At 57.0% G+C, this 115,343-nt stretch carries 84 protein-coding genes, 2 tRNA genes and 1 other RNA gene (2 of these 87 running past the window's edge); 55 read left to right on the forward strand and 32 right to left on the reverse strand.

All coding sequences use genetic code 11. From position 1 onward, the window contains the following. The 5 genes from ETAA8_RS25605 to ETAA8_RS25625 all read right to left on the reverse strand — a co-directional run. On the reverse strand, positions 1-171 hold the 5' end (the start) of the coding sequence (locus tag ETAA8_RS25605) for a c-type cytochrome domain-containing protein (protein WP_202921264.1). Its footprint begins 2,637 nt before the window's first position; only the first 171 of its 2,808 coding nucleotides appear in the window; its start codon is at positions 169-171; its stop codon lies off the left edge, out of view. Positions 172-239: 68 nt separating this feature from the next. After that, a complete protein-coding gene (locus ETAA8_RS25610) occupies positions 240-464 on the reverse strand; it encodes a hypothetical protein (protein ID WP_145095354.1) in 225 nt (74 codons plus the stop codon). A gap of 10 nt (positions 465-474) precedes the next feature. Beyond that, entirely contained in the window at positions 475-717 is a 243-nt protein-coding gene (locus ETAA8_RS25615; protein WP_145095357.1) for a hypothetical protein, read from the reverse strand. Positions 718-745: 28 nt separating this feature from the next. Beyond that, complete coding sequence (locus ETAA8_RS25620; RefSeq protein ID WP_145095360.1) at positions 746-3,211, reverse strand: DUF1549 and DUF1553 domain-containing protein; 2,466 nt, start codon at positions 3,209-3,211, stop codon at positions 746-748. A gap of 97 nt (positions 3,212-3,308) precedes the next feature. After that, a complete protein-coding gene (locus ETAA8_RS25625; protein WP_145095363.1) occupies positions 3,309-4,682 on the reverse strand; it encodes a DUF1501 domain-containing protein in 1,374 nt (457 codons plus the stop codon). A 257-nt stretch (positions 4,683-4,939) separates the two neighbouring features. On the opposite strand from ETAA8_RS25625, the gene ETAA8_RS25630 reads away from it, so the two are divergent. Then, positions 4,940-6,352: a hypothetical protein gene (locus ETAA8_RS25630; RefSeq protein ID WP_145095367.1), complete on the forward strand. Its 1,413-nt coding sequence runs from the start codon at positions 4,940-4,942 to the stop codon at positions 6,350-6,352. Between the two features lie 3 nt (positions 6,353-6,355). On the opposite strand, the gene ETAA8_RS25635 is transcribed toward ETAA8_RS25630, so the two are convergent. Next, positions 6,356-7,897, reverse strand: a complete 1,542-nt coding sequence (locus tag ETAA8_RS25635; protein ID WP_145095370.1) for a P-loop NTPase family protein — start codon at positions 7,895-7,897, stop codon at positions 6,356-6,358. Positions 7,898-8,171: 274 nt separating this feature from the next. On the opposite strand from ETAA8_RS25635, the gene ETAA8_RS25640 reads away from it, so the two are divergent. The 4 genes from ETAA8_RS25640 (at position 8,172) to ETAA8_RS25655 (ending at position 14,659) form a co-directional block, all read left to right on the forward strand. Further along, positions 8,172-9,074 carry an HDOD domain-containing protein gene (locus ETAA8_RS25640; protein WP_145095373.1) on the forward strand — a complete coding sequence of 301 codons (903 nt, stop codon included), beginning with the start codon at positions 8,172-8,174 and terminating at the stop codon, positions 9,072-9,074. 122 nt (positions 9,075-9,196) lie between these two features. Then, on the forward strand, positions 9,197-11,593 hold the full coding sequence (locus tag ETAA8_RS25645) for a DEAD/DEAH box helicase (protein WP_145095376.1): 2,397 nt from the start codon (positions 9,197-9,199) through the stop codon (positions 11,591-11,593). Between the two features lie 1,032 nt (positions 11,594-12,625). Then, positions 12,626-13,141 (forward strand): hypothetical protein, encoded by a 516-nt coding sequence (locus ETAA8_RS25650; RefSeq protein WP_145095379.1) that lies wholly within the window; start codon positions 12,626-12,628, stop codon positions 13,139-13,141. Positions 13,142-13,234: 93 nt separating this feature from the next. Continuing rightward, positions 13,235-14,659 (forward strand): sulfatase family protein, encoded by a 1,425-nt coding sequence (locus ETAA8_RS25655; protein ID WP_238397566.1) that lies wholly within the window; start codon positions 13,235-13,237, stop codon positions 14,657-14,659. A 28-nt stretch (positions 14,660-14,687) separates the two neighbouring features. On the opposite strand, the gene ETAA8_RS25660 is transcribed toward ETAA8_RS25655, so the two are convergent. The 7 genes from ETAA8_RS25660 to ETAA8_RS25690 form a co-directional block, all read right to left on the reverse strand. Next, entirely contained in the window at positions 14,688-16,103 is a 1,416-nt protein-coding gene (locus ETAA8_RS25660; protein ID WP_145095382.1) for a DUF1501 domain-containing protein, read from the reverse strand. 70 nt (positions 16,104-16,173) lie between these two features. Next, complete coding sequence (locus tag ETAA8_RS25665; protein WP_202921267.1) at positions 16,174-18,399, reverse strand: PSD1 and planctomycete cytochrome C domain-containing protein; 2,226 nt, start codon at positions 18,397-18,399, stop codon at positions 16,174-16,176. Positions 18,400-18,534: 135 nt separating this feature from the next. Further along, the gene (locus ETAA8_RS25670; protein WP_145095385.1) at positions 18,535-19,749 is read right to left on the reverse strand and encodes a mandelate racemase/muconate lactonizing enzyme family protein; all 1,215 of its coding nucleotides are present in this window, start codon (positions 19,747-19,749) and stop codon (positions 18,535-18,537) included. A gap of 88 nt (positions 19,750-19,837) precedes the next feature. Further along, on the reverse strand, positions 19,838-21,031 hold the full coding sequence (locus ETAA8_RS25675) for a mandelate racemase/muconate lactonizing enzyme family protein (protein ID WP_145095388.1): 1,194 nt from the start codon (positions 21,029-21,031) through the stop codon (positions 19,838-19,840). A 176-nt stretch (positions 21,032-21,207) separates the two neighbouring features. Continuing rightward, complete coding sequence (locus ETAA8_RS25680; RefSeq protein ID WP_145095390.1) at positions 21,208-22,077, reverse strand: sulfotransferase family protein; 870 nt, start codon at positions 22,075-22,077, stop codon at positions 21,208-21,210. Positions 22,078-22,610: 533 nt separating this feature from the next. Continuing rightward, on the reverse strand, positions 22,611-25,322 hold the full coding sequence (locus ETAA8_RS25685; protein ID WP_145095393.1) for an FAD:protein FMN transferase: 2,712 nt from the start codon (positions 25,320-25,322) through the stop codon (positions 22,611-22,613). 6 nt (positions 25,323-25,328) lie between these two features. Next, the gene (locus tag ETAA8_RS25690; RefSeq protein ID WP_145095396.1) at positions 25,329-27,674 is read right to left on the reverse strand and encodes an FAD-dependent oxidoreductase; all 2,346 of its coding nucleotides are present in this window, start codon (positions 27,672-27,674) and stop codon (positions 25,329-25,331) included. Between the two features lie 626 nt (positions 27,675-28,300). Between ETAA8_RS25690 and ETAA8_RS34930 the strand changes: the two genes are divergently transcribed. Then, positions 28,301-28,402: transfer RNA gene (locus tag ETAA8_RS34930), tRNA-Ser, on the forward strand. Positions 28,403-28,519: 117 nt separating this feature from the next. On the opposite strand, the gene ETAA8_RS25695 is transcribed toward ETAA8_RS34930, so the two are convergent. After that, the gene (locus ETAA8_RS25695) at positions 28,520-29,431 is read right to left on the reverse strand and encodes a hypothetical protein (RefSeq protein ID WP_145095399.1); all 912 of its coding nucleotides are present in this window, start codon (positions 29,429-29,431) and stop codon (positions 28,520-28,522) included. 991 nt (positions 29,432-30,422) lie between these two features. Here ETAA8_RS25695 and ETAA8_RS25700 point away from each other — a divergent pair. The 12 genes from ETAA8_RS25700 (at position 30,423) to ETAA8_RS25755 (ending at position 46,664) form a co-directional block, all read left to right on the forward strand. Continuing rightward, a complete protein-coding gene (locus ETAA8_RS25700) occupies positions 30,423-33,359 on the forward strand; it encodes an nSTAND1 domain-containing NTPase (RefSeq protein WP_145095402.1) in 2,937 nt (978 codons plus the stop codon). A gap of 521 nt (positions 33,360-33,880) precedes the next feature. Continuing rightward, complete coding sequence (locus ETAA8_RS25705) at positions 33,881-34,618, forward strand: hypothetical protein (RefSeq protein ID WP_145095405.1); 738 nt, start codon at positions 33,881-33,883, stop codon at positions 34,616-34,618. Positions 34,619-34,677: 59 nt separating this feature from the next. Continuing rightward, positions 34,678-35,964 (forward strand): zinc metallochaperone GTPase ZigA, encoded by a 1,287-nt coding sequence (gene zigA / locus ETAA8_RS25710; protein ID WP_238397567.1) that lies wholly within the window; start codon positions 34,678-34,680, stop codon positions 35,962-35,964. A 52-nt stretch (positions 35,965-36,016) separates the two neighbouring features. Further along, complete coding sequence (locus tag ETAA8_RS25715) at positions 36,017-37,135, forward strand: NAD(P)/FAD-dependent oxidoreductase (protein ID WP_145095407.1); 1,119 nt, start codon at positions 36,017-36,019, stop codon at positions 37,133-37,135. A 47-nt stretch (positions 37,136-37,182) separates the two neighbouring features. Beyond that, positions 37,183-38,835 (forward strand): nucleoside recognition domain-containing protein, encoded by a 1,653-nt coding sequence (locus tag ETAA8_RS25720; protein ID WP_145095410.1) that lies wholly within the window; start codon positions 37,183-37,185, stop codon positions 38,833-38,835. A gap of 3 nt (positions 38,836-38,838) precedes the next feature. Then, positions 38,839-39,408, forward strand: coding sequence for a hypothetical protein (locus ETAA8_RS25725; protein WP_145095413.1), 570 nt, complete (start codon positions 38,839-38,841; stop codon positions 39,406-39,408). An 837-nt stretch (positions 39,409-40,245) separates the two neighbouring features. Continuing rightward, positions 40,246-40,857 (forward strand): DUF58 domain-containing protein, encoded by a 612-nt coding sequence (locus ETAA8_RS34935; RefSeq protein WP_202921268.1) that lies wholly within the window; start codon positions 40,246-40,248, stop codon positions 40,855-40,857. Then, complete coding sequence (locus ETAA8_RS25735) at positions 40,850-43,186, forward strand: transglutaminase-like domain-containing protein (protein WP_202921269.1); 2,337 nt, start codon at positions 40,850-40,852, stop codon at positions 43,184-43,186. Before ETAA8_RS34935 ends, ETAA8_RS25735 begins: the two co-directional genes overlap by 8 nt. Beyond that, positions 43,183-44,175 (forward strand): AAA family ATPase, encoded by a 993-nt coding sequence (locus tag ETAA8_RS25740; protein WP_145095420.1) that lies wholly within the window; start codon positions 43,183-43,185, stop codon positions 44,173-44,175. Before ETAA8_RS25735 ends, ETAA8_RS25740 begins: the two co-directional genes overlap by 4 nt. Continuing rightward, positions 44,175-44,663 carry a hypothetical protein gene (locus ETAA8_RS25745; protein ID WP_145095422.1) on the forward strand — a complete coding sequence of 163 codons (489 nt, stop codon included), beginning with the start codon at positions 44,175-44,177 and terminating at the stop codon, positions 44,661-44,663. The genes ETAA8_RS25740 and ETAA8_RS25745 overlap by 1 nt, the downstream gene beginning before the upstream one ends. Continuing rightward, entirely contained in the window at positions 44,656-46,203 is a 1,548-nt protein-coding gene (locus ETAA8_RS25750) for a permease (RefSeq protein WP_145095425.1), read from the forward strand. The genes ETAA8_RS25745 and ETAA8_RS25750 overlap by 8 nt, the downstream gene beginning before the upstream one ends. Before the next feature lie 8 nt (positions 46,204-46,211). Then, a complete protein-coding gene (locus ETAA8_RS25755) occupies positions 46,212-46,664 on the forward strand; it encodes a Fur family transcriptional regulator (RefSeq protein WP_261343580.1) in 453 nt (150 codons plus the stop codon). A gap of 480 nt (positions 46,665-47,144) precedes the next feature. Here ETAA8_RS25755 and ETAA8_RS25760 read toward each other — a convergent pair whose 3' ends face one another. Beyond that, the gene (locus tag ETAA8_RS25760) at positions 47,145-47,879 is read right to left on the reverse strand and encodes a hypothetical protein (protein ID WP_145095430.1); all 735 of its coding nucleotides are present in this window, start codon (positions 47,877-47,879) and stop codon (positions 47,145-47,147) included. 620 nt (positions 47,880-48,499) lie between these two features. On the opposite strand from ETAA8_RS25760, the gene ETAA8_RS25765 reads away from it, so the two are divergent. Beyond that, the gene (locus tag ETAA8_RS25765) at positions 48,500-49,573 is read left to right on the forward strand and encodes an integrase core domain-containing protein (protein WP_145095433.1); all 1,074 of its coding nucleotides are present in this window, start codon (positions 48,500-48,502) and stop codon (positions 49,571-49,573) included. 29 nt (positions 49,574-49,602) lie between these two features. On the opposite strand, the gene ETAA8_RS25770 is transcribed toward ETAA8_RS25765, so the two are convergent. After that, complete coding sequence (locus ETAA8_RS25770) at positions 49,603-50,679, reverse strand: hypothetical protein (RefSeq protein ID WP_145095435.1); 1,077 nt, start codon at positions 50,677-50,679, stop codon at positions 49,603-49,605. A gap of 484 nt (positions 50,680-51,163) precedes the next feature. Between ETAA8_RS25770 and ETAA8_RS25775 the strand changes: the two genes are divergently transcribed. Further along, the gene (locus ETAA8_RS25775; RefSeq protein WP_145095438.1) at positions 51,164-52,633 is read left to right on the forward strand and encodes an FAD-binding oxidoreductase; all 1,470 of its coding nucleotides are present in this window, start codon (positions 51,164-51,166) and stop codon (positions 52,631-52,633) included. Between the two features lie 591 nt (positions 52,634-53,224). Here ETAA8_RS25775 and ETAA8_RS25780 read toward each other — a convergent pair. Beyond that, complete coding sequence (locus tag ETAA8_RS25780) at positions 53,225-54,301, reverse strand: aspartate-alanine antiporter-like transporter (protein WP_145095440.1); 1,077 nt, start codon at positions 54,299-54,301, stop codon at positions 53,225-53,227. Positions 54,302-54,570: 269 nt separating this feature from the next. Here ETAA8_RS25780 and ETAA8_RS25785 point away from each other — a divergent pair, with 269 nt between their 5' ends. Further along, positions 54,571-55,674: an alkaline phosphatase D family protein gene (locus ETAA8_RS25785; protein WP_202921271.1), complete on the forward strand. Its 1,104-nt coding sequence runs from the start codon at positions 54,571-54,573 to the stop codon at positions 55,672-55,674. An 89-nt stretch (positions 55,675-55,763) separates the two neighbouring features. Here the strand turns inward: ETAA8_RS25785 and ETAA8_RS25790 are convergent, their stop codons facing one another. Next, the gene (locus ETAA8_RS25790; protein ID WP_145095445.1) at positions 55,764-56,714 is read right to left on the reverse strand and encodes a hypothetical protein; all 951 of its coding nucleotides are present in this window, start codon (positions 56,712-56,714) and stop codon (positions 55,764-55,766) included. A 1,961-nt stretch (positions 56,715-58,675) separates the two neighbouring features. Here ETAA8_RS25790 and ETAA8_RS25795 point away from each other — a divergent pair. The 7 genes from ETAA8_RS25795 to ETAA8_RS25825 all read left to right on the forward strand — a co-directional run bounded on the left by ETAA8_RS25795 (position 58,676) and on the right by ETAA8_RS25825 (position 66,095). After that, positions 58,676-58,870, forward strand: coding sequence for a hypothetical protein (locus tag ETAA8_RS25795; protein WP_145095448.1), 195 nt, complete (start codon positions 58,676-58,678; stop codon positions 58,868-58,870). Positions 58,871-59,133: 263 nt separating this feature from the next. Continuing rightward, positions 59,134-60,117, forward strand: coding sequence for a DUF1559 domain-containing protein (locus tag ETAA8_RS25800; protein WP_145095451.1), 984 nt, complete (start codon positions 59,134-59,136; stop codon positions 60,115-60,117). A 90-nt stretch (positions 60,118-60,207) separates the two neighbouring features. Next, positions 60,208-61,005 (forward strand): DUF4198 domain-containing protein, encoded by a 798-nt coding sequence (locus ETAA8_RS25805; RefSeq protein WP_202921272.1) that lies wholly within the window; start codon positions 60,208-60,210, stop codon positions 61,003-61,005. A 57-nt stretch (positions 61,006-61,062) separates the two neighbouring features. Continuing rightward, complete coding sequence (locus ETAA8_RS25810; RefSeq protein ID WP_145095453.1) at positions 61,063-62,514, forward strand: outer membrane protein assembly factor BamB family protein; 1,452 nt, start codon at positions 61,063-61,065, stop codon at positions 62,512-62,514. 48 nt (positions 62,515-62,562) lie between these two features. Further along, positions 62,563-63,327 carry a redoxin domain-containing protein gene (locus tag ETAA8_RS25815; RefSeq protein WP_145095456.1) on the forward strand — a complete coding sequence of 255 codons (765 nt, stop codon included), beginning with the start codon at positions 62,563-62,565 and terminating at the stop codon, positions 63,325-63,327. Beyond that, positions 63,320-64,570 (forward strand): outer membrane protein assembly factor BamB family protein, encoded by a 1,251-nt coding sequence (locus ETAA8_RS25820; protein ID WP_202921273.1) that lies wholly within the window; start codon positions 63,320-63,322, stop codon positions 64,568-64,570. The genes ETAA8_RS25815 and ETAA8_RS25820 overlap by 8 nt, the downstream gene beginning before the upstream one ends. A gap of 478 nt (positions 64,571-65,048) precedes the next feature. Then, positions 65,049-66,095, forward strand: coding sequence for a tyrosine-type recombinase/integrase (locus ETAA8_RS25825; RefSeq protein ID WP_145095462.1), 1,047 nt, complete (start codon positions 65,049-65,051; stop codon positions 66,093-66,095). 79 nt (positions 66,096-66,174) lie between these two features. Here ETAA8_RS25825 and ETAA8_RS25830 read toward each other — a convergent pair whose 3' ends face one another. The 5 genes from ETAA8_RS25830 to ETAA8_RS25850 are packed head-to-tail and all read right to left on the reverse strand — an operon-like array spanning position 66,175 to position 70,266. After that, positions 66,175-66,801 (reverse strand): ATP-binding cassette domain-containing protein, encoded by a 627-nt coding sequence (locus ETAA8_RS25830; RefSeq protein ID WP_145095465.1) that lies wholly within the window; start codon positions 66,799-66,801, stop codon positions 66,175-66,177. 3 nt (positions 66,802-66,804) lie between these two features. Next, entirely contained in the window at positions 66,805-67,497 is a 693-nt protein-coding gene (modB, locus tag ETAA8_RS25835) for a molybdate ABC transporter permease subunit (protein ID WP_145095469.1), read from the reverse strand. Then, on the reverse strand, positions 67,494-68,333 hold the full coding sequence (gene modA / locus ETAA8_RS25840; protein ID WP_145095472.1) for a molybdate ABC transporter substrate-binding protein: 840 nt from the start codon (positions 68,331-68,333) through the stop codon (positions 67,494-67,496). The genes modB and modA overlap by 4 nt, the downstream gene beginning before the upstream one ends. Positions 68,334-68,336: 3 nt before the next feature. Next, entirely contained in the window at positions 68,337-69,182 is an 846-nt protein-coding gene (locus ETAA8_RS25845) for a substrate-binding domain-containing protein (protein WP_145095475.1), read from the reverse strand. Next, complete coding sequence (locus ETAA8_RS25850) at positions 69,169-70,266, reverse strand: substrate-binding domain-containing protein (RefSeq protein WP_145095478.1); 1,098 nt, start codon at positions 70,264-70,266, stop codon at positions 69,169-69,171. The genes ETAA8_RS25845 and ETAA8_RS25850 overlap by 14 nt, the downstream gene beginning before the upstream one ends. 74 nt (positions 70,267-70,340) lie before the next feature. Between ETAA8_RS25850 and ETAA8_RS25855 the strand changes: the two genes are divergently transcribed. The 5 genes from ETAA8_RS25855 (at position 70,341) to ETAA8_RS25880 (ending at position 78,847) form a co-directional block, all read left to right on the forward strand. Beyond that, a complete protein-coding gene (locus ETAA8_RS25855; RefSeq protein ID WP_145095481.1) occupies positions 70,341-71,447 on the forward strand; it encodes a DUF1559 domain-containing protein in 1,107 nt (368 codons plus the stop codon). 562 nt (positions 71,448-72,009) lie between these two features. Continuing rightward, positions 72,010-73,929: a sialate O-acetylesterase gene (locus ETAA8_RS34940; protein WP_202921274.1), complete on the forward strand. Its 1,920-nt coding sequence runs from the start codon at positions 72,010-72,012 to the stop codon at positions 73,927-73,929. Beyond that, on the forward strand, positions 73,926-76,298 hold the full coding sequence (locus tag ETAA8_RS25870) for a cytochrome c family protein (protein WP_145095487.1): 2,373 nt from the start codon (positions 73,926-73,928) through the stop codon (positions 76,296-76,298). Before ETAA8_RS34940 ends, ETAA8_RS25870 begins: the two co-directional genes overlap by 4 nt. Further along, positions 76,276-77,784 carry a hypothetical protein gene (locus tag ETAA8_RS25875; protein ID WP_145095489.1) on the forward strand — a complete coding sequence of 503 codons (1,509 nt, stop codon included), beginning with the start codon at positions 76,276-76,278 and terminating at the stop codon, positions 77,782-77,784. Before ETAA8_RS25870 ends, ETAA8_RS25875 begins: the two co-directional genes overlap by 23 nt. A gap of 13 nt (positions 77,785-77,797) precedes the next feature. Then, positions 77,798-78,847 (forward strand): ThuA domain-containing protein, encoded by a 1,050-nt coding sequence (locus tag ETAA8_RS25880; RefSeq protein WP_202921275.1) that lies wholly within the window; start codon positions 77,798-77,800, stop codon positions 78,845-78,847. A gap of 81 nt (positions 78,848-78,928) precedes the next feature. On the opposite strand, the gene ETAA8_RS25885 is transcribed toward ETAA8_RS25880, so the two are convergent. Continuing rightward, complete coding sequence (locus ETAA8_RS25885) at positions 78,929-81,070, reverse strand: terminase gpA endonuclease subunit (RefSeq protein ID WP_145095496.1); 2,142 nt, start codon at positions 81,068-81,070, stop codon at positions 78,929-78,931. A 195-nt stretch (positions 81,071-81,265) separates the two neighbouring features. On the opposite strand from ETAA8_RS25885, the gene ETAA8_RS25890 reads away from it, so the two are divergent. From ETAA8_RS25890 to ETAA8_RS25900, 3 genes are all read left to right on the forward strand, one after another. After that, positions 81,266-81,493, forward strand: coding sequence for a hypothetical protein (locus tag ETAA8_RS25890; RefSeq protein ID WP_145095499.1), 228 nt, complete (start codon positions 81,266-81,268; stop codon positions 81,491-81,493). Beyond that, positions 81,493-81,557: hammerhead ribozyme type II (locus ETAA8_RS25895), an RNA gene on the forward strand. Before ETAA8_RS25890 ends, ETAA8_RS25895 begins: the two co-directional genes overlap by 1 nt. Before the next feature lie 23 nt (positions 81,558-81,580). Next, a complete protein-coding gene (locus ETAA8_RS25900; protein WP_202921276.1) occupies positions 81,581-82,081 on the forward strand; it encodes an HTH domain-containing protein in 501 nt (166 codons plus the stop codon). Positions 82,082-82,224: 143 nt separating this feature from the next. Here the strand turns inward: ETAA8_RS25900 and ETAA8_RS25905 are convergent, their stop codons facing one another. The 5 genes from ETAA8_RS25905 to ETAA8_RS25925 all read right to left on the reverse strand — a co-directional run bounded on the left by ETAA8_RS25905 (position 82,225) and on the right by ETAA8_RS25925 (position 89,662). Then, positions 82,225-83,448, reverse strand: coding sequence for a DNA-methyltransferase (locus tag ETAA8_RS25905; RefSeq protein ID WP_202921277.1), 1,224 nt, complete (start codon positions 83,446-83,448; stop codon positions 82,225-82,227). A gap of 1,425 nt (positions 83,449-84,873) precedes the next feature. Then, a complete protein-coding gene (locus ETAA8_RS25910) occupies positions 84,874-86,427 on the reverse strand; it encodes an AAA family ATPase (RefSeq protein WP_145095508.1) in 1,554 nt (517 codons plus the stop codon). A 184-nt stretch (positions 86,428-86,611) separates the two neighbouring features. Further along, on the reverse strand, positions 86,612-86,905 hold the full coding sequence (locus ETAA8_RS35990; RefSeq protein ID WP_145095512.1) for a helix-turn-helix domain-containing protein: 294 nt from the start codon (positions 86,903-86,905) through the stop codon (positions 86,612-86,614). Between the two features lie 395 nt (positions 86,906-87,300). Further along, positions 87,301-88,245 carry a hypothetical protein gene (locus tag ETAA8_RS25920; RefSeq protein ID WP_145095515.1) on the reverse strand — a complete coding sequence of 315 codons (945 nt, stop codon included), beginning with the start codon at positions 88,243-88,245 and terminating at the stop codon, positions 87,301-87,303. 214 nt (positions 88,246-88,459) lie between these two features. After that, positions 88,460-89,662, reverse strand: coding sequence for a tyrosine-type recombinase/integrase (locus ETAA8_RS25925; protein WP_145095518.1), 1,203 nt, complete (start codon positions 89,660-89,662; stop codon positions 88,460-88,462). A gap of 168 nt (positions 89,663-89,830) precedes the next feature. On the opposite strand from ETAA8_RS25925, the gene ETAA8_RS25930 reads away from it, so the two are divergent. The 9 genes from ETAA8_RS25930 to ETAA8_RS25970 all read left to right on the forward strand — a co-directional run bounded on the left by ETAA8_RS25930 (position 89,831) and on the right by ETAA8_RS25970 (position 100,558). Next, positions 89,831-89,917 (forward strand) — tRNA-Ser (locus ETAA8_RS25930). A 150-nt stretch (positions 89,918-90,067) separates the two neighbouring features. Beyond that, a complete protein-coding gene (locus ETAA8_RS25935) occupies positions 90,068-91,396 on the forward strand; it encodes a PQQ-binding-like beta-propeller repeat protein (protein WP_145095521.1) in 1,329 nt (442 codons plus the stop codon). A gap of 387 nt (positions 91,397-91,783) precedes the next feature. After that, a complete protein-coding gene (csrA, locus tag ETAA8_RS25940) occupies positions 91,784-92,017 on the forward strand; it encodes a carbon storage regulator CsrA (RefSeq protein WP_145095524.1) in 234 nt (77 codons plus the stop codon). A 436-nt stretch (positions 92,018-92,453) separates the two neighbouring features. After that, entirely contained in the window at positions 92,454-94,556 is a 2,103-nt protein-coding gene (locus ETAA8_RS25945; protein WP_145095527.1) for a WD40 repeat domain-containing protein, read from the forward strand. Between the two features lie 115 nt (positions 94,557-94,671). Further along, positions 94,672-95,739: a phenylalanine--tRNA ligase subunit alpha gene (gene pheS, locus ETAA8_RS25950; protein WP_145095530.1), complete on the forward strand. Its 1,068-nt coding sequence runs from the start codon at positions 94,672-94,674 to the stop codon at positions 95,737-95,739. A 200-nt stretch (positions 95,740-95,939) separates the two neighbouring features. Next, a complete protein-coding gene (gene pheT / locus ETAA8_RS25955) occupies positions 95,940-97,955 on the forward strand; it encodes a phenylalanine--tRNA ligase subunit beta (RefSeq protein ID WP_145095532.1) in 2,016 nt (671 codons plus the stop codon). Between the two features lie 192 nt (positions 97,956-98,147). Next, positions 98,148-99,161, forward strand: coding sequence for a ketoacyl-ACP synthase III (locus ETAA8_RS25960; RefSeq protein WP_145095534.1), 1,014 nt, complete (start codon positions 98,148-98,150; stop codon positions 99,159-99,161). Between the two features lie 105 nt (positions 99,162-99,266). Continuing rightward, complete coding sequence (locus ETAA8_RS25965; protein WP_145095537.1) at positions 99,267-99,935, forward strand: RraA family protein; 669 nt, start codon at positions 99,267-99,269, stop codon at positions 99,933-99,935. Between the two features lie 125 nt (positions 99,936-100,060). Then, complete coding sequence (locus tag ETAA8_RS25970; protein WP_145095539.1) at positions 100,061-100,558, forward strand: hypothetical protein; 498 nt, start codon at positions 100,061-100,063, stop codon at positions 100,556-100,558. 16 nt (positions 100,559-100,574) lie between these two features. Here the strand turns inward: ETAA8_RS25970 and ETAA8_RS25975 are convergent, their stop codons facing one another. The 3 genes from ETAA8_RS25975 to ETAA8_RS25985 form a co-directional block, all read right to left on the reverse strand. Next, on the reverse strand, positions 100,575-101,693 hold the full coding sequence (locus tag ETAA8_RS25975) for a citrate/2-methylcitrate synthase (RefSeq protein ID WP_202921279.1): 1,119 nt from the start codon (positions 101,691-101,693) through the stop codon (positions 100,575-100,577). A gap of 55 nt (positions 101,694-101,748) precedes the next feature. Beyond that, positions 101,749-102,708, reverse strand: a complete 960-nt coding sequence (gene prpB, locus ETAA8_RS25980) for a methylisocitrate lyase (RefSeq protein WP_145095543.1) — start codon at positions 102,706-102,708, stop codon at positions 101,749-101,751. Between the two features lie 92 nt (positions 102,709-102,800). Then, positions 102,801-103,550 carry a 7-carboxy-7-deazaguanine synthase QueE gene (locus ETAA8_RS25985; RefSeq protein WP_145095545.1) on the reverse strand — a complete coding sequence of 250 codons (750 nt, stop codon included), beginning with the start codon at positions 103,548-103,550 and terminating at the stop codon, positions 102,801-102,803. 295 nt (positions 103,551-103,845) lie between these two features. Here ETAA8_RS25985 and ETAA8_RS25990 point away from each other — a divergent pair, with 295 nt between their 5' ends. The 10 genes from ETAA8_RS25990 to ETAA8_RS26035 all read left to right on the forward strand — a co-directional run. Further along, the gene (locus tag ETAA8_RS25990; protein ID WP_145095548.1) at positions 103,846-105,366 is read left to right on the forward strand and encodes an ATP-binding protein; all 1,521 of its coding nucleotides are present in this window, start codon (positions 103,846-103,848) and stop codon (positions 105,364-105,366) included. 15 nt (positions 105,367-105,381) lie between these two features. Then, complete coding sequence (locus tag ETAA8_RS25995) at positions 105,382-105,828, forward strand: response regulator (RefSeq protein WP_145095551.1); 447 nt, start codon at positions 105,382-105,384, stop codon at positions 105,826-105,828. A 54-nt stretch (positions 105,829-105,882) separates the two neighbouring features. After that, positions 105,883-106,212: an STAS domain-containing protein gene (locus ETAA8_RS26000; RefSeq protein ID WP_145095553.1), complete on the forward strand. Its 330-nt coding sequence runs from the start codon at positions 105,883-105,885 to the stop codon at positions 106,210-106,212. Positions 106,213-106,238: 26 nt separating this feature from the next. After that, complete coding sequence (locus ETAA8_RS26005; RefSeq protein WP_145095556.1) at positions 106,239-108,011, forward strand: GspE/PulE family protein; 1,773 nt, start codon at positions 106,239-106,241, stop codon at positions 108,009-108,011. Between the two features lie 62 nt (positions 108,012-108,073). Beyond that, positions 108,074-109,279, forward strand: coding sequence for a type II secretion system F family protein (locus tag ETAA8_RS26010; RefSeq protein ID WP_145095559.1), 1,206 nt, complete (start codon positions 108,074-108,076; stop codon positions 109,277-109,279). A gap of 1,078 nt (positions 109,280-110,357) precedes the next feature. After that, a complete protein-coding gene (locus ETAA8_RS26015) occupies positions 110,358-110,957 on the forward strand; it encodes a riboflavin synthase (protein WP_145095562.1) in 600 nt (199 codons plus the stop codon). A gap of 50 nt (positions 110,958-111,007) precedes the next feature. Beyond that, complete coding sequence (gene rsmA, locus ETAA8_RS26020; RefSeq protein ID WP_145095565.1) at positions 111,008-111,910, forward strand: 16S rRNA (adenine(1518)-N(6)/adenine(1519)-N(6))-dimethyltransferase RsmA; 903 nt, start codon at positions 111,008-111,010, stop codon at positions 111,908-111,910. Positions 111,911-111,964: 54 nt separating this feature from the next. Then, positions 111,965-112,276, forward strand: a complete 312-nt coding sequence (locus tag ETAA8_RS26025; RefSeq protein ID WP_145095568.1) for a hypothetical protein — start codon at positions 111,965-111,967, stop codon at positions 112,274-112,276. Between the two features lie 215 nt (positions 112,277-112,491). After that, positions 112,492-113,010, forward strand: a complete 519-nt coding sequence (rimI, locus tag ETAA8_RS26030; RefSeq protein WP_238397569.1) for a ribosomal protein S18-alanine N-acetyltransferase — start codon at positions 112,492-112,494, stop codon at positions 113,008-113,010. Between the two features lie 227 nt (positions 113,011-113,237). Further along, positions 113,238-115,343, forward strand: partial view of a PA14 domain-containing protein gene (locus ETAA8_RS26035; RefSeq protein ID WP_145095571.1) — the 5' portion only. 654 nt of this gene lie beyond the right edge of the window; only the first 2,106 of its 2,760 coding nucleotides appear in the window; it begins with the start codon at positions 113,238-113,240; the stop codon falls past the right edge of the window.

The raw sequence follows: 115,343 nt of genomic DNA on the forward strand, positions 1-115,343 counted from the left end.
CCCTTTCGCGCCACCCTTCAGCAGCGCCGGGTAGCTTTGCAGCGATAGTTTCCCTTCGGGTTCGTCGTCGCTATGACAGCTGGTGCAATACTTGTTGAGCACCGGCTGCACCTGTTTGGCGTAGTCGGGGGCATCGGCAGCGAGGATGACTTGCCGGTATATAAACGCCATTCCCAAGGCGAAAGCAAATAGCAGAAATTTCTTTCGGATCGAACAAAAAAAATCCATGAGTAGTTGCCTTAGCTGCGGCAGAGATATGCGATGTGGGCGATATCGATCCAGAAGATGACCAGCCGTGTCGAATTAACATCCCGGACTTGCCGGGTTCCAAACGCTACAAAACGCTCGTTTAAAATCAACTGATCAGGGTGCTTCACCTCGAATTGGTCGCTGTTGTCGAGAACCATCACGAATGGCTTGAAAGGCACCCGCCTCATGATGGCCTCAAAATCCTCCAGGTGCATAAGTTCGCTTTCACTTTGAGGCAGAGCCAATCATCTCAACATTCTCGATACTTTCGAGCCACAGCCATACCATTTCACCTGCTACCGGCGGTGGTTTACTTGGATGAGGAAGCCCGATGGTGACTTCTTCGTCGCCGATGAGGATCAGGCCTGGATGCTGAACTTCGTAACTTTCATGGCTAACTGTTGTCACTCGAAACGGCTGAAATGGCTGCTGCTGCTTTAAGTTATTCAGTTCGGCAAAGGTTACCATTTAACAATTCTCCATGACAATTCGCCCTTTAATGATTAAACACAAACTCGCGGCACGTCAGCACGCTCCAATACACATCTTCGAGCACAGCACGGCGCTCGTCTGCCGGAGTTTCGGCCAGTTCTTTCAGTGTCCGTTCTTTCTCGGCGGGAGTGGGGAGGCGACAGAGTGCCGTGAGAAACAACTGATCGAGGACTTGGGCGTTGTCTTGCTCGACGGCCTGAGCGACAGCGTTCTCTTTGGCCTTCAGTTTGTTATTGATCGTTTCGCCATTCAGCATGTGAAACACCTGCGTCATGCTCGGTTCGTCGCTCCGTTCGCAATCGCAGGTAATCAAGCGATCGGGGCGACCAAACGTCTTGAGGAAGTACGAGTCAATAAACGAGTCCGGCAACTGCAGAGCCCGCTTGGCACTCACGGCATCGCCGGGCTTGCCATCAGGCTTCATCGTGCGAAATTGTGAGGGGGTACCACTGACTTGCGAGAGCGCGTCGAGCAAGACTTCTGCCTTCAGCCGCTTGGGATAATACCGGCTGTAAAACCGCTCGTCCGCTTCGTTGCCGGTGACGGGCTGGCTGCTCCGCTGGTATGTGCTGGACTGCAAAATGGCCCGCATCAACTGCTTCAGGTCGTATTGATTCTCTTTCACGTACTCGGCCGTGGCAGATAACAACACTTCGTTACTAGCAGGATTGCTGGCCCGCAAATCGTCGACCCGTTCGACCAGCCCAACACCAAAAAAGTTGGCCCACACCCGGTTCGCAATGGCCCGGGTGAAATAGGGATTCTGCGGAGAAACCAGCCACTCTGCCAGTTTGATCCGCCGGTCAGCTGAATCATTAAATGCGACCGCTGCACCATCGAGTGGTCGCGGCTGCTGAGGTTGACCGCGGCTAGGCTGCAACAACTCTCCCTGCGTATCCGAATAGACAACCCGCATGCCGTCGCCGTTGCGGAAGTCGCCACCCCAGCCTTTGGCACGCACGCGCGAGAACATGTTCGCCATGCCGTAGTACTGATCGTTCGTCCATTTTTCCAGCGGGTGGTTGTGGCACTTGGCACAGTTGATCGACAGCCCCATGAAGGCCTGGGAGACCGTTTCGGCCATCACTTCAGGATCTTGATGCAGGGCATAAAAATTCGCTGCACCGTTTTCGTGCGTGCTCCCTGTCGCAGTCACAATCTCGTAGACAAACTTGTCCCAGGGCTTGTTCTCGGCGACGTTTTTACGAATCCAGTTGTGATAGGTTTCTAAGGCTTTCGGCCGCAATCGCTCGCCGGAAAGTAGGAGCAGATCGCCCCACTTGTTCGTCCAATAGTCGACAAACTCGGGCCGACCAAGCAAGTGATCGATTAGTTTCTCGCGTTTATCGCTCGAGGCATCACTAAGGAACGCTTGCGTTTCGACCAGGGTGGGAAGTGTGCCGATCGTATCGAGATAGGCGCGGCGCAGAAACGTTGCGTCATCGCAGCGCGCGGAGGGAGGAATGCGCAGCGACTGAAGTTTCTCAAGAACCAGTTCATCGATGAAATTGTTCCGATCCTCTCGGGCATAAGTCGCGGGGGCAACCTGGTTGGGATAAGGGGACGATACATAGGCCATTTCCGTGAGGTTGAGATACCACACGCTGACCGCCCCTTCGCCACTGCCGGTGATTTTCACCTTGCCATGTTCGCCCACCGAAGCCACGCTGCTGTTGGTGGAGACATACTTCGACCAGCGGGTGACGTCTTCCACGTGGCCGTCGTTGAAGTGGGCGAGCACAACCAGCTGTTGCTCGGTCCCCACGGTTTGCTGGGAGTTCTTGGGGAGCACTTCCAGCTTGCTAATCTGAGGGTCGTCGTCGCGCGGTCCGGGTGTTCCGGCGGCGATCCATTCGGCAATGACGCGGTACTCCAGCGATGCCGGGTCGAGCTTCACACCACCTTTGTGCGGCAATAGACCTGTCGGTTTTGTCAAAATCAAGCTGCGGCCCGGATCGCTCGGCACAATGCGCCGGCCGACCGCTTGCCGCGTGAGATAGGTGTAATCGGCATCGACATCAAAACCAAAGAGTGTCAGCCGAAAGCCCTTCTGTCCGGCTCGCGCGCCGTGACATGCGCCGCCATTGCAGCCTTGCTTGCTTAGAACCGACTCGACGTGATTGCGAAAGCTCCACTGAAAAGGCTTATCGATTTGCGACACAATCGCATCCGCGGTTGCAGTCTTGCCGTTGGCTTCAGCCGTGATGGTTGCCTTGCCATTGCCAACAGGAATTGCCACGCCATCGACAACGCGGACTACCTTTTCGTCACTGCTGGTGAGCTTTAGTTCGCTACGTACCTGCTGCAGAATCTGGTCGTCAGCCTGCTGCTGAACGATCAGTGTTTGCCGGGCTTCCGGCGAGCTGAGCGAAATCGTCTTGGGCAACAGAACAAGATTGGGTTCCGCGCCAAACGACAATATCGGCAGCGCAATCAAAGCCCACGAAGCAACGAGAGAGTTACGCCACATCGCCATCCATCCGGATTCTGCGCGGGCTCAATTCAGGAGGGAAGCCCGCAACGAAAGGTCAAATATCCAAAGCGGTTCGCCGAGCAAACCAGCCTGGTTAAAACAACTCTTTGATCTCGTGCTTGCCAAAATCGACCAGTGGGAAGGGACGACCGGCGGGCCCCGGCAGGGCCGTTTCGATATCGAAGCCGAGGCTCTTGTAGATTGTGGCAACCACCTCGGCAGGTTCCGTTGGCCGCTCAGCTGGATAACCGCCCGTCGGATCGCTCTTGCCAATCGCGCGGCCACCCTGGATGCCACCGCCGGCAAAATAGACGCTGAAACATTGGGGCCAGTGATCGCGACCGCCAGCCGGATTGATGCGCGGGGTGCGTCCAAATTCGGCCAGATTGCAGACCAAGGTTTTCTCGAGCATGCCGCGATCCTGCAAATCTTCGAGCAGTGCGGCGTAGGCCTGGTCGTACATCGGCGCGACGATGTCTTTCATTCCTTCAATGCTGGTGAAAGGCTTGCTGCCGTGAATGTCCCAAGTGATTTCGTTGAAGACCGTCAGGAATGTATTCACGGTAACAAAGCGGACCCCCGCTTCGATCAACCGGCGAGCGAGCAAACAGCACTGTCCAAAGCGGGTCATGCCATATTTCTCGCGAACCGCCTTCGGCTCCTTCGATAGGTCGAACGCCGAGCGCGCCTGCGGGCTGGTCATCAAGCGATAGGCCGACTCGAAGTTGCTATCCATCAGCTTGGCGGCTGGGCTGGCTTCGAACTGAGTGACCTGATCTTCCACAATGCTGCGCAGGCGACGACGTCGATCCATCCGGGCATCGCCCATGTCTTGCGGCGGTAGCAAGTCGGGGACTTTGAAGTTGGGCTGCGAAGGATCAGCCATCAGCAGGAAGGGATCGAAGGCCTTGCCGAGAAAGCCAGCGTCTTGACCGTGGGGCAAGTTCCCGCCCGTCGAGCCCATCGGCTCGGGCAAAATCACGTGCGCGGGAAGGTCGGTCTTACGACCGCGCAGGTAAGCCACCGCGCTGCCGGCATGCGGGGTGTTCACGCCCCCTGAGAATAGTCGTCCCGTCTGCAGCATCTGATGACCGGTATCGTGCACTGCGGCGGCCGTGTGATAGCAGCTGCGGACGATCGAAAACTTATCTGCATGCTGCGCGTGGCGAGGGAGGATCTCGGTGATCTGAAAATCGCCCTTGGTGGAAATGGGCTGAAAGGGCCCGCGAATTTCGGCAGCTGCATTGGGCTTGGGGTCAAAGGTATCCATCTGGCTGGGCGCACCAAGATTGAAAATCATGATGCAGGCCCGGTCGTCATGTTCCTTGCTGATGGCACCGGCCTCTTTCGCGGCCAGCAATTCGGGCAGCCCGAGGCCAATTGCGCCCAACGCACCCACTTGTAGAAAGTCGCGGCGCGTAACGCCATCGCAGGTCTGAGCGGTGCCGACATCGGTTAAGCGGAGCATATATCCCTCGGCAATCAGCGGTTGCAAGCACGGAGAGGCTGGCTGTTTCGGTGGCTTCGAACGAACATTGCCACGCTAACACAGTGGCGGCCTAATATCAACCAACAACAAGAGTTAGCGCGTTCCCAGCGGCCCGTTGAACTCGCTCTGACCGACACTTTCTCTCGTCTCAGGGGTTAGAACTAGATACACTGAACTCTAGTCGCATCAAGCCCCTGTTTTAAACCGCCACTGGCCGCATCCTGCGAGGCATTGCCATGAAGAAACTTCGCCCTTGGCTGGCTACTCTTTCCCTGGCCGCCTGCATTCTCTTCGTTGGCGACCTGCTCGGGCAATCCCGCGACGGAGACCGTGGCGATCGTGACCGGGGGAGCGACCGCGATCGGGGCGGACGTGGTGGTTTCGATCCGGCCGAAATCTTCAAGCGGATGGATCAAAACGGCAATGGCCTGATTGAACCGAACGAACTCTCGGAGCGGTCGCGCGGCTTCGTGGGCGAAATGGCCAAGCGGGCCAACCTCGACCCGAGTCAGCCGATTCCGCTCGATAAATTGATCTCTGCTGCGCAGCAAGGTCGCGATGGAGGCAGCTCTTCATCTTCTTCGAGCGATCGGGACCGCGACCGAAATGATAGCGACCGAGATCGTGAACGCGATCGCGAGCGAGACCGAGATCGCGAACGTAGCAGTTCCAGCAGTGCCAAGCCGAGCACGCCGCAAGTGATGGGCTTTGGTGCTGCCGATGCAAAACCCAAAGCGGCCGGCTTCGATGTTCCCCTCTCGGTCGATACATCGATTCCTTTGGAGAAACGCTACGAGCCGCGAGTGTTGGAATATGTCGATCGCATGCTGCGCGACTACGACAAGAACGGTGACGGCTACGTCGACAACATCGAGTGGAAAGATGGCCGCTGGTCGACACCGCCCGAAGAGTCCGACACAAACAAAGATGGCAAGTTGAGCAAGGCCGAGTTGTGCGATCGCATCGCCCGCCGCTTCGGACTGACTGCTCCGCCGGGAAGTGCCGCCAATGTGAGCACCAGTCCCAGTACCCCCAGCAGTTCATCATCCGGTTTGTCGGGCGATGCAGCCAAGTTTCGCCAGTACGCCGAAAGTTTGTTGCGCCAGTTCGATAAGAACAAGAACGGCATCCTCGAAAAAGATGAGTGGAGCGAAATGAAATCCGACCATCGGGCGGCCGACAGCAACGGCGACAGCGTCATCACGCTCGATGAATTGACAGCCAAGTTACAGGCTTATAGTTCCAGCTCGAGTACCGCAAGCAGCGGGTCCTCAAGTTCGAAGAGCGGTTCTTCCGACCGTCGTTCGTTTTGGGGCAGCAAGAGCTCAACCACGAGTAAGCCGGGCGAAAAGAAGAGCTACCGCTTTGCCACGCCAACCGAGAAGCTGCCCAAGGGGCTGCCCGATTGGTTCCTACGGAACGACGCCGATGCAGATGGTCAGATTGCGATGGCCGAGTACTCCACTTCGTGGAGCGATACCACCGCTGCTGAGTTCCAGAAGTTCGACCTCGATGGCGACGGATTTATCACACCGGCTGAATGCCTGGCAGCAACTACCACCACGACTACCACGACCACTCCGAGCAGTACTAGCAGTTCGAGTGGCTTTGGCTCCGGTGGCTTCGGTCGCAGCTTCGGTTCGCGTTAGGGCCTACATCACCGCAAAATAGTTCTCAACCGCCAGATCGAGAAACTCGGCCGTCAATTCCGGCTGTTGCCTCTGATACATGCAGAAATTCTTCACCTGCAGCAGCAAGTCGCGCGGTTGGCACGCTCGGAACGGTCGATTCACCGAGCGGTAATGCTTCTCGATCAGGTGATCGATGGGCGGCGTGCTGTACGTAAAGCCCAGCTTCGGGCACATCATCTCGAACAACTTGCGGAACTCTTCTTCCGACGGATTGTTGACTTCAATCTTATATGGGATACGTCGCAGGAACGCTTCGTCGACCAGATCCTTCGGTTCCAAGTTGGTCGAGAAGACGATCAACTGATCGAACGGCACTTGAATCTTCTTGCCGTTGGGCAAGTTCAAATAGTCGTAACGTTTTTCGAGAGGCACGATCCAGCGATTGAGCAATTGATCGGTGCTCATCTTCTGCCGGCCAAAGTCGTCGATGACCAGCGTGCCGCAGTTGCTCTTCAATTGCAGCGGAGCTTCGCTGATGCCGGTCGAGCGATTGAGCGTTACTTCCAAGCTGTCCATCGTCAATTCACCACCGACGACAATCGTCGGCCGGCGAATGCGCACCCAGCGGCGATCGAGTCGCGATTGATCGAGCAGCCCCGTGTTCTGCGGCAGTGGACATTCTTCGTGATTCACCGGGTCGAACAAGCGGATGATTTCGCCATCGATGCCAATGGCTCGCGGAATCCAAATGTATTGACCAAAGGCCCGCGTCACCCGCTCGGCGATGGTTGTCTTGCCGTTACCAGCTGAGCCATACAGAAACAGACCGCGACCGCTGTTGATGGCCGGCCCCAGCCGTCGCAGCATGTTGGGGTTGACGAGAATGTCGCTGAAAGCCCTGTTCAGATCGTCTTGCGAGGGATGTTGTTTGGTCAGCGATTGAGCGGTCACGCCCAGGATGTAATCCATCAGCGAAACGGGCGCAGAACCAAAGTAAGTGCAGTGCTCCATATACCGGCGAGAACGTTCGCGACCCAAATCGGTCAGCTGATAAACGTAGTCGTTCATTGGTGCCGAACTGCGATAGATCAGCAGCTGGTCTTGCTTCAAGGCGCGGAGCAGCGCATCGACAAGCACAAACGGCATGCGCACCTGGTCGGCCATCTCGCGGCCGGTCAAGTCGCCACGAGCGAGCAGGAACTTCAGCACCAGCGCTTCGACTTCGCTATCGGTCAGGCCAGCATCGCGAATCGTCGGCGGCTCGATCGGCAAGAACTCGTCGGTAACATTCGCGTCGATTGGCGCTGCGTGATTGGGTGCGGCTGTTTCCGGCAAGGCGGCTTTCGGCGCAGCAGGGGACGGGGCAGCGGTCTTCTTGGGATCGGTGGTCGTCAGTTGATTAATGCGCTGCAGCAACTGCGCGAGCTTGGCGTCCTGCTCGGGCGAGCGAGGTTCCGCTGGATCGTGCTGGGGCACTTTGGCCGCGAGCGCAGTCCAGGTATCGGTGCCGCCAGCTTTTTTGCCGAGCAGAGCCATCAAACTATTGTCATTCGATTTGGTCATAAGACGCGACCCTCTCTGGCCAAAGACTAGGTTGCCGGATGGCAACGGTCAAATTGGCTCGTCGTGAGGTCGCAGCGACGGAAATGCCGGTTCTGACGACTGCCCGAGATAGGATGCCCCGCCCGTGACAGGTTTGGTCAATCGCCCGCACAATTCTCAGCAAACGGCCACCTTTTGACGTAGTTTTTCGGTGAGACATTTGCGCGACCCCGCAGATGCAAGCTACGGGCGAAGGCAATCGTCTGCAGCAAGTGTGGCAACAGGCGAGGCAGGCGTGACGCAAGCAACCCAGCCCAGATCGACGACCATCTCTTCTATTCCGCCGGCCAGGCGCGAATCGCTAGAGCGGTTGTTTGCCCGCATGGAGCAAGTTGCCGCGCTCCCCGGAATTGCCCAGCGCGTTTTGCAGCTTACCGATTCCGAACACGTCCGCGCCGATGAACTGCGCGAGGCGATTCAGAACGACCCGATTCTCGTCGCACGCATCTTGCGGCGCTTGAACTCGTCCTATTACGCACTCAGCACCAAGGTCACCGACCTGCGCACTGCGATCAGCCTGCTGGGCTTTCGCGAGATTCGCAACCTGGCGATGACGGTCTGCGTTTCGCGCATGTTCGAAACGCCCGGCCATCACGGCACCTATCGCCGCGAAGCGCTCTGGGAACATAGCGTGGCCGTTGGTGCAGCTGCCAGATTAGTCGCGCGCGTCTGCGGTCGTGGTGTGCCCGAAGAGGCCTATATCGCCGGCCTGCTACACGATCTCGGAATTATCCTCATCGACCAATCGCTGCGCCGACACTTCTGCCAGGTTGTCTCGTCGGTCTCACCAACCGTTACCACTTGTGAGGCCGAGAATCGCATCCTCTCGTTCGATCATGCTCTGCTTGGCGGCTTCGTCGCCTCGAAATGGAACCTGGCCGAGCCGGTGATCGACGCCATTGCCTTCCATCACACCAGCGGCGAATACACGGGGCCGCATCACGACCTCGTCTATGTCGTCGCGGTTGCCAACTATCTGTGCAGTCGCGCGGGCTGGACGTCGCTGGGCGTACACAACGTGCAATCCCCCCCCGACTCGGTCTATGCCGGCCTCGGACTCGACCAAATCTCCCTGGCCATCATTTGGGACGAACTCGAACCCACTCTCGAACGGGCTGAGTCGTTGGCGACTGGCTGATAACGTAGACACTGCCGGCACTCTGCGCCATTCCGGCCCGCCACGGGCTCAATCTGATATCTTGGGAACATCCTCATTCCCCAGATACTCTTCTGATCAACTACTTTGATCGTGGCCCGCTTATGTCCGACCTTCCTTCGCGCGACGAACTTGCCACGCGCTATCTCGACGCCCTCCCTTATCCGCCCTATCCCGTGCAGGAAGAGGCGCTGCTGCAATACTTCACGGCGCAGCAAGGGGTGCTCGTCTGCGCACCGACGGGGACCGGCAAAACGTTGATTGCCGAAGCAGCGCTGTTTGAGGCGTTGCATACCAGGACGGTTGCCTACTATACGACGCCGCTGATTGCGCTCACGGAGCAGAAGTTCACCGAAATGCAGGATGCTGCCGAACGCTGGGGTTTCTCGCGCGACGACGTTGGCCTGGTCACCGGCAACCGCCGCGTAAATCCCGACGCCACGATCCTTGTCGTGGTCGCCGAGATTCTGCTCAATCGCCTGTTGCACACCGAAGCGTTCGACTTCAGTTGCGTGTCGGCCGTGGTGATGGACGAGTTCCATAACTTCGCCGATCCCGAGCGGGGAATGGTCTGGGAGCTGACGCTCGGGATGTTGCCGCCGCATATTCGCGTGCTCTTGCTTTCGGCGACGGTGGGGAACGCATTCGAGTTTTGCCAGTGGCTGCGGCATAGTCACAACCGGTCGATCGAACTGGTGCAAGGAACCGAGCGGAAGGTGCCCCTTTCGTATCAATGGGTCGGCGACGAATTGCTCAACGAGCAGATCGAAAAGATGGCCGACGGAGACGATACCAAGCGATACACGCCAGCACTCGTGTTTGCATTCAACCGCGACGTTTGCTGGAGCATTGCCGAACAGCTGAAAGGTAAAACCCTCTTAGCCGATGGTCAGCAAAAGCGATTGGCGGTGGAACTCGACCGGTTTGATTTTTCGCAGGGAGCAGGGCCCAAGCTAAAGCAGTTGCTCTTTCGTGGCGTCGGCGTCCATCATGCCGGTATTTTGCCCAAGTATCGCCGCATCGTCGAAGACCTGTTTCAAAAGAAGCTCCTCTCGGTTTGCGTGTGTACCGAAACGCTCTCGGCAGGCATCAACCTGCCCGCGCGAAGTGTGGTGCTGCCGACGCTTCTGAAGGGGCCCCCCGGCGATATGAAACTGATCGAACCGAGCACCGCGCATCAGATATTCGGCCGCGCGGGTCGTCCGCAGTTCGACAATCAGGGCTATGTGTTTGCCCTCGCGCACGAAGACGATGTGAAGCATCTGCGCTGGAAGGTGAAGTACGACCAGATTCCCGAAGACACGAAAGATCCGAACCTGCTGCGGGCCAAAAAAGATCTGAAGCGAAAAATGCCGACGCGGCGACAAGGAGAACAATACTGGCAGGAGTCGCACTTTCTGCAATTACAAAAAGCACCCGCGGGTAAGTTGACCAGTCGCGGTAGTTTGCCGTGGCGGCTCCTCACCTATCTGCTCGATGCCTCGCCCGACGTCGATCCGCTGCGGAACCTGGTCGGCAAGCGCCTGCTCGATTCGGCCAAGCAAGTGCAGGGGCAGAAGCAACTCGACCGAATGTTGATGACACTCTGGGCAGCTGGCTACGTAACGCTCGAGCCACCACCGCCGCCACGGCAATCGCCGGCCGAGGTTGCCGCCGCGAAGGCAGCCGAACCCGCGGTTGCCAAGCAGACCGAAACCGAACGGCTGATGTCGGCCGCGCTCGCACAACTGGCCAAGAGCAAGTCGCCAGCTGCGGTGGCCACGGTTAAAGCCGAAGCCAAACCTGTCGAAGTGGTCAATGAGTACAAGGCTCACAAGGCGTTTCCCACACCGGAGATGAAGCGGCTGCTGGGCATTCGGAGCATTAATCCGCTCTACGCCGTCTATCTCGTCAATCAGCTGGGAATCGCAGACCGGAACGAACGGATTCAGGCTTTCGAAAGCGTGCTGGAAATGCCCGGCACAGCCGCCCGTCTTGCGCGAGTTCCGTTCTACGACGACATGCCGCCGGGACCACTCGCGACGCAACGGCTCGATATGGAAATCGTGCAGATGGGGCTCGCGACCGTGCAGCAACTGGGGGCGCCACTCACGCCCGAAGAGAAGGAAGAACAGCGGAGCTTGCCGTATGAGCAGCGGCTGAAGATCTACTCGTTCGCAGAAAAGCTGAGGCTCCTCTTCGATGCTCAATTTCCCGACGTTCACACGCTCTACACCACGCCGGCTTGGGCGGTGGGAGAAGTCTTGGAATTCGGCGGGCAGTTCAACAAGTACATCACCGCCCGCGGATTGCAAAAACAAGAGGGAGTCTTCTTTCGGCACTTCCTCCGCATGATCTTGCTCCTCAAAGAGCTGTCGTCGCTTCATCCCCCTGAGCTCACTCTGACCGAGTGGCAGACCGAACTCGGCGACCTTGCCAGCCAACTTACCGAGTGCTGCCGCCAGGTCGACCCGGAAAGTACGGACAAGACGCTGGAGGATGCCGATAAGGCCGGACTGTGAGGAGGGGAAGGGACTAAGGGCCGGGGGCTGGGGAAATACGGGGAAGCGGCGGGGAAGACTTCGGCAGCAAGCGGTGAGCATTCACGCTGACAACCGCCTTAGGAGGGCGAGGCTCCTGCCGAGCCTTGGTAGAGATGAAATCGCCACCGAAGATTGGAACCCGTTCCCAAAATCAATTGAACTGGCTGACGGGAAGCGACGACCAACGGTTAGCGGCTCGGCAGGAGCCTCGCCCTCCCGAATTACAGGCCAATCTCATTGCCAGTGTGAATGGCTAAAACACCTGGTGAGCAGTGACCAGACTAGTCAGTGCTTATTGGTAAAATAGTATGGCGCCGTTTGTGCGTAACTGTGCAACAAATGTGCAGCTGATGGATCGGCGATTTGGGTGGTGGTTGTTTGGTCAGAAGTCGACGCAGCGGTTGGCAAGTATCCCGAAGGGTGAATGGTTTGCCCTTGGGACTGGAGCCAACTGCGTAGGGAAATGGGAGCATAGGAATGTTGGTCGTGCTTGTTGATTGTGGAAATTATGGAAATTGAATTTGGCAATAAACGGCCCCCTGAGGAAGTAAGTGGTTGGCAGGTCGTTGCTTGTGAAATGTGATTCATGAAAAATTGTGGAAATTTCCAGATCGCTTCGGTTGGCGAGAAATGGAAATTCGCTGGCTGCGAAAGTGGAAATTATGGAAATTGAATTTGGCAATAAGTGCTCAGCAAATGATGTTAACCTATTCGCAAACACGACTTACGAATTTCGCGCGACTGAAGTTAACGGAAATTTCCGCCAGCGTGGCGGAGCAGCAGATTGTGGAACCTGGTCGGTTGGCAATTGCCGGTGGAATGGGGTTGCGTTTGCCGTTAAGAAAGTTGCAGGTCGATGGGCCGGTGGCTAGCAGCGGAGCGAGTTTGCTACCTTGCCACTGGCCGGATATCAGCGATACGATGGCAGGCGACGGACTGGCCAAGACTGGCCTGGGATTCAGAAAACGTAATTCGAACTGATTGGTAACTTCTGTATAAAGGATTGATCTGATGCAACGTGGAACCTGGCTCGCTCTGTTTGTCTTCTCCCTGGCTGCGATCGGCTGCGGTGGTTGCACCCCTTCGGCACCGCCACCCAAGCCCGCGGAAACTGGTCACGAAGATCATGGTCACTCACACTCCGCGAAGGGGCCGCACACCGGCAAAGTGCTGGCGATTGGAGCCGAGGAATATCACGCCGAGTTCACTCACGACGATGGGAGTGGCAAGGTGACGGTCTACTTGCTCGACAAGAACATTAAGGTCGATCCAGCTGCGGCCAGCCCGGACGAGACGATTTCGATTGAAGTGAAGTCGAAGGGGGAGACCAAGAAGTACGACCTGGCGGCGGTCGACCGAACCGCAGGGGACAAGCCGATGGCCAGCCAGTTTGAAGTCGTCGATAAGGAGTTGCTCGGCTACCTGGAAACGCTCGGTGGCGATGTCTCGGCCACGCTGAATGTGAAGATCGGCGATAAGCCGTTTGCCCAGAAGATCGACTTCGAAGATCATGGTCATGCCCACTAGGTTGACCCCTGTCGAGTGGGCTTCAGCCCACATTTGAGTTTGCGACAACGTGGGCTAAAGCCCACGCTACGGAAAGAGATGTGGAGTAGGACCATGAGCAGTTCGACGATGAGCAGAACATTGACCATAGCGATCTGCGGCTGGCTTGCTTGCTGGAGTGGACTGGCCAGTGCGGCCGATCGTCCGCCGAATATCGTGCTCGTGTTTTGCGATGACTTGGGCTACGCCGACATTGGCTCGTTTGGTGCCCAGGGATATCAGACGCCGAACCTCGACCGACTAGCGGCCGAAGGGGTGCGCTGCACCGATTTTCATGTGGCCGCTGCTGTTTGCAGCGCTTCGCGGGCGGCGCTAATGACGGGCTGCTATCCGCAGCGGGTCGGCATCTTGGGCGCGCTCGGACCAAGTTCCAAGCATGGCATTGCCCAGGAAGAGAAACTGCTGCCGGAGTACTTGAAGGAGCGCGGCTATGCCACGGCCATTTTTGGCAAGTGGCACTTGGGGCATCATCCGCAGTTTTTGCCGCAGAAAAATGGTTTCGATCGATACTTCGGGCTGCCGTACTCGAACGACATGTGGCCCAAGCATCCCACGGCCAGGAACTTTCCGCCGCTGCCACTCATCGATGGCGACAAGACGATCGAACACGATCCCGATCAAACGCAACTAACAACGTGGTACACCGAGCGCGCGACGAAGTTCATCGAAGATCACGCGCAAGAGCCATTCTTTGTGTATGTGCCGCATAGCATGCCGCACGTGCCGCTGTTCGTTTCGGAGAAGCATCGCGGCAAGAGCGAGCGGGGTCTGTTCGGCGATGTGATCATGGAGATCGATTGGAGCGTGGGGCAGATCCTCGCCACATTGAAAAAGTTAAACCTGGACGAAAACACGCTGGTGATGTTCACCTCCGATAATGGCCCGTGGCTCTCGTATGGCAATCATGCGGGTTCGGCGGGTATCTATCGCGAAGGGAAAGGAACCACGTGGGACGGTGGGCATCGCGTGCCGTTTGTCGCGCGCTGGCCGGGGAAGATACCCGCGGGCAAGACATGCTCCGAGTTCTGCAGCACGATTGATGTGCTCCCCACCTGCGTGAAATTGGCCGGGGGAATGGTCTCGCCTGATCGTAAGATTGATGGTCAAGATGCCTGGCCCATTTGGTCTTCTCAGGCTGGGGCGAAGTCCGCGCACGAGGTCTTCTATTACTACTGGGACACGGGACTGGATGCCGTGCGTAGTGGCGATTGGAAGCTTCACTTCCCGCATGCCTATCGTTCGCTAACCGGCGCTCCCGGCAAAGATGGCCTGCCCGCTGGCTACACTCAGGCAAAGACCGAACTGGCTCTCTTCAACCTGAAGGACGACCCGAGCGAAAAGACCAACGTCGCCGAGGCGAACCCCGAGGTCGTTGCCAGGCTCAAGAAATTGGCCGAAGTAGCCCGCGATGACTTGGGAGATTCGCATATGAAACGAGCGGGGAAGAATCGACGGCCAGCGGATAAACTAGCGGAATAATTTCCTCATCGGTCCGGCACTGCTGTCGTTAGGTCAGGATGTCATGCACAACATGCCCGTGGACATCGGTCAGGCGGATATCGCGACCGCTGAAGCGGAAGGTTAGCTTCTCGTGATTCAGTCCGAGCAAGTGGAGAATGGTGGCGTGTAGATCGTAAACGTGCATCGGTTTGTCGATGGCGGCAAAGCCAAGGTCGTCTGTCGCGCCGTGAACGTAGCCTCCCTTTACACCACCGCCAGCCAGCCACATGCTGAAGCCCATGGCATGATGGTCGCGCCCCTTTTCTCCTTCGGTCATTGGTGTGCGGCCGAACTCGCCGCCCCAGATCACCAGCGTTTCGTCCCATAAACCGCGGGCCTGCAGATCGTCGAGCAAGGCTGCAATGGGCTGATCGCTGGCTAGCGCGTGCTTGGCGTGATTCTTGATATCGCCATGATCGTCCCACGGTTGACCGTTGCCGTAGTAGCACTGCACCACGCGCACGCCCCGTTCGCTCAAACGCCGCGCGAGCAAGCAAGAGTTGGCGAATTCACCTTCGCCGTATCGCTTGCGAGTTTCGGCCGTCTCGCGCCCCAGGTCGAACGCTTCTTGTGCTTCGCCCTGCATGCGATAGGCCATCTCGAGCGAGGCGATGCGAGCTTCGAGATTGGCGTCCTTTTCGCGCTGGTCGAGGTGCTGCTGGTTGAGTGCCTGTAGCAGATCGAGTTGCTCACGCTGAGCGACCTGCGATTGCCAGCGATTGTTGACGTCGCGAATCATCGCCTTGGGATCGGTGTTCTTCGGGTTGATCTGCGTTCCTTGGTGTACGCCGGGGAGAAAGCTGTTGCTCCATAGATAGGGACCGACGACAGGCTTGCCCGGGCAGAGGACGATGTATCCCGGCAGGTTCTGATTTTCGCTGCCGAGGGCATACGTCAGCCACGAACCCATGCTCGGGCGGATGGGCTGCATGTTGCCCGTGTTCATCAGCAGCAGGCCAGGCTCGTGATTGGGATTGTCGCTCCACATGGAGCGGAGGACGCACAGCTTGTCGATGCGGGCGGCGAGGTGCGGAAAGAGATCGGAAACTTCGATGCCCGATTCGCCGTACTGCGACCAAGGGAACGGCGACTGGAGCAGTTTGCCATCGCGGCGGCGAGTGTTTTTGCCGACGAACGAGTCGGGCAGCTTTTCGCCGTGACGGCGAGTCAACTCCGGCTTGGGATCGAAGGAATCGACGTGCGAAGGCCCGCCGTTCATGAACAAGAAGATCAGCCGTTTGATCTTGCCCGGAAAATGCCCCGCCTTCGGCGCGAGGGGATTGCTGGCAGCAGCAGACGTCGCGGCAGAGACTTGTCCATCACCGGCCAAGGCGGCAGCGAGGCCGATCGCGCCAAAGCCACCACCGATTTTCAGCAGCGAACGCCGCGACAGGCTCTGCAACGCGGGGTGAATGTTTTCCATCGTCTCGTTCCCTGATCTAACTCACCCGACGCGTCGGGCTATGTAAAACACACTTGTTTACACGGCTACTTCAATCGAGATACAAAAACTCATTCGCGGCCAGCAGGGCCTGGGCATAACGTTCCCAACGAGAGAGTTGCGTATCGGGGACTGGAGCTTCACTGCTAACGAATTGCCGCCCCAGCTCCAATTCGCTGGACGTGGGCTGGCGACTGTAAAGTCGTTCATAGAGCAGCGTAATGCGTTCGCTGATATCGCTGGGCTGGAGCGCTTCGGCCTGCTTGCTCACGTCCTTGGCCAGGTTGGTCATGAACTCGCTGTTGAGCACAAACAGTTGTTGCAGCGGCACGGTGGTCGTCATTCGTTGATCGCTGGTGATGTTTGGATCGGGAAAGTCGAACAGTCGCAGCAGCGGATTCAACTCGTGCCGGCTGACGTGACCGTAAAGGGTGCGGCGACGGTTGTTGTTCGTCGCCAGATCTTGCGATGCGCCGCCGAGAGACAGATTGAGTTGGTCCGCAACCGACAGCATCGCATCGCGCCACGACTCCACATCGAGCCTGCGGCGGGGGTACCGCGACCAGAGACGGTTCTCGGGGTCGACTTCGTTTGCGGCAGGATTGTTTGCACTCTGCTGATAGGTGGCTGATAAAACAATTTGCCGATGAATGGCTTTGAGGGACCAATCTGCGGCGAGCAGTTCAGTCGCCAAGTAATCGAGCAATTCCGGGTGCGTGGGCTGCTCGCCCAAGGCGCCAAAGTTGCCTGCCGTGCGGACCAAACCGTGGCCAAAATGCTGCTGCCACAGGCGATTGACCATCACTCGCGCGGTGAGGGGATTTTGTGGACTCGCGATGGCTTCGGCCAGTTCCAGGCGTCCACTTCCCTGCGAGAACGGCGTGGGCTCGTCGGGCGAAAGAATCGAAAGGAACTGCCGCGGCGCATCACCGGCCAGCGTCTCAGGATTGCCGCGCACATGCACTTTCATCGTCTTGGGCTGCGAACGATCGACAAGCGCATGCGCGAAGGGATACTTCTTCGGCCGGTCCTTCTCCTTCATCTTCAGCTCTTTTTCGGTCAGCGTCTTTTGAGCTGCTTCGACTTCGGCCGGCGAGACGAGTGGCGTCTCAACGTAGTCGGTGCTCGCGAAGACACCTACGAGCGCGTAGTAGTCGGAGGTTGGAATCGGATCGAACTTGTGATCGTGGCAACGGGCACAGGCAACCGTCAGACCGAGAAACCCTCGCGTTAGCACGTCGACGCGGTCGGCAAACTGATCGAGATCGTTCTTATCGCCGTAATAAACGGGGCCGCAGGCGAACATGCCCAGCGCGGGCAAATGCTGCTTGTCGTCTGGGTTGGCCATTAAGTCGGCCGCGATCTGCAACTTAATGAACTGATCGTAGGGAAGGTCCGCATTCAACTGCTGAACGACCCAGTCACGATAGCGATAGCCTTGAGGATATCGGCGAGCGGCAAACGTATGAGCCTGATCTTCGCCGAACCGGGCGACATCGAGCCACAGCCGGGCTGAGCGTTCGCCAAAGCGGGGCGACGTGAGCAGCCGGTCTACGAGTTGCTCGTAGGCGTCGGGGGATTCGTCGGCAATGAATGCCGCAACTTCAGATGGCGTTGGCGGCAGGCCAGTCAAATCGAACGTGACGCGGCGAATTAACTGCCGCTTCTCTGCGGGCTGCGCGAGGCCGAGCTTCTGCGCTTCGAGCTGCGCGAGAATGAAAAGGTCAATTGCCGATGCAGCTGCAGTTTCGTGCTTTACGATTGGCAAGGCGGGCTTTACGACAGGTCGAAACGACCAGAACTCGCGATCCTGCGGGCGAATCTTCATTCCGGCTTTATCGCCCGCGGCGACCGTGGTTCGCATCATGCTTTCGGCAGCGACCGGCCAGATAGCACCAGTTTTTACCCAGCGAGTTAGTTTTTCGATTTTGTCCCCATCGAGCTTTCCCTTGGGCGGCATTTGCGCGGCATCGGCCTTGTAATGCACGGCAGCAATCAGCAGGCTCTTCTCGGGATCGCCGGGAACAATCGCCGGCCCCGAGTCACCGCCGGCGAGTAGGGCTTCGCGCGAGTCGAGCCTTAGCTTGGCTTCTTGCTTACGATCGCCGTGGCAATCGAGGCAATGCGAAACGAGCAGGGGGCGAATCTGTAGTTCAAAGAACTCCGCCTCTTTGGCCGCCACCTCAGCAGCGGACGCAACCTGGGCCGCAAGCAAGCTGCCAAGCACTACTAGAGACAGGCAAACAGCGCGCATCGTGCAAGGGCTGGCAAATGACATGCAGCAGGTTCCTCTGCAAGCGGATTTTCGCGGTAGCACGCGATAGGTGGGTGAGCAGACAGGGAGAGGGTATCCAGCAGTTTAAGCTGCCGAGCCACGTTCCATCAACCACATTTGTTGGGATCGGCAGACCGTTTAATAATCTGCAATCGAACCGTCCGATAACCGCCCGCGCGTGGGCCACTCGGGCGGTGAAGGCTGCTTGGCCAATTCGGCGAGCACGGCTTCGTCGACTTCGCAGCCAATGCCCGGCCCTTCCGGTAGCGACGCATAGCCGTCTTTATCGAGCGACCAACTCTTCTTTACCAACCCGGGCGGCGTGATGCTCGGGTAATACTCGTGAATAAGAAAAAACGGAATCGAAGCGCTCACATGCAAGCTGGCCGTCACACCGAGATCGGTGGTCACGCAGTGTGGGGCCAAGGGCACGTGATAAGCTTCGCCAAGAATCGCAATCTTTCGCATCTGCGAGATGCCGCCGGTGTGGGCGCAATCGATCTGCAAGATATCGGCACAGCCTTCTTGCAAGTAAGGGATGACTTCCCAGATCGTGCGTGCCTGTTCGCCAACCGCCAGCGGAATGGAAATGTGTTTTTTGAGTCGCTTGAAGACTTCGATGTTCCCCGGCACCGCCGGCTCTTCGATGTAGAGCAGGTCATAGGGCTTTAGCGCCGAGGCAAGCTGCATCAGGAATGGCGGCGGTAAGGCACAGTGGGCGTCGAACATGACCAGCCCCTTCGGGCCGACCTTCGCGCGCGCATTTTCCACGGTCTTCACAAACCCTTCGATCTGCTGCGGTGAACCGGAGAAGGGCTGCGGGCCGGCACCGACCTTCGTTGCCGATTCCGAGGGATACATCCGCACCTTGTCACGCGTGGGTCCACCGAGCAGCCGATAAACGGGCACTCCCCAGAGCTTGCCGGTGATGTCCCACAGGGCCATATCGATGCCGGCCAGCGTGTGCGTCATGAAGGGGCCACCACGCATATCGCGATGCGAGCGATAGATCTTTTGCCACAGGTGCTCGATGCGCGTCGGATTTTCGCCATCGAGCAATTCAAACAGCGACTTGACGAGTGCTGTCGCGACATAGGGCTCAAGCTGGTCGATTTCGCCCCAGCCGGTCACGCCATGATTTGTTTCGACTTTGAGAAACACCTTTCGCTTAACCGGTGTCGGTGTGATCCGCGTGATCTTGATGGTGGAAGTTCGATCGGCCACATTGGCCGCAGGATTATTCCCTTCGTCGGCGCGAAGAGCTGCGTTCGTGTCGCCGCGAAACGTGTTGAAAGCGAGTGCGCCGGCAGCAGCGGTACCCAATGAGGCAAGCAGGTCACGTCGAGTGGTCATGAGAGGTCTTTCTGAATTTGCGTAGGCTTCGGCCCACGTCGCGATCGCTCAAAGCAGTACGTGGGCTCAAGCCCACACTACAAGCGGACTAGTAATCCGCAATCGAACCATCCTTCAACTTCTGTCCTGGCCAGCGATAGTTCTGCGGCTTCTTGGCCTCTTCGGCCAATTGTTTCTCGTCGATCTCAATTCCCAAACCCGGGCCGCCGGGCAGGCCGATATAGCCATCCTTGTCGACTTCCCAATCGGCGCGCGCGATGTTCGCCGGATTGAAGCCGCGATTGTCTGGATAGAACTCGTGAATCAGAAACAGGGGAATCGAAGCGACCACGTGCATGCTCGCGGCTATGCCCAAGTTGCTCGCGGTGCAATGCGGCGCCAGAGGCACGAAGAACGTCTCAGCCAAGGTTGCGATTTTACGCATCGAGGTGATTCCACCCGTATGGCAGCAATCGGGTTGCAGAATATCGAGGCAGCCTTCTTGCAGATAAGGGAGCACTTCATAGATGCCGCGGTCTCGTTCGCCTGCGGCCAGCGGAATAGAAATCTGCTCCTTCAGCCGCTTGAAGACTTCGATATTGCCGGGAACAGCGGGTTCTTCGATGAACAGCACATCAAACGGCTTGATGGCGCCAGCCAATTGAATCAGCGATGCGGGCGGAACGGCACTATGGGCGTCGAGCATCACCGCCCCATTGGGTCCAACCAATTCGCGCGTCTGCTGAATCCGCTTGACAATATTCTCGATCTCCTGCGGATTAGTGCTGTGCTCCAGGGGGTAGCAAGGAATCTTGCGAGCCTGCGGCGTGTGATAGACCCGAATGCGATCGCGCGTGGGACCTCCGAGCAGCCGATAGACGGGAACTCCGTGTAACTTGCCGGTGATGTCCCACAGAGCCATGTCGATGGCCGCGATGGTATGCATCATCAGCGCGCCGCCCCGCATGTTTCGATGCGAGCGATAGAGCTTTTGCCAAAGATGTTCGATCCGGGTCGGGTTCTCCCCTTTGATCAACTCACCGAGCGCTTCAACGAGCGGCTTACTGACGCGGGGATCAACCCCTTTCAAATCGCCCCAACCAAACACTCCCTGATTGGTCTCGATTTTGACGAAAATGTTCGGGTTGACCCAAGTTGCCTGTAGCCCAGTGATACGAATGTTCGTAGCACGATCGGCAACATTGGCAGCGGGATTGGGTTGTGCGGAAGTAACTTCCTGCAGCAAGGCAGTTCCAGCAGCGACCGCCGCTGCGGAGGTGAGCAAGTCTCGGCGGGTAGGCATGGCAGTTGGTAGTGGGAGAAGCTGGGGACAGGGACAAACAGCAAAGGACGGCAGGAGAACGAAGACAGTTCTAACCGCCCAAAGTAAGGTCTGCAAAACTTTTGGCAGACAAATAGGTCGACTTTTGCCCAGCGACCATCGGAGGATTGGTCATCAGCACGCTTGCAGGCACGCCCTTACCCGGGCAAGCGGCACTCGTAGTTGAACCGTTTAAAGTCGCCGTCGTAGAGGCTTTCGCACGCGGGCAGCAGTGGAGCGTCGTAGAAGCGGCCCCATTGAGGAGCCTTGATCGTGCGGAATCTGGCAGCTGGCCAATCGGCGACGCACTCTCCATGCTCGACGGCTTCGTACTCAAACGCATGACGAACCGGCAGCGGCACCGTAACATTCAGGTGTTGTTGAACGCTGGCAAAGTCTTGTTCCAGGGTTTCCAGTTTGCCCACGGTGTCAAACTCAATTCCCCGCAGCAAGCGATGCTGCGCGCGAAAGTGTACGTCGAGTTGAGCGGGGCGTTGGCCCCGCAAGGCAGTGACAAACTCGCGAAAGGTTAAGCTTCGCTCGCGATCGAGTGGCAGTCCGCGCATCCAGTTAAGAGCTGTTTTCGCACTAAGACACCCGGCTGCGACCTGCCCGCTTTGGATCACTTCGAAAGCGGTCGACTTCACTTTCACGACCTTGTCGAGATAGGCTGAGACGAGTCTTCGCAGCGGATGACGCACCACGGTGAACTTGAAATAGCTTGGATCGCTCAGTACCCGTTCGATCTCCGCGCGCGAACGATGCCGCAGCGCGAATTCGTCAGCCAGTCGATGAGCATCGGGGCCTTTCTCGCCGCGAGTTTCGGCCTCTTCAAATTGGCGAGCAATCTGCGGCGAGAAACCACCATACCGTAGTAGCCAGGTCTTGATGCTGGTGCAGGCAGATTTGGGAATGTACGCGTAAACAACACGCAACTCATCTGAGACCAGGCAGGTTTCGGAGCAGTATTTTGAAGGACCTTGAACGCGTTCGGCCAGTGCACGCTTCAATCTGGTTAGTTGGGACATTCCGCAATCCTTCGCGCATCAGCTGGCTACTTTCTGCCAGTTACCCAGCCTACGTTTGTTCGTTGAACGGGGTCAATATCAGCCTTCGCGGGGTCGTGTGCGAAACTGACTGTCTGACAGGTCCGGTGGTCCGCAGTCAAACGACGAAAGGATTCCCAGCCAGCGTCACTGACGAGGGCATCTGGTTCAGGGCTCTGCGACGAAAGCTCGCCACCTTCATCCTAAACGTCCAACAATACCCTCGATTGTTGGACACCAATCTGCCGGAAACCCGAGAGTTGCGCTATCTGCTGTCCAAAAATAGGCCCGATTGTTGGACACCCCCCCCTTTGCGGTTTGTGCTGCCAGCCGTCATCGCCAGATGGCTGTTTATCGAGGTCGCTTCAACCCCGCCTTCTACTTTGCTGAGTGTCCGATTTAGCTCGCCCTTTTGATCGAGTTGCGGCACCCCGACAAACTGTCGCTAGCAATTACAAAGTGCGTGCTGATTGCGGCGGACTTCAAGTTGGGAAAAAGGTGAAAGTGCACCTCGCTCACTTCGGCTCAAAAAGCAAGTTGCCTGCCGCGTTGGTTTGTACACCATGCTCCTGATCGAGCACGAGTACGGACAGCTGCTGCTGATCTGCTAACGGCATTGCTGCGGGAACGCCAACCGCGAGTAGTACCGTTGCCCAGGCATCCGCTTCGACAGCCGTGGGTGCCACAACGGCGCACAGCATAGTTTTCGTGACTTCCGGTTTGCCGGTGCGCGGCGAGATCAGGTGATGCACGGTTCCGGCCGCGTTTTCTCTCTTCGCGCGATAAATTCCGCTCGTCGCCAGCGCCGCATCTTTCAGAATAAAAGTACGCAGTGGCTTGGCCGGATCGTGAGGATCTTCAATTCCCACTGGCCAAGCGCCGCGCGCGAGCAGTTCGCCCCCAACATCAATCAGGTATTCTGAAACACCTGCCTCGTCGAGAACCTTCTTTGTCCGATCCGCGGAGTAGCCTTGCAACAGCGAACCGAGGTCGATTTGAAGCTGCGGATGCTTCTTTCGCAGTGTGTTCGCGGTGGAGTCAACGATCAACTTTTCCCAACCCGTACGCTGGAGGATGTCAGCAACCTCCTGTTCGCCGGGCGGCGCTCGTTCACCAGTGGGACCAAAGCCCCAGGCATCGACGAGTGGCGCAACGGTGATGTCGTAACTACCGTCCGAGAGTTTGCTCAATTCCAAAGCTCGGGCCACCAACGCGACGAGTTCTGCGGGCTGTTCGGTTTCGAACGTGGTCTCACTCGCGTTGAACTGCGACGTGGAAGACTCAGGTCGCCAGTGCGAGAGCGTGCTTTCGATCCGTTCAAGTTCCGCACTGACGGCAGCTTGCAAAGGGGCTACTTGATGATCGCCGCGCAACTTGACGGACCAGGTGGTACCAAATGCTCGACCGCCAAGTTCGACTACTCTTGCTTCCGTAGTTGCTGGGGCCTCGGGACTTGCCACGTTAAGCGATGCCCCCAACTGCGGTCCATACAGGCCAGCCGCGACGATCAAGACTAGCCCGCCCGCCATCAGATCGCGCCGCTGGATGCGATCGTGACTGCCGCCACTCTTTACTATTTTCAGCAACTCCCCCGTCGGGCAGCCGTAACGGCAATAGGCCTGCGGCACAAACACCGAGGCAATCAGTCCAACCAGCGCTACTGCTGCGGAAATTGCGGCAGCCCCCTTCAATACCCAAGCGTCAAACGGCTCCAAACTTGCCAAATCAAATCCCACGACAAACGTCGCGAGCAGCAAACTGACGGCGAGCAACGCCGGCGGGAAATAACCGAGGCGTCGTTGCCAGGCATTCGAGATGCGCACATGCAAACGCTTGAACTGGCCCAACCACGACTGGGCAGCGCCATGCGGACACAATTGCTGACAATAGATCTGTCTGCGCGTGGCCCAAGGAATCACAAGCGAAACTGCGACGAGCAACACCACCGCCGGCGCAGTGCGCCAAGGGATGCCATGCCGGGCCCAGCCCACGAAGAGGGCCAGCGACAACAAATCGCCGAGCCAAAATGCAAAGACGGCGATCAGTACCACTTGCCAGATTACTCGTAATCGCCGGCTGTTCTTCAGCGGCGTGAATGTTAGTCCCAAGCCGCCGCAAATCACGGCGACGAGTCCGGGCTGAAAGTTCCAGGGCTTGGCCGCTGCAGTTTGCACGGCGGTCGATTGTTCCGCGGCAAAGCGGCGACGGATGCCATCGGCAATCGCAAAACTAGTTTGCGTTGCCCCCGAAACTCCTTCGATGCCTTCTTTTGCAAAATCGATTTTTGCCCAGTCGTCGATACTGCGGTTAATCAGGCTGTCGCGAAAGTCATCGTTGGGACGAACGCGCTCGACATATTCTTCGGTGTCGTAACTTTTGCGTACCAGCATCCCGATCACGGTCTTCCCGGCGGCATCGATCGCCACGAGCGACTCGGTTGGCCCCTGATAGCCGCGCGCGTTATCGGAATACGGTGACGTGCGGACCACATAGCCCAGATGGTTGCCTTCAGCATCCCAGGCTTTGTTCCAACCGACGCGCGGATTATCGGCTTCGAATTTGCGAGCCTCTTTAAAGAGCTTGCGAATCTCGCGCAGCTTGACCGTTTCGGGAAAACGCAGCGAGACGGAAGTCCCGTGCAACCGGCGATCGATTCCCTCTGCAAACGTCATGCTCGTGAGTGTGGAGCCACTTACTCCGGCGAGTTTTGCGGGCCGCTGGGTGGAGTTCTCCCCAATGAATTGCTGCCAAAACGTACGCTGCGTACGAATCTGCTCGACGTGACTCGGCGTATCACCGCTGGAAAGAATATGAACGCCGATGACTTGCTGCTTCACATCGAGCGCGATCAGCAGGTTGCTCGGTCCGCTATAGCCAATCAGATCGTCGGCATGCGGCGACGTCGTGAGCAACAGCCCGATGGTCTTTCCTTTTTCATCGAGCACTCCCTGCCCACCAAGCCGCACATCCCCTTTGGCCAGCTTGGCTGCCGCGGGAAAGAACAGCTTGGCCGATTCGAGGGAGATTTCGTCCGGCGGCGGAGGCTGTTGTCCGGCGACGTAAAGGAGCGCAGCGACAGCCGCGAGCAAGCCCAAACGAAACGCGCGGGGCAGAATGCTCGCCCCGAAGATTTGCCGCAGCGAGCGCCTTGCGCGGGGCAAGGTTCGCTCGCTCGGTGAAGCACTGGTTGCTTCTGTGGGGACGTCACTCGGGGATTCCGTCGCCATGAATCCCTATTTTTTCAGCAGTTGAACCGCATCAGCATGGATGAAGCCGTCCGCTCCTTCATTGGAGATGACGATTGCCGCCTTGCCAGCGGGAAATTCGAACAGCCCCAGCGAGTGAAATCCGTTAGGCTCGGTGGTGCTCTCCTGCTGGTTGAGCCGCAACTTGAGCGGCTTCTGCCCTTCGCGCTCAATCGTGCAAGAAGTGCGTGTCGAGCGGTTCTCGTGACCGACCCAGGCGAGTTTCACTTCGTACTTCCCCGCTTCCGCAACGGTCAATTCAAACCGGGCTTCGGCTGGTTCCGTGGCATTGGCGTACCGGTAGCCTTCGGCAATGTAAGGGCTGAGTCCCGTGCCGCCGGCCCATTTGCCGGTCATCTTGGCGCTCGTATCGTCCGCCACAATCCCGGCCAGCGACTTCACGGCGACGCCGGAAGTTCCAGCCGCAGGCTTCGGTTGATTTGGTACGCCGGTGACCTTATCGGTCCCCTTGGACAAGTAAGGCTCGACGGCAATCGAATTCGTGTCGCGATACAAATCGCCGCTCAAGGTATCGCGCCGCATCGCGCCGGGTTGCTTGAACAGGTCGATCAGATCGGGCAAATAGCTGTCGTACACATTGCGGGGCGAAGTATTGTGCAGTGTGCAAAGGTAAGCTGCCTTGCCGACAACTTCGCCCATCATGCCGCAGGTGCGCATCACGCGGACAGTGCCAAGTGCTTCGTGATTCACGCTGATGCAACGGCCAGCCATGAACAGGTTGGGCACATTCTTCGAATAGAAGCAGCGATAAGGAACCGGGTATCCATTCTTGCGATCGACCCCCGCGCCGAACTCGGCCCGAGAGATAAACGGATTGTCTGGATACTTCTTGGCGAACTGCTCCTTGGGATAGTGCAGGTCGATGTCCCAGGTCGTTGGCACGCAGCCATCGGGAAACTCTCGCTGACTGACGATGTCGTTGCGGGTGAGGACCACGTCACCTTCCAGCAGACGTGATTCGCGCGGGCCGCCGACAAAGGCCACCCACTTGAGCGCCGACTTCGTGTGCAGATCCTTTTCCTTGCCATGCTTGAGGGCCGTGAAGGCACCAAACACAGCCCGCAGGTTCCAGTCGCGAATCAGTTCCAGGTCCTTGATCGAATCCTTGTCAAAGCCCGATTCCCAGAACCATTCACCCTTCATGAAAGGCTTGCCGTCGATTTGCGAACGGCTGCGCGGGTTCTTGGGGAAGTCTGTCGTTTCGAGCGCCAAGGCCCAGGGCGTTTCGGGCCAGGCCTGATCGGTGTCGTCGTTCTGCCAATACCACATGTTCGACATGCCCATGCGTCCCTTGGGCTCAATGTTGTACTTGGCACCAGCCAGTTCGCCGATCACACCGTGGCCGGTGCAATCGCAAAACAGCTTGCCGCGGAAGACTCGTTCGCGACCGGTGCGAACTTCGAGCGCGGTGACCGAAGTGATCTTGCCGTCCTTGTCGGTCGCTGCCTTCATGGCAAAGTGGCCAAAGAAGAGCGAAGCAGTCTTTTCGCGGCGAACCAGCTTTTCCTTACGCTCGTCCAGGAACTCTGTCCCCGCAGCGGGCGAATCGGGAGCATGATCAGCGAATTCTTCGACAATCTCACCCAGGTGTGGATACTTGCCTCGCAACGTTCCACCTTGAGCCCAGACGCGTACTTCACTACTGCCATTGCCACCGAGCACGAATCGATCTTGAACTAGCGCGACATTAAGCGATTGACGAGCTGCCGAAACCGCCGTCGCAACACCGGCATAGCCGCCGCCAACGACGACCAGGTCGAACTCGCCGGCATCGTCGACGGGTGTTTCAAAACCCAACCAGGCGCGACGAGCTGCGGCCAGCTCTGCCGGTGCGGGTAAGGTGAACTTCGGATCGGAGGTGAGCAGAATCGCATCGCAGCGGCCATCAAAGCCGGTGAGATCGTGCAGCGCCAGCGAAACTTCGCCCGCGGGCAATTCCACTTCGCCACCGCTGTGCCAGTTCCAATCGGCTCCTTGGGTGCCGAACTCTGTGGCAACCGGCTTGCCGTTAATCAGCAATTGAAAACGTCCCGGTGTGCCCGGAGCTTTCCAATGCGCGACCCAATCTTTCGTTCGCACCCACAGCCGATATTTGCCCGCTTCTGCAACCTTGATCTTTGTTGTGGCATCGGCGACGGGTTGGCCCAAGCCATGCGCAAGCAAGTAAGGCGAGCCGACAATTTGTGTGAACGCAGTGTCGAGGGACCAGCCTCCCATGTTCTCGAAGGACTCAGCCTCGACGAAAATCGTTTCTGACCGGCCAACGGCGGGAAGCGCCGCGCAAGTGAGTAACGCCAAGAAAAATGCACGCATCGGAAGGACCTCTAACACTTCGGGAGAGTTTGCGGGGCGATCACAGCCAGATCGCAGCCCATTCAGTATAGATGCAATTGCCCCCGGAATCAGCACGGCGACGGTGAACCTTTAATCGCCGGGTATCGCTCGGCGGGCCAAGCAAATTGGCGCCGGGGTTTGCCGCGACGCAATGTCGACTTAGAATTGACCGCCGCACCTGGATGGGTGGCCGAGTGGTTTAAGGCAGCAGTCTTGAAAACCATCAGCGCTATTTTTCGCCCGCCCCAGAAAACTCGATCCGTTCAACGATTCACCGTTCAAATCGCAATCTGGCGAATTTGTGGAAACGGGTAGAAACGGGCATAAAGAGGTCGCATCTGGTGTAGCCTACACCAGGCACTTCTAGTCGTCACAACGCTGCGCTTCGTGGCTGACCGGCGACGACCGAAACGGAGTTCGGTTCTATCGCAACGGAATCTCGCGCTGGGGCTGAACTTCCGCTGCAGGATCCGGCGATTGGCGGCCGTCCGGGGTGGATTCAATGTCGAGAGAATCCTCTGACGCTGGCTTGTCGTCCAGAACTGGCACCACTTGGAAACCATGCCGATGTGAGATCTGCACCGTTTTGTTGCTCGATTGAATCGAACAGCGGCAAACAAACGGTTTTTACCTTCCGGCCGCGGCCAGTGATGCCGAGTTTTGGACTGGAAATCCATGTGTCGCCGGTTCAACTCCGGCCCTGACCACTCCTAACGCCCCTTTTTCGACAACGACTTAGGGCTTTTTCTTTTAGCCCTTCCGAGGGCACAGAATTCCAGATTTTAGATTAATTCTTTGCCATTTCCCACAAATTGACTGCCGCACTATTCGAGAACGCCAAGAGAGCCGCTATCAGCGTCGAATCTCCCGTAATAAATGGGAAGGTTGAACTTCGTGACCAGGTGCAAGAGATAGGCGAGGTCGTTATCCGTTGGGACCTGATCGCCGACAACGACCCACTTATGGGCCTTTGACTCTGAGGGATAAGAGGTGTATTCGAATAGTTGGCCAAGCGCGTCACGAATGCAGCGTTTAGCGTTCGCGGCAATCTTGATCTCGAAGAACGTGGTCACCTCCGGAAGAGTTACGCGAAGATCAACGAACTTCTTCTCGAAGCCAACCGCCCTGGCACCGTGCTTGTCACACAGCCAGTCGTAGAGGCGATTTTGAAGCCGGGCGTGTTTCGGGTCCACGATCTGGCCCTGCTGTGCTGCGCGAACGAACTGTAGCTCCGAGCGTTTCTCGGCGGAAAGTCGTTCCTCGCCATTCTCCGCTTCGCTCTTCGGCAAAGGTGCGTCGTCATCAAACGCCAAAACGTAGTGATGAGACCGCGCGGGCTTGCTGCTCGGATCAAACGGTGGCATGTCGGGGTCGAGTTCGACGTCTGCCGGGTCGTAACACGCGTTGATAACTAGTGCCGGATCGGTTGCGTCGAGCACTGTCTCGTCAGCACCGATCGCAGCGATGTCCGCTTTCATTCGATCAAACCAGCCGTTTGCGACAATCGCTGAGACTGCTGTCACGAGTTCATTGTCGCGTGGGACATACACCTTTTTGATTTGCCCGACGTAGAAAGTCTGGTCGTTGAACTTGGTGTAGAGCTTCAGGGACAGCCATTTGCCCTTGTAACGGCTGTGAAATCGGTGGATCGGTTCAAAGAATCCGTACTTCTTTCCGCCGATCAGCCAATTGAAATTGAAGTTCCACTCCTCGTGGCCAAACTTGTGGCTGCCCACAAGGGAAGATGGCTACCCTGACTACACCTATGCGATGCTGCTGCAGATTCCTGAAACCGCTACGGATCGCGTGCAGCAAGTCAGGGGCAAGCTGAGAGAAGCCATTTCACTTGCCAAGTAACTTACGCTTGCTCTCTTCCGAACACTGCGTTACCGTCCGCCCATGACATGGACAGACCGCACAGCACCAATCAGGTTCGGAGACCGCGTCGCCTAATCGGCAAAGTACCTGCGCGATACGGGGCAACAGGCAGGTGAGACAGGCCATACCCAAGGCGTGGTGAAAGAACTGAAACCGCTCGGCGATACGATGCTCGCCACCGTGGCATCGGATAACCCAGAGATTGGGCAGATGGTTGTCGTTAGCAACCTGGCAAGAGTGGGCGGGAAAGGCTTCGCCCTCGATTAGCGGCCTCAGCCCCCGCCGGTACGATTACCGGCGAGAGCGTTCGCCTACGGCTACCCGTTTCCGGACAGCACCCAAACGATTTTCAAAACGATTACCAGCAGTTCGATTGTGGCGAGCCACATCCTCAACTTCTGCAGTTCTGAGTCGCTGAGAATTGAAAAATTCATTTTCATTTTTCTGCTCCATACAAACCCTTTCAAAGAGGCCTCGAAAGCATTCACAGCAACCCGCTGCTGCCGTGACAATTACCTACTAAACCATACTGGAGTACACCGTCTTCCCGGCAAGTTCCGACCGAAATTTTCTTGTCGCACGTAAACTAGCCGGGATTTCAAGGCCTATTCTGGTATCTAAGCCAGCATCTTCGAACGCCACGTGCGCTTTGCGGCCCGACAGACGGCTGACGCTGGGCACTCGCGGCCGTCGATTAGCCAAATCCCCTTCGCTCGATCACCCTCTCGGTCGTCGACTGGAAGAAATAGGACCTACCGAACAAAGTGAATGTGGCGGACCTCGCCAAAGTTGGCGGCAAGGGTTTTCGCTCGACTGACCTTCGTCGAATGACGGGGTATAATCTTCCGCATGTCGCACGCCACAAAACCTCGAATTGCTTCAACAGTCGCGATCAACCGCCCGCACATTCTCGTTTTAGCCGAGGGCAGAACTCAATCCGAACAGAACAACAGGAAGGGCCACTTGTTCGAGGAGTTCATAGCCTTGCTGATGGAACTCTATGGTTACGAAAAACCCACACGTGATCGGCTAAACTCAACTGAAAATGGTATCGAACTTGACGTAACTACGAGTCACAAGTTGACGGGGCAAAGGGCCATCGCTGAATGCAAGGCCTACAGTACAAACCTCGACGCCCCTGCAATCACCGGTTTTTATGGCAAACTTGCCAGCGCCCGCTTCGATATTCCCGATCTTGTCGGCTTCTTCGTTGCCATCCCCGGCCTTACCGCTGGCGCTGACGTGTTTTTTCGGAAGACTGCTTCAAACGACCAACAATTCCGCTACCTCAACCCAGAGGCGATCGTCGATTTGCTGATCGAGAAGTCAATCATCAAAGAACCACAGACCGATGAACTGACCTCCGACTTCGCAGTCATCATTACGCGTCATGGCACCTACTGCGCAAATAAACTGGTTGACCCTTCGAGCCGCCGAGCTGCTTTCGTACAGGTTTGGGGAACGGACGGCGTTCCTGATCCAGTAATCGAACTTCTCACAGCATCCGATTACGCAGGGGCGCTTCCTGTCACATCTATCACTGCGCATGCCCAACGTCCCCTGGCAGTTTCAATCTCCGCAGAGCCGACAATCGTTGAAGTGCACGGCAGCAAAAGTGAGCTCGAATACCAGTTGCCCGCGTCGCCGAAGTTCTTTGTCGGCCGCGGCGACCACATCAAGGAGTTCCAAACGCTCTTCAAGGAACGCATTGAACATGCCACTGTCGTAGTTCTGAACGGGCAATCTGGTTGGGGAAAAAGTTCCCTTGCACTCCAATTCCGGAGCCAGCTTAATCAGAAAGGAGGCAGCGGCTTGGTCATCGATTCCCGAACTGCTACTTCCCCTGAATTTGTTTGGCAAGCAATCCGAAAAGCTCTGCTAAGTGCGGAGAGGCATGGGATAGCTAAACTCCCCGTAAACGCATCCTTCGCGAGCCTGAGCAGTGCAATTACGACCATGGCAAACACCCAGTGGACCGGCAAGCCACTGCTCGTTTTCTTCGATCAATTCGAGAACGTGTTCCGAGACGCACGGTTAACTCAAGAGTTCCGCGACCTCGCATTCGCGATTCGGGAAGTTACGGCGCCAGTCATCGTTGGGTTTGCTTGGAAAACCGATCTTGTCGGCCTCACGGAAACCTACCCTTACAAGCTTCGGGACGACATACGCTCATGCGCCAACATCTACATCATGGACCCGCTCGGTCCCAGTGAAATCAACGCGCTGTTACATCGCTTACAAAAGGCCGCCGGCACCAAGCTTCAAAAGGAATTGAAGCAGCGGCTTCGCGAAGTCTCGCAAGGCCTGCCGTGGCTGTTTAAGAAACTCGCAAGCCACGTCGACCGTGAATTGAAATCCGGGGCGACGCAGGACGATTTGGTCGCCGATTCATTAAATGTTAAACGACTTTTCGAAACCGACCTCACCGAATTAAACCTCCCGGAACGTGAGGCGCTCAAGCGATTTGCACGCATGGCCCCAAAGGCTGCCTCTGAAGTAGTCGAGGCAATCCCGAAGGAGATTGTTCAATCACTTCTCGATCGGCGATTGATCGTACAGGTTGGTGATCTTCTCGATACGTACTGGGACATTTTCCGGGACTTTTTAATTACCGGTGACGTGATTGTCAGCGAAAGTTACATCCTTCGACAGACACCGAATGCGGTCGCCAGGCTGCTTAAGGAAGTCATCAACGCCGGCGGTGACCTACTCGCAGACGATGCAGTGACGAAACTTGGTCTCAAACTAGGCGCTGTTTTCAACCTCGCTCGTGAACTCAAGGTAATGGGGGTGGCGACAGACGTTCCAAGGCACGTTCATATTGCTGACGACATAATCAACGCAAGTGATCGAGAGACAGCGATTCGAGACCGAATTACCGCCTCACTCAAAAAACACAAAGCTCTCTCGTTACTCACAGACCTCGCAGCTTCCGCTGATGGCCCTTTGCCCATTACCGCATTTGCCGAGGCCCTTCCAAAGGCGTTCCCCGCCATCCAAGTGCGTGATGATATTTGGGCGCAATACGCGAGAGCATTCATTACTTGGTTCGAGTATGCACAAATCGCCACTCTCGACCGCAATTCCATCGAGATTCCACCGTCCGACCCGAAGCTAATCACACTGCTAACTGCAACACGCCATCCCCGCGCAAGAACTCAGGGACGTCCCAAAAGCTTTCCACAATCCCAGCCGAAGCCCGCCCTTGCGCTGGCACAAGCGATTGCGAGAAACCTTCCTCATCCTGCCATGAGGTACAACGCCAAAAAGAAAGCCCTATCTGACCTCATTCTACTTGATCTTATCGATAGTCCGAAAACCGACGTTTACACAATCAAGCGAAATCCATTTGACGCATCCTTTAGCGTTCTAGCCGAAGTCATACTCGACGGAATTGAACAATTCTCTGGCTGCAAGCCTGCTGTCCAACTACTCAGAGCCAATCCCAATGCGACCCACTCAGAAATCGGTCAGGCCCTCCAGGCGGGACATGGGACGACATGGTCCGATCAAACTCTATTACTAAACGGGAAGACCTTTCGCGCATGGGCTAAAGCGGCTCGACTCATTGCTGGCCGACTCAATCGCAAAGGCCGGAAGAGGAAAAAGAACTGGTCGCAAGAAGCAATGCTCTGGAATGAAGAAGAACCAGCAATTACAACCACTGGTGAACCCAGAGCCATGACCGAAGAGAGCCTACCCCAGCCGAAGCCGAAGGCAGACTCTGATCAGGACGTAGCACCACCACCGGAGCCACCCTCGCTTAGGTCTCCGACATCGTGGTGACACGTGCCGGCCAAGGAACTTTTTGGCGTCATCCACCTACCAACGGAGGCTCCTTCCGCGTTGCGCGTGAGCCATCCTCCTGCCGCTTTGTCATACCCCACGGTTACGGCTTCATACGACCAACATGCCGCGGTGTTATTCACCGCGTTGGAAGTTAAGTCGATGTCAGATTTTGCTTGACCTAAAGTCGCGGTTGCGTCAATATCCCGCGCAAGGTAATCGCAGATGCTCCTACCATCTCGTTACTGAACCGCTGGGAGCTGCGACGCTCTCGGCGGTTCGTCGTTCATGGCACGCTTATATACGCGCCGCAAGCGTTTATTTCCCGTTACAGCATAACCTTGCCGTGCATGGTTTCATATTCAGCCAGCCGTTTGCCACGGGCCGATAGCCGCAAATTCCGGCGAGCGGCATTTTTCCGTCGAGAGCTAACTGGCGGGTCGCTCTTATTTCATTGACAAACGATTAGCACCCCATGCACAACCCTCTTCGAACAAGTTCTCGGTTTGAAAACTGCGTAATTGCTCCTTGATTTAGCAATTACCGACACCGAGTCGGCTTCGTTTCCTAGCGAAGTCCACGCTTTACTTTGCCATTCTCGCACTCTGCTTGCCAATTATTCACGATTTGCTGACGACGCCAAATTACGACCGGCTAATCAACGAAAAGCGTCGCTACTTGCATATGTATTGCAAGTAGCTATAAATGGCGTTGTCGGTTGTGCATTTCATGCTGGCGGCTCAAGGAGATCAAAGACAATGGCCCGATTCTCTGGCTGTTGGTTCGTGTGGCTTGCAACCAACGCAGTATTGCTGGCAACGGAGCCGCCTGCGCAACCTCTCATCGCCGTCGATGGCCAAGAGGCAGAGCATTGCTTCAAAGTTCTCGGTGAAGGGGTTGTCGACATCGTGGTGTTGAACTCGATAGCGATTCCGCCAGAGCGTGCGATTGCCGGAGAGTCGTTAATTCGCGCCAACCGAGTGCCGGCAGCTTTTCTTCATTCGCGTTGCGGCGAATGCAATGTCTCGGACTTCTGGCGTGAGCGGTTGGCTCAGCAAGGGACACTTGTTGTCAAAGTAAAGCGATCAGCCGCTTGCAGGGGGGCCAGTGAAACGGATTCGCTGGTTCTCCGGCAAGTATTGGCCGTACTCATAGATATTTGCCCCGAGTCGCAAGCAGTCCTAGAGAAGAGATTCGCGATCGAGTCCGCTAGAAAATCTTCCGCTAATTGGCGCGGCATTCCGCTGGCAAATCATTGACTCGCAGAAATTACTGCCGTGAGAAGCAAAACGCCCGATATTGAAGATTGGTTCGAACTATGAAGTCCAGATCTGCACTTAAGCCCAAGAAGATGAAAGCTGCCCCAACGAAGCGTCGCAAACTGCCCGTTACGGTCCTGTCCGGGTTTTTGGGCGCAGGCAAGACCACGCTGCTGAACCATGTCTTGCACAACTGCGCCGGACTCAAAGTGGCGGTCATCGTGAACGACATGAGCGAAGTGAATATCGATGGCAGCACTGTCAAGAACGGAATGACGCAACTTAGTCGCACCGACGAAAAGCTTGTCGAAATGAGTAACGGGTGCATCTGCTGTACGCTACGCGAAGACTTGCTCGCAGAGGTCAGCCGCTTAGCAAAACAAAAGAAGTTCGATTATCTGCTGATTGAATCGACGGGTATCTCAGAACCGCTTCCGGTCGCCGAAACCTTCACCTTCCGTGATGAGGACGGGTACTGCCTGGCAGACTATGCGGAACTCGACACTATGGTCACGGTTGTCGATGCAGTGAACTTCTTGCGAGATTTTCGGTCTCTGGAAGGACTGCTGGATCGGGGGCTCGCTCTGGGTGAGGAAGATCAAAGATCCCTTGCGCACCTGTTGGTCGATCAAATCGAATTCAGCAATGTTCTGATCGTGAACAAACTCGATCTCGTCGATGAAATTGACCGCGAGCGAGTGATTGGCACCGTGCGGGCCCTGAATCCCCACGCAAAACTATTGACGGCAACGCATGGCCAGATCGACATTCAAGAGGTGATCGCTACCGGGCTGTTTAGCATGGAACAAGCCGAGGAGATGCCGACCTGGCTAAGCGAACCTCGCGAAGCCACACATTCCGAAGCCGATGAATACGGTATCACGTGTTTCGTCTATCGAGCGCGTCGCCCGTTCGAGCCCCATCGTCTTTCGAAATTTCTGCGTGACGAAAGTCGGCAGAATGGATTGCTGCGGTCGAAGGGCTATTTTTGGGTGGCCAGCCGATCTCAGCTCGTGGGTTTTTGGTCTCAGGCCGGCCGGATCTGTGAAATCAAGCCCGTGGGGCTGTGGTGGGCGGATGTGGAACGCCAGGAATGGCCCGATGATCCGGTGGCCATCGCAGAGATCGAGGCTGCCTGGGATGAGCCATTTGGCGACAGGCGGCAAGAGCTTGTTTTCATCGGTCGCAAGCTGGACCAATCTTGCTTGGTTTCCGCGCTCGATGCCTGCTTGCTAACCGATGCCGAGCTTGCACTCGGAGAGTCCCATTGGGCGCGCTTCTATGACCCTCTTCCTGTCTGGCCACAGGTGTCCGACTTAGTCCCTCCAGACGAAGTGGCGAACTAGGGCCAGACATGCACTCGTCTGCAGAGCCATTCCGCAACTTTACGGTAGTTCTATGCGTAACCGATCGATTTGGGATTGTTTGATTGTCGGGGGTGGTCCAGCCGGGCTCGGTGTGGCCATTGCACTCCGAGAGATCGGCGTAACGCGCATGACCATCCTGGAGCGGGAAGAAGTGGGGGCATCGTTCCTCCGCTGGCCGCGAGAAATGCGACTGATTACACCTTCCTTTCCAACTAACTCCGTTGGAATGCTCGATCTTAACTCGATTGCGATTGGAACATCGCCCGGCTTTTCATTGCAGACGGAGCACCCAACCGGTCGGCAGTATGCGGCCTATTTGCAGGCACTCAGCGATCACTTCGAGCTACCGGTGCAGAATGGTGTGTCTGTTGAGAAAGTCGAAGTGGATGACGATATTTTTCATTTACAGACATCTGCCGGACTGCTTCGCGCTCGGTCGGTGATATGGGCAGCCGGCGAGTTTCAATATCCGCGTATCAACACATTTCCTGGAGCAGAACTCTGCATTCACAATTCGCAGGTTGTTTCCTGGGCCAAGCTCGCGGGCCGCGAACGAATCGTCATCGGCGGGTATGAGAGCGGCTTGGATGCGGCGATTCAACTGGCAACATCTGGGACAAAAGTTCGAGTACTCGATCGCTCCGCACATTGGCAGAGTGAAGCCAGCGACCCTAGTGTAACGATCTCGCCGTTCACCCACGATCGACTTCGTCAGTCGCAAAAAACCTCTTCGATCGAACTTATCGACAACTATCAAGTTGCTAGGGTCGACCGTGGCGCGTGGCAATACCGCGTTAAATCAACGGAAGGAAAGATTCTGAAGTCCGGCAGCGTGCCAATTCTGGCCACCGGCTTTGAGGGAAGCGTGCGTCTTGTCAGAGATCGCTTTGAGTTTCGCGAGGACGGCTTCCCCATTCTCACGGCCGAGGATGAGTCAACGGTTTCTCCGGGCCTTTTCCTCGCGGGCCCGTTGGTTCGTCACGATCAGCATGTGTTTTGCTTCATCTACAAGTTTCGTCAACGCTTCGCCGTCGTTGCTAAGGCGATCGGGCAGCGATTGGCACTAGATACTGCAGCGCTGGAGAACTACCGACGTTGGGGCATGTTTCTTGATGACCTGTCTTGCTGCGGACAGGAATGTGTTTGTTAGCCGCGTTCAATGAGTTGCCTGAAGTTGCCGGAAAGAATGGAGATTCAATGAGGTCCGCCCAAGGTTCAACGGTCGTTGTGATTGGCAAAGAGAGTGTCGGTAAGTCTCAACTATTGGCGTCGTTAACGGGGTGTGCGGCATCGGTCGGGAATTTCCGGGGAACTACAGTTTCGTGCGACTGCTATCAATGCCGGGGAAAAACGTTTGTCGATACTCCTGGAATTGTTCGTCAGTCAGATTCGGAAACAACTCGACTGGCCCTGGATCGTTTGCAAGCATCGGAAGTGGTGCTGCTGGTGGCGCAGGCAACGCATCTCGATGACGATCTCGCGGAAATGTTGCCTCTGGCAGCGGGAAAACGCGGAATTGTTGCGGTGACATTCTGGGACAAGGTCCGGCAAACGTCCCAAGTCCATGAAGGCCTAGCTCTCCTTTCACGCAGGTCGGGCCTCTCGATCGTTCCACTCGATGCGAGGGCGATTGATCGCGGCGTCCGCGAAGCCGTGTTTGCGGCACTCGAAGACTCGCAGGCATTTCCGCCAAGTGGAACGCTGCCTCGCGTCGGCTGGCGAGTTGAACCGCGCGCGGGCATCTTCGAGATTCCGATCATCGGGACCATTGTGGCCGCGGCACTGCTGTTGATTCCTGCAATTCTTGCGATCACTACTGCCAACTGGTTTGCCGGAATCACCGACGCCGTTGTCAGGAGTTTTCTGGCACCACTAGTTCAGTGGCTCAACTCGTCCAGCGTTGAAGGCTCTTTGGCCAGAGCAATTCTGGCGGGTGACTTTGGTCTGTTCACCATGGGGCCTGCGCTATTTGTGTGGGCAGCTCCGACGGTGCTTCTTTACTCGGCGATGCTGGGTGCATATAAGGCAAGTGGTCTGATCGATCGACTCGATGTAGCGCTTCATCCCGTGGCGCGACCGTTGGGTCTCGCGGGGCGCGACATCATCCGCGTTTTGATGGGCTTCGGCTGCAATGTGCCGGCTGTGATCAGCACCCGTTCCTGCAGTAATTGTTCACGCGGCACCTGCATTTCCGCCATCGCCTTTGGCTCGGCCTGCTCTTATCAATTGCCCGCTGTTTTGGCGGTGTTCTCGGCCATCGGACAGCCACAATTGACGTTCGCCTATCTGGGCTATTTGTTCTTGACCACGTGTCTCTATTTGCGGATCTTCAGTCCCGCGGTGGCTCGTTCGCCGTTGAATCAACTATTGCTATCGCACCGGACATTCCTCAGCTGGCCAGCACCTTCGAGCATCTGGCGAGAAATGCGTTTGACGATTTACCAGTTCTTCTTCCGGGCTATGCCGATCTTCGTGCTTATCTCGATGGCCACCTCGATCCTTGTGTGGCTGAATGTGCTGCCGTGGCTGGCTGAGAACTTGGGTCATCTGCTGGCCGCATTTCGTTTGCCAGGCGAAGCTTCCTTGCCGATAATCATGGCGTCGCTCAGAAAAGACGGAATCCTGTTGTTTCTGGGTGGCGGTAGCAGTGCCTCAACTCCGCTAACTCCCTTGCAGGCACTGGCGGGCGTCTATCTCGCCAGTACCCTTCTGCCCTGCCTCGTTACGGTCTGGACGATTGCCCGCGAGCAGTCTGGGAAGTTCGCTGCTTGGCTCGTGATTCGGCAGGCAATTGCAGCGTGTACATTCACGTTGGTGCTGGTCTGGGCCGGATATTTGCTGGGCTGGTAGAACATGAATTCCAAGTCACTCGAACTTCGTCGTACCGGACGAATTCTCCTCGATCAAGAGCTATGGTGCTTGGGAAAGGATATCGAAAGCGGCAATAGCCTCATTCATTTTGGCTGCGAGCGCATTAGTCCGCCCAGAAACCTAAAGACCTTGCCGAGCATCTACGTTTGGCAACAAGCAGATGTCACCGTTTTGCTTCGCGGTTTTGGAGTGGGCTTTGCCAATCGCTTGGGCAGCATTTTTATCAATCGCTATTCCTTCATTCCTGCCTTAGTTAGCTCGCCCGCAATGTGGCGAAGAGTCTGGCGTATCGAAGACTTGGAGTTGCCACCGACCTCGCGTTCACGGGCGTCGATCGGTTTGAAGTGGCAACTCGCGGCCGAGAGCTGCCGCTGGATGGCGATTTACGAACAGTGGATTGCAGCCACTCGCCGTCAACACTATCGGCTTCAACTATTGCGCGAGCGAGAACAGGCGAAACTCCCTAGCCTCGGGACTGCAAATGTCGCCAAAGTGTGGAAGCAACTGGCGACCGCTTGCGACCAACACGCACTTCACTGGCAAGCCCGGTAGCATTCTCTGTTCCACAAAATTCACACAGGCTTCTCTTGCAGTTGTTGTGCATTTGCGTACATTGGTCGATATGGCTGGCTTTTGGCATCCCAATTGGCACGTTCCATGTCGCTTGAAATTCGTCGACAACCCAATCGCGAAAGTCGTCCGTCAATGGCAGGATGGACGGCTGTCGCTTCGGACGCGCTAACTCGTGATTTCTGTCCAGCCGTAAACCGGTACGTCTACTGGCTGAAGCATCCTTGGGTTGTACTGGGACTTGCTGCGTTCGTGTCGGCTGTTATTGGCTGGAGCGGACTGAGGCAAGGCTACGTTGTCTGTGCTGCCGTTCTAGCCGTCTTGACGCTAGGTACGCTCTGGCCCTGGATCGGTATGTTCGGCATTCGAGCAACACTTCGTTTTGAGCAGCGACAAACTCGCGAACATCGCCCGACAACTGCGATCCTAAACGTCACTAATCGGATGCCGTGGCCTGCTTGGGGATTCACACTCGAACGTGGATTCCGAGCTGCAGCGGTTGTTGAGGTAGGGGCAGCCAGTCGAGAGACGTCTCCAGCCCATGACATTGCGGTGGCCCTCGCCCAAATTCCTGCGCGATCTCAGGCCGAGTTTCGCTGGGAATTTACGCCCGAGGTGCGTGGCGATTATCCACTTCAGTTGCCGCTTCTAAAGACCTCGTTTCCCTTCGGGTTGTGGGAACAATCTTGCCCAGTAGAGGTCGCATCCCGGCTCCTCGTGGGGCCTAAGGTCATTCCGCTCTCTCCGTTGGACCTTCATCAGGGAGGTCGAACATCGCTAGGAGCGTTGTCGGATCAGCGGTCCGGGTACGAAGGCGATGTGCTCGGAACCCGAGCGTTTCGCGCCGGCGACCTGTTGCGACACGTTCATTGGGCTCAGACCGCGCGGCAAGGAAAGCTCATCGTCGCCGAACGGCAGGCCAACCTAAGTAAGGAAGTTCGGGTGAGTTTCGATACCGACACGATCAATCATTTCGGTGTCGGTACCAATGCATCCTTTGAATGGGCGATTCGAATCGCTGCCAGCTTTTGCCAAACTTTACTCCGGCATGACATCGCACTCACCTTGGTGGCTGGCGATCAGCGGATTCGCCCCGTCGCCGGTGAACCGGGCCAGCAGCAACTGCTGGAACTCTTTGCTCGGCTGAAATTGCAAGATGATGGCGACTTTAGCGATGGTGGAAAAATTCCCAGCCAGACACGGGGAGATCGTTTGTCGCCAGCACTTGAGATTGTAATTACGACGGAACGAGGGATTGCCCGCTGGTCGCAGGAGCAGAGTGCGAATCGCATTGTCGTTTGCCTCCAAGTAAATGAGGGGCAACACGGTTCTACCGAGACTTGCTTACCAGTTATCGTCTCCGAATCTCTGTTTGAGAGCTTCTCGTCGCAATGGCAAGACTTCCAGCGCAGGGAGTTGGCACATGCGTAGTGAAGCCCTTCGCTCTTCGACCTGGGCTCTCGCTTTCTTGGCCACGCTGGCTCTCGAATTCGCACGTGCCGAGTACGAAGAAACCAGCCTGCTGCGCTGGAGTATCACTGGAGCGACGTTCGCAGTCTGCGTTTTGGCCGGTCGATTCTTGCGCCACGATCGAGCGATGTCGCCTGGTTTGGGAGTTCTCGCGGCTTGCTTGTTGGTAGTACTCGCTGGTCTGCCACCGGTGTACGAGTGGGTGTCTCGACGATTCTTTGATGTTGGGGAATCGCCTGAATTGGTGCAACTCGTCGCGCTCCGCAACGTGATGCTCGGTCTTGCAGCAATTTCATTCGTTCCCGGAACCAGTCGACTAAGCTGTGCGGTGAGTGTGTTTGTGGCCCTGGGCGCGCTGATGTTTTTGGGCAGTTGGCCCGGACAACTCGTGTTACTTTTGTACGGCTTCGTCGGCATGTGGTGGTTGCTGGGAGCGAACTGGGAAAGGATGCAAGGGCATCTCCCGATTGCTTCTCATCGCGATTTCCCACTCGCCGCCAGTTCGGGCAGCGTCCTGCTGGTCGTGCTACTCGCGGTAGCAGCGGCTGCCTTGGCGGGCAACTCTCCAATCGGCTCGCAACTCACCGGATATTTCTGGGGAGCGGGAGGTAACGGCCACAGTGATCTGTTTGCCAGTCGCGGAATTGGCAATGGTGAACAGTTAGTCGCCGCCACGCAGCAGGCCAGCACGTTTGGTGCAGTTGAGAGCGAGCTCTTCCTCGATTCTGAGAAGCCTAGCCTGTACGACGTATTTAACGATCTCTATGGCGACGAAATCAAGCGACTCGATGAAGTCGAGCGGACAATTGCACTCTCTCAAGACGTGTTACCACCTCAGCACCAGCATGCCACCGAAGAACAGCAGGCGGGACGAACTTTTGCCGCAGTTCGGCGGCGTCGAGCAAAAAGTGAGCAGCGAGCGTCCGCAGGTTCCGCCAATTCTGCGTTGATTCTGGTCGAGGGTCGGGTTCCTTTGCACCTCAGGCTAGAGACGTTCGCTTCTTTCGATGGTCGTAACTGGTCTCATGCTGAGAATCGAATCGCTTCGGACGCAATCAGCCTGTCAATCGTCTCTCGCCAGGAAAAGCCTTGGGTAATGCTCAGCCAGTCGTCGGCTGAATCTGACTCAGTCAATTTATGTAATCCAGAGCATCATGTGCTCAAGGTCATTCGGCTCGCGACGAACCGGGTTCCCACTCCTGCTCATTTGACCGCTGCCCACATCGACTTCGTGGACGAAGCTGGGTTTTACGGTTGGACGAAGGATGATGTGCTATGTCTGTCTCAGCGGACTTCAATCCCATCGCTTCAGGTCATCCACCTGGAATCGCGGTCCTTTGACATCGAGAAACTGACTGCAGTGCCTTTCGGACCAGAGCCTGAAAGCTCGCAACGCGATGACGAAATCGCAGAACTAGCGCGCATGTGGACGAACGGAGTTCCTGCAGGGCGTCATCAAATCGAAGCGATCGTTGCGAAACTCAATGGCCCTGAATTCAAGCTCGATCCGGAATTCACCGCCCCGGCCGATTGTCAAAACGTGGCAGCACATTTTCTGTTCGAGTCGCAGCGTGGTCCCGACTATCTATATGCCACGAGCGCGGTCCTGATGTTGAGATCGCTGGGTTACCAAGCCCGGCTGGCAACTGGCCTTTATGCACGGCCGGAGCGCTATGATCGCGTCCGGCGACAAACACCCGTCTTGCCGAACGATGCTCACGTCTGGGCGGAAGTGCGCGTTGGGTCAGGCTGGCTGACCATCGAGCCGACGCCCGGCTACACCGTGTTGCCCCCGCTGAGAACATGGTCGGAACATGCAACGTTGCTATTCTCGAAGATCGCGATTTGGGTTTGGAACCGGCCATTGCTTTCGTTGTTGATTGCAATTCTCTCAGTCACTGCAGCTCGCCTGCGTCGAGAAATCATCGACTTCGTTCTGTGGCTGTTCTGGCAACTCAGGTGCTGGTGGTCACCGGCTCATCAGGTCTTCGCCACTCTCTGGTTGCTGGAATTGCGTGGACGACTTGCTGGAATGCCCCGACCGTCGTCAACGACGATCTCGATGTGGTATCCCGCGATTGCCAAGGGTATCTCGGGTGAGGCATTCGAGGCGAGTGAGCAACTTTGCAGTCGGCTTGAGCGTTACTTGTATTCAGCCGCTGCAGGCCAACACGCGGCCAACTCGCCTAGCGACCTCGAAACCTGCCGTCTCGTCCTGCAACATCTGTCGCTGGGCGCTTTTAGCTGCGCTCGAAGAAATCATTTCCCCTCACTGAACGGCTTGGCATGACCGCTGCAACTCAACATCTACTGAAGAGAAAACAATCAGCCAGCGAATGCGAGCATCAGCCGGCGATTGACGCCCTGCGCCGAGCACTTAATGCGTCTTTGCTCGGCAAAGAGGCTGTCATCGAACTTGTCCTCGCTTGCTTACTGGCACGAGGGCACCTGCTATTTGATGACCTTCCTGGACTTGGCAAGACGACGCTTGCCAAAGCGCTCGCCCATGCCGTAGGTGGCCGCTTCTCGCGTGTGCAATGCACTCCGGACTTGCTGCCAACCGACATCACGGGTTTCAATGTCTTCAATCAGCAATCCCGAGAGTTTGAGTTCCTCGAAGGGCCCGTCTTCGCTGATGTGCTCCTGGCGGACGAAATCAATCGGGCTACGCCACGCACGCAAAGCGCTCTCTTTGAGGCGATGGCAGAACGCCAGGTCACGATCGATAGCAAGAGCAGAAAGCTTCCCGATTCATTCTTTGTCATTGCCACACAGAATCCAGTGGAAAGCCACGGTGCGTACGCACTTCCCGAGGCGCAGCTGGACCGCTTCGCGATGAAACTGCGAATCGGTTATCCCGACCGGGCGAGTGAGTTGCAAATGCTGGCCGCCAACGTCGGGCCTGCCATGCGTGCCCCTTCATCAGAATCAGTGGTTACGCCGCAGCAACTTCGCAGGCTTCAAGAGCATGTGGCCAGCGTCGCGGTTAGTCCCATCGTTGCCGAATACCTACTCGACCTGGCGCAAGCCACGCGGAATCATCGCGAGATCGCTTTAGGGTTGTCGCCCCGAGGACTGCTTACCTGGCAGCGTGTCGCACAGGCGCGAGCGCATCTTGCCGGCAGAGACTTTGTGATCCCCGATGACGTGCAAGATGTGGCGTTGGCAGTTCTCTCGGTGCGACTAAACGGCGATCACTCACAGGTCTCAGCGATTGTGAAGCAGGTTATCGCCTCGGTGTCCGTGCCAGTCAAAGCTAACTTTGTGGGAGCCCGCTGATGATGATCTGCTACCCTCACCCCAGTTTAATTCTAGGTCTACTGTCGCTTGTTGGCGGTATTGTTGGCTGTGGTTCAGAAGCGAAGTCAGATCACTTGGAACATCACGTCCCTGCGCATCGGCCGCACGATCTGGGCGAAGCGGTTCAAGTGATTCTGGTTCGTTGGGAAGCGCTCGAAAGGGAGTGGCAGGCAGACCCGGTCGCTGCCCGGCAGAAGCTCTCGGAGTTAATCGACATTGTGCGCTGGCTGCCGGAGATCGCCGCCGACAGTGACCTGGCCGAGGCCGATTGGAATCGGGTTCAAGCCATCTCCAATGCCTGGCTCGATGATCTGGTGCCCCTTTCACGCAGCGCGGCGACGGCAACGACATCGTTCCCAAAATTTACAGCGAACGAACAGCTAGAGGTCTTAAAAGGGCTTGCGCCCAAGGCTCACCGCGAACACGGACACACGCACGACCACCATCACGGACATTCCCATGACTGAAATCTTTTGGGGCTTCATCCTGCGTTTTCTGCAAGCTCTGACGTCAGCGGGACCAACCATTTTGGTCGGCCTGATCGTGGCGGGCGTGCTGGAAAAATTGTGTGGCTACGAGCAAACTCGCCGGGTCTTCGGTGGCAAGGGAGTGAAGTCCCTGATTATTGCGTGGGCTTGGGGCATGTTGTTGCCGGTTTGCTCCGTCGGAGTGATTCCGATTCTGCGAGTCATGCGCCGGTCTGGTTTGTCGGGCGGGACGATTCTGGCATTTGCGTTATCCGCCCCCATCTTTAACCCCATTTCGCTGTTGTATGGACTCACTCTCTCCAGACCTTTTGTGATCGTCGCGTTCGCCGCTTGCTCGCTGGTGGTCGTAACGAGCGTTGGATTGTTGTGGGACTGGTGGTTTCCAGATCAACAACAATTGCGAGAGCCGGAAGCAACACCAGCGCCTGGCCTTAAAAGAATGGCAGCCGTCGGCATGACTGCCCTGCGAGAATTGACGGGCCCATCACTGGTATTCATTTTAATCGGCTTGGGCTGTTCGGCCCTGTTGGCAGCCATCTTGCCGCACGGCTCGCTGCAGCGTTCGATGAACGCCGACAATCCCTGGGCACCTGTCACCATGCTCGGCGTTTCGATCCCGATCTATGCTACTCCCATGTTGGCCATGAGCCAGTTGGGATCGATGTTCCAGCATGGTAACTCAACTGGCGCATCGTTGGTGTTATTGGTGTTCGGTACGGGCTTGAGTGTCGGAACACTCGCATGGATCACTACGAACTACGGTTGGGCGAGGAGTGCTGTCTGGCTTGCGCTCATGTCATCCAGTGTGCTGCTACTGGCCTACATCGTTGACAAACCTCTCTACCCCAGCGATGTGGAAGCTGCCGATCACACCCATGCGTTTGATATTTACACCTCTCCGTTCACGGGAGCACTAGTCGACCCGGTCGACGAAATGCGAATGCGGCTGATCAATTCCATACAGCCCTATGAATGGCGGGTTGTTTACTTACTGGCGGGATTGCTGGCGGTGGGGCTAGTCCTGCGACGTTTCAATCGCGCCGGCGCCATCGATCGGTGGCTACAACAGCAACCAGAAACGTCGGGCAAGAGCTTAGACGTCGCGATCCCCGCACCAGTTCTCGGTGGCATTGCGATCGTTGCGCTCATCGGCTTTAGCATCGCTGGTTGCTACATCTACTATCCGCCTCCGAGCGTCGTGTTCGAGGAGCTAGAACAAGTACGCGTGGGTGCGATCTACGCTGCGCGACATGGCGAAGTGCGGCAGGCCGAGCATCACATCGCTCTTTGGGACGAATGGTCCCGAAAGCTCGAAGTTGGGGTTTACCTGCGAACTTTCGCAGTCAGAGACTTTCAGGCTATGAAGGGGCGCATTCTGCGAGAGAAACTCGAACTATTGCGCCATGAGATCGAAGACGGCGATCGGGCTGCGGTGGATGCTATGTTACGCGAAGTCCAGCAATCTCAAAGTCGTTGGCAGCAAGCGTTCACACCAACTACAGCCGCTCAGCGATCGTGAGGATCAACGTGTCTCTTGAAGGTAGAGCCAAGGACTCGCGCTCTCGCTGGCGCGCATTGCTCCGCGAAAGGGGGCTCAAATGCACCGAGCAAAGGTTGGCAGTCCTGCAAACACTGGAGACCGCAACTGCTCCCCTGTCGCATCGCGACCTGCTCGACCGACTCGACGAATACCAGTGGGATTCAACGACGGTGTTTCGCAATCTGGTGAATCTCAGCGAAGCGGGAATTGTCTCCCGGCTCGATTTAGGCGATCACACTTGGCGATTTGAACTTCTTGTAACGATCGAGCGCGAAACGCCTCGCCATGCTCATTTTCTCTGCATTAGTTGTGGAGCCATCGAATGCCTGGCAGATTTTCCCCTGGCAGAGACCACGAGCCAGTTGCATTTTGCAGTCGGCCGGCGCTCCATTGACGATGTCCTCGTCAAAGGGCGCTGTACAATCTGCGTGAAGAACTGAAGCGGTTGCTCTCCCCACCCAAGACAGAATGGCTTGAATTGTTAATTTCGCACGCCACACCGCTGCAAATGCACAATCAGTGCATTAAGCTGCGTTCACGACGATGATAAACCTCCCCCCGCAGGACTCGAACAACCGCATGTATCTGCTGAGATTCCGTTAGGGGACAAGACGGGCGAAGCAAATGTCGAAGCAATTTCCTCCGAACAACCATCTGACACTCGGCTGCTGGCAATTGTCGCCGAGTGGTCGAAGTTGCCTGAGGCAATCCGAGTGGCCATACTTGCAATGGTAAATGCAGAAAAGTCAATAAATACTAAACAAGAGATTATCTAACATAAAAATAATTTGATAGCAAGCTATTCAGTATCTGACTGTTACATGAGGTGCAAATGTAGTGGAGTGGGTCAAATCTCGTCCCAAGGTAGGGGCGTCTCTGCGTATTCGGCCAACGCCCTATCGGCTCTGAATTGCAGACAATTATTCCCCATTGCCGCCGAGCCTATCGCCTAGACTTTGCAACTTCCGAACTAGCTCCTCTTGTTGCGCTGACTTTTCCTTGTCAACGTCCACGCGAGCGGACGAGAACCACCATAACTCATCGCCGACTTCGAATTGCTCAAACCTGACTTCAGTTATCCATACACCGAACCGCCACTCAGCAAACATTGTCCGTTTGCCAAAAGCCCCGCCGTCCGCGTATCGCAGTACCGTATACTCTTTGCCCAACTCTCTTTGGACCGCCTCAAGGGTCTGCCCTCGGTGTAGGCGGGCACATTTCTTGGCAAATTGAGCCTGAGCCTTTAGGTGCTCAATACTGGGCGAAAACGCATTCTCCACTTCGCGCTGCACAACATCACCGAGGATGTTAAACGCTTTATCGTTTTGTTCCTTAAATTTCGCTAAGTCGTCGTCAAGTTGCTTGAGTCGCTGCTTCTTAGCGACAGATTCGGAATGACTTATCCATAACACTGCTGCAATCAGTGCCGCGACTATTGCCGAGGAAATGATGAGGCGGCGACTAACGACTGGTACTCGTGACGTCTGCTGCCGAAACTGTTGCAGCCACTCATCGCGTTGCCCTTGGCAGTCTGAAATGGGCTGTCCAGCTAGCCGCAGTGAATCGTCGTTCGTTGTCATAGGAAACAAAAACAGGAGCGCCGGAAACCAAGGCCGCTCCCCGAACGCCCGCCAAGGCGCAAAGTTGAACAGCACCTGGCCCCGACGCTTCCTTTCGGGAGCGCGGGTCCAAGTAGCTGCTTCAACTCTGAAGGAGCCTTTCGGCTCAGTTTGGCGGTTTTCGGGGAAGCAGAACCTGACGCTCGCGCGTCAATCAAAATGTCTCAATGCCGTTTCGGCGTGCTCGTTGCCTTTCTTAGTCTGAGTCAGAATTCCAAAACTCGGAATCCAAATGTGTTAGATGCATCACCCGTATTCGGGCAATTCAGTTCGCAAGTATAGCTGCCGACATATCGAATTTGCAATTTCCAAGATCTCCCCGTGCACAACCCTCTTCGAACAAGTTCTCTGTTTTGAAAACTGCGTAACTGCTTTTGAGGGCAGAACTTGCTGATTTCGAGTCCCGTTCGGTGTCACTAACGAACCCAACGCTTTACTAGCATTTGGGGCGAACCGGTTAACAGAATAGAGAATTTTCGGGCGCTCTCTGCGCGCTCTCTGTTTGCTTGCGACTTTCTCATGAGTTGCTGACGAGGCCAGAATCCCAACCGACGCATCAATGGAAATCGAAGTACGTTTTAGATGGCCGATGGTGCCCCGGGGTGCAAAAAAGAACGCACTCCCCTCATTCACTGCCTGAAATCCAGTGTAATTCGATGGTCAACATCTTTCAGTCCCTGCTGCTCGTGATCGCCGGCGCCACACAGAAAGATCTGGCCCGCCAGGTCAAATACCTGAAGGTGGAGAACCAAATCCTCCGTTCCAGGCTGCCCAAGAGAATCGTCTGCACGCCGAAGGAACGTGTTCGCTTAATCAAGTTCGCGCGGAACCTGGGCGGCAAGGTCCTGCGCCAACTGACCACAATCGTTGCCCCCGAGACTCTCCTCGGCTGGATTCGGGCCGAGAAGAAGCCGAAACCGCAGAAACGAAAACGAGGCCGGCCGAATACGCCCGAACAGATACGCCAGCTCATTCTGCTGATGGCCCGGGAGAACCAGTGGGGTTATACCCGCATCATGGGCGAATTGAAGAAGCTCGGCATCAAACCACCCAGCCGGAACACAGTAAAGAGCATTCTCAAAGCAGCTGGCTACGAACCGGGCCCGCGGCGTGGTGAGGGAACCTGGGACGACTTCCTCAAGCAGCACGCCGCGTCGTTATGGCAATGTGACTTCTTCTCCAAGCGAATCCTCACGCTGAAGGGGATCCGCGAGGTCTTCGTACTGGCCTTCATCCACGTGGAAACCAGGCGTGTGATCCTCTCGCAATCAACGTTCCAGCCGAATGAAGCATGGGTTGTCGCCCAGGCTGCGGCATTCGTCGAACAAGCACGTACTCAAAAGCTTCGCGTCGCGACCGTGCAGCGTGACCGCGACACCAAGTTCACGAAGGCCGTCGATCAAGTGCTCCGTTCAAAACGAGTGAAACCGAAGGTGAACGAGTTCCGCAGTCCGAACACAAACGCCTTCGTCGAGCGTTTCGTGCAATCAATTCAGCAAGAGTGTCTCGATCGGTTCGTGATCTTCGGCGAGAAGCACATGGATCACGTGTGCCGCGAGTACTTGGAACATTACCATTCAGAACGGCCGCACCAGGGCATAGGGATCGGGAACGAACTGCTGGTCCGAAAGCACAATCTAAAACCGGCTGAAGCAATCCTACTGAACGAGATTCAGTGCTCAGAGCGACTTGGCGGATTGCTGAAGAGCTACCAGCGGAAAGCGGCGTAAAGACACCTAGTTTGGCAACCATAGATTGCTCAGCGTGGTTGTCGCGGCCTGAATGATTCCAAATAGGACACCCAATCGTCTTCGCACTCCCGCGTGAGCTGTGCAAGCTCTTTATCCGTCAGTGAAAATGTCGGAAGTGCCCGGTTCTCGGAGAGTGGGGCGATGGAATCCAAGTAGCTCTCCGCCCAGCGGAGCCAGCGACCGAGCTCGCTTTCGTCGTCGATCTGGCCGGTACGGCGCAAGGCCTCTTGGCGGACGGCAGCAATGTACTGCTTGATCTGTTCGGATTTGTGCCAACGCGGCACAACCTTGTGCAAACGCTCTTCACGTACGGATTCCGTCCGCCGCACAATCTCTAACTCGAGCGATTTTCGTCGTCGATTCTCTTTTGCGATTGCCTCAAGACGTTCCCGCTCCGCTTGCTGCCGCTGCGCGTCGACAGCGTGTAGCATGTCCACTACAAGCTCATTCAGACGATCTTCGACCCGGGCCTTCTTCGTGTCAGCAATTTTGCCTGTCGAATAGTACGAGTCGCGATCCAAGTGTACTTCCAGAATTCCGCTGGGGACGTGTTCGTAATCCCGTGGCCTGCTCCAACGCCACCGTTCGGCCTCGAGCTTTTCCTGCTTGGTGAGCTCACGTGTTCTCCGATTCGAAGGCTCCCAAACAGAAATGCGAAATTCTCGATCGAGCACGCGGACTTTGGCGTCTTTCTGTTTCGTGCCAACAGCCAACAGCTCGTAACCTCGGGACTTGAACGCCTTCACAAGACTTTGGAGAAGCAGTAGCGCTCGCTGGATGTTTCCCTTCGAAACGCCGACCTCGAAGCAAGCTGCCGCAAAATCATAGCGTCGCGAGACACGGCCATACTCGTCCGGATCTCGGTGTGATAGCGATTCACGAATTGCGGTAACCAGCGGGTCCGCTCCGCGCAGATCCGTGACGCACTCGATCCGATTCTCTGGCAGCAGCTCGTATGCGATCAACTCTGCGATCGCGGGATCGTTCGCAAGGCACACATCCGGCGACTTAACTGGTTTACGTGCTTGGCGCAGTTGGATCTTCCCGAGCGATTGATCTTTGAGCGGCGGCAACGGCCAGCGCAAGACTTGCTTCCCGTTCTCCAGTTTTGCCCAGTAACCTCGGGAAGGGCGGGGGATCTTGTGCTTCTTGCAAACCTTTGCAAGGCCGACATCTGACATCCCGAATTCGACTGCCAGCTTTTGCATCGGAGTGGCCCAAACTCTGTTGTATAGCTCCTCCCGGGACAGCGCAACTTCCGATGATGAGACGTTCATTCGGCTTATAACCTCAGTGCCTGCGAGAAATTTGCCGCTGCAATTTTAGTTCTTTTCCGAGTCGATCGTGAAGCAGCCTATCGACCAAAGCCGTTGGGGGGGAGTTGAACATCTGTGGGCGAAAGGCGCCTTCTAGCACTCGTTGGCCATTGCGATCGTTCGCACAACGTCTTCAGCCTGTGGAAGCCTTGCAATCAGCTCGTGAAGCGCGCCAAATGCAGCGGGCTGATCGCGAGTTCCAGCTTGCGAGGCTGGCAGCGCAAATACCTGCAAATGACGGGAATCGATTTGCATGAACACTTTCACACGGCGCGACTTTATCCAGCAAACCGCCGCTCTCAGCGGTGGACTGGGGTGTGCAGCGATTGGCGGATTGACCGGTGCTGCAGGCCCTCCTGAGATTAATCCCGCTGCACTCGCGCGACTGCAAGCGAAGCTGAAGGGTCGGCTCGTCTTGGCCAGCGATGCAGCGTATGAGACTGCCCGACGAGTGTTTTATTGGAACCCGAGAACCGAACAGAAGCCTGTGGGAATTGTTCAGTGTGGTGATGAAGAGGACGCCGTGCGGGCCGTTGAGTTCGCGCGAGAATTCAGCCTTGAAGTGGCAGTCCGCTCGGGCGGCCATAGCCATCTTGCCTGGGGTAGTTCGAACGGATTGGTCATCGATCTCTCTCCTCTTAAGCGAATTTCGGTCGATCCAGAGCGACGCATCGTCCGGGCGCAGGCAGGCGTCACTAGTGGGGAGGTCGCCCGAGCTGTCGGCGAGCACGGACTTGTGCCCGTCTTGGGCCAATGCCCGGGCGTCGGTGCCACCGGTGTCACGCTTGGTGGAGGACTCGGCTGGCTCTCGGGCCTGTTTGGCGCCAGCTGCGATAACCTGCTTTCGACGCGTGTCGTCACTGCAGATACGCGGACCTTAGAGGTGAATGCCGAGACCCATCCCGACCTTTTCTGGGGAATGCGCGGCGCAGGTGCCAACTTTGGTGTCACGACTTCCTTCGAGGCCCGCTTACAGTCAATCGACCAAGTGTTCGGCGGCGATATCCATTTCGCCGTTAGCGACGCCCGAACCGTGCTGCGCGGGTTTAGTGATCTCATGTACGAAGCGCCTGATGGGTTCCAGGCAACGCTGAATCTCACGTTAGGAGAACGGGGAATCTTCCTCAGTCTTTGTCATTCAGGTGAGGAGACGGAAAGGGATCAACTCCTGCGCAAGATTCGGTCGATCGCGAAGCCAATCAAAGAAGCCGTGCGACGTCAGCCATTTGCGGACCACGCCGAAAAGGCGGCGGCCACGAATTCCGGCCGAGGTCCCTCACCGACATTTCGCGCTATTCAGACGGTGTACCGTGACCGGATCACTGACGATGTCATCGACATCATCGTCGATCAACTCACGAACGCCTCACCGGATGTGATCTTGGGCCTGAGCCATTACATGCACGGTGAAGTCTGTCGCGTAAAGCCCGACGCGACCGCATTTCCGCATCGAGCGGCCCACTCTGTGCACCTCCGCGCTGCCTTTGCCTGGAGTGACTCCAAGACAAACGAGCAACGACTTGCCTGGGGAGACAAATGGTTGCGTTTGCTGCGTCCGACGTCCGACGAGCGCATTTACGCTAACTATCAGACCTACGAGACGAAAGCAGGCTCGCGCTCTCTGTTCGGACCCAACTACGATCGACTGCTCGCACTAAAGAACCAATACGACCCGACCAATTTCTTCCGCAGGAACGCCAACATCGCGCCGTCTCGATCTTAGGGCCGGTACGCCAACCATTCGTAGCAAAGGTGGAAACAATGTTGGTTGGGCGACGCTAGATTCCATGTTATCGATGGCATGCCGCAGCGCCACTCGTAGAAATCAAGTTGTTATTGACTCACTGCAAGTTGTCAGTTGCCTTTCAGCATAGTGCGAACAGCACACTAGGCTGAGTTGAGCGATCGCTACGACTCGTCGCTTTTCCAATCCAGGAATTACATCAATCAGCGCATATGCCGCCGCAGATAGTTGCATCCGCCGGAGACTCCATGCGCATTCAAGTCGCAAGTCTTCATTGGTATCCATGGGAAGTACGTCGATAAGCGTCTGAATCGCATGGGACAATGAAAGAAAGCCAAGAATATGCGCATGGCAACCGCGTACGCGACCGTCCAAACTAGCGACTAACTCACAGTCAGGCGTCATGCACGCGAGTCGAGGGCACTTTGGCGTGAACTGGAATCTCACCGATCATGTTTGACTTGTGGTGAGGTAGTCCTGCGATAATCCGGATACCGGCCAGCAGCGTGGCGCATCTATTCGCGATGCGGCCGGAAGTGTTCTGGTGAGCCCTTGTGAATGGTTCAGAATTCAACTGCAAAACGTCATTGCCAAAATCTGAGCGACGAGAATTCGGAGCAACGTCGCCAGGGGATACACGGTTGCATACGCCAGCGTAGGCGATTCACTCTTGCACAGGCTGCTCACAAAGGTGAGTGCCGGCGGATTCGTCATCGCGCCGGATAACATTCCACCGAGGGTAACGTAATTCATCTTCTTGATCGCGCGTGCCCAAAGACTCACGGCGAGGAGTGGTGTGACCGTGATCGTAATGCCGACCGCAGCCCACAAGAGGCCACGGGAACTGAAAACGGCGGTAAAGAACTGGTCACCGGACGCCAGTCCCAGTGCCGCGAAAAATAGCGCGACGCCGAATTCACGAAAGGCATGATTCGCGTTCTGTGGCATGTGCCAGACAACACCACCAAAATGACCAATTCGTCCTAAACAAAGCGCCACGATCAGAGGGCCGCCGGCGAGCCCGATGCGCAGAGGAACGGCCAGACCGGGTAATGCGAAAGGGATCGAGCCAATAATCACGCCAACGAAGATACCGGCAAACAACGGGATGAACTGTGTTTCATTCAGTTTCTTTAAGGAGTTGCCCAAGTGAGCAGCTACGTGCTTCAATTGTTCTTCCGTGCCGACGACTTGAACCACATCGCCGAACTGCAGGCGTAAGGCAGGCACCGCGGTCATCTCGGAATCGCCGCGTGTAATGCGGGTTAGTTCCACGCCGAACTTGCCTTCCAGGCCAAGCTCTTCGGCGGTGCGGCCGAGTGCTCGCTTGTGCGTCACGATGATCTTGCGATAAGTAATGTTGCCCGGTGCCAGCAGCAAATCCTCTTCGCTCCTGCGGCCGAACTTGGCCTGGAACTTCGTGAGCAGCGTCTCCGGTCCGACAGCAAGCACCACGTCTCCCAATTGAAGTTTGGTAGTGCGTAACGCCGCGGCCACGACAGCGTCTTTCTCGCAACGAACCCGCGAGATCACCACCCCGTCGCCGGTGCGGCGATTGACTTCGTGCAACGTGAGCCCTACGAACTCGGAGTTCTCCAAAATCAGAGTCCAGCGAACAACCTTGGCGGCTGCATCATTGAGCAGCATGCCAGTTCCTGCCTCGCGCGAGGCCGCAATCAATACCGCTTCGCTAGCGACGGTCGCAATCAACCGGGCAGGCCAGAAGTTTAAACATGCATCGTTCCGTCTCTCACGAACGAGATGGAGTATTGGAGGGTCCGGAATTAACCTCCCTGCGTGGCGGAAATCGAAAGCCGCATTGGGTATCCTTGTTGGGTGAATACATCGTGCACATACTCAAATTCGACGGCACATGTCAATTCTTCCTCGATCATTTCTTGCTTGGCGGCTCTTACATGAATCTCCGCGGCCTTCTGCTGGTTTCGCTTGTTTTCACGGCGTTGATGACTGCAGGAAGCCGCGGTCAGGATGCGGCGGATAAACCTTTTCCGGTACCAGAAGGCGCCCCGCTGATTGAGAATACGCGCGGGTTGATCTCGCGCATTGCGTTTGGCTCCTGCGGCAATCAAAACAAGTCGCAGCCGATTTTGAAGCACGTCATTGAGCAGAAGCCGGACGTGTTCTGTTACCTCGGCGACAACATTTACGGCGACTCGCGAACTCTGGCCGTGTTGCGGGCGAAGTACCTGAAGCTGGCAGAGAAATCCGAGTTCCAAGCACTACGATCTGCAATGCCGCTGATTGCGACTTGGGATGACCATGATTATGGTGAAAACGATTCGGGCAAAGAGTATGTGCTCCGCGAGGAATCGAAACGCATGTTCCTAGAGTTCTTTCGCGAACCTGAAGGGACTCAGCGGCGGAAACGGCCGGGCATCTACACGTCCTATGTGTTTGCCGGCAATGAACGCCGCGTGCAGATCATCGTGCTCGATACCCGGAGCTTTCGCGACCAACTCGCCAAGAATCCGCGGTTTGGCGGGGAGAAGTCCTGGAAAAACGACTATCACCCCGACCCGAATCCTGAAAAGACCTTGCTTGGCAAAGCCCAGTGGGAATGGCTGGAAGCCGAGTTCAAACAACCCGCCGACGTACGGGTCATCGCGAGCAGCATTCAGTTTGCCCATGAGTACAACGGCTATGAATCATGGACCAACTTACCCGGCGAACAAGCGAAGCTGCTCGATGTGCTCCGGCGGACAAAGGCCAATGGCGTCGTGTTCATCTCGGGCGATGTCCACTGGGGTGAACTTTCGATCCTGAATCGCGATGGGCTCTATCCGCTTTACGACGTCACTTCCAGTGGCCTCACGGAAACCTGGCCCTCGATCGAACCAAACCGTAATCGTTTTGGTGATGCGGTGCGAGAGAACAACTTTGGTCTGATCGAGATCGACTGGGAGCCAATGGATCCGGCGTTATCGCTCCAACTGATCGACATAAAAGGAACCATCCGCGTCAAGAAGGTAGTGAAACTCAGCGAGTTGCAAGCGAAATAGCCCTTTCGCTCGCTCAAAAAAACGACGGGTTTTGCGCCTTTGCCACTCGACTGAATTTATGGCCGAATTTGGTTGACCGTCCCGGCCAGTCACTCTGCAATCAACCTCTTTACGACTACGGACTGTTCGAGACCTTCGGATTGATTCCAGGCAATTAGAACTTCGCCGTTTTGGTTCACTGCTAATGCTGGCCGGCTTTGGATCGCTCCAAGCGTGTCGTCGACTCTTCTTGCAGGCTCGAATACGCCAGTACGCATTGGTCCGCTGGCGTACATGATCACGCGACTTTGCCGGAATGCGTCGGTATCTTCTTGTGAACCAATGGAAATGAACTGTTCTGCCGGCGGCTCTTCCTCCCACACGGCGTGAAGGGTTCCGTTCGCACTCTGCAATTTGCAGTTTCCTTGGCTGTTCTTTGTGTCCGCATGGATGGCTTGGGTTTGAAACACCATGTCCGCAAGTCGAGCCGTCGCACAGTAAACTAGGGGAATGCCTGTTTTCGCATCTGTCCAACTCACGTGTACCGTCTCTTTGTCGATGGCCAGGGATGGGCAATCGTGTCCACACCTTGCCGCGGCAGGAGCGACTTCAGCGAGCGTGATGATTGAAGGGAATTCGGATGAATGATCCTTCGCGTGAGCGAGTAGGATATGATTGTCGTGCCTGAATGCCACGAAGAGTTGGCCCTGAGAATCGAATGCTAACGCGGTCGGACAACACTGACACGTTTGAGCCGCTGCTTGCAGCGTAAAGACAGAGTGCTCTTGAACGCCGTTCTCTCGATGTCGATGGGCAGCCATTACTTGGCGCTGCTGATCGCGAACATCGAGCCAACAGTAGGCGCGTCGATCGTTCCAAGCTGCCAAGGATGCAAAACTAGGACATGCCTCTAGCGACTGATTGACGCTGCTCGGCGTTGAAAACGACTGCGCACCGTCGTTTGATTCGATCGAGACGAGGCAGACAGTGGAGTTCTCGGCCACCGATTGAGCCCACGCCACGCTGACATTGTCACCACTGGTCGCGAGACGTGGTGTCATGCCCATCTCCTGAGTTGCACCTTGATCACCCTGAAGTTCGATCACGTGAATCGCACTGCGACTGACGACTCTCGGCTCGGAGAATGTCCCGCCGTTGTCGATGGAATTCGCAATGAAAAGCGTTTTTTGGCCCTCTTTTTCGCGCGACGTCCAGACCAAGTAGATGCATCCCTTCGTGTCGATGGCAATCTCAGGTGACTCTAATTCGTGGTCCTGGTTTGCTGGTGCGAGTTCAAAGGCGTGCTTGATAATTGCCTCTGAGTTCGGTGGTTTGCTTGCGCGCCGTCCTGGGACGGCTGACCAAAGGCCGATCCCTGCAACGACCGCAATCAATCCAAAACCGATTGCGACAATAAAACGAAGTCGACGAGTCATGTAATGTATTCCGATCGGCTTGCAGCCGAGAGTTGGGCGTAGATTGGAGCTAATCAGCAGCAAGACTTGGCGTCGCTGTTTGTTCGCATTGCGTCTGCGCTGCAGGATCGCAAGAACTCATGCCAGCGAGTTCCCCGAAGTTGCGAGTGACATGCCAGCTGATAACCCATAACAATTCGCGCGCGCGTCGGATTCGTCAGCGCAGCGCTTGCCTAGGTCATTCCAAAGATAAAATGTTGCGATCGCGAGCAACGCAAGATTACGCCGGCCGCAACAAGTGCCCAGGGATAGGCTCTCGATGAGTTAGAACCCCAAAGTCCCCAACTGGTGCCTGGGGAACCAAGATCGCCAAAGTCACAGGCAGAGGCGACGGTGCGAAGAAGCCTGCCTGAATCCATTCCATGCCAGTGCCGGTGCACTTCTGTGCGGCGATTGCGAGCACAAAATCCAAGTGCCCAGGTTGTTCCGCATCCCCGCAACAGGCTGAATTCGGAGTAGTGCTTGAGCAACAATTCGCACAAGATTTTGTCGAAGTTGAACAACAGACCTTTACGGTTTTCGTGCGTCTGGACGGATGCGAATAAAGGGTCTTCTCTTTCTCCGTCAGTACCGCAACACGGGCTGGATTAACCCCGCGCTCCAGTGCCCAAGCAATCCTCTGTTCCTTCGTATGGCAGCAGCAGCCCGAGCGACACTGTTCGGCCGTGCGACATCCACACTTACTGGATTGGCAGGGGAAGGACTCGCCGCTCTTAGAAGTTGCCGGTTCCCAGACTGGATAGCCAACATTGGCAGTCGCGAACGCCCCGACCATCAGCAACGTACCGAGGGTCCGCAGGCAGATCGACCATCCGGAGCGATGATGTCTTGGGGAGACGCGGAGCATTGGACACCTTAGAAGCTATTCCCAACCAAATCTACATCCATCCCTGGCGCTAGACAACCTTGCAAAAGTCATTCGCGACTAGCTTGACTTCGAGAGCGGAAGCGAATGGCCGCTGTAGCCCGAGCCTTCCGATTCAACGCCCCGTGAATCCGACAGGTTCCAGTTTGTCCTCCCCTTCCATCAGGATTTCGAGTAGTTATAAATGGAAGCGTGAGGAGCGAGCCCAACCTACACGCCATGCGCAGGTCCGGGTTCTATCTTGTTCGCTTTGAGACAATTGCGACGCATCGGCCGCCAATGGACTCGCTCCATCGTGGTGTGCTGTTCTCTCTGCGCGATCGCAATTTCGACTGTTGGCATCCCAGTGCCGCAGCTTGCTGATAAGGATACGACGCAGCCATTTCCGTGTCAGAACCGCCCCTGTGGTTGCCGCGATGCGGCCGGTTGTTGGCGGAATTGCTGCTGCCATAACAACCAGCAGAAGCTCGAATGGGCTCGCAAAATGGGCGTTACTCCGCCTGAGTTTGTCGTGCAGGCGGCGCGCGAAGAGCAGTTACAGCAGCCAAAGTGCTGCGAATCGAAAGCAAAATCGTGCTGTTCCACCAGTGCCAGTTGTTGCTCAAAGCCCAAGAAGCCGGGTTGCTCGCAAGAAGAGTCTGGTGCCACAAAAGTCGCCGAAGAGCCCCGCCCACCAAGCGGTATGATCGGCTTGGTACTGACACAAGACTATCGCAAGTGCCGCGGCATGGTGGAACAGTTCCTCGAACTGCTCTCGGCGGTGATAATCGCGCCGCGTATTGAATTTGAAATTGGGACGGTTGTCGCTGAACTGAGCTTTACTTCATTTGAACTGGACTCAACCGACGCTGTTGAGCCTGATGTGCCGCCACCGTGATCTACGGTCCTGGCCTCTCTTTAACCGCTGCGCTTTGAGTTTCCGTTTGCGCAGTTTCGTGCGCTTTCGTCGCCAGCCCGGCGTTGCTCGTGGCTGCGGTAGCTCACGCTTCCCCATGCCCCTGCGCTGAGGCAGTGCTCGCTCCTCACACGGTGAGTTTGCCCACGTGGGGGCACCTGGGATGGTGAGTTTTCGATCGCACGTTGCTGTGTTGAGCTACCCGTGCGCGCCCACCTTTCATCCCACTCACGAGTTCATAACCAATGTCACAACATCCACGAAGATACGCATTTACACTTGTCGAACTACTCGTTGTCATCGCCATCATCGGCGTTCTCGTCGCTTTGCTTCTGCCCGCAGTTCAAGCAGCTCGCGAAGCGGCTCGACGCATGCAGTGCGGCAACAATCTCCGCCAGATCGGCCTGGCGCTCCACAATCACGAGTCTTCGCTCAACCGGCTCCCCAGTGGCTACGACTACCATGTCACCACTACCTATCCGGCAGTCGCCCAACATTTCTACCGTTGGTCCGCCCACGCGATGCTCTCGCCCTACCTAGAGCAGTCTAACATTTACAATAAACTGCGGCTCGACATTCCGCTCTATATGGCCGGCACGCCCACGCATCCGGAGAATGTCCCCCTCGTCAAGTTGAATGTGCCAACGTTTCTCTGCCCCAGCGATGTCCGCAAGAACGTCACGCCCGACTGGGGTGCGGTGAACTATGTGATGAACTATGGCAGCGGATTGCCAGGTGGTCTCGACCTGGATGCCGATGGCGTCTTTTACATCAACTCGAAAACTCGTCTTGCCGATGTGACGGATGGCTTGTCTAACACCGCTGCCTTTAGCGAACAGACGCTCGGTCCCGGTGGAGCCGCCACCACGTTAGGCGCCGCGCAAGCAGCCGGCAAACATCGTGACGTGATGGTGTGGTTACTCAGCACTACACCCAACGATGCTGACTGTATGGATCCGTCGAAGCAGGCTGACAACGTCCGCGGCGAAAAGTGGGCCGATGGTGCTCATAGCCAAACGGGTTATGACCACTATTTGCAGCCGAATACGGAGCGCGCCGACTGCTACTCGCGCGTCGGCACTTGGAAAGCAGCTCGCAGTCGGCATCCCGGAGGAGTCTCGGTGCTGTTGCTCGATGGTTCCGTCCGCTTCGTGGCACAGGAGGTGAATCAGACGACCTGGCGCTCCGTCGGCACGCGAGCCGGTGGCGAAACGCTCGGCAATTTCTAAAACCTGCTCGTTCGATACTGCCGCTGAGTATCGCTCGGCGGCCCCACTTATTCCGTCATCTCAACTCGTTTCCTTAGAAAGCACATTTCCATGTTGTATTCGATTCGTTTGCTTACCGTGATGTATTGTTTGAGCACATCTGCCATTGCCCTGGCCCACGATACTTGGGTGCAGACCAGTGCGACCATTGTCCGCCCCGACGACGTTGTGCACCTCGACTTCGGTCTCGGCAATCATGGCAACGACCATCGCGACTTCAAGTTCGCGAGCAAGCTTAGTTCGCTCGATGGCGTCTCGCTGTCGGTTATCTCTCCTGCTGGAAAAGCGACCAACGTTGCCTCGCAATTGATCGACTTGGGATATGCAGCCAAGGAAGGCTATTGGTCGGCTCGCTATATCCCGTCGGAAGAGGGCTTGCACTGTGTGGCTCACAAGCTCGACAAGTTGCATTTCACCACGCGGGCCATCAAGAGTTCCAAGACATATTTCCTGGCGAGCAAATCGCTGGACAAGCTCCCGCAGCCGACGGCCGAGCACGCTAAGCCGCTGGGCCACCCCTTGGAGTTAGTTCTGGAATCCCATCCGGTCTTAAATACAGGCCCGGGTAAAGAGATCGCCGTCAAACTCCTCTTTCAGGGCAAGCCGCTGGCTGATCAACGCATCTCGTTCATCCCACGCGGCGCGCAGTTGGCAGCTGACTTCGATCCTAACTATGAACGCAAGACCGATGTCGAGGGGCGTTGCCGCTATATGCCCAAGGAGGGCAACTTCGTCCTTGTTGTCGCCCATTTGCCTGCTCCCAATGAGAAGGGTGAAGGCTACGAGAAGACGCACTACGCGGCGACGCTGGTTCTGAACATTCCCCAGCGCTGCGCTTGCTGCGAGTAGCCGCTGTGATGTTCTTCAACGCTTCACCGAACTCACCTCACTTCAGAAAGGTATGCAATGTCCCCGTGGGCAATTCTGCTTCTTGTTCTCGCTTCCGAGCCAACTCCGGCCTGGCCCGGTTTTCTCGGCGCAAACGCGTCGCCGCTTTCCGCCGAGGCGGTTCCCAGCACCTGGTCACCCACCAAGCATGTTGCCTGGAAGGCTGCACTGCCCGGCAAAGGGCAGTCGAGTCCCGTGATCTGGGACGAGCTTGTTTTTGTCACTTCTATCAGCGGCCAGATGAAGGAAAAGTGTCACGTCATTGCGCTCTCGCTCAAAGATGGTCGTCAACTGTGGGATCACTCCCAGGAGTCATCCCAGCAAGTCGAAGCGAATTACTTTCAAAGCCAGGCTGCTCCCACGCCGGTTGTCGATGAGAGCGGTGTCTTTGCTTTCTTTGAAACTGGCGACGTGGTCGTACTTTCGCACCAAGGAAAAGTGCGATGGCAACGCTCACTCACGAAAGACTACGGCGATTTCAAAACGACCAGCGGCCTGGCAGCTTCGCCGTTGATCGCTGGCAATTACGTGATCCTGCAGATTGACCATGAGGGGCCGTCCTATCTGATTGCACTCGACAAGGACTCGGGTGCCACTCGTTGGAAAACGGAACGAAAGAGTGCGAAGAACTTCAGCTCGCCGATGCTGATCCCCATCGGCGATGAGAATCATCTGGTCTGTTCCGGCGATGGTGCGGTTGACGGTTACGATCCGCAGTCGGGCCGGTTGTTGTGGAGCTTTACGGAAGTGGGGGGCAACACAGCGACCAGTCCTCTGCCATTTGGTAAGGGAAAGTTTTTGATTGGCGCTTCGGCAGGCCGACATGGAGAGCGTGAAAGCGAAGCAAAGCAGTCGAACCTGGCAATGGAAGTTACGCTCAAGGACGGAGCTTGGCAGCCCAGCGTGCTGTGGCGTAACGAAAAAACAACCCCAACCTTTGCGTCCCCGATGGTTTATCGGGGACATGCTTACTGGATCAATCGCGTCGGCGTTATTCACTGTTTCGATGTGGAAACTGGCGAACTGCGATATGCGCAGCGGACGAAACAGATGTGTTGGGCAACACCGATTGGTGTCGGAGACCGAGTCTATTTCTTCGGTAAAGATGGCATCACGAGTGTGATCGCGGCCGGCCCCGAGTTCAAAGTTCTGGCAGAGAACTCACTTTGGGATGAGTCGGCAGGCGTCGATCCGTTGAACGCACGGCGGAACCAAGCCGAGCGACCTAAGGAGTCAGCCCCATCGGTCGAATCGAAGGACCGCCCCAACGCAGACCGGCGACCAGTATCCAATCCCGGCGAAAATGCGGAACTTCGCAAGCAAATGGCTGGCAAATTCCCCGATCCTGTGCAATACGGCGTCGCCATCGTGCACGGGAGCCTGGTGATCCGCACTGGTGATACCGTGTATTGCATCCGCTCGTCGCAGGTGAACTCAACAGGAGGTGGCAATGCGTGGCACAACGAATAGCGCCCGTGTTGCAAGTCAACCGAGCGGGAGTGTGTCGAACAGACTCAAATGCAGTTGAACATCCTTGCACCGCGCTGGTTCTTTTTGCTCCTGCTGATCGGGTGCGGCATCGCCTTCATGGTTGCGCTGGCGTTGAAGCCGCGGTGGACAAGCCGGTTGCATCCGAATGTCGCTGCGGAAGCGCGTCGATTCCTGCGAGAGAAAAACGTCCGCCCGCTCTCTGAGGATCTGCAGGCGATTCTTGCCAATTCAGCGGATGAATCACTGCCCACCCAACAGCATCCGCTTCTTGGAAATCTCGCGCCCGATTTCACTCTCAACGACGATCGTGGTGACGCGACGAACTTACAGCGATGCCTGGAACATGGCCCTGTGGTGCTGGTGTTTTACTATGGCTACCACTGCAATCACTGCGTCGGCCAATTATTCGCAGTGAATGACGATCTCGCTATGTTTCAGGAACTTGATGCCACCATAATTGCGATCAGCGCCGATCCGGTTGAAGAAACGCAAGCACGTTATGCGGAATACGGCCGCTTTGGTTTCACCGTGCTGTCGGATCCGGGTAAACAGATTGCAGCACAGTACGGCGTTTTCAAGCCGCCGGTTAGCAACAACCCCGAAGAACTCGTCCACGCCACCTTCGTCATCACGGCGAACGGGCAGATCACTTGGTGCAACTTTGGAGATAAGCCGTTCACGGATAATCGAACGCTCTTGATCGAAGTTGCGCGAGTCTCGGGTCGCGAGCCTGTTCCTGAACAGTCTGTCAGCTCTAATGGCGTTTCGATTCAGGAGTTCAACGATGAATAGTGCTTTGCTGATCGCTGCTGCATTGGTCGCGGCCGGTCCTGCCGATGTCTGGCCGGGATTCAATGGAGTTGGCTGCGATACTGCGGAGATCCGGTCACTCCCACTTCATTGGTCGCCAACAAGCGGCATCGCCTGGCGATCGTCACAGGCGGGACTGGGAGCATCATCCCCCGTGATTTGGAAGGGAGCAATCTACACGTCCGGCGTTGATGAGTCTGGCCGCTGGCAAATGACAGCGCTGCGACTGACCGATGGACAATGTCTCTGGGCCAAGCATTGCGCTGGTAAGTCAACCAAGAATCAACTCGGGAAATGGGCGGCGGCTTCCACGCCCGTTGTCGACACCGACGGAGTCTATGTGCTCGGCGGACAACATGAGATCGTTGCCTTGAAGCATGATGGCGAAGTCCGTTGGCGACGCGGCTTGACCAGGTGCGAAGGGACATCGGGAGCGACGGCATCGCTAGCCCAAGATGAAGCGAATGTCTTTGCTCTGTTCAATCACCAGGCCGGTTCCAGCCTGGTGGCCATGAACAAGCGATCGGGAGCCGCAACTTGGACTGCCGCGCGTGATACTTCAGCGAGCGCCACTTCGCCCATAGTAGCCTGCATCGACGGCATCCCTCAGGTGATCGTCAGTTCGGCTGGAATGGTCGAATCTTACGATGCTGCGACAGGCCGGCGACTTTGGTGGATTGGAAATTTGGCTGGCAATATCGCGCCAGTTCCATTCGTTTCAGCGAACACCGTGCTCATTGGCGCGACGTCACCGTTGTCACCCAACGAGCTATTCCAAGCTCTGCAATCGAATCTGGCACTCCAAGTTGAATCGCGCGATGGTAAATGGGGTCTGCAAGTTGCCTGGGGCAGCAATGGTCGGCTCAGCGGATTAGCCTCACCGATCGCGCATGCGGGCTACGGCTATTGGACCGATCGACACGCTCGGCTTTCCTGCTTCGCGATGCGGGATGGAGAAGAAGTCTTTAGCGAGGAACTTGACGAACCGTGTGAGATTGCCCCGCTGGCTGTGGGCGGGCGAATCTATCTGTTCGGCAAGTACGGAACTACGACGGTCATTGAACCTGGACCGAAGTTCGTTGTGCTGACGAAGAACATGATCGAGGTCCGATCAGAAACCGATGAGCGGCAAGTCGTCCAACAGGCAGTCGCCGCAGTCGACAACAATCTGGTAATTCGTTCGGAGCGCGAGATCGTCTGCATCCGCCAATTGAAAAGAGAATGACGTTGGAAGTTTAACTCCACGAGGTTTCGATGCTTGGGCCATGAACGATTCCATTGGCATCAACGACTGTGAGGAAGAAGGTCGTTTCCTGGCTCCGGCTACGAACAAGTGTGATGGTTCGATCCTGACACCAGCTCCTGCAAGAACGCTGTGCGCGATGCTCACCGAACGAGCTTCCGCCCCACTTGCTGGCGGCGAAGAGTCCGGCACGCGGCATTATATGAAGGCCCCCCACCGGTGGGCTTACTCTTCGCCCTCAAGCGTTTGGCTGAGTTTATAAGGTGCTTCGGCCCGACACGCTGAGGATTCGAAAAAAGGGGGCGTTCGCACCGCGCACAACACCTAATTACTCTGCAGTTTTGGTGGCCTTTCTCGTTGATAGCGCAGACAGCGACGTCTAGCGGCATGACGCACGACCTGACAGTCGGCCAGCAGGACCAGCATTGGAGCCACATGCCGGCGGTGCTGGAGCCGCTCTATGCAGACTTCTCTGAAAACCGCTGTGACGAGTTACTTGCAGGCTGGCACTCTTGCCAAGGGAACGAAAGCTGAATACCAGACAACTCTTAACAAATGGCAGCAGTGGGAAAACGGAGTATCACTCGAAAAACTGGGCCGCGAGGAAATCAGAGAGTTTCTGGACTGGGTTCACTCCCGGGCTGTCGCAGTAGATGGATCGAATCCTGGTCGGACAGCCAACAAGGCACGGGCACACCTACGAGCCATCATGGCGTGGGCATGGGACCAGGACCTGCTTGATTCGCTGCCGCGTTTCCCCAAGCCGATGGAACAACGTGACGTTGCGGGCCGGCACTATCTCACCAAGGCCGAACTCAACGCTCTCTATTTTGCGACCTATCAGATGAAACGTCCACGCGGGTGGTATGAGCCGCATCCGATAGGACGCTATTGGCGGTGTGCCCTCGTTCTGTTCTTCAACTACGGTCTCGACACGGGGACCATCTGGAAATCTACGCTTTCCCATGTGCCTATCCTCTATCGCCAAGTCTGTTGGGACAAGCAGTCGCCTGACCGAGACATTAAACAACAATCGCCCTGGGGTTGGCTGTTCTACAAGCGAGTGAAGACGGGCAAGACCTTTTATCGACCGATGAATCGGGCAGTTCATTCGCAAGTTAGGAGTTTATTGCCTCAGCAGGTGCCCCCGGAAGATCCGGTGTTCCTTGGCGGCGGCTCGCGGCCGAACGCCCGCTTCGAGGAGCTATGCCGTCTAGCCGGAATCAAGGCGAAGCTCGATATCGAGTCAGGCACAAAACAGCCATGGGAACTCAAGGACCTCAGGAAGACCTGTGCCACCTACTATGACGAGCACATGCCGGAGTCATCAATCGAGATCCTGGGACATTCCGTCGGTGGCATTACGTACCGACATTGCGCCTATCGAGCGCCGCTGGCGTTCAAAGCGATTATGACCATGCCGCAGCCGTCGGCGTTTCATTCTCTTGTGAAGGGCCAAGAGGGGCAGTGTCCTTGTTGCCGGCGATCATTCGCCGAGTCAACGTGACGGATGACGATGTGACCGGAGCTTCGATGAGTGTCAGATTCCGAAGTAGCCCATAAGACCGTCACTTGGACGAATCTGCTTAGCTTGGAAGACTGATAATCTCGGTGCAAACTGACGCAACCGAATTTAAGTCGTGTGTCACGACGAGTGTCGGAATCGGAAATCGTTTGAGCGTTGTCGCCAGATACTCGATGACCTTCGCCTTCAAAGCGGGATCCAGAGCGCTAATCGGCTCATCCATGAGCAGGAGCAACGGATTGCTTGCGATGGCCCGGCCTATGGCTACTCGTTGGCGCTGGCCGCCACTAAGTGAAGCCGGGTAGCGATTGAGCAGGGAATCCAACTCAAGTGTCGCGATCAAAGCGCTGAGATCTGTCACTGGAGACACTGTGCGCGACGCCCCGTATCGCAGATTTCCGGCAACGGTCAGATGAGGGAATAACTGGTAATCCTGGAATACCAGCCCCACACGGCGGCGATTGAGCGGCACATTGATTCGAAGGCTGGAATCAAAAAGAGTCTTATCGCCGACGACAATTTGGCCGGCTAACGGCCGGAGGATTCCTGCGATCAAATGCAAGATAGTCGTCTTCCCTGAACCCGAAGGACCAGCCAGTGCGGTGATTCCACTGCCTATCTCAAACTCCTGGTTGAGAGTGAATCCGCTCGGATAGACAAAACGACAATTGAAACTCAGGACGCTCATCAGCTAAGCACCCGCGCCTTGCAGGCGTCGACGGCCGACTCGTTCCATCATTTCGCCTACCAGCAACGCGGCCGCCGAAATGACAATGGAGACGATTACGAGCCGATAGACTTCGGCGAATCCACCGGGTGAATCAAGTTGAGTGTAAACGAAGAGTGGAATTGTTCGCGTTTCACCGGGGATATTGCCGGCAATCATAATCGTGGCACCAAACTCGCCCATGCTGCGTGCAAAGGCTAACACAGCGCCGCTGAGAATACCGGGAAAAGCGAGTGGAAGCGCAACACTGAAAAAGCTATCCCAGGGCTTCGCACCAAGGCCTTGCGCGGCCTGCAGCAGTCGGTTGTCGATTGCCTCAAAGGCCTGGCGGATAGGACGAACCAGGAGCGGAAAGGCCACGACGGCCGAAGCCAACGCGGCGCCCTTCCAATCAAACACAAAACGGAAACCAAATAGACCCTCAAGCAGCGGCCCTAGTAGTCCGCGACGTCCAAACAGCACCAGCAACAGATAACCTGTCACGACGGGAGGCATGACCAACGGGAGATTAACGGCTGTTTCCAAAACGAACTTGCCCGGAACCTTACTTTTCGCGAGCAACCAGCCAAGCGCAATTGCCAGCGGCAAGCTCATCGTGACGGCCGTCAACGCAACCACCAACGTCAATCGTGTCGCCAGCCATTCTTCGGCACTCATTCTTTGCCTTGCCCGACGCGGCGGAAGCCGGCCTTAGCGTAGAGTTCGTCCGCGCCGTCCGATTGAAGATACTCAAAAAATGAAATGGCTTCTGGATTTTTCGCCCCCCGCTTCAATAAGACAAGAACGTACACGATTTCGTCATGGAGCGCCGAATCGAACTCGTGTACCACTTCCACGTTAGGGGCAACATTGACGTCCGTTGAATAGACGATGCCTGCTTCCGCCTCGCCCCGTTCGACAAAGCTGAGCGCACCGCGAACGTCCTGCGCGCGGGCAATCTTGTTGTCCGCAGCGAGGCTCTCAAGTAATTGCAATTTGGCCAGAACTTGGTCGGCGTACTTCCCTGCGGGGACATTTTCGCCTGCCAGTGCGATCCGTTTCACCTGACTGGAGAGCAGATCTATTGGCCGTTTGATTCCAGCAGGATTGCCTTTCGGAACAATCATCACCAGCGTGTTGGTTAGTAGTTCCACAGACCGTTCGGCTACATCGGCTTCCTTGACCTTTTCTGCCCACTCTCGACTGGCGCAGAGAAAGAGATCCGCTGGCGCGCCTTCGATAATCTGGTTGGCCAAGCTGCTTGAAGGCCCAGGGTTGACTCGGACCGTCGTTTTCAACCCACCGGAGAAGTCACTGGCAACTGATTCCAGAAGTTCTTTCGTGCTCGCTGCGGCAGAAATGACAATTTCGGCAGACCAAACTTCCCGCCCTTCATTTGCCGGTAATGATGCTGCGGCCTTCGACGGAACCACGCTATCATTACCACAAGACGTGATCAGGCAGCAGAGAGCAGCCCCTGCGATCTCAATGCACTTGCGAATCGGAGCGTTCACCCGTTACTCCTTCTTGATCGTCACCGGAAAGAAGAGGGGCTGATCATCGTAGACGCCTTTTCCAAACTCTTTGAGCCACACTTGAGTCTCGTGCGAGCGCAGGAAGGCAGCCAATTGCCTGGCAGCCTCGTAGCGGGCGTCAGGCTCTTTTCGCGTGGCAACGATCACGAGATAGGGACGACGCAACCGCGTGTCCCCTTGCACCATGATTTCCATGTCATGGCGAGCGATCTTGGAATTCAAGAATGGGATGCGGCCCACTAGTGTGTAGGCCTTTTCCTGCGAGGCACGCTCTAGCATCCGCCGGTGCTTGTCCGTGGGGAGTGCGATCACGCGAGTAGGATCCAATTCGATTTCACCGACCGCCAGCAGGTTGGAGAGAACTTCATTTGTGCCGACGCTGCCGTGCGTCAGCAGCGTGCTTTTTGTAGCGACGATCTTTTTCAAAGCGGCGACGGCGTCCTTCTCACCGCGGATGCCGGCTGGATCGCTGGGAGGACCAACGATTAGCAGATCATTGCGGGTCCAAGGCTGCGGGTTCTCTCCATAACCGTCTGCCACAAGGTTGACTATCGTGTCGCTGGAGTGCATCGTCAGCACGTCGATCTGGCCTTCCTTGAAGACCGGCGCGATCTCGCGCTTGTTGCCGTCCGCGACTACCTCCAACCGATGGCCGGTCTGATCCTCGAACCGTTTGGCGACGCCCGCCCATAACCCGGTGTCCGTCATGCCACCGATGACCGCGCAGCGAATCGTCTGCTTTGGTTCGGCGGCGAAGCCGTTTGTGCAGCAGGCCCAGGCTATCACCGATAGGACCAATGTTCCATAAATCACGCTAATCGTTCTCATGGTTGCTCCTCGTAGCGCCTGCAGACGCGCGCACCGTGTGTAAATCAGCGGGCCTCAGTTGATAGCCGGGTAAATCCGCAATCGTTTCTCGGTACTGTGGCGAACGGACGACGTCCACGAGCGCCGCGAGTCGCGGGTCATCGGCATAGGAACTTGGGAAGCACAGATCGTAGTCTTCCTCGCGAATGTTGAGGAAGTTGACATGCGCTTCTTCGGCGACCATGCGTACGCAGATGCCCGCATCCGCAAATCCGGACCGAATGGATGCGACGACATCACCATGATCACTGGCGATGTGCCGTGGCGACCGGCGGCTGCCGAGCACTTCATCCTGACAGCGGCGTGCGCCGGCGCCCTGGCTGCGGCCAATCCAGCGCAAGCGGGTGTTTGTCGCCTGACGCACCGACCGGAGCTTGATCCCCGGCGAATGCGCGACCCCTTCTTCCCATTTCGCCATCGCGAACAGTTGAACGTCAAACGGAAGCGACTCTTGCTCAATAGCCTGCTGGTTACCTGCCGAAGTTACCGACTCTGCGAGGTGCACGCCAGCCACGTGAGCCAGGCCTTGCTTAATCAAGCCGAGTGCATCTCGGCTGGACCGGCGCAACACGATCATTCGGAAGGGTGTCTGCCGGCCATATTCCAAAGCCAAATAGCCTGCAGCTGGATCGCACGTTGCGACGACAAGAGTCCGGCGAGCAGCATCGCGCGCCACAGGAACAGGGTCGCTTTCGCGGGCAACACCGTCGTGCCGCACGAAGGTTCCGCTGGCGGATTCCACTGGGTAGAGAATGGCGCGCCCGAGCACATCGGCAGCCCAAAAACGTGAGGGGAAAGTCGGAGGCGAACAAGCCCAGACTGGTTCCGTTTCCGAGGGCACCTGTTCAAACAGGGCTTCAACCGTCGTTTGCAACGCCTTGGCCAACGCTAGTGCGGTCGAGACGGAAGGCACCAGGCGATGAATCTCGATCGCGCTCAAGCCAGCGCGAGAAATCCCAGCGGTCTGTGCCAAATCGACCTGTGACTTCCCCTTTGCGAGGCGGTGTTCTTTGACCCGATTGAGTTTGGTGTTGGGTGTTGACATAATCGTGCCAGCATAAGCTACGATTCTGTCCTAGCCAAGTCATCAACAACCAATCTTGCGTTGAAGGGTTTTAAGTGAAGCGTCATCCCTACTCCGGTCGCTCGGCGTTTACCTTGGTGGAATTGCTCGTGGTGATTGCGATCATTGGAGTGCTGGTCGCCTTGCTGCTGCCGGCAGTTCAGGTCGCTCGTGAAGCCGCACGGCGAATGCAGTGCAGCAACAACTTGAAGCAAATCGCTCTCGGGCTGCAGAACTATCACGACACGTACCTCTCGCTCCCCTACGGAGCGCGAGCGCGCTATGTGAACAACACACCGGCGAATAACATGGGAGCTTTTGGACCGAGTTTCTACGTCGGCCTGCTCCCGTTTTGCGAACAGCGAAACCTGTTTGACCGGATCGACTCGCTGGAAAAGAATGGTCAGACCTTTTCAGCAGTTAGCACGGACAGCACGACGATCGGCGGGGTTTGCGGCAACGCGAAGATTCCATGGATGCTTTGCCCTAGCAGTCCGCTACCGCAGTTGGAGATTCCGCCAGGCGGTTTGCCGTTGACCGTCCCCTCGTATGTCGGCATCGCGGGGGCAACTAATGGCGGACGACAGCCGGGGGGCGCGGATTTTCGTGAGGACCGCACATCGCCCGGCCCCGCGAGCGGCACGTTGTCGCAAGGAGGCATGTTGACGATCAATCGTGCTTTGAACTTGAAAGACGCGACCGATGGCACTTCCAACGTGATCGTCGTGGGCGAGTCCTCTGACTTCTTTTATGACGGAACACAAACTCGCCACCGCGTCGATGGCAGTGTCAGTGCAACGACTGGGCAAAACGTCGGCGGCTGGTGGTTCCGCGGCTGCAATCCGCAGCAAGACACTTTTCCCGCCATGCTCGGCAACCCATCGATTTTCAACATTCGCACCGTCGGCTTTTCCAACGCGGCGGCCAACAACAACAACGGCTGGCCTGCTGTAGGCTTTAACGGCCGCGGCTTCAGTCTCACGCTGCCCAGTAATGGCATCGGCGCGCTCGGCCCGAACAATCCACTGCTGTCGGCACACCCAGCGGGCATCCTGGCCGCATATCTCGATGGTCACGTTTCAACGCTGACGAAGAACACCGATCTGTGGACAGCGAAGCACTTGGCAACACGCGACGACGGTGCAGTCGCAGCTCTGCCATAATTGCCGTAGCGAGCACTACACGCTCGTTGGCCAGATACATAGGAACTATTCGCTGTGGTACGACTTTCCACCGTCAGTCACGCCGAGTTGGGCAAAGCCGTTTTTCTATCGTAACTGGCTTCGGACCGACACACCTCGGACGATTTGACCGAAGCGAGCTGGAGGGAGTCGCTACAGTCCGATGTTGTTATTGAGAAGTCCAGCTTCCAATATAGGAAATATATCGGACGGCCCTCGGCGAGTTTACTTCATCGTGTTGCATCGAGTCCTGCCGTAATCAAGCTTACGCCGAACGCCAGCCAAAAGTCGCAGGCGCTCAAATGTCGGCATTTTGTCACCGGGTCCGAAACACTGAGGGTGTCATCCCCGTGGCGGAGCGGAAGGCTCGCGTGAAGGCGCTCAGGTCAATCTCCACCTGCGAGACGATGCGCGGGAGGGCCGATTCTGGGGGCGTTATGCGCGGATTCACAGTTCGATGCGATTCTGGGCCAAGAGCGAGTCGGTCGCGGAGGCTAAAATTGAGCGATTCCCAGCGCTGACACTATCAGAGGATTCTAACAATATGAAGCCCCGCCTCTCCTTTCTCGGGATCACTCTCCTCGCGATTGCATGCTCGGCCTACGCAGCCGAGTCCCCCGCCGTTGCCGGTCATCAAACCAAGACCATCGAAGGCTGGACATTGCACATCAGCAACGCCTTGCTGGAAAAAGAAAAAACCGAGACCGAGCGAGCACTTGAACTGCTGACGGCTCAGCTGCAAGAGATCATTCGAGTTGTGCCCGCACCGGCTGTCGTGGAACTGCGCAAAGTGCCGCTCTGGTTCTCTCCGGAGTATGACAAGGTGCCGCCTCGGGCCGAGTATCACCCGGGCGCTGGCTGGTTGCGAGCCAACAAGCGCGACCCGGCGATGGAGAAGGCGGTGGAGTTCACCAACATCCGCATCTTCGAGCGTGAAACGAAGCGGATGCCGAATTTCACGCTGCACGAGCTGGCCCATGCTTATCACGACCGCGTCCTCGCCAAAGGCTTTGGGAATGAACCGATCAAAGCGGCTTTTGATAAAGCCAAAGAACAAGGCCTGTACGAGAAAGTCGAGCAGCGTTTTGGGGATGGCCGCTCGGCGACGGTCCGCGCATATGCCATGTCGAGTCCGATGGAGTACTTCGCCGAATGCAGCGAAGCGTTCTTCTCGACGAACGATTTCTTCCCGTTCAGCCGCGAGCAGTTGGCCAAGCACGATCCGGAGATGAACCAACTGGTGTCCAAGCTCTGGGGTTGCGCGGCGGAGCCAGCGTGGGAGAAACGCTCGAGTCTGAACAAGCCGCTGCGAGTCTTTATCCTGGCGGGACAGTCGAACATGGAAGGGCACGCGAAGATCGAGACCTTCGATTACATCGGCGATGATCCCGCGACGGCGCCGCTGCTCAAGCAGATGCGCGACGCCGATGGCCGTCCGCACGTCTGCAATGGTGCTTGGATTTCCTACTTCACCGGTTCTGGCGATCAGAATGGCGAAGGCCACGGCAAGCTGACGGCTGGCTACGGCTCGCGGCGTCAGCCCGATCAGGATGGCGGCAAGATCGGGCCGGAGTTCAGTTTCGGCATTGCCATGGACGCTGCGTTCGACGAGCCGGTGCTGCTCATCAAGACCGCTTGGGGCGGCAAAAGCCTGCATACGGATTTTCGTCCGCCAAGCGCTGGCCCGTTTGTGTTCAGCGAAACGCAGCTCGCGAATTTCCAGAAGCAAGGCAAGGATGTGGACGCCCTCAAGGCGGCCAAGGAAAAGGAAACCGGCCGCTACTACCGGCTGATGATCGAGCACGTGCAGCACGTGCTAAAGGACCTGAAGCGCGTCTGCCCAGCCTACGACGAGAAGCAAGGATATGAGCTCTCCGGTTTTGTGTGGCTGCAGGGCTGGAACGACCTGGTCGATTCCGGTGTCTATCCAAATCGCCAGAAGCCCGGCGGCTACGATGCCTACAGCAACGCGCTCGCCCACTTCATTCGCGACGTCCGCAAAGATTTGAAAAGCCCGCAACTGCCCTTCACCATCGGCGTGCTGGGAGTTGGCGGCGCGAAGCCGAACGAGCAGACGGTCGAGTTTCGCAAGGCGATGGCTGCGCCGGCTGCCATGCCGGAGTTTCGCGGCAACGTAGTCGCGGTGCAAACAGCGCCGTTCTGGTCCGAGGAACTGGCCGCGATCGCAGAAAAGCACGAGAAGGTGCGGCAGATGAGCTTTTACCTCAACTCCAGACACAAAGACCACGCCAATGGCGATGGGAAGATGACGGACAAAGAGAAGCGGGACTACCTCGAAAAATACGAAGCCAAAATCATCTCGCCGGATGAAGCGGCGATGTGGAAACGGGGCGCCTCAAACGCCGGGTACCATTATCTTGGTTGTGCGAAGACCTTCGCCCTGATGGGTCGGGGGTTCGCGGAGGCCAACCTGTCGATTCTGAAGGAGCAGGGAAAACGATGATGAATGTTCTGCTCTCCTGGCTGGTGATTGCGAACTCGGTTGTCGCAGCCGGGTCTCCGGCTCTGCCCGGCTTCCATCCGCTCACCGAGTCGCAGGCTGGCGATGTGCTGATCGCGGAATTGCGCTGCGCGGCGTGTCATGCGGGCACCCTGCGGCGATCGTTCGCGGAAAAGGCAGCCCCTGATTTGACCGAAGCTGGGTCGCGGATTTCGCCTGCATATCTCCGGCGATTTCTCACGTCTCCCGCTTCAGTGCATCCGGGATCCACCATGCCGGACATACTGGCGACACGACCGGAGGCCGAGCGCAACCAGATTGCCGAAGCGCTCGCTCACTTTCTAGTGGCTCAGTCCAAGCTGCCCTTTACGGCAAATCTCTCTCCGTCATTTGACTGGGAGCAAGGCAAGGCGCTATTCCATTCCGTCGGCTGTGTCGCCTGCCACGGACCCAAAGAAGCGTTCGCCGATGCGCCGCTCAAACGCGACGAGGAAGCAGAGGAAGACGAAGACCCGCAAGTCAAAGCCCGAAAGGCGATCAAGCCGATCGCTGTGCCGCTGGGCCATGTGACTGGCAAGTATAGCGTGAAATCGCTCAGCGAGTTTCTTTTTCAGCCACTTCGCGTCCGCAGTTCCGGACGCATGCCCGATATGAAACTGACTCCCGCCGAGTCGCTGGCCATCGCCGGTTATCTGGTAGGCGAGGAGGCGAAGCAAGAACAGGCTCTTGTGCCCCAAGACGTACTGGTTGCTAAAGGCAAAAAATATTTTCGCGAGCTGAATTGCGCTGCCTGTCATGCCCTGCCGGGAATGACCGCGGCTCCCCTCGGCAGGTCATTGACGAATGCGGAGCCGGGGGGCGGCTGTTTGTCGAAAACGAGTAATCGCAGTCCTCGATTCCAGCTCTCCGACGCGCAAGTCAAAGCGATCGCGATGGCACTGCGAGAAAAGCCTGAGCGGGAAACTGACCAGCTTGTCGCCGCCAAGACGCTGACGGCGTTCCGCTGCATCGCTTGTCACGTTCGCGACGACTACGGCGGCGTGCCGGACGCTTACAATCCGCATTTTCTCGGTAGTGAGCAAAAGCTCGGCGACGACGGCCGTATTCCGCCGCCGCTGACACTGATCGGCGCGAAACTGCAGCCCGCCTGGTTCAAGAAAGTGCTGTTCGACGGCGAAAGTGTGCGCCACTATATGTCCACCCGGATGCCGCAGTATGGTTCGGCTAATCTGCAACACCTGCCGGCAATGTTCGCGCGCCTCGATGTGCTGCCCGGTAAGGCGATGAACATTCCGAACGCGGAAGCTCGCTCCGAAAGCGACCGCAACCGCGAAAAACTGCTCCGCGCTGGCGGCCGCGAATTGCTCGGCGACAAGGGGTTGAATTGCGTCGCCTGTCACCAATTCAACGGTAAAGCCGCGCCCGGCAGTCAAGGCATCGACCTGATCACCACCACCCAGCGACTTCAGCCCGGTTGGTACAACAGCTACCTGCGCAACCCCGGCGCCTTTCGTCCGCGCACGGTCATGCCCAGCGCCTGGTCGGGCGGCATCGCTGCGCAAAAAACGATTCTGGACGGTAACACCGACACGCAGATCGAAGCCATTTGGTATTACCTGTCGCTCGGCACATCGGCCGCCGATCCCTCCGGCATTCGCGGAGTAAGTACGAAACTGAGTGTCGACGACCAGGCCAAAACGTTCCGCGGCCGCAGCCGCGTCGCCGGCTTCCGAGGCATCGCCGTCGGCCTGCCCGAGAAATTGAGTTACGCGTTCAACGCCGAGACTGGAACGCTTTCCGCCCTCTGGCAGGGAGACTTCCTCAGCGTCAACTGGAGCGGCCAGGGCTCGGGTGATTTCAATCCCGCGAGTGAACCCATCACGCTCGCCCAGGATGTCTCGTTCGCAAACCTGGCCGATGAAAATGCTGCCTGGCCGCTGCTGCCCGTGATGACCAAGGAAGCGAAGACCAATCCCGATCCACTCTATCCCAAGAATCTCGGTTATCAGTTCCGTGGGTATTTTCTCGGTGATAAATCCGTCCCAACGTTTCAGTATCGGATCGGCACCATCGAAGTCGAAGACCGATCCGTGGCCGTGGTCGCCGCAGAACAACTCTATTTGAAACGCAGCTTGCAGTTGGAGTCGCCGTCGCAGCAATCCGTTTGGTTTCGCGCACTGACCGGCGATATCCATCAGGAATCCGAGCAAGTCTATCGGAGTGGCCGGTTATTGCTGACGATTCCCAAGGGTGAAACGAAGCTGCGAACGCTGACGGACGAGCCAAAGCGAGCCGAACTGCTGCTGCACCTGCAAATTCGCCGAGGCAAATCAGCACTGGAGTTCCAATATGAACTACTCAAGAAGAAATAGTTACTGGCAACTCCTCTGCCTGGTGCTGGTCATTTCGGGGACCATTGCCGGTGCCGCGCGCTCTGAAGAAGTCGGCGATCGATGGGGAACGGAAGAGCGCGAGCGCGAATACTACCCGATCGTCAACATTCCTTTGCCGAAGGATACGGTTATCGAAGCCGGCGCCTTCGCGGTCCTTCCCGATCGCCGGTTTGCCGTGGGGACCCGGCATGGCGAGATCTTCTTCATTGATGGCATCGATGCCGCGAAGCCAAATCCATCGTTTCACCGATTCGCCTCGGGCCTCGACGAGATCTTCGGGCTCACCTGGCAGGACAATGCGTTTCGCGTGACGCAGAGTTGCGAGTTGACCCGCGTCAGCGATTCGAATCGCGACGGAGTAGCGGATCGATTTGAAACAGTCTCGGACGCCTGGGGATATGCGAATTACCACGAATACGCATTCGGTTCCAAGCTCGATGCCGAGGGAAATCAGTTCGTAGCGCTCGGACTTTCGGAGTCCTATTACTCGCACGCCTTGAATCGCGGCTTTATCATGAAGGTTGCTCACGACGGCAAGACAACCGCGTTCGCCAGCGGCCTGCGCAGTCCGGGGGGCATCGGCTTCGACGAGCACCGGGCCCTGTTCTACGTCGAAAGCCAGGGCCCCTGGAATTGCTCGTGCAGCCTGAAGGCCGTGGCGCCGAATAGCTTTCATGGCCACCCGGCGAGTTTCAATTGGTACAAGTACGCGCCGGAACTCGGCCCTGTGCCGGAAACGCCGAAATCGGGAACGCGGATCGCGAGCGAGCGGAAACGGATCTCGGAACTGACGCCCTACGCCGTCATCTTTCCCTACATCCGCATGGGCCGGTCGATCACCGCATTCAGTGTGAATCAAACTCAGGGCAAATTCGGCCCCTTCGAAAATCAGCTGTTCCTGGGCGATTATACTCTTTCGATTGTGATGCGGGCCACAACCGAACAGGTCAACGGAGTCTGGCAAGGCGCCTGCTATCCGTTTCGCGAGGGGCTCTCGACCGGCATTCTTAATGTCGAATTCACGCCCGGCGGCAAGCTACTGTGCGGCGGCACGAATCGGGGCTGGCCGGTGCGCGGGATCAAACCCTTCGCCTTGGAGCGGCTCGAGTGGAGCGGCAAGCTGCCGTTCGAAATCAACCGCATCACCATCGAACCGGACGGCTTTAAGGTCACCTTCACGAAGCCGGTGGATCTCACAACGGGATCCTCGCCGGATTCCTACGCAATTTCGTCGTTCACTCACCCGTATCACGGCGGCTATGGGGGTCCGGAAGTCGATCAGCAGAAGCCACGCGTCAAATTAGTCTCGCTGGCTGAGGATGGCCTTTCGGCCAGGGTTGTGTTGGAAAAGCTCGACCAAGGTTTTGTGTATGAGTTTGATCTGTTCAAGCTCCGTTCGCGAGACAAAGACGAACTGCTACATCGACACGCGTACTACACGGTTAACGAGATTCCCTCGCGATAAGTCGGAGCCATCCATGAGACAATCTCCCGCATCTGTCTTGTTTATCCTCTCTCTGGGAATGGTGCTCGGAGCCGCAAACGCAGGTTCATTGACCGCTGCCGAGCATCCCGTCCCAGCGAGTCCGCTCTGGCTCACTTATTCCGGCGACAAAGGTCCAGGAGCCGGCAAGCATATCATTTTGATCGCTGGAGATCAGGAGTATCGCAGCGAACACTCAATGCCGATGCTGGCGAGGCTGCTAGCTAAGCTTCATGGGTTTCATTGCACGGTCTTGTTCAGTCTGAATTTGGAGAACGAGGTCGATCCGACGCAGAAGATCCGCTGGGAAGACAAGACCGTCACGCACAACATCCCTGGCCTGGAACATCTCGAGAAGTGCGACCTGCTGATCGTGTTCACTCGGCTCCTCTCGCTGCCGCCAGAGCAACTGAAGCACATTTACAACTACTTGGATTCCGGCAAGCCGATCATCGGCATCCGCACGGCCAATCATGGCTTCCTGGACTTTAACTACCGGAAAGACGGCAAGCGAATCGACTTTGGCGAAGCGGTGCTCGGCGGTTCGTTCCGCAGTCATCATGGCCGGTGGCAGCAGGATTCCACGCGCGGAATCATCGTCGAGCAGAATAAGGACCACCCGGTTCTGATCGGGGTCAAAGATATCTGGGGGACCTCCGATGTCTATCGCACTTACAAAGAAGGTGGCAGTCTCCCCGCCGGTTGCCTCGCCCTGGTCGATGGAAAGCCGCTCGTGGGTCGCAAGTACGATGACGCAGTCAATGACAAGCTGATTTCGCTCCCGGTCGCCTGGGTAAAAACCTGGACCGGAAACACCGGCCAGACCGCGCGCGTCTTCCACGTCACGATGGGGAGCGCACAGGATTTTCAAAGCGAGGGCCTGCGTCGCCTGACCGTGAATGCCGTTTACTGGTGCATACATATGGAAGCCGAGATTGTCGCCGACTCGAGCATGAAAATCGTCGGCGAGTACGATCCACCGGACAGCGGCTTCGCTTACGGCAAGCTCGGCATCGTGCCGAGAAAGCCAGACTTCTACAAGTGAGATCGCTCCCTTTCCGTGGCTACAACGTGCTTCAGTCCGACACGCCGCAGTCGCGATGTGCCTGCGACTCGAAGCAACCAATTACCAACGATTCCGCCTTTCATCGGGCGAATCGTAGTGAGCCACAGGAAGGTATGGTTCGACCGGCATCGCAGGAGGTGCGGCAGGAGCGAGAACAGAAATCCGCCGCATCGAGCGAGCACAGATCGCCTGATAGGTCGCGTCGAAGTAGTGATTCGGTTTCGGCGACTTCCACCAGCCGGTGCGAGCCCCGCCGAAACCAGGCTTGTGCCGCGTCTCCCAGGTCTCGGACAACAGGTGCTTGGAATAATTCAGATGGCCGGTGTGATTGCGGCGGCCCTCGATTCGCGGCGGATTAAACAACGTCAGTGCACCCGGTTGTCCCGCGTCCAGCAGTAATCCTTCATGCACTTTCAGCTTCCAGTGATCGGCATTCGTCATCACGAGTGGGAGACCGCCACGAAATACGATGTGCCAGTTGTCACCGATCAAAATGTGCTGTGAATCGAGCGGCCGCCGGTAGTTCGGCTCGCCCTTGGAAGGGATGAACGATTGGAACCCGACCTGCGCACAAAAATGCTGAACCGGCTGAATGTTCCACGATTCTTCCTTCCAGCCTTGATCGATCAGCGTGAGGTCGGCGATCAACTTCTCGCCAGCGGGCGTACCGTACGGAATCTCTTCCTGCGCTGAATACCAGGCGAACAGACCTTCCAAAATCAGCAGTTCGCAGTCCGCTGCCTTCCGGCCCTCAGTGAGGAACGGGAAGAAGTCGTAGTCGATGATCGAGCCAGCGCCCTGTTCATTCCAGGCGATCGCGACCCAGTGCAGACCCAGCTTTTGCACGTCACCACCGACGGTAATGCATACCGTCTCTTCGGGAGCCTCGCGTTTCTCGAGGCCGCTCAGACAGTTGTTTTGGATGTGGTACGCGGTGAGGACGATCTGTTGCTTCGATTCATCGACCGGCGGGTCGTTGTCGTACTCAGTGGCCACTGCCTCCGGGCCCAACCTCGCGACCTCCGAATAGTAGAACTCGAGTGCTGATGCTTCTGCAGGTGTGTGCCGGTTGGGATTCGCCACGATCGCGCCGGCGTCCATTGCTTCGCGGTTGGCCAGGTAAAGTTCGTGGGCCTTATTGGTTTCGTTCACCCAATCGGCTTGCTTGATGGCCACGAAGTCTTGCCATAAGTCGGCACGATCCGGGCGCTTCACGAGAAAGCGAAACCGTTTTGGCTTCCAGCTCGGTTTCTGGTTGGGATCCGTGTACTTGAACGAAACGCAGGTGCGATTCTGTAATGTCGTCAGCATCACCCGCGCGATCCGCCGCTGTTGCGAACCTAGCCCGGCGATGGCTCGATCGATGCGATCCTCGAGCTTGGCTGCTTGCTCCGGACTGCGGACTGTTTCTTCGGTATCCGGATCATCGATGCAAGCAACGTCAACGCGACGGCCTTTCTTCTTCACCCCGCGGACGGCCGCGTCGAGACCGCGCGTGGCGATGATCGAACCTCCCGACGGCGAACCCGGCACCTTCGGCAGGTAGATTTCCTGACCACACCAGGAGAAGCGGCTGGGCGTCGGTAGATATTGGTCGCCGTCGTCATGACGGTTACCGGTCACCAGCTGGAAATGAGCGCGCTGCGGAGTGTTCTCCAAGGCGCGAACCGGGACACAAACTTCCGGATAATCCGCACATAGCCGTTCGTTGTTCTCGACCTCCATTTGAATCGATTCGAGCGAATCCTGTGCGGCGCTCGTCGTAGCGGCAAACAACACCGCGAAGCGGATCATTCCCTGCAGCGTGTACTTGAGCAGCATCCGTTCGAAGTATGTCGTCTTGCCCTCACCACGGCTGGCGGCGATCGACTGATCTCCGCCGTGCAGAATGGCGTTGCGAATCGCCGCGATCATTTCCTTCTGCTGAGCGGTGAAGTCATACGTGAAGGGGTTTTCAGAACCGCTTTCCTTCGCGAAATACCAGCTGAGCCAGGCTTCGTCGTCGGCTTCGAGACGTCTGCGGCGTTCAGGATCCGCGCAGTTGGGAACGACGACTGTCTTGCTGGCCGCGCTACGTTCGCGCTTGCGACGAATGTCACGATCGCGTTCCGCGACGTTGCCAACGCCGGGCACCGACTCCACCTGCTGCAACAACTGCCGCAGCTTTTTGGCTTTGGTGCGAAGTTCGGGAATCTTCTCCACATTCAGTTCATCCGTTGACTGGCCAGGCGAACACAACGATTTCGGTCGACCTAAATCTCGCCGCGGAGAAACCTGCTGAATTCCGGCTGGAATCTCGCCGGATTGGCTTGAGCTGTTCCCGAAAACATGGCTCCTGTGTGCCTGTCGTAGCACGCATTACCAAACCACGGAGCACGAACGATGAACGCAGAAAGAATGAGCGGCGCGGTCAACCAGAAGGCTTTTGAAAAAGTGATTCGCGACAATCTTTCGCCAGAAGGCGTAGCGGCGCTGGTGATGGCGCTGCAGCCAGCTGGATCGATCCGCGCGACCACGCCCGAGGGCGACCAAGCGATCGAACAGGTGATTTGGTTCAAGAACACGCTGCTCGACATGATCGGTGTCAAGAACTTCAACCGGCAGATGGAAGAACTCGGGTTCTAAGCCGAAACGCCTCCGCGGGCGTCGCTCGGCGGTGGTTCGCCGAGCCTGATGATGGCAGCCATTCCATCCCCAATCGGGAGAACGCAGATGTCCACGAAGAAAGCGACGAAGAGCAAAAGTGCGAAATCGCCGAAGTCGGCCGCGAGCAAGAAGTCCAAGACGCCAGCCAAGCCCAGTGCTAGGGCGAAAGCGGTTGAGGTCCAGCAGCCCGCCTCGACCGCGGGAACTTGTCCCAAGGGTGGCGATCATGAATGGGCCGAGGAGAACGAGGAGAACTTCTGCAGCAAATGCAAAGAGCCCAAGGCCGGGAAGCCAGCGAAAATCAAACGCTCGATCGCTGCAAGACCGGTTGGCGAGAAGAAGGTCAGCGCGATCGACGCCGCCGCCAAGCTGCTTGGCGATGTCGGCACGCCGATGAACTGCATTGAGATGATCGAGGCCATGGCCAGCAAGGGTCTGTGGGAAAGCCCCGGCGGCAAGACGCCGCACGCCACTCTTTACAGCGCAATCATTCGTGAGATCGGACTGAAGGGCCAAGCATCCCGGTTCGTCAAATCCGAACGTGGTCGGTTCACGATCAAAGCCTAAAACGGCCGCCAGGATTGCGGCCCCCGACGCCCCACGTTCGCCACGCTGGGGCGTTTTCTCGTTGGTGGGGACAAAGGCCAAGCCCACGGAGTTTCGCCGAGTTTCGCGCCGTGTCGCGGCGTGTTCGAAATGAATAGTGGCGTTCATGCTGCCACCTCGGCGGTCGTGATCCGCTCAGCTTTCCGTCCGGTGAATTTCTCCCAGCGCTCGACGATGACATCGCAGTAGGGTGGATCGAGTTCCATCAGGAACGCTCGCCGCCCCGTTTGCTCCGCTCCCATCAGCGTACTGCCGGATCCGCCGAAGAGATCGAGCACGTTCTCCCCGGGCTTGGACGAAAACTGCATCGCCCGGGCGGCGAGCTCGACCGGCTTCTCGGTGAGATGAACCATCGACTGCGGGTTCACCTTCTTTACCTGCCAGAGATCTCGCGCGTTGCTGGGCCCGAAGAACTGATGCGCAGCACCTTCCTTCCAACCGTAGAATGCGAGCTCGAAGCAGCCCATGAAATCCTTGCGCGTGAGCACCGGATGCTGCTTGTCCCAGACGATGCCCTGCGAAAAGTAGAATCCGCAGGCCTTCAGCGCGGGCGGATAGTTGCCGAGGTTGGCGTAGCCGCCCCAAATGTAGAACGATCTGCCCGGTACCAGCACGCGGGCCATATTGCCGAACCAGGCAGCGAGCAAGGTATCAAACTCGCCATCGGTCACGAAGTCGTTGGCCAACGGCCGGTCCTTTGCGCGCATCTTCTTTTGCGTCGGCTTGGCTTTCCCAGGGTGGCGCGCGACGTCCAGTTGCTGGTGATGCTTGGGCCCGGCAAACGAGCTCAGGCCCGCGGCGATCGCGTTGTTACTCCGCGGTTCGACCTTCACGTTGTACGGGGGATCGCTGTTGACTAGATGAATGACCTGGCCGTCGAGAAGTCGATCGACGTCGGCAGGTTTGCTGCTGTCGCCGCACATCAACCGGTGATTGCCGAGGATCCAGATATCGCCGGGCTTCGTGATGGCTTCATCCGGCGGCAGGGGCGCTTCGTCCTGCACGATCTCCTCGGGGATCGCGTACTCGCAGCCGAGATCTTTCGCGACGCCCTGCATCAACTCTTCTAGCTCATCGCTCTCGATCGACACGAGCCGCAAGAGAGCATCGAGTTGGGCAGGATCCGCCTCGGCCATGTCTCCGATGGGAGCCGCGATCGTGAGCAGCTTGTCGGCCTCGAGATCGTTTAGATCCGTGATCGCAACCGGTATTTCAAAATCGCCGACTTCCTCCAGCCGCATGTGGCCGTCGATCAGCGTTAGCGCACCACCATGGCGCTCGCTGCGGTAAACGAGTGACACACCAGCGAACCCGATTTCATCAAGCACCGCGCGAAATGCCTTGCGCTGTTTCTCCGGGTGCTTGCGCCAGTTGTACGGGTGTGGCTTGAGTTCGCGCGTCGAGATCGTCCGCTGTTCCGTGATTCGGTTTCTGATATTCATTAGTGATATTTCGCCTCGCGGAAGAGCCGCGACGCGCGCCTGGATAGATCAGAATACAAGCGCACGCCGCAACTCAAATGTTGTGTTCGTGCGCCCGTGCACCAGGCGCTATTTTGAAACGGGACATTGCCCGTAGGTCCCTCGCATCATACCGAGCACGAAAAAGCTGTCAAATGGTGGGCTTGCTCAGTCACGTGGTGCGCGCGAGTTCCTTTTCGGAAATCTCACGCGGCCTCCGATCACCCGTATGCACCAGCGTTTCTTCTTCGGGCACTTGAAGAAAACGACGGGAACGCGATTGATGTAAATCGTTTCGGGACGAATCCGGCGTTCTATTGTCGAACGTCGATCGGAAATCATTCCTTGAATGGCCGGGGGTTCTCTCTCGATGCTTCCATCCGGCCAAATGATGCAAACTTCTTTTCCCCGGATGCGAGCGTAATTTAGGGTGAATGCCAATTCTCCCAGTGTGCCCTTGTTGATTGCTTCCATATCGTGCGGACAAGCGATCAACAGATCCGCGCGATGGACGAGAATTCGATTGCGAGCTAGTGTAGTTTGCGCCTCGAGTGTTTCGACCTTAAAGTCGCGAGGAACCTGCGACTGGGCCTCCTCGATTGAGGGATAGCAGACTACGTACCGGGATTTGCGGGCAGCAATCTCAGCGGCCTCAGCATCCGCGACAATGCAGCCTCCAAGATGCAATTCCTGCCCTTCCATTTCGGTGAGCATCCTGCGAAAGGCTGCCTTTTGAGCTTTAGTCATCCCGTGACGTGTGCCTTTGAAACTAATTGTGCACATGTTCTTAACCTGCTTTGTGAAAAGGACTTACTTGATTGAACCCGCGCCGCGCGGGAGTTTGTCTAGTGAGCGCGCTGTGGGGGTGGGAAACCTGACCGTGAAGTCGCCAAAAAGTACCTACTATCCCCCGGGGTAGGCCTGCCCTGCCCGGCGAGTGCCACTTTGGCAGACGCACCGTGTGGCCCACGTTCGGGGTCAGTGCGCGAGTGGCTTGGTTGTTCCCAGCCGCCGGTGCAACGCCCGTGTCGCAAACGTGGGCGACGTGTCGGCAAACCGTTCCGTCATTCATTACACCCAGCTGCGTGACCTTTGGTTTAAGGAGTTTCATTTGATCGCCTCGTCGTGCGCCAAGTGGGAAGTCGCAATACTCATGTGCGTGAAACAATTGGTCAGCATGTCAATTTTTTGCTCCGATATAAATCACGCACACACCCCCAACCCAATACCGCGAGATACCTCTCGCTTTGTATTGGGGGGTGTGGGGGGTGCGCGCGTTATATATATCTCCCCTCATTCAGCGGACTCCGAAACGATTCCCAGTGGGGTCTGCGGACGATTAGCAAACGCCTTCTGTCGGCGGTCACCACCCAGCCAAAGGAACGCAAGGCGAGAATCAGTGGCGGACCTGAGCAGGACGCTGGCCCTTCGTTCGGACATTCCCGCTTTGACGGCCGCAGCGATGATGGCCGCTTGCGACTGTGGTGCTGCGGTAAGGAATTCGCTGGCGAACAGCTCGGCGTCCCATGAGGGTTCCAACGGTGCTTCGGGCAGCGGCGTCTTGGACTTCCGTGGCTTATCCGGCGCAAGGAGCGCGGGGTCCAATTCAGGAGTCCGAAAGAACACAGGCCATTCAAACTTCACCGTGAACGGCTCCATCTTTGGAAACGACCGCAGGGCGGCCGCGACGACAAACGCGGATTCTTCTTCATGAGCTCTAAGGACAAGGTGACAATCGGCCGCCCTCGATTGTGCTCCAGCGCCGGCGCCGGTGTCAGTCACGCTCTTATTGCTTTGACTTCCCTTACTGGTATGTCGCACGCAAACGATCGCACAGCCCAGGTGTGCGGCGGCGGAGTCGATCAAGTTGTACAACTCGGTTGTGTGAGCGTTGCTGTTTTCGTCGAATCCTTTTGGGGCGAATCGATAGAGGCTGTCGAGAATGACTGCTTTGTAGGCGCCCGGCGTGGTTTGCTTCAGCCGTTCTACTACCCCGTGAATATCGACCAGCCGGCCGCGGTAGCACTCGACGTCAAGTCGCTCCGCAAATCTTGACTCCTCGATCTGGAGTGTGGCGGCGATCTGCTGAATGCGATGTACCAGCGTCGGCTCATGAAGTTCATTGTCTAGCAGTAGCACTTTCCCCTGTGAAACGGGATACCCAATCCAGTCGACGCCAGCACAGATTGAGAGGGCCATGCCGTGAACGAACCAGGTCTTCCCGACCTTACTATCGCTGACAACGTTGATCGTCTCGCCTTCGCGGACGATGCCCTCGATGACCGCACGTCGCAGCATCTGGTTAGCGTCCTTCTTAGCCATTTGAGCAAAACTCCCAATTCGTGAACTCGCGCGCTCTCGCGAGGTAACAAACAGGTTTGAGTGAGCGTCGATGTCTGGGATCGACGAACCGTCGATAATCATCTGCTGGGTAGTAAGTGCGTGCTCATGACGTTGTCGCAATTCAAATTTCTCAATCACCAACTCGGAATAGTGCGACAGATGGGCTATCGACTGCACATTGGTTGCCAAGCGTGAAATGAATGCGGTGTCGATGGCTTCGTCGGTGTGGCGCTTCAGCCGTGCGACGAACAAGAGTGGATCTGGCGGCATCGACTCCCGAAGCATCTCCAAACCAGTGACGTAGCATGCCCGGGAGGCGAGGTCGGCGAAGTGGAATGGTTTCAGCACGTCCTGCACGATGGCCAAGAGGGAGTGCTGCAAGATCGATATGCCCGCGACCTGTCTTTCTGCTTGTTCGTCGTAAAGCGCGCTCCTTCCCTTCGCGTAGCCATTTACCGCCGCGAGTATTGTCTGGCGCCGAGGTTTCGCGGTTCGATGATTCACGATGGTACCCAGAGACTTGGTGAATTCGTTCCGCTCTTTCCTTCCGGGGAAAGAATCGACAAGTTGCCTTGCGCTATGTCGTGAAAGTACAACATGCAGGAACTGAAGATGTTTGGCCCCGCCGATGTAGGCTCACGAATGTTTCGGCGCGCGTTTATTGGCGAAAAACCTGCGATTCCTCGTTCTACTTGTTGCGAAAGTAGTGCGGCACGCAGTCAAAAGTCGTTCGCCGCTTTGTTTGTACTTTTGGCACGGGAGTGCTTTGTCTGCATTGCAAGAATCGCTGCAGTTCTACTTCGCTGATCCGCCACGTCGGGCGGCCGCCATTGGCTTTGATGCCGATATTGATCGCAGTGAGCTCACCGGCGGCGATCCAATCCGTAATTCGATCGGCAGTCACGGACAGTAACTCAGCCGCCTGAGCGACAGTGAAATGCCTAGGCACTGCCGTCACCTCCGCGAGAATGGCGCCGAGCATTCTGCAGGTTCAATTCATACTGAACTTGGGACAGTGTTTCAGCATCAAAAAGGCGCAACGTCCCAGCACGCGCTGCGGGATGAATGTGCGAACGAGTGGCTATGATGTGGTTGATGCGGTATATGGACACGCCCAACTCTGCCGCCATTCGGCCAATCGTCCGCAACTGGGGAGCGGAAGAAACCTCTGACATTTTTTGCGACTCCTGAAAGTTAGATTGGTGTCTCTAATATCAGAGCCGTTCACTAAAAACACCCGTGAACATCGGGTTTACTGAGGTGTTCTGCGCGTCAGTGTCACGAAAAAATGTTCACCCCAATCTGGGTCTGTTCGCTTGTGTGAAAACATCGTTCACAAAATGTTCACTGTGCAAATTACGGAATGGATACAAAGCACTAGTCGCCTGATGAGTATTCCTCGCGTGCCCTGACCGTATCGCTCCGCATATCACGACGTTGATCTTTAATGAGTTCATGGATAAGCTCGCGGCTTTCCCCATCCGCTGTATCCGCAATGAATTGTTCTGCTCCTTTAGGCATTTGTACTTCCTTGCCACCGGGTCGGCCTTTTCTCCGCTGTGAGATCATATTGCGCCATGTGATGACCTCGGGAGAATCCATCTTATAGACTGTAGCTGCTGATCCAATATTGGCAAAAGTAAGAACTTGTCGCATTGTTGCTTTTGGATTATCGCGAAGATAGGCTACAACTTCTACTTCTCGATCTTCGCGGGTTCGAGGACGTTCCAATATTTTTGCCGCGGCCTCAACAACTGCAACTGGGTCGTCATCCTCATCGAAGTCAATTGCGTCGACAGTTGATTGAAAGGATTCGAGTGCCTCGACGGCATGGATGGCATGTCGGATCATATCGGCGAAGGAAAACTTGCCCCGCCCATGCCGATGTTCAATGAATGCGAATGTACGGGAAAACTCTCCTTCTTCTTTGTCCAGAAGCAGCTTGGTCTTGATTGTGCGAATTTGCTCTGTGATTACGAGCAATCTCACTACCGCTTGTTCCCAGCCACGGCTCTCACACAGATTGAATTCGCCGAACACATCCGGTTGTGGCCAACCGCTGGTCACTGCTTTCAACCTCGGCGTAACCTCCTCTAGGTGTCGTCGAAATGCGATGCACGCCGCACGAACTGAATCCGCTGTAGTCTCAACGGCAGAGCCACTGTATCTCGGCGAAGGAGTTTCGAACGGCATCCAGTCGTAAGATTGTCTAGTGGGATCCATAACGTCAAGCAACGCCTCGATCGCATCATCAACTTTCTGCGACGACTTTTTGAGGCTGAGCAGTTCGCGAAAAAGACCAAAGACTTCGATCGGTTCCATAACTATCTCTATTTTCAATGTGCCCCGCCCCGCGGCCACCTATCCGTGTGGTAACCGAGGACGCGTCTGGTCATTTGACCGCTAGTATCCGGTTCTCTGTGACTAGTTAGGTCACGGCCGGATTATTTTGCAACAATTCGCGCCAACAGTTGGGGCGGCGGGTAGGTTGTGGGGAAGGCGAGTGGTTGGCAGGTAGGAATGTTGGTACTGCCGCTTACGCGGTACTGTGTACCGATGCTTTAACTTTCTGCTTCGCAGCCTTCTTCTTTGGCGGAAACAGCCAGACATGCACCGTCTGGACAGCCTTCTTCAAGCGAGCATCGTCCACCGACTGCCGGTATCGCGCGCTCATATCCGATTCACTTGCTGCATGACCCATGATCGCACGCACCGCCACGATGTCTCCACATCCCTCGGCGATGGTTTGGAATGTTCTTCGCAGATCGTAGAACGACCGCCCGATAATGCCCGCGGCTGTGCGAACGTGATCAAACTCTTGGCAAACGCGATAACCCTTCCGATCGCCAGCGTAGTTCTCACCGCGGCCGCCAATGAAGAGCAGGTCAGCATCCGCCGCATTCACAGGCTCCCGGCGAGTCTTGATCACTTTCTTCACAGCGTCGATTGTTTCCTTCCACAGCGGAATGCGGCGACTGATCCCAGTCTTTCCTCGAGGGTAAGACAGCCAAGCAGCTTTTAGGTCGAACGCTGCAATCGGCACCGAGCCGAGATCGGTATTCCCGAGCCCGGCCTGTATGCCAAGCAGGATCATCGCGCGGAAGTTCGGATTTGCCTTCGCGAGCAGCGCCTTAATCTGCATCGGCGTGAACAACCTTGGTCCTGCGGCTGCGCGGGCGAGGCGAAGCGTTTTCGCCGATGGTTTTTTGAACCCGGGGCCAAACCGAGCGGGAACATCTAACAGACCGGAATCGAACCCAAAGCGAAAGATCCCCCTGATGATCTGAATTTCGTTCCCGAGAGAAACCGGTCCCCACTTCTTTGCCAATTCACCTCGTAGGAATTGGAAATCATCCGCAGTAATATCAGTCAACAAGCGTTGCAGTCCGAAGGCGTTTATTAGTACTTTGCACGTGTCTTCGTATCGCTTGAACGTTCGTGGAGCGAGCTCTCCCGTCTCAAGGAGGCCACTTTTGTGATGAATAAACCGATCTAGCAATGATTCGAGAGTTGCGCCACCTTCAACCTTCGGTCGGGGAATGCGGCCAGCGAGTAGATCTTCCTTTTCATCGAGCCACTTTTTGAGCGCTTTCTTACCGTTGGGATCGGCTAAGAGGCTGCCGAAATAGTGCGTCTTCCCGCGAACCTTTTTAGCCCACTGGCGACAGCCTTTGTGGGGGAAGAGCGGAAAATCAGGTCGGGGTTTGCCAGGCAGCGTTGCCGGCTTAGAATTGGGCATGATTGCACCTCTCTCACTTTAGCGGGTGTTGTGGTGTAGTCTTGACGCCTGCGGTTGCCACCGAGGGCGTCATTTTGGCGTGAGACCAATATACCTGGTGTATTCCGGGTGTACACTTGGTCGAAAGAGAAGACCAGGAATCGTGAAAACCGCACGATTTACCGATCGGGATGGGTGGCCGAGTGGTTTAAGGCAGCAGTCTTGAAAACTGCCGTACTCGTAAGGGTACCGGGGGTTCGAATCCCTCCCCATCCGCTTTTTTGGGAGGGATAACTAGTTCCTGGGTCGATCGCACTGATGTTCGCCGCCCGACTGTAAAGTCGGCACGATCGCTGCAAATGGTCGGACAATTTGACGGGGATAAGGTAAACTTGTCAGTTACCTAGCCCTCGTCAGGTGCCAACCATGTTCTCAGGTCGCTTGTTGCGAATTCTCGTCTTGTTGCTTTTGATGTTCGCGGCATCACGGGTCGCCGCTGAAGACTGGTTGCAGTTTCGTGGGCCTAGCGGCAATGGCTGCGCGACGGCCAAGAACCTGCCCGAGAGTTGGGGCGGCTTTATTGCCCCGGCCTGGCAAACCAACATCCCCGGCAACGGCTGGTCGTCGCCAATTATCGTGGGCGATCGAATCTGGCTGACAAGCGCTGAGCAAACGGCCCTCACCGCCAAACAGCGCGAAGCAAAGCTGGCGACGAATCCGATTTTGACCCAGGACTTTCAGACGCATTCCGCCGTCACGCTGTTTGCCAGTGAACTCGACTTGAGCACGGGCAAAATCCTGCGCGCGATCGAACTTTTCACAGCAAACGACCCAGCACCGATCCACGCGCAAAACTCGTATGCCTCGCCCACGCCCGCCTGCGATGGCGAGCGACTTTATTGCCACTTCGGTTCGCTGGGGACCGTTTGCCTCAACATTCAGTCGGGGCAAGTTCTCTGGAAGACACAATTGTCTGTCGACGACATCACTGGCCCTGGCGGTTCGCCCATTCTTTATCAGAACACTCTTCTATTGGCCTGCGATGGTACCGATCAGCAGTTCGTCATTGCGCTCGACAAATTAACCGGCAAGCCGGTGTGGAAAACATCGCGCCCGCCCATTGCGGCCGCAGACAACAAGCATAAGCGCGGCTTTAGTACACCGCTGGTCATCACGTTTAACGGCCAGGAGCAACTGATCAGTGTGGGGGCCCAATGGGTCTGCAGTTATAACCCAACCACGGGCAAGGAAATCTGGCGGTCTAGTTTTGGCGCCGGGCATGCCGTTGTCCCTCGCCCCGTCTATCAGGACGGTCTCGTCTACATTTGCACTGGTTTTATGAAGCCCGAATTGTGGGCAATCAAAGTCGATGGGACTGGCGACGTGACCAACTCCCACCTCGAGTGGAGCGTCGATTCTCAAGTGCCCGAACTCTCTTCACCGCTGGTTGCTGGAGGCGAGCTCTACTTCGTCTCTTCCAAAGGTGTCGCCAGTTGCCTTGACGCCAAAACGGGTGACGAAGTTTGGAAACATCGCCTCAGCGGCAACTTCGCCGCCAGCCCCATCTTGGCCGACGACAAGCTCTATTTCACCAGCCAGGAAGGTGTGACGTACGTCCTCAAGCCGGGCCGCAAGTTCGAAGAAATCTCGACCAATCACCTCTTTGGCCAGGTCCAGGCCTCTCCTGCCATCGCCGGTGATTCCCTTCTCCTCCGCACGCAGTCGCAACTCTTTCGTCTGCGAAATCCGCAGTAGCCATCGGCCGGCAGTTACGCGCTTGCTTCTGCTCAGCCGCCGTCAAGAAGCAAGGTCACGATCATTGCTCCAGCGCCGTCACAAACGGCAGCAGTGGTAAAGTGTGCCTCCTGCGGTGGAATTTAATATTGGCGAAGCTTTGCGGACGATAGTTGTCTTGTCAGACGGTTGCGTGATAGCACTGCAGTCGCTGAAGCTCTCCGGTGCGGTTGCCCGGGAGTAAAACCGAACTCAGCCCGCCGAAGCTGCAAGTCGGTTTGAACGTTGCCGCGAGAGTGAGCGCTCGCGGGCCAGCCCCAACCACTGCCATCATTACTATCCATTTTATTCAGCAGATCATTTCGCGCCCGCCCCCGCGGCGACGTCGTGTAGAGGAAGGAGCCACCGATGTTGGTTTTGTCGAGACACCGTGATGAGAGCATCATGATCGGCGACAATATTGTCGTGACGATTGTTGATATTCGAGGCGATAAAGTTCGGCTGGGGATTGAAGCCCCGTCGGATATCCCCGTGCACCGCCAAGAGGTGTACGAGGCCATTCAGCGAGAAAATCGCAAGGCCAGCACGCTCAGGCCCGGCGATACGAAGGATCTTGGTCGAGCCAATTCCGCTGGGGCTTAGTCCGGCGAGTTAGAATTGCCGCAGGCTGCTTGGGTCACATAACACTCTTCGCGGTGACCCAAGCCTAAGCATGACCCATTGTGATGGTTGTGCCATTGGACTAGCCCAAGTTGCTGTTGGGCTGCCAATCATGGAGGAGGGGTCGGGATTCATTCTCGCGGCGAACGATCTTCCCGGCCCCCGTAAAGACATCTCTGAGTAAGTTTCGCCCTCGATCCATCTGCGGGGGCTGAATTCATCCTCGCCGGCCGTTGAGTTCAATTCTAAGCTCACGCCAAATCAAACAAATTTCGGCGAGAATTAGCTATCTTGGCCACCAGCAATAATTTGCCCTGCTTTGACTGGATTGATATAAACATCTGAAGGGCTGAGCGAGCTGGCACTTGGTATGACTTGCCGGCGGCAAAATCCGCGACGATTCGAGGGAAAAGCGGCCATGCAGCTAGTTTGTCAATGCACTCGATGCGGACAGCGCTATCAAGTTGCCCCCGAGTGGGCTGGCAAAACGGCGAACTGCCAGAACTGCGGTTCTGCGATGCAGATTCCGGCAGCAAGTGGACCAGCACCGACCCTCCAGCCATTGAGTGGTGGTACTCCCGCCTGGGATCCGAAACCGGCAGCACCTGGCAAACCACCACAGCCAGCCATTCAACCACCGACCGATGCACCAGCGAATGGACAACCCGTCGTTTGGATGTTTGCCGGTGGGGCGGGCGTGGCCGGGCTCTTTGTCATCATTTTGATCGTGGTCATGTTCACGAAATCGGTTAGCAATTCGGGCCCCGCAACTGCAGCGTTTGCGCCCCCGCCAGCCACTGAACCAGCACAAACGACATTGATTCCGCTCGACCCTTTCTCTCCACAGCCACTCAATCGCCTGCCAGATGCTCCCTCGTTTGCACCCGCACGCGTGGCTCCCGTGCCTGCTAATGAACCCGCAACTGCGGCGCGGTCAACCATTCCCGCAACGGCTCCGCGCACAACTTCGCCAGTTTTACCTGCCGCCAAGCCCTCGGTGGTGGGTGGTGCAGAATGGGGATCCGACGCGCAGAATACGACGAAGACTAGCAACCCGTCGGCCGAAGCGTGGGGTGGCGACAGCATTCCAGTAAAGGATACGGACGATTTGACCTTTGGCCCCACTGGCTGCCCAACCGTTATTGTTGGCAATCAAGTTTGGAATCTCGCCGACAAGAAGGGGAGCATCCAACTCGCTGGCGAATTCCACAAGACTCGTCGAAAGTGCCTCTCGCCCGATGGCTTGACTTTTGCCGCTTCCAGCAAGTCTTCCAATCGGGAAGAGTCAGGTGTTCAGGTCTGGGATACGCAAACCGGCAAAATCAAATTCACAGTACCGGGAATTGAAGACCACTATGCCATTTTGCTGCTGCTGTCAAACGATGCCTTGTATATCGGTGGCCGTCGCGAGCCGGTGCTCGAGGTTTACAGCCTGGAGACTGGTGAGCGAACAGGGACGCGCAATCTAACTGGTGCCCGCCTGTCCTATAACAATGTCTGCATGACGCTCGACGGCAAATATCTGGCCACGCCCGTCGATTCGCAAATCACTGTTTTCCGCTTAGCCGATGGTCGCGCTGTTGCGGGTATGGCCAGTCCAAAAGGGGAGGGGAGAGATCACGTTTTTACGCTTGCCTGGATGAAATCATTGGCCTTTGCCAGCGACGCTCAGGAATTGGCCATGGTCTCAACCCATCCCGCTCCACGGTTAATGTGCTGGAATAATCGTGGCAAGTTGCTCATGGATCAGCCATTCCGCGCCGATCGGCGGGTTGGTTCGGATGCCACATTGCAGTGGTTTCCTGATCGCTCGGCCTGGCTGATTGAGAACGATATCATCGATCGGGCTTCGGGCATTGCCGTCCTCTCGATCAAAGAGAAGTTCGCTCAGCACTTGCAGATTCACATTTATGACGACAACCACTTGATTGGTACTTTCCCGAGCGATCCCGGGCAGGTTGAGATGTTGAATGTACCTTGGAAGGAAATTCGAGCCTCGATTGCGGCGCTGCAATCCGGAACGGGGGCTGTGCTCACTCCCGTCCGACCCGTCAGTATCAGAATGGAATTGGGAACGATACGCGGAGATCAAAACGAAACCGTCGCCGCCCTTTATAAAGGATTGACGGATCGATTGAATCGCGACAATCTCAAGGTGCAAGACGGGCAGAAAACCTATTTCCGGATGCGTTTCACTGAGAACGCGGGAGATACCTTGCCGATCTATGAGCGGCAATCCGTGTTCGCCTTTCGCGATCCGGGTCGAGATACTGGCCGCACTGCCACCGAGGCCGTCGGCTCGCTCGCGGTGGAACTGTTTGTAGAAGGGAACGAAACGCCCATTTGGCGAGATACCATCAAAGGAACATCGTCCCGCAGCTTTAGCAACACCGAGATCAACGACGAATCGGTCCGCAAGAGCATGATCGACCGCATTACCAGCGGCATCGGCGAACTTGACTTCCCTTATTTCATTCCGGAGTCGAAAGAACTGCTTGCGCTGCCGATTGTCATTCGTTAGGTCCCGTGCCGACGATAGCCACTTGTCTCGGCAGGCCACTACCGGGAAGATAAGGGGCTCAATTTTGGGCCCCGAATGGGCCCGGTCGTTCAACTCGTAGGTGGATTTGCCCGGCATGGCCTTGCCCGAGTTCTTGCAGGAATTGGAACAGTTACTCGCCGCTGCGCAAAACGCTTTCGCGGCAGCTAAATCGGCTGACGCGCTGGAGGCGGCCCGCATCGAGTTCTTGGGCGCGAAAAGCGGCCGCCTGAAGGCTGCGCAAAAAGGACTCGGTCAGGTAACCGGGCCCGATAAGCCCGGCGCAGGCAAACGCTTTAACGAAGTGAAGCAAGCCATCGAAGCTGCCTTCGCCGAAATTCAACAGAAGCAGCAGACGGGCGAAGTCGTTGACCCTCACGCTCCGCGGTTCGATATCAGCTTGCCAGGCATTCGCCCGCGGATCGGCCGGCTGCATCCCATTTCGCAGACCATCGACGAACTCAAAGACATTATGGGGCGGCTGGGGTTCTCGATTGCCGAAGGGCCCGAGATCGAAGACGAGTGGCACAATTTCGAAGCCCTCAACATTCCCCCCGAACACCCCGCGCGCAATCCGCTCGATAACTTCTATCTGCAAGTGGCCGAAACAACGCACCCGGTCGCGGTGACCGCTCATACGGCCACCACCAAGCCCACCTCGCCCAGCGGGCTCATGTTGCTCCGCAGCCAAACGAGCACCGTGCAAATTCGGACGATGGAGACGGTCAAGCCGCCGGTGCGAATCATTTCGCTCGGGCGCGTCTATCGTCCCGATGAGGCTGACGCCACGCACTTTCCCATGTTCCACCAGATGGAAGGACTGCTGATCGACAAGCACGTCACCATGGCCGACCTCAAGAGTGTGCTCCGCATGTTCGCGACAACTTATCTCGGCCGCGATGTGCACGTGCGCTTCCGCCCCTCGTTCTTTCCCTTCACCGAGCCCAGCGTGGAAGTCGACATGAGTTGGGGAGAACGATGGATCGAATTCGGCGGCGCAGGAATGGTCGATCCCAACGTGCTCCGCGCGGTGGGTTACGATCCGGAAGAAGTCTGCGGCTTCGCCTTCGGCCTCGGCATCGAGCGCCTTTGCATGCGACGCCACTGCATTACCGACATTCGCGAACTCTATAAAAACGACGTCCGCTTTCTCGAACAGTTCTAAGTAGGGGCTGGGGACTAGGATCTGGGGACTGGGGGAAAGGCACTCTTACTCCCTCTCCTCGATACTCCGGGGTGAGGATTGGGGTGAGGGGCTGAATCGCCCGATGGCCCAGCCACCCTACAAATTAGGCCGAGTTTCAGCATCCCCTCGCTCACGCGTCGGGCTACCTAAATACAAGATTATCGAAATCAGAACTAACCATGCTTGTCTCTTGGAAATGGCTGCAAGAATACGTCACGCTCAACGTTTCGCACGCGGAACTCACGCAGCGGCTGATGATGGCGGGGCTGAACCACGAATCGACCGAAGCAGCGGGCGCTGACTTCTGCATCGATCTCGAAATCACCAGCAACCGCCCCGATTGCCTAGGGCATATCGGTGTTGCCCGCGAAGCGGCCGTGCTGCTTGGCGAAAAGTTGAAAGTGCCGAAGCCCGAGCCAAAAACGGCGGGTGAGGCAATTGAAAAGTCGGTCAAGATTCAGATCGACGCTCCTGAGTTGTGTCCGCGCTATTCGGCCCGCCTGATCCGCGGCGTGAAGATCAAGCCTAGCCCCGCGTGGCTCGTCGAGCGATTGCAAACGATTGGTCAGCCGGCAATTAACAACGTTGTCGATGTGTCGAACTACGTGCTGATGGAGTGTGGCCAGCCGTTGCATGCGTTCGACTTTCGCAAATTGGCCGCCGGGCAGATCATCGTCCGACGGGCAAAGAACGAAGAGCAGTTCCCGGCCATCGATCACAAAACCTACACCCTCACCAGCGACATGTGCGTAATTGCGGACGCCGAGCGTCCAGTCGCACTCGCTGGCGTGATGGGTGGCGCAGAGACCGAAGTCACTGCCACGACGACCGACGTGCTGATCGAGTCGGCTCAGTTTGCGCCTCTGGCAGTGCGCGGCGCTTCACGCAAACTCAAACTCGCCAGCGACTCTTCCTATCGCTTTGAGCGCGGCACCGATCCGGCCGGCGTCGATTGGGCGAGCCTGCGAGCCTGCGAACTGATCTTGCAGTTAGCCGGGGGCGAACTGGCACCTGGTGTAATCGACTTAGGACCGAAGGTGCCGGCTCCTCAGCCGATCGTGCTGCGGCTGTCGCAGCTCAAACGCATCTTGGGAATCGAAATCCCTGCCCAAGAGGTCGAGCGGATTCTCGCCGCGCTGGGCTGCGGAATATCTGAGACAAGTGCCGCAAGTCTTACAGCACTCCCGCCCCCCTGGCGTCGCGATTTGACGCGCGAGATCGACCTGGTGGAAGAAGCGGCACGGATTCATGGCTACGACAAGATTCCCGAAGATATTGGCGTGCCAATGGCGCCGTCGCACAAGAGCGATCACGACCGTGTGCTGCAAAAAGTTCGCCACACGATGACCGCCGCCGGTTTCGACGAAGCACTGACCACCAGCGTCGTCAGCGAAGCCTGGTCCAGCGCCTTCAGTCCGTGGACGCACGCCGCGCCGCTGGTTTGCAATCAGCCGATGCTCAAGGGGGCCGATCGCCTTCGCCGCAGCATTGTACCGAGTTTGCTCGAAAGTCGCCGGCTGAACGAATCGCTTGGCTGCGATAGCAGTCAACTGTTCGAGACCGCGCGCATCTATCTGCCGCTGGAAAACAGCTTGCCGCACGAGCAATGGTCGCTGGCTGCTGTCAGCGGGCATGACTTTTTAACGCTGAAGGGTGTGGTCGAAAGTGTACTCGCTCGGGTGAATCCAACCCTGCGGCTCGAAGTGGTCGAGTACCGTCATCCAATGTTAGTGGCCGATCATGCTGCCGAACTGCGTGTCGCCGGCCAGCGGTTCGGTTACCTCGGCAAGTTGTCGCCCGCCGGTCTCAAACAGTTTGGCTTGCGCCGGGAAGCGACCATCGTGGAGTTCGATCTCGGCGCACTCGTGCCGCTTGCGGTCCTCACGCCGCATTACCAGACGCAGATCAGCTTTCCGGCCATTGCCCGCGATCTGAACCTGATCGTTGACGAACCGCTCCGGTGGTCGCAACTAGCGGGCACCGTGCAAGCGGCAGCGGGCGAACGCTTGCAAGGCATTTCGTATCTCGATACCTATCGCGATGTGGAGAAAGACGGCGCTGGCAAGAAGCGACTGTTGTTCTCCGTGCAACTTCGCTCGGCCGAACGAACCCTGACCGGCGAAGAGGCGGATCAAATCATTCAGCGGATCGTCGATAGTTGTCAAACCAAGTTTGGCGCAAAACTGCTGGGCTAAGCAGGAGATATTATTCGCTTCTTGACTGCCCACATTTTGCTAGCGGATCGCTGCGACCGCTCCTCCTCCAATTGACCCAACTCGCTATCGCCGTTAATGTTGAGCGATTGGCTCGAAGGCGACAAGACGCTGATCGAGCCGCCAGAATTGGGGTGGCGGGCGGCGGAAAATTGGTGAAGGAAACCAGAGAACGTGAAGTACGCAGCGGTAGGACCTATCGCGATCCATCTGCCGGAACGAGTGGAGACGAACGCCCAACTCAAAGCGGCTTATCCCAATTGGGATATGGACACGATCTTTGAGAAGACCGGCATCGCGGCCCGGCACATCGCTGCGCCGGACGAATGCGCGTCCGACCTCGCGGTGAAAGCTTGCCAAAAACTGTTCGCCGAAAACGACATCGACCCCAAGAGCATCGACTTCGTCCTCCTCTGCACGCAGACACCAGACTATCCCCTGCCGACGACCGCTTGCCTGGTGCAAGATCGCCTGGGCCTGAGGACGAACATCGGGGCGCTCGACTTCAATCTGGGCTGCTCCGGATTTGTGTATGGCCTGTCGCTAGCCGATGGGTTGATTCGGGGCGGCTCGATCAAACGCGTGCTGCTCATCACGGCCGAGACTTACAGCAAGTACATCCACGAAGGAGACCGCAGCTTGCGGACGATCTTCGGCGATGCTGCTGCGGCGACTCTCGTCGAAGCAGCGAGCGAGCCCTCGCTGACCGCGTTTCAGTTCGGCACCGATGGCACTGGTGCCGATACGCTGCTGGTCACGCGCGGCGGTAATCGCCCAGCGTCCGACTGCATCAAGCCGCGCCATCGTCAGCGTTGGGAGAGCGCCCTCTACATGGACGGCCCCAGCCTGATCAATTTCACCGTCAGCGCGGTGCCGCAACTGGTCGACGACATTCTGCAAGCGGCCAATCTGAAAGAACCGGCCATCGATCTGTATCTGTTTCACCAGGCCACTCGCAAAATGCTCGATCAGCTGCGCGAGCGATTGAACATTCCTGCAGAGCGAATGCCAATGGCCATGGAGCAGTGCGGCAACACCGTTTCGTCCACGCTGCCAATTCTGATCGACTCGCTTCGCCGCAGCGGCAAGCTCAATCGCCAAATGCGCAACATGCTGATCGGCTTCGGCGTCGGCTGGTCCTGGGCCGGCTGCGTATGGCAAGACCGCTGGCGGAAAGACGCGACGTAGTGATTTCGTTGCGGGCTTCCAGCAAGGCAGATTGATTCCCGGCGTGCGGCACCTTACCTTGTGTCGAACTACCAAGATGCCATCCCGCCTGCGGAGTTTCCCTGAATGCCCGCCCCGAACGATCAGCCCATTACCCTCGCCCTGATGCGGCAGGTTTTTTATTCCGCCGTGGTTTGCGACGCGCTCGATGCCATGGGCTATCCCCACCAGTCGCCGCGCGTGCAGTTGAAACCGCTCACAACCACCGGTGTGCTCATTGGCCGTTGCAAGACAACCCTTTGGGCCGATATGGCTCATCCCGACCCGCAGCCTTACGACCTGGAACTGAAGGCTGTCGATACTTGCCAGCCCGATGACGTGCTGATTGCCGCAGCCGGTGGTTCGATGCGTTCCGGCTTGTGGGGCGAACTCCTGTCGACCGCTGCCCGCCGGAGCGGTTGCGTGGGAACGATCGTCGACGGAGCCGTGCGCGATGTGAACAAGATGAGCGCAATGGGCTTTCCGATCTGGGCCCGCGGCACGTGCCTGTACGATAGCAAGGACCGGAATCGCGTCATCGATATCGATGTGCCGGTCGAAATTGACGGCGTTCGTTTTTCGCCCGGCGATCTGGTCGTGGCCGATATCGACGGCATTGTCGTCGTGCCGCGCGAGATTGAAGACAAGGTCGTGCAATATGCGTGGAATAAAGTGAACGACGAAAACGTCGTTCGCCAGGCAATTGCCGACGGCATGACCGCCACGGCTGCCTTTCAAAAGTATGGCGTGCTGTAATTCACCGCGCCCGTTTTTGCGGTTGGCGCTCGAAAGTCATCTTCCCTCATTTGTCCCGATTTTTTTCGAAACACTTCGTACAGACGAGCGTTATCTCTCCGAATCACTTCCTCCGGAGATTCGCCATGAACACGTTCGACTCGCGTGCCACGCGCTTCACCCTCACGCTCTTGTGCGTTGCAGCTACGGCTATCAGTACCATTGCTGAAGAGACCGAAGAACGTAAGCTTCGCCCGGTCAAACCACGGGCAAAGGAATCCATTCCCGATCGCTATGCCGCTCGAGCCGAAGCCATATGGCAGGCCCGTAGCAAAGTGAACGAAAAGGGAAATGCCACGGAATTTGCCGGTCGCTGGCGCATGAAACTGCCGGCAGGCTTCGAGTACGACGTGCTCCTTTCAATGCGAGATGATGGCCTGCTCGAGCTGAGTTCCCCTGGGCATGCGCTCAATTCACTGGGAGACTTCGCCTGTATCGACAATCAGTTAAGACTCGTGAAACCTCGTCACGACCATGTCGCCGACTTCGTCTGGCGCTATCGCGACGGCCTCTTCGAACTGATTCGAGAAGACCATGGCCACGGCGCGAACTATCGCGGCGCAACAATGACGCGGCTGAAGTAACCGAGCTCGCGACGAACTAACCCCGCGCTGCCAGCGGCTGCCATTTTCGTTCGGCCAGGCCGGTGTAAATGGCGCGCGGGCGAATCAGGCGGTTGTTATCGAGTTGCTCGATGATGTGAGCACTCCAGCCCACGATGCGGGCGACGACGAATAGCGGCGTATACAGGTCGATAGGCAGTCCCAGGTAGTGATAGAGTCGGGCACAGGGCCAATCGACATTCGGCGGCAGCTTTTTTTCGGTGCGGACGATGGTCTCGATGATCTCAGCCGTTTGTTCGAGGTCGTCGTGACCGGTTTCTTTCGCCACGGCCGTCGTCAGCGTCTTCAAGTAAACAGCGCGCGGGTCGCCATCTTTATAAACGCGATGGCCGAATCCCATAATCCGCCGCTTTTCGGCGAGTGCTTTGCGAATCCAAGCTTCTGCCTCGGCTGGCGAACTCACTTCTTGGAGCACTTCCATGGCCCGTTCATTGGCACCGCCGTGCAGTGGACCTTTGAGCGCGCCGATGGCAGCAGTAATGCCGGAATGTAAATCGGAGAGGGTCGAAACCACGCAGCGGGCCGAAAATGCCGAGGCGTTGAACTCGTGCTCGGCATACAGGATGAAAGAGACATCGAGCGCCTTCACCTGCCGCTCGCTGGGCTTCTCGCCCCGCAGCATCCAGAGGAAATTGGCCGGTAAGGACAGCCCCTGATCGGCGGCAATGACTTGCTGGCCATCCTTCAGCCGCTGGCGGGCCGCAACGATGATCGGCATCTTGGCGATCAGTCGTTCCGATTTGCGCACATTGGCATCGTGGCTGTTGTCGTTGACTTCCGGCTCCCAGTGGGCGAGCAGGCTGGCGGCGGAGCGCAGGACATCCATCGTCGAAGCCGATTTTGGGATCGAACGAAGCGTGTCGATCACTTCCGGCGGCACGTGCGCTGCTTCGGTTAGCCGCTGCCGAAACGACGCCGCTTGAGCGGCCGTGGGCAACTCGCCGTGCAACACCAGGTAGGCGACTTCTTCGTAGTTAGATTTCTCCCCCAATTCTTCGATGGTGTAACCGCGATACGTGAGCCCCGTTTCCACGGTGCTGACAGCTGTTTCGCCGGCGACGATGCCTTCCAGTCCTGGGCTATACGATTCGGTCATAATGATTCTTCGAGGGAGAGGATGAAGTCAAACGACGAATTCAATTAATTCTGCATCAGTTTCCACTGCCGCCAAAATGAGCCCGGTCTCGCTCTTCGAAATCTTGATAGTCGAGCAGGTCGTAAAGTTCTTCGCGGGTTTGCATCAAATCGAGCAGCGACTCCTGCGAACCTTCGGTGGCCAACACGGCGAGGGCCGCTTCCGCAGCTTTCATGGCCACACGCAGGAGCGTGACGGGATACAACACGGCAGAGTAACCCATGCCAGCCAGATCGTCGAGCGAAAGTAACGGGCTCTTGCCGAACTCCGTCATGTTGGCCATCAGCGGAGCTTCGATTTCCTTGGCGAAGCGTGCGAACTCTTCGGGAGTGGCGAGCGCCTCGGGAAAAATCCAATCGGCACCAGCTGCCAAATACTTATGCGCGCGGGCAATCGCGTCGTCGATGTTCGTCACGCCGCGCGCGTCGGTGCGGGCGATGATCACCGTATCGGGATCGCTGCGCGCGCCAGAAGCGGCGCGAATCTTCGCGCACATCGCTTCGACATCGACGAGCGTCTTGCCCGACAGATGGCCGCACCGCTTCGGCATCACCTGATCTTCGAGTTGAATCGCAGCGGCCCCCGCTGCTTCCAGTTCGACAATCGTCCGCTCCACATTCATGGCTTCGCCGAAACCCGTATCGGCATCGACGATGACAGGGAGCGTCATGGTGCGGGTCAAATAAGTCGTCTGCTGGGCCAGTTCAGTCAGCGTGAAAAGTCCCACGTCGGGCAGGCCAAAGACGCCGGCCGAGAAAACGGCACCAGACAGATAGACCGCGTCGTAACCCATCCGCTGAATCAGCCGGGCGAACAGCGCATTGGGGGCACCAGGGATCTGAATCGTCGAGTCTTCGATCAACAACCGCAGCTGCTTGCCGGGGGACGCATAGTCATCCGGATGGAAGCCCCCCTGGTCGTGATCGTGACCGTCGTGATCGTGGTCGCAGTTTTCGTGATCGTGTGGCTCAGCCATGAGAATTCATCGTTCCAAAGGAAAAAACTAGCAGCCTGCGAATGATAGGCGTCAGCGTGAAGCGGGGCCAGTAGTGCGGTTGCAGCGAATGGTCACGTTCCTCGCCCAGGTCCGAACCACTCGATATGTTTACGCGGACAATAGTGAAAGCCTTGCTGCTGGCAATAAGGGAGCAGCCAATCAGTCCGCTGCTGCAATTCGACCGGTTCGATGCCCTGGGGCATCAGCCACACGTGCTTGGCATCCACCTGCGGAAAATCATGCAGCCATTGTTCAACGGCCTCGCAATCAGCCGGACTATCGATCACAAACTTGAGTTGATAATCGTATTCCTCGATCAACTTGCGAATGACGGCTGGCTGATGCCGGTCTCGCTCATGGCGGTCACTCCAGTTTCCTGCTCCCTGTCTCACGGGGGTCGAACTGGCCAGCTTGGGGCTGATCGACATCAGGTCACAAGCGACGGGCAAATAGAGCGTGCCGGAAGTCTCGATTGTAATGTGCCAATCTCGCGCCCGCAGTTCCTCGCAGAGCGGAATCATTTCGGCAAAGAGCATCGGCTCACCACCGGTAATGATCACGTGCGCGAGAGCGACTTTATCAGCGGGCTGACCAGCTTTGGCAAGTAACTTGACCCACGACCCGCCGCGGTCCTTGAGTTGTTCCACAGCGGCAACGATTTCCACCACGTCGCGATCTTCCCCCTCGGGCCGCCAACTGGTGAATGGGGTATCGCAAAACCAGCAGCGCAAGTTGCAACCACTAGCGCGAACCAGCGCGCTGGGGGTGCCAGTCAGGCGTCCCTCTCCTTGTAACGAAGAATAGATCTCGGCAATTCGCACGTGTGATTCAGTTCGGTCTGTAACGAAAAAGCGCTGCGCGCGGAACGTTTCGATAAAAATGCATTGTACCGTTGCGGGCGGATTTTCGGTCATGGGAGTGGCCAAACCCAGCACTTAACCGGCGGTTGTGACGTTTGTGCCTCGGACTCCAAATGCGGAGTTGCGCAAGGGTTTTCCGAAGAATTAGACACTCGGCGACTGTGACCTAGTTTTCCGAAAGGAACATGACGCCAAACCTCCACGTGCCCGCGTGGCGTGTTCCCGTGTCCTCTCTCCTCGCTCGACAGTCGTTACCGTGAACCATCCCAACCGATTCATTTCGACAACGCCGGTGCTGTTCTTAGCAGCTGTGCTCACCGCGATTGGCCTGTGCTGGGCCGTCGAGGTGTGGGTGGGCAAGCCCTCGCTCATGGCGCGAGCGGCATTTCTGACGGGGGGCGCTGCGCTGGCGGTGCTGGTGAGCGGACTTAGTGCGGAACGGCATGTCCTCGCCTGCCAGACCGCGAAGAGATACATCGAAATGCTTTGCCAGCTGGACGTTAACTCCTGGCTCAGCAGCAATAGCAACACCATGCCCGATCTGCCGGCCAGCAATTCTTTTCGCCCCGTGCTCAATAGCGTACGGCAATGCCTGCACCAGATGGCGGAGCGCGTGGAGTATGCCGAACATCAACGAACGGCCGCCGAAGCGCGCGTCCATCGCGTGGCGGTCGAACGCGATCAGTTGAAAGAAATCCTCAGCGGAATGAACGATCCGGTCGTGGCCATCGACTCGTTTGGCGAAGTAATTCTCGCCAATGCGCCGGCTACTAAGTTGCTGCACTTGCCCGATTCGCTCGATGCCCACCCGGCACTCGAACAACTGGCCCGCTGCGAAGCATTGGTTGGATTGTTGACCGAAACCCGCAAGCGCCGCGTGCCTACGCATCGCTCGGCGGAGGTGAATCTGCCCGATGACACCGGGCGGCAACATTGGTTCCGCATCAGCTGCAAGACATTCGCCGATGAAGCCGGGACGCAAGAAGTAACACGCTCGGCCAACGGCAAATCAAGCGTTGAATCGCTGCCGGGTGGCCAGGGTGTGGTCGCCGTGCTCACCGACATCACGCACGAGAAAGCGATCCAAAAGCGGAATGCCGAGTTTGTCTCCGCCGTCAGCCACGAAATGAAAACTCCTCTCTCCAGCGTGCGGGCCTATGTCGAACTGCTCGCCGACGGCGATGCTGAGGACGAAGCCACTCGCGAAGAATTCCTCGGCGTCATTCATAGCCAGACGGAACGGCTGCAACGGCTGATCGATAACTTGCTGAACCTGTCGCGCATCGAAGCTGGCGTGGTGCACGTGAACAAAGCGCCGCGCTCGCTCAACGAATTGCTCGAAGAAGCCGTGAACCTGTTGCAACCCGCTGCGACCCACAAGCAGATGCGGCTGGTCACCGACCTCAGCCCGCTCTACCTTGGTGTGCTGGCCGATCGAGACACGCTTCTGCAAGCGGCCATCAACTTGGTTTCGAACGCGCTCAAATACACGCCCGAAGGCGGCACGGTTACCGTGCGTAGCCGCCTGGCCGATGAAAGCGTCGTCTTCGAAGTGCAAGACACCGGCGTGGGACTTTCGCCCGAAGATCGCCAGAAGGTGTTCGAGAAGTTCTATCGCGTGAAGAAAGATCAACAGATGGCAGCCGGCACCGGGCTGGGTTTGCCACTGGTCAAGCATATCGTCGAAGACGTCCACGGTGGCCGCATTGAGGTCGAGAGTGAACTCGGCCGAGGCAGCACCTTTCGCATCATTTTGCCGAGCCAAAGCTCCTCGTAAGAAGCGAGAAACCTTATGCAAAAGCGCATCCTCCTGTGCGACGACGAACTGCACATCCTGCGGGCCGCGGAATTCAAGTTCTCGCGCGCCGGTTATCACGTGCAATGTGCCGCGAATGGCGAAGAAGCCTGGACGCTGATCGAACAGCAACTACCCGACGTCCTCGTCACCGATTGCCAAATGCCGCGGCTAAACGGACTCGAACTGGCCCGTCGCATCAAAGATCATCCTGCCACGTGTCACCTCCCCGTCATCATGCTCAGCGCGAAGGGTTTTGAACTCTCTTCGAGCCAACTGCGCGATGAATACGGCATCGTCAAACTGCTGTGTAAGCCCTTCAGCCCGCGTGAACTGTTCAACGTTGTCGAATCGTTGCTCGGCGGCCACGAGGGTGCCTCCGATGCGCTCGTCGGTCTGCCCATCGCGGCTACGGTTCCGACTGCAGTCAGCCAATGGCTGTAAAGCTATTCCAAGCTTGATCCCGCCCACCTCTCCCACCGCACTTCGATTTCAACCATGAAACTCCCCACAGAAATTTTCGGCGAGGTGGTCGTTGTCCACACGCCCGAAGAATTGAGCGCTGATACCGCAGGGCAACTCGAAGCGTTCTTGACGAACCTCGATCGCTCGCAGGTGATTATCGACCTCAATGGAAGCGAGACGATCGAAAGTGGCGGGCTGGAAGCCATTCTCAATGCGCAGGAAACACTGCTGGCGCTCGGTGGCGATATTAAAATCTCGACGACGAACGAGTCCAATCGCAAAATTCTCGAAATGACTCGCCTCGATCAACAGTTGGAAGTGTTTGAAACGGTCATCGATGCCGTGAAAAGCTTCGCCGGTTAAGAACTTTCACGCGCAGGAGTTTTTCGATGGTCACCACCGTTCATCACGCCCCGCAGCGACTCGGCAATATTCTGATCGAGAAAGGAATTCTCACGCTCGAGCGCCTGCAGCAGGCGCTCGAAATGCAGAAGCAATCGGGCGGCACCAAGCTGCTCGGCGAAATCCTCGTCGAAAAAGAATTCTGTTCCGAGGACCAGGTGATCGAGTGCCTGGCGCTCGTCTACGCCCTGCCGTATGCGAAACTAGAACCGCGATTGGCCGACCCCAAAGTGGTCGACGTGCTGCCGCGCGAGTACATCGAAAAGAACATGGTGTTTCCGCTCTTTCGCATTCGCGGCGTACTGACGGTCGCCATGTGCGAGCCGACTAATCTGTTCTTGCTCGACGAGATGAGCCGGGCCACGAACCTGCAAGTGCAAGTGGTCGCTGCTTCGCCCAAAGACATCCGGCGGATGATCACCACGCTGCCGGACAGCAAGACGTTTGTCATCGATGACATCATCGATAACAACAGTCAGGCCGAAGTCACGCTGATCGAGACCGCGATCGACGACATTGGCGACGCCACAGAAATCGCCGGGCAGTCGCCGGTGATTCGGCTGGTGAACTACGTCATCTACAACGCGGTGAAAGAAGGGGCTAGCGATATTCACATCGAGCCCGCCGAGCGCTGCATGCGCGTGCGGTATCGCATCGACGGCCGCCTCTATAAATCGCTCGAAGTGCCGGTCAATCTGCTCAATGCCGTGACGAGTCGTATCAAGATCATGGCCTCGCTCGACATTAGCGAGCGTCGCTTGCCACAGGACGGCCGCGTGCATGTGATGCTCGACGGCCGCAAAGTTGACCTGCGTATCAGCACGTTTCCAGGCAATCGCGGCGAAAAGACGGTTATCCGCGTGCTCGATACCCGCAGCGTGTCGCTCAACTTGCGCGATCTGGGCTTTGCCGAAGATGTGCTCGAACCGCTGCAGACAGGCATTCGCGCGCCGAATGGAATCATCCTGGTAACGGGACCGACAGGCAGCGGCAAAAGTACGACCCTCTACGCGGCGCTCAACGAGATCGCCTCGATGGAGAACAATATCTGCACTGTCGAAGACCCGATCGAGTATCACCTGTCGCTCATCAATCAGTTTCAGGTGCAGGAACGCGTGGGACTCACGTTTTCGAAAGCGCTGCGAACTTTGCTTAGGCAGGATCCCGACGTAATCATGGTCGGCGAAGTCCGCGATGAAGAAACCGCGCGAACCGCCATTCAAGCGGCACTCACGGGTCACTTGGTGCTGAGCACGTTACACACCAACGATTCACCGTCGGCCATCACGCGACTCATTAACATTGGCGTCGAGTCGTACTTGATCTCGGCCGCGCTCAACGTGGTCTTGGCCCAGCGGCTGGTCCGGCGCGTCTGCCCGAAGTGTCGCACTGCCTACGAACTCCCGCGCCCGCTCCGCAAAACGCTGGAGCGGATGGGGCATGGCATGGACGTGTTTTACAAAGGCGCGGGTTGCAAGCGGTGCCGCAACACGGGCTATAGCGGCCGCGTGGGCGTACACGAGTTGCTGCAAATCGACGACCGGTTGCGTGACGCGATTGTCGCCAATGCTTCGGTTTCCGAAATGCGCCGCATCGGCCTCGAGAATGGCATGGTCACATTGCGGAAGGACGGTTTCCGCAAAGTGAAAGAAGGGCTGACCACCGTCGAAGAGATCATTCAAATCACCGGCGAGAGCGCGATTGCCGAACGGGCAGAACGTACGGGCTCGGTGGTTGAAGACGTCATTTCCACGACATAACGGTTTATTGAAAGAGAAGTTCCCTCGCGCACGCGGCAGGATTAGTAAGAACGAGTTCACGTATGACAGCCATCACCTTTGAATTTGTCGCTCGCGACCCGCTGGGCGCGACACAAGATGGCACCATCTCAGCTGCATCGCGCGAAGAGGCTTTGCAAAAGTTACGGCGCGACGGACTGCAGGTCGTGGAACTGGAAGAAGAGGAAGTCAGTGTCGGCCTACTGCCGAGCCGCGTCAGCAAGAACGACATTGTCTATGTCACGGGGCAGTTGGCGGTGATGGTGGATACCGGAATCACCCTCTCGGTAGCTTTGGAAAGCATTGCCAAGCAAGAACAAAACACCACGCTCAAAGCGGTGTTGCTCGATTTGAAGACACAGGTGGAAGGGGGCGAAGATTTCTCCGCGGCCCTATCCAAGCACACGAAGCATTTTGATCGTACTTACATTGCTTTAATCCGGGCGAGTGAAAAGACGGGCACACTGGCGGAAATGCTGGAGAGCATCTCGCTCTACATGCGCAACCAACTCGATACCGCGCAGAAAGTTCGGGGTGCGCTGGCCTATCCGACGGTCATGCTCGTGCTGGCGACAGGCGTGACGATCTTCCTGCTCACTTACGTGCTGCCGAAGTTTGAGCCCCTCTTCACCCGCAAGGGGATCAAGTTGCCGGTGATGACCACGGTCCTGATGACCACTTCGGACGTGATGCTCGACTATTGGTGGGCCTGGTTGATCGGCGTCGTCGTGGCAGTGGTCACCTTTTTCGTCGGTCGCAAGACACCGACCGGCCGAGCGATCATGGATTGGCTGGCGATCAACACTCCCATCATCGGGCCACTGGTTCGCAAGGTGATCCTGAGCCGCAGCGTACGCACACTGGGAACGATGGTCGAAAGTGGCGTGTCGATGCTCGATGCCCTCCGCCTGGCGGGTGAAGTGTCGGCGAACGTCTATTACGAGAAGGCCTGGAATCATGCAATCGATCAGGTGACCGAAGGCAAAAGCATTTGCGATTCGCTACATGGCAATAAGCTGTTTCCGGGGCCGCTCGTGCAGATGATTGCCGCTGGCGAAGATACCGGCAAACTCGATCACGTTCTGCGGAAAGTCAGTTTGCACTACGACAAGGAAGTGGAAACCGCCATCAAGTCGGCGACGACCATGCTCGAGCCGTTGATGATCACTGTCATGGGTGTGGTAGTTGGCGGGATTGCAATGGGACTGCTCTTGCCCATCTTCTCATTGAGCCGTGCTCCGGCTGGATGATTCGCGGGCTCCCGCCGAAGTTGCGAATCTTTGCTGGTTATTCCGTGAAGTTTGCTTATGCCACGGCACGATTTCGCGGATAGATGCCTAGTCTTTAAGCACCGGCCGCTGACCATCTTGTCAGCGACGTCAAAGGGAAATTCGCGAGAAAAAACTTCGGACAGCCTTGGCACGCTGTAAATCAATGTTTTGAAATGATTTGCGATTGCTCGCCAGAATTCTGCTGGCACTAGCACGCCAGTTTGGCACGGGTCGTGCAATATGCTTCCTTCGTCAGCGGGAACAATAGAGTGAAAGAAGCAAACCTTCACACTTTCTTCGGACTCGCTCAACACAAATCAGTCATGTTTGGACTCACAAGCTCGTTTCAGTGAGGTTGGTTCTGCGGCTTGCAAGTTGATTCGCTCAACTCCGACTCCCGCCGAATCCAGTGCCCGCTTAACGATATCGCCCGTTGCTGTCCGGCATCTGAATTCGCGGGAGGGAGAGGCCTTCGGATTCAGGTGCCCGGACGCACCGAGCTCCTTGAAGTCACTAACAAAACCGTATCGCCCGTTGCTGCCCGGCATCCGAATTTGGGGGAGGGAGAGGCCTTCAAGTTCAGGTGCCCGGGCGCACCGTACAAGAGTGAGGTCGAATGACCTCCTGGGTTCAAAACAACCCAGTTTGATATCGCCCGTTGCTGCTTGGCGTCTGAATTTGAGGGAGGGAGAGGCCTTCAAGTTCAGGTGCCAGGCGCACCGTACAAAAGTGAGGTCGAATGACCTCCTGAGCCTGACCGGCTCAGTCTAGTATCGCCCGTTGCTGTCCGGCATCTGAATTCGCGGGAGGGAGAGGCCTTCGAATTCAGGTGCCCGGACGCACCGTGCGGCGATTCTTTCGAAAACCGGACCTTGTGTCCGGTCTTTTTGTTTCTTGGCTAGGCTCCGTGGCCAAATTGTTACCCGGCCCCATGGCGAGGTTTCGCCGGATCAGTTTCGCCGGATCAAGAAACCGGGAAATTGATTCTCGCCAGTTGAAATCGCCGGCATTTGCCTCGCCTTACGCGGGGTTGGCCCGGTTTTGTTATCATGCGGGCATGTTTACTGGCCTCGTAGAAGAATTGGGAACCATCACCGCCGTTGTGCCGCAGGGTGCAGCTGTGGAGTTGTCGCTGCATGCTCCATTGGTGGCCAGCGATGCTGCAATTGGCGATAGCATTTCCGTAAATGGCTGCTGTTTGACTGTTGTCCGACGAGAGGGGGATGTCCTCTCGTTCGAAGCCGGTAGCGAGACCCTGTCGCGCACGAATTTGGGTCGGTTGCACTCCGGCAGTCGCGTGAATCTCGAACGTTCGCTGAAAGTCGGCGATCGGCTGGGTGGTCACTATGTTTCTGGCCACATCGATGCTCTGGCCACGCTCGACCGGCGACTGGAAGAAGGGCCTTGGGCCTTTCTTTGGTTCCGGGTGCCGGCTGAATTGTCTCGTCAGTTGGCCTCAAAAGGCTCCGTGGCCGTCGACGGCGTGAGCCTGACGCTCGTCGAATGTATGGCGGATCAGTTCAGCGTCGCCCTGATACCGCACACCCTAGCGGTGACCACTTTAGGACAACTCCAGCCCGGCGATGCGGTGAACATCGAGACAGATTTACTCGCCAAGTACGTGCAGCGGCAGTTAGCATTTGTAGTAGACCGCTAACCGCAAACCCGTTGGCACGATTCGTTACCTCACATTGATCGCAAAGCCTCATGCCTTCCGCCCGTCAGACCGTTTCGTATTTAACTCGCCGCTTTCAAGAAGCGGGCATCCGGCCCGAGGTACGTCACGGCCAGAATTTTCTCATCGACCTGAATCTGCTCGATGTGCTGCTGGAAACGGCAGCCCCGAACGCCAACGATGTGATCCTGGAAGTCGGCACCGGTATGGGCTCATTGACCTCGATGCTCGCCGATCATGCCGCGCATGTTGTAACGGTGGAGATCGACGCCCGGTTGCATCAAATGGCAGCTGAAGAACTCGAACCGCAAGCCAACATCACCATGCTGCTGCAGGATGCCCTGCGCAACAAAAACAACATCGCCGACAGTGTGCTGGACGAAGTTCGCAAGCACGTGAATGCGGTTCCCGGCCGGCAATTCAAGCTGGTGGCAAACTTGCCTTACAACATTGCCACGCCGATTCTCTCGAACCTGCTGACGGTCGATCCACTGCCGGTTTCGCTGACGGCCACCATTCAAAAAGAACTGGCCGACCGCATGATCGCGCCCCCCGGTGTGAAAGATTACAGCGCGCTGAGTGTGTGGATGCAGTCGCTGTGCGATCTGCAAATCGCCCGGATCTTGCCCCCGCAGGTTTTTTGGCCGCGGCCGCGCGTGCAGTCCGCCATCATTCACATTGTGCCCGACCCGGCCAAGCGGGCAGCCATTCCGGACCTGGAATTCTTCCACACGTTTGTCCGCGGGCTGTTTCTACATCGGCGTAAGTTTTTGCGCAGCGGACTGGTGGCCTCGATGCAAGAACATCTCGATAAGCCGGGTGTCGACGAAGTCCTCGCGCCGTTCGAATATCCCACCGACGTTCGCGCCGAGCAGCTTTCGCTCGAACAGATTCAGAAACTATCGGAAGCGTTCCGCCTGCGCCTGGCGGTTTGATGTAAACCACTGCAATTCGCTCGATCTCCAGCACACCTGCCCCTGGATGCCGCGATGAATGTGCCTGTTCCTCCCTCGCCCAACACTCTTGGCAAAACGAGCCTGGTGCTAGGTGTCATTGGCAGCTTCTTCGTGGTGCTGATCGGACTTTGTGCCGGCGTGAGCAAGCAGCAAGGTTGGCTCCCAGCGGTGGGACCGCTCCTACTTATCTTCGGCGGAGCTTTCACTTTTCTCGGCTTTCTCAGCTTGCTGCTCGGTGTGCTGGGCATCTTTCACCGCTCGCGGGGCACCGCTATTGCCGGCGTGATCCTCGGCGTCATCACCATTCTGCTCTTCGCGGCGATTGTGACCGAAGCGGGCAAATAGCCATCCGCTCCGCTAGCACCGGTTACGGAATCTTCACAGTTCGTATTGGTGTTTTCGGGGCCGATTATTATCCTACCTCTCGTTGCTGACCTCAGCGGCCACCCTCGACAAATGAATTGTCGTCGCCGTTTAGCCAGCAATCTCCTGTCACTGCCTTGCTGACACACCGTGTTCTGTCCGGCCAATTCGCACGTCGATTCGGGAAGGAACCCGCCATGACTACCTCCGCCAAACACCAGGCGCCCGTCCATATCCGTTGGATGATTCGCCGCGACATGGCCGAGGTCCTGCAGATCGAGGATCGCAGTTTCGAGTTCTCGTGGTCGGAAGAAGACTTCATCCGCTGCTTGCGTCAACGCAACTGCATCGGCATGATCGCCGAGCACAACGAGCGGGTCGTGGGCTTCATGATCTACGAACTCCATCGCAATCGCCTGCATGTCCTCAACTTTGCCGTACACCCCGATTTTCGCCGCCGCAATGTCGGCACCCAGATGCTCCGCAAGCTGGTAAGCAAATTGTCGCCGCAACGTCGCAGCCGCATCATGCTGGAAGTGCGCGAAACGAATCTCGATGCTCAGTTGTTCTTCCGCGACTGCGGCTTTAAGGCGGTTTCGCTGCTGCGAGACTTCTACGAAGACACGACCGAAGACGCCTACCTGATGCAGTTCCGCTATACCGCTGCCGCCGCTGAAGCCGCCAATACGGAACAAGTCCGTCGTCTGGCCGGCTAGGGCAATTTGCTGCCGGAATATCAATTTGCAGACGCAATCGCCTCTTTCGATTGCGTCTCTTCTTGCGCTATCCGCACAACTCGCCAATCTCCGGCCCCTCTCATTTTTCAGCTGCGGATAGTTGACACTAGGGGCGCTGGCCAAGCATGATTGGGGGCCCAATCGCGCGGCAGCCAACGGGCTGATTGCGCGCTCGCCTTTGCCGCCCATCCCAGCTGGAGTTCCCCATGCCAGGTCGTGTTTTGTGTTCGCTTTTCGCCGCATTGCTGCTGGGCACAGCGTTCAGTGCTGGTGCGACAGCTGCCGATGTTCCGCCGCGGGTCATTCCCTTCGAACGATATCACGCGACCGCGAAGGATCAAGTTGCGGCCGGAAATTTGCTACTGGGCGAACTGAACTGCACTTCGTGCCACACCGCCGATAAGTCGCTAGCCGAGCATATCCAAAAGAAGCAAGCTCCGGTGCTCGATACTGTGGGCAACCGCGTCCGGCCGCAGTACCTGCTGAAGTTCCTGATGGATCCGCAAACCGTAAAGCCCGGCACGAGTATGCCGAATGCACTCGCGGGAATTCCCGAGGCTGAACGCAAGGATGTTGTCGAGGCCATCGTTCATTTTCTGGCCACCACGGGTACCACCAACGATGTTGCGCCGCTGCGCGGCGGCGTGAATCGGGGCGAACAGTTGTATCACTCAGTGGGCTGCCTGGCCTGCCACGACCCACGTCCGGCCGAGAACCCACCCGCTTCGCTGCCGACTTCCATTCCGCTTGGTACGCCTTCGCGCAAGTACACCTTGCCCGGGCTGACGGAGTTTGTGCAGAACCCCCTCTCGATTCGTCCTGGTGGCCGCATGCCGCACTTGAATCTGAACGCCACCGATGCCCGCGACGTAGCTTCGTTCCTGCTCAACGATTTGGACATCGCAGCTGGGTTGCAGTATTCGTACTATCCCGGCAACTTCGACAAACTTCCCGATTTCAGTAAGCTGAAACCCAAAGAGACGGGCGAAGCAGAAGGCTTCGACCTCAAGGCTCTCAAGAAGAAGGGAAGTTATGGGCTGCGATTCGAGGGGGTGATCAAAGTCGATACGGACGTCGACTACCTCTTTTTGCTTGGCTCTGATGACGGCTCGCGGCTGACCATTGACGACAAAGTATTGATCGACAACGACGGCGTTCATCCGTTCAGCCAAAAGCGCAAGCCGCTGAAGTTGAAAGCAGGGACGCATAGTGTCGTGGTGGACTTCTTTGAGAAAGGTGGCGACTCCGATCTCCAAGTGATGTTCGAAGCCAAAGGCAAGCCGCCGCAGGACCTTGCTTCGCTAATCGCGATTCCAGAACCCAAGGAAGGCAAGCCAGTCCCCGAAGCGTTTGTCGTGAATCAGGACCTGGCTGCGAAGGGTCGCGAATTCTTTACGACGCTCGGCTGTGCCTCCTGCCACTCGATGAAAGTGGATGGCAAGCAAGTCGCAGCCAAGCCGACGCATGTCGGTGCATCGCTGGCCGACCTGAAGGGAGTAGGCGGTTGCTTGCAGGGCGAGTCCACCAAGTCTCCCCGTTACGCACTCGATACTCGCCAGCAAATCGTGCTGCAAGCAGCACTCGCTGCCGCGAAGAAGCCAGCGGCCGAACTGGCTGGGAAAGAACTCGTGGATCTCAATTTGATTCGCTTCAACTGCATCGCTTGTCACACCCGCGGCGAACTCGGCGGCGTGGAAGAAACCCGCAATCCTCACTTCAAGTCGGACATGCCCGAAATGGGCGACGAAGGGCGCATTCCACCCTCGCTCACGGGAGCTGGAGCAAAATTGAATGAAGCCTGGATCAAGACGGTGATGGATCAGGGGGCTAAAGATCGGCCCTATATGTTTACCCGCATGCCGCGCTTTGGTTTGAAGAATGTCGAGAGCCTCGTCTCGGCGATTCAAACGACCGATGCCGAACTGATCAAGCCGGTGCCAGCCGTCGACATTCCCGACTCCGACAAGAAATTCAAAGCGATCGGACGACAACTCGTAGGTGGCCAAGGGATGTCGTGCATTAAGTGCCATACGTTCGCGAACAAACAATCGACAGGCATTCAGGCCCTCAGTTTGACCACAATGACGAAACGTCTCCGCGACGACTGGTTCCACAATTACCTAATCAATCCACAGGCTTATCGCCCCGGCACGCGCATGCCCGCCGGTTGGCCGAATGGTGAATCGCAATTGCCGAAAATTCTGGACGGGAACACAGCGAAGCAGATTCGCTCGATGTGGGCCTTTCTGTCCGACGGCGATAAGGCCGCCTTGCCATCAGGTTTGGTGACTGGGGCCATCGAACTGATCGCC

It is taken from the genome of Anatilimnocola aggregata (assembly GCF_007747655.1).
Classification (GTDB): Bacteria; Planctomycetota; Planctomycetia; order Pirellulales; family Pirellulaceae; genus Anatilimnocola; species Anatilimnocola aggregata.

Excerpts from the sequence above, each read along its gene's own strand:
- ETAA8_RS25610 (WP_145095354.1), bottom strand. The coding sequence starts at position 464 with ATGCACCTGGAGGATTTTGAGGCCATCATGAGGCGGGTGCCTTTCAAG.
- ETAA8_RS25615 (WP_145095357.1), bottom strand. The coding sequence starts at position 717 with ATGGTAACCTTTGCCGAACTGAATAACTTAAAGCAGCAGCAGCCATTT.
- ETAA8_RS25620 (WP_145095360.1), bottom strand. The coding sequence starts at position 3,211 with ATGTGGCGTAACTCTCTCGTTGCTTCGTGGGCTTTGATTGCGCTGCCG.
- ETAA8_RS25625 (WP_145095363.1), bottom strand. The coding sequence starts at position 4,682 with ATGCTCCGCTTAACCGATGTCGGCACCGCTCAGACCTGCGATGGCGTT.
- ETAA8_RS25630 (WP_145095367.1), top strand. The coding sequence starts at position 4,940 with ATGAAGAAACTTCGCCCTTGGCTGGCTACTCTTTCCCTGGCCGCCTGC.
- ETAA8_RS25635 (WP_145095370.1), bottom strand. The coding sequence starts at position 7,897 with ATGACCAAATCGAATGACAATAGTTTGATGGCTCTGCTCGGCAAAAAA.
- ETAA8_RS25645 (WP_145095376.1), top strand. The coding sequence starts at position 9,197 with ATGTCCGACCTTCCTTCGCGCGACGAACTTGCCACGCGCTATCTCGAC.
- ETAA8_RS25650 (WP_145095379.1), top strand. The coding sequence starts at position 12,626 with ATGCAACGTGGAACCTGGCTCGCTCTGTTTGTCTTCTCCCTGGCTGCG.
- ETAA8_RS25655 (WP_238397566.1), top strand. The coding sequence starts at position 13,235 with ATGAGCAGTTCGACGATGAGCAGAACATTGACCATAGCGATCTGCGGC.
- ETAA8_RS25660 (WP_145095382.1), bottom strand. The coding sequence starts at position 16,103 with ATGGAAAACATTCACCCCGCGTTGCAGAGCCTGTCGCGGCGTTCGCTG.
- ETAA8_RS25665 (WP_202921267.1), bottom strand. The coding sequence starts at position 18,399 with ATGTCATTTGCCAGCCCTTGCACGATGCGCGCTGTTTGCCTGTCTCTA.
- ETAA8_RS25670 (WP_145095385.1), bottom strand. The coding sequence starts at position 19,749 with ATGACCACTCGACGTGACCTGCTTGCCTCATTGGGTACCGCTGCTGCC.
- ETAA8_RS25675 (WP_145095388.1), bottom strand. The coding sequence starts at position 21,031 with ATGCCTACCCGCCGAGACTTGCTCACCTCCGCAGCGGCGGTCGCTGCT.
- ETAA8_RS25680 (WP_145095390.1), bottom strand. The coding sequence starts at position 22,077 with ATGTCCCAACTAACCAGATTGAAGCGTGCACTGGCCGAACGCGTTCAA.
- ETAA8_RS25685 (WP_145095393.1), bottom strand. The coding sequence starts at position 25,322 with ATGGCGACGGAATCCCCGAGTGACGTCCCCACAGAAGCAACCAGTGCT.
- ETAA8_RS25690 (WP_145095396.1), bottom strand. The coding sequence starts at position 27,674 with ATGCGTGCATTTTTCTTGGCGTTACTCACTTGCGCGGCGCTTCCCGCC.
- ETAA8_RS25700 (WP_145095402.1), top strand. The coding sequence starts at position 30,423 with ATGTCGCACGCCACAAAACCTCGAATTGCTTCAACAGTCGCGATCAAC.
- zigA (WP_238397567.1), top strand. The coding sequence starts at position 34,678 with ATGAAGTCCAGATCTGCACTTAAGCCCAAGAAGATGAAAGCTGCCCCA.
- ETAA8_RS25715 (WP_145095407.1), top strand. The coding sequence starts at position 36,017 with ATGCGTAACCGATCGATTTGGGATTGTTTGATTGTCGGGGGTGGTCCA.
- ETAA8_RS25720 (WP_145095410.1), top strand. The coding sequence starts at position 37,183 with ATGAGGTCCGCCCAAGGTTCAACGGTCGTTGTGATTGGCAAAGAGAGT.
- ETAA8_RS25725 (WP_145095413.1), top strand. The coding sequence starts at position 38,839 with ATGAATTCCAAGTCACTCGAACTTCGTCGTACCGGACGAATTCTCCTC.
- ETAA8_RS25735 (WP_202921269.1), top strand. The coding sequence starts at position 40,850 with ATGCGTAGTGAAGCCCTTCGCTCTTCGACCTGGGCTCTCGCTTTCTTG.
- ETAA8_RS25740 (WP_145095420.1), top strand. The coding sequence starts at position 43,183 with ATGACCGCTGCAACTCAACATCTACTGAAGAGAAAACAATCAGCCAGC.
- ETAA8_RS25745 (WP_145095422.1), top strand. The coding sequence starts at position 44,175 with ATGATGATCTGCTACCCTCACCCCAGTTTAATTCTAGGTCTACTGTCG.
- ETAA8_RS25750 (WP_145095425.1), top strand. The coding sequence starts at position 44,656 with ATGACTGAAATCTTTTGGGGCTTCATCCTGCGTTTTCTGCAAGCTCTG.
- ETAA8_RS25765 (WP_145095433.1), top strand. The coding sequence starts at position 48,500 with ATGGTCAACATCTTTCAGTCCCTGCTGCTCGTGATCGCCGGCGCCACA.
- ETAA8_RS25775 (WP_145095438.1), top strand. The coding sequence starts at position 51,164 with ATGAACACTTTCACACGGCGCGACTTTATCCAGCAAACCGCCGCTCTC.
- ETAA8_RS25780 (WP_145095440.1), bottom strand. The coding sequence starts at position 54,301 with ATGCTGCTCAATGATGCAGCCGCCAAGGTTGTTCGCTGGACTCTGATT.
- ETAA8_RS25785 (WP_202921271.1), top strand. The coding sequence starts at position 54,571 with ATGAATCTCCGCGGCCTTCTGCTGGTTTCGCTTGTTTTCACGGCGTTG.
- ETAA8_RS25790 (WP_145095445.1), bottom strand. The coding sequence starts at position 56,714 with ATGACACCACGTCTCGCGACCAGTGGTGACAATGTCAGCGTGGCGTGG.
- ETAA8_RS25795 (WP_145095448.1), top strand. The coding sequence starts at position 58,676 with ATGATCGGCTTGGTACTGACACAAGACTATCGCAAGTGCCGCGGCATG.
- ETAA8_RS25800 (WP_145095451.1), top strand. The coding sequence starts at position 59,134 with ATGTCACAACATCCACGAAGATACGCATTTACACTTGTCGAACTACTC.
- ETAA8_RS25805 (WP_202921272.1), top strand. The coding sequence starts at position 60,208 with ATGTTGTATTCGATTCGTTTGCTTACCGTGATGTATTGTTTGAGCACA.
- ETAA8_RS25810 (WP_145095453.1), top strand. The coding sequence starts at position 61,063 with ATGTCCCCGTGGGCAATTCTGCTTCTTGTTCTCGCTTCCGAGCCAACT.
- ETAA8_RS25815 (WP_145095456.1), top strand. The coding sequence starts at position 62,563 with ATGCAGTTGAACATCCTTGCACCGCGCTGGTTCTTTTTGCTCCTGCTG.
- ETAA8_RS25820 (WP_202921273.1), top strand. The coding sequence starts at position 63,320 with ATGAATAGTGCTTTGCTGATCGCTGCTGCATTGGTCGCGGCCGGTCCT.
- ETAA8_RS25825 (WP_145095462.1), top strand. The coding sequence starts at position 65,049 with ATGCAGACTTCTCTGAAAACCGCTGTGACGAGTTACTTGCAGGCTGGC.
- ETAA8_RS25830 (WP_145095465.1), bottom strand. The coding sequence starts at position 66,801 with ATGAGCGTCCTGAGTTTCAATTGTCGTTTTGTCTATCCGAGCGGATTC.
- modB (WP_145095469.1), bottom strand. The coding sequence starts at position 67,497 with ATGAGTGCCGAAGAATGGCTGGCGACACGATTGACGTTGGTGGTTGCG.
- ETAA8_RS25845 (WP_145095475.1), bottom strand. The coding sequence starts at position 69,182 with ATGAGAACGATTAGCGTGATTTATGGAACATTGGTCCTATCGGTGATA.
- ETAA8_RS25850 (WP_145095478.1), bottom strand. The coding sequence starts at position 70,266 with ATGTCAACACCCAACACCAAACTCAATCGGGTCAAAGAACACCGCCTC.
- ETAA8_RS34940 (WP_202921274.1), top strand. The coding sequence starts at position 72,010 with ATGAAGCCCCGCCTCTCCTTTCTCGGGATCACTCTCCTCGCGATTGCA.
- ETAA8_RS25870 (WP_145095487.1), top strand. The coding sequence starts at position 73,926 with ATGATGAATGTTCTGCTCTCCTGGCTGGTGATTGCGAACTCGGTTGTC.
- ETAA8_RS25875 (WP_145095489.1), top strand. The coding sequence starts at position 76,276 with ATGAACTACTCAAGAAGAAATAGTTACTGGCAACTCCTCTGCCTGGTG.
- ETAA8_RS25880 (WP_202921275.1), top strand. The coding sequence starts at position 77,798 with ATGAGACAATCTCCCGCATCTGTCTTGTTTATCCTCTCTCTGGGAATG.
- ETAA8_RS25890 (WP_145095499.1), top strand. The coding sequence starts at position 81,266 with ATGAGCGGCGCGGTCAACCAGAAGGCTTTTGAAAAAGTGATTCGCGAC.
- ETAA8_RS25900 (WP_202921276.1), top strand. The coding sequence starts at position 81,581 with ATGTCCACGAAGAAAGCGACGAAGAGCAAAAGTGCGAAATCGCCGAAG.
- ETAA8_RS35990 (WP_145095512.1), bottom strand. The coding sequence starts at position 86,905 with ATGCTCGGCGCCATTCTCGCGGAGGTGACGGCAGTGCCTAGGCATTTC.
- ETAA8_RS25920 (WP_145095515.1), bottom strand. The coding sequence starts at position 88,245 with ATGGAACCGATCGAAGTCTTTGGTCTTTTTCGCGAACTGCTCAGCCTC.
- ETAA8_RS25925 (WP_145095518.1), bottom strand. The coding sequence starts at position 89,662 with ATGCCCAATTCTAAGCCGGCAACGCTGCCTGGCAAACCCCGACCTGAT.
- ETAA8_RS25935 (WP_145095521.1), top strand. The coding sequence starts at position 90,068 with ATGTTCTCAGGTCGCTTGTTGCGAATTCTCGTCTTGTTGCTTTTGATG.
- csrA (WP_145095524.1), top strand. The coding sequence starts at position 91,784 with ATGTTGGTTTTGTCGAGACACCGTGATGAGAGCATCATGATCGGCGAC.
- ETAA8_RS25945 (WP_145095527.1), top strand. The coding sequence starts at position 92,454 with ATGCAGCTAGTTTGTCAATGCACTCGATGCGGACAGCGCTATCAAGTT.
- pheS (WP_145095530.1), top strand. The coding sequence starts at position 94,672 with ATGGCCTTGCCCGAGTTCTTGCAGGAATTGGAACAGTTACTCGCCGCT.
- pheT (WP_145095532.1), top strand. The coding sequence starts at position 95,940 with ATGCTTGTCTCTTGGAAATGGCTGCAAGAATACGTCACGCTCAACGTT.
- ETAA8_RS25965 (WP_145095537.1), top strand. The coding sequence starts at position 99,267 with ATGCCCGCCCCGAACGATCAGCCCATTACCCTCGCCCTGATGCGGCAG.
- ETAA8_RS25970 (WP_145095539.1), top strand. The coding sequence starts at position 100,061 with ATGAACACGTTCGACTCGCGTGCCACGCGCTTCACCCTCACGCTCTTG.
- ETAA8_RS25975 (WP_202921279.1), bottom strand. The coding sequence starts at position 101,693 with ATGACCGAATCGTATAGCCCAGGACTGGAAGGCATCGTCGCCGGCGAA.
- prpB (WP_145095543.1), bottom strand. The coding sequence starts at position 102,708 with ATGGCTGAGCCACACGATCACGAAAACTGCGACCACGATCACGACGGT.
- ETAA8_RS25995 (WP_145095551.1), top strand. The coding sequence starts at position 105,382 with ATGCAAAAGCGCATCCTCCTGTGCGACGACGAACTGCACATCCTGCGG.
- ETAA8_RS26000 (WP_145095553.1), top strand. The coding sequence starts at position 105,883 with ATGAAACTCCCCACAGAAATTTTCGGCGAGGTGGTCGTTGTCCACACG.
- ETAA8_RS26005 (WP_145095556.1), top strand. The coding sequence starts at position 106,239 with ATGGTCACCACCGTTCATCACGCCCCGCAGCGACTCGGCAATATTCTG.
- ETAA8_RS26010 (WP_145095559.1), top strand. The coding sequence starts at position 108,074 with ATGACAGCCATCACCTTTGAATTTGTCGCTCGCGACCCGCTGGGCGCG.
- ETAA8_RS26015 (WP_145095562.1), top strand. The coding sequence starts at position 110,358 with ATGTTTACTGGCCTCGTAGAAGAATTGGGAACCATCACCGCCGTTGTG.
- rsmA (WP_145095565.1), top strand. The coding sequence starts at position 111,008 with ATGCCTTCCGCCCGTCAGACCGTTTCGTATTTAACTCGCCGCTTTCAA.
- ETAA8_RS26025 (WP_145095568.1), top strand. The coding sequence starts at position 111,965 with ATGAATGTGCCTGTTCCTCCCTCGCCCAACACTCTTGGCAAAACGAGC.
- rimI (WP_238397569.1), top strand. The coding sequence starts at position 112,492 with ATGACTACCTCCGCCAAACACCAGGCGCCCGTCCATATCCGTTGGATG.